110 protein-coding genes, 1 other RNA gene and 2 pseudogenes (2 of these 113 cut by a window edge) are annotated in these 113660 nt (G+C 65.8%); 44 read left to right on the plus strand and 69 right to left on the minus strand.

Annotated elements, in window-relative coordinates:
* The 16 genes from AC5Y5C_RS21950 to AC5Y5C_RS22025 form a co-directional block, all read right to left on the minus strand.
* Positions 1-373, minus strand: partial view of a YggS family pyridoxal phosphate-dependent enzyme gene (locus AC5Y5C_RS21950; RefSeq protein WP_499976446.1) — the 5' portion only. The gene continues 338 nt to the left of window position 1, outside the view; the window shows 373 of its 711 coding nt (coding positions 1-373); the start codon lies at positions 371-373; the stop codon falls past the left edge of the window.
* A complete protein-coding gene (pgeF, locus tag AC5Y5C_RS21955) occupies positions 373-1080 on the minus strand; it encodes a peptidoglycan editing factor PgeF (RefSeq protein WP_499976447.1) in 708 nt (235 codons plus the stop codon). The genes AC5Y5C_RS21950 and pgeF overlap by 1 nt, the downstream gene beginning before the upstream one ends.
* Positions 1081-1128: 48 nt before the next feature.
* Positions 1129-2283, minus strand: coding sequence for a cell division protein FtsZ (ftsZ, locus tag AC5Y5C_RS21960; RefSeq protein WP_499976449.1), 1155 nt, complete (start codon positions 2281-2283; stop codon positions 1129-1131).
* A gap of 208 nt (positions 2284-2491) precedes the next feature.
* A complete protein-coding gene (locus tag AC5Y5C_RS21965) occupies positions 2492-3436 on the minus strand; it encodes a cell division protein FtsQ/DivIB (RefSeq protein ID WP_499976451.1) in 945 nt (314 codons plus the stop codon).
* A complete protein-coding gene (murC, locus tag AC5Y5C_RS21970) occupies positions 3433-4905 on the minus strand; it encodes a UDP-N-acetylmuramate--L-alanine ligase (RefSeq protein WP_499976453.1) in 1473 nt (490 codons plus the stop codon). Before murC ends, AC5Y5C_RS21965 begins: the two co-directional genes overlap by 4 nt.
* A complete protein-coding gene (gene murG, locus AC5Y5C_RS21975) occupies positions 4902-6107 on the minus strand; it encodes an undecaprenyldiphospho-muramoylpentapeptide beta-N-acetylglucosaminyltransferase (RefSeq protein ID WP_499976454.1) in 1206 nt (401 codons plus the stop codon). Before murG ends, murC begins: the two co-directional genes overlap by 4 nt.
* 33 nt (positions 6108-6140) lie before the next feature.
* On the minus strand, positions 6141-7748 hold the full coding sequence (ftsW, locus tag AC5Y5C_RS21980; protein ID WP_499976456.1) for a putative lipid II flippase FtsW: 1608 nt from the start codon (positions 7746-7748) through the stop codon (positions 6141-6143).
* 11 nt (positions 7749-7759) lie between these two features.
* Entirely contained in the window at positions 7760-9217 is a 1458-nt protein-coding gene (gene murD, locus AC5Y5C_RS21985; protein WP_499976458.1) for a UDP-N-acetylmuramoyl-L-alanine--D-glutamate ligase, read from the minus strand.
* A 6-nt stretch (positions 9218-9223) separates the two neighbouring features.
* A complete protein-coding gene (mraY, locus tag AC5Y5C_RS21990; protein ID WP_499976459.1) occupies positions 9224-10303 on the minus strand; it encodes a phospho-N-acetylmuramoyl-pentapeptide-transferase in 1080 nt (359 codons plus the stop codon).
* On the minus strand, positions 10300-11784 hold the full coding sequence (locus tag AC5Y5C_RS21995) for a UDP-N-acetylmuramoyl-tripeptide--D-alanyl-D-alanine ligase (RefSeq protein WP_499976461.1): 1485 nt from the start codon (positions 11782-11784) through the stop codon (positions 10300-10302). Before AC5Y5C_RS21995 ends, mraY begins: the two co-directional genes overlap by 4 nt.
* A complete protein-coding gene (locus AC5Y5C_RS22000) occupies positions 11777-13345 on the minus strand; it encodes a UDP-N-acetylmuramoyl-L-alanyl-D-glutamate--2,6-diaminopimelate ligase (RefSeq protein ID WP_499976463.1) in 1569 nt (522 codons plus the stop codon). Before AC5Y5C_RS22000 ends, AC5Y5C_RS21995 begins: the two co-directional genes overlap by 8 nt.
* Before the next feature lie 98 nt (positions 13346-13443).
* Complete coding sequence (locus tag AC5Y5C_RS22005) at positions 13444-15372, minus strand: peptidoglycan D,D-transpeptidase FtsI family protein (RefSeq protein ID WP_499976465.1); 1929 nt, start codon at positions 15370-15372, stop codon at positions 13444-13446.
* A complete protein-coding gene (gene ftsL, locus AC5Y5C_RS22010; protein ID WP_499976467.1) occupies positions 15369-16367 on the minus strand; it encodes a cell division protein FtsL in 999 nt (332 codons plus the stop codon). The genes AC5Y5C_RS22005 and ftsL overlap by 4 nt, the downstream gene beginning before the upstream one ends.
* On the minus strand, positions 16364-17566 hold the full coding sequence (gene rsmH / locus AC5Y5C_RS22015) for a 16S rRNA (cytosine(1402)-N(4))-methyltransferase RsmH (RefSeq protein WP_499976468.1): 1203 nt from the start codon (positions 17564-17566) through the stop codon (positions 16364-16366). Before rsmH ends, ftsL begins: the two co-directional genes overlap by 4 nt.
* On the minus strand, positions 17541-17972 hold the full coding sequence (gene mraZ / locus AC5Y5C_RS22020) for a division/cell wall cluster transcriptional repressor MraZ (RefSeq protein WP_499976470.1): 432 nt from the start codon (positions 17970-17972) through the stop codon (positions 17541-17543). The genes rsmH and mraZ overlap by 26 nt, the downstream gene beginning before the upstream one ends.
* A 359-nt stretch (positions 17973-18331) precedes the next feature.
* Complete coding sequence (locus AC5Y5C_RS22025) at positions 18332-18739, minus strand: SCO2097 family morphological protein (protein ID WP_499976472.1); 408 nt, start codon at positions 18737-18739, stop codon at positions 18332-18334.
* A 278-nt stretch (positions 18740-19017) separates the two neighbouring features.
* Here AC5Y5C_RS22025 and AC5Y5C_RS22030 point away from each other — a divergent pair, with 278 nt between their 5' ends.
* Together AC5Y5C_RS22030 and AC5Y5C_RS22035 are read left to right on the plus strand one after the other, a co-directional pair.
* Positions 19018-19680 (plus strand): GNAT family N-acetyltransferase, encoded by a 663-nt coding sequence (locus AC5Y5C_RS22030; protein WP_499976474.1) that lies wholly within the window; start codon positions 19018-19020, stop codon positions 19678-19680.
* Between the two features lie 47 nt (positions 19681-19727).
* Positions 19728-20390, plus strand: a complete 663-nt coding sequence (locus tag AC5Y5C_RS22035) for an LppM family (lipo)protein (protein ID WP_499976768.1) — start codon at positions 19728-19730, stop codon at positions 20388-20390.
* Here the strand turns inward: AC5Y5C_RS22035 and metF are convergent.
* Positions 20365-21345 (minus strand): methylenetetrahydrofolate reductase [NAD(P)H], encoded by a 981-nt coding sequence (gene metF / locus AC5Y5C_RS22040; RefSeq protein ID WP_499976476.1) that lies wholly within the window; start codon positions 21343-21345, stop codon positions 20365-20367. The two genes, AC5Y5C_RS22035 and metF, sit on opposite strands and share 26 nt — an antisense overlap.
* Positions 21346-21484: 139 nt before the next feature.
* Here metF and AC5Y5C_RS22045 point away from each other — a divergent pair, with 139 nt between their 5' ends.
* Complete coding sequence (locus tag AC5Y5C_RS22045; RefSeq protein ID WP_499976477.1) at positions 21485-22528, plus strand: polyprenyl synthetase family protein; 1044 nt, start codon at positions 21485-21487, stop codon at positions 22526-22528.
* Positions 22473-24116 carry an alpha-(1->6)-mannopyranosyltransferase A gene (locus AC5Y5C_RS22050; RefSeq protein ID WP_499976479.1) on the plus strand — a complete coding sequence of 548 codons (1644 nt, stop codon included), beginning with the start codon at positions 22473-22475 and terminating at the stop codon, positions 24114-24116. Before AC5Y5C_RS22045 ends, AC5Y5C_RS22050 begins: the two co-directional genes overlap by 56 nt.
* On the opposite strand, the gene AC5Y5C_RS22055 is transcribed toward AC5Y5C_RS22050, so the two are convergent.
* Positions 24113-24517 carry an Rv2175c family DNA-binding protein gene (locus AC5Y5C_RS22055; protein WP_078311815.1) on the minus strand — a complete coding sequence of 135 codons (405 nt, stop codon included), beginning with the start codon at positions 24515-24517 and terminating at the stop codon, positions 24113-24115. The genes AC5Y5C_RS22050 and AC5Y5C_RS22055 overlap by 4 nt on opposite strands.
* Before the next feature lie 82 nt (positions 24518-24599).
* Between AC5Y5C_RS22055 and AC5Y5C_RS22060 the strand changes: the two genes are divergently transcribed.
* On the plus strand, positions 24600-25040 hold the full coding sequence (locus AC5Y5C_RS22060) for an SRPBCC family protein (RefSeq protein ID WP_499976480.1): 441 nt from the start codon (positions 24600-24602) through the stop codon (positions 25038-25040).
* A 39-nt stretch (positions 25041-25079) separates the two neighbouring features.
* Positions 25080-26390 (plus strand): protein kinase domain-containing protein, encoded by a 1311-nt coding sequence (locus AC5Y5C_RS22065; protein ID WP_499976482.1) that lies wholly within the window; start codon positions 25080-25082, stop codon positions 26388-26390.
* On the opposite strand, the gene AC5Y5C_RS22070 is transcribed toward AC5Y5C_RS22065, so the two are convergent.
* The 7 genes from AC5Y5C_RS22070 to AC5Y5C_RS22100 form a co-directional block, all read right to left on the minus strand.
* A complete protein-coding gene (locus AC5Y5C_RS22070; protein WP_499976483.1) occupies positions 26387-27775 on the minus strand; it encodes a class II 3-deoxy-7-phosphoheptulonate synthase in 1389 nt (462 codons plus the stop codon). The genes AC5Y5C_RS22065 and AC5Y5C_RS22070 overlap by 4 nt on opposite strands.
* A gap of 54 nt (positions 27776-27829) precedes the next feature.
* On the minus strand, positions 27830-28321 hold the full coding sequence (locus AC5Y5C_RS22075; RefSeq protein WP_499976484.1) for a polyadenylate-specific 3'-exoribonuclease AS: 492 nt from the start codon (positions 28319-28321) through the stop codon (positions 27830-27832).
* Positions 28322-28330: 9 nt separating this feature from the next.
* Positions 28331-29629, minus strand: a complete 1299-nt coding sequence (locus AC5Y5C_RS22080; protein ID WP_499976486.1) for a glycosyltransferase 87 family protein — start codon at positions 29627-29629, stop codon at positions 28331-28333.
* 124 nt (positions 29630-29753) lie between these two features.
* Positions 29754-30485: a lysophospholipid acyltransferase family protein gene (locus tag AC5Y5C_RS22085; protein ID WP_499976487.1), complete on the minus strand. Its 732-nt coding sequence runs from the start codon at positions 30483-30485 to the stop codon at positions 29754-29756.
* Positions 30486-30685: 200 nt separating this feature from the next.
* Entirely contained in the window at positions 30686-31084 is a 399-nt protein-coding gene (locus tag AC5Y5C_RS22090) for a hypothetical protein (RefSeq protein ID WP_499976489.1), read from the minus strand.
* Positions 31081-32361 carry an ArsA family ATPase gene (locus AC5Y5C_RS22095; RefSeq protein ID WP_499976770.1) on the minus strand — a complete coding sequence of 427 codons (1281 nt, stop codon included), beginning with the start codon at positions 32359-32361 and terminating at the stop codon, positions 31081-31083. Before AC5Y5C_RS22095 ends, AC5Y5C_RS22090 begins: the two co-directional genes overlap by 4 nt.
* A complete protein-coding gene (locus tag AC5Y5C_RS22100) occupies positions 32351-32791 on the minus strand; it encodes an SRPBCC family protein (RefSeq protein ID WP_078291639.1) in 441 nt (146 codons plus the stop codon). The genes AC5Y5C_RS22095 and AC5Y5C_RS22100 overlap by 11 nt, the downstream gene beginning before the upstream one ends.
* Positions 32792-32873: 82 nt before the next feature.
* Between AC5Y5C_RS22100 and AC5Y5C_RS22105 the strand changes: the two genes are divergently transcribed.
* Positions 32874-33302: a nitroreductase family deazaflavin-dependent oxidoreductase gene (locus tag AC5Y5C_RS22105; protein ID WP_499976491.1), complete on the plus strand. Its 429-nt coding sequence runs from the start codon at positions 32874-32876 to the stop codon at positions 33300-33302.
* On the opposite strand, the gene AC5Y5C_RS22110 is transcribed toward AC5Y5C_RS22105, so the two are convergent.
* Positions 33303-33698 (minus strand): polyketide cyclase / dehydrase and lipid transport, encoded by a 396-nt coding sequence (locus tag AC5Y5C_RS22110; protein WP_499976492.1) that lies wholly within the window; start codon positions 33696-33698, stop codon positions 33303-33305.
* A gap of 81 nt (positions 33699-33779) precedes the next feature.
* Between AC5Y5C_RS22110 and AC5Y5C_RS22115 the strand changes: the two genes are divergently transcribed.
* Positions 33780-35591 carry an AMP-dependent synthetase/ligase gene (locus AC5Y5C_RS22115; protein ID WP_499976494.1) on the plus strand — a complete coding sequence of 604 codons (1812 nt, stop codon included), beginning with the start codon at positions 33780-33782 and terminating at the stop codon, positions 35589-35591.
* On the opposite strand, the gene AC5Y5C_RS22120 is transcribed toward AC5Y5C_RS22115, so the two are convergent.
* The 5 genes from AC5Y5C_RS22120 to AC5Y5C_RS22140 form a co-directional block, all read right to left on the minus strand.
* Entirely contained in the window at positions 35570-36304 is a 735-nt protein-coding gene (locus AC5Y5C_RS22120; protein ID WP_499976495.1) for a class I SAM-dependent methyltransferase, read from the minus strand. The two genes, AC5Y5C_RS22115 and AC5Y5C_RS22120, sit on opposite strands and share 22 nt — an antisense overlap.
* A 9-nt stretch (positions 36305-36313) precedes the next feature.
* Complete coding sequence (locus AC5Y5C_RS22125) at positions 36314-37471, minus strand: glycosyltransferase family 4 protein (RefSeq protein WP_499976497.1); 1158 nt, start codon at positions 37469-37471, stop codon at positions 36314-36316.
* A 19-nt stretch (positions 37472-37490) separates the two neighbouring features.
* A complete protein-coding gene (locus tag AC5Y5C_RS22130; protein WP_499976771.1) occupies positions 37491-38654 on the minus strand; it encodes a hypothetical protein in 1164 nt (387 codons plus the stop codon).
* A 65-nt stretch (positions 38655-38719) separates the two neighbouring features.
* Positions 38720-39859: a peptidoglycan hydrolase RipC gene (ripC, locus tag AC5Y5C_RS22135; protein WP_499976498.1), complete on the minus strand. Its 1140-nt coding sequence runs from the start codon at positions 39857-39859 to the stop codon at positions 38720-38722.
* A gap of 181 nt (positions 39860-40040) precedes the next feature.
* Positions 40041-40262 carry a hypothetical protein gene (locus AC5Y5C_RS22140; protein ID WP_046253397.1) on the minus strand — a complete coding sequence of 74 codons (222 nt, stop codon included), beginning with the start codon at positions 40260-40262 and terminating at the stop codon, positions 40041-40043.
* Between the two features lie 92 nt (positions 40263-40354).
* Here AC5Y5C_RS22140 and AC5Y5C_RS22145 point away from each other — a divergent pair, with 92 nt between their 5' ends.
* Together AC5Y5C_RS22145 and AC5Y5C_RS22150 are read left to right on the plus strand one after the other, a co-directional pair.
* Positions 40355-41107, plus strand: a complete 753-nt coding sequence (locus tag AC5Y5C_RS22145) for a class I SAM-dependent methyltransferase (RefSeq protein ID WP_499976500.1) — start codon at positions 40355-40357, stop codon at positions 41105-41107.
* 36 nt (positions 41108-41143) lie between these two features.
* Positions 41144-42937, plus strand: coding sequence for a DEDD exonuclease domain-containing protein (locus tag AC5Y5C_RS22150; protein WP_499976501.1), 1794 nt, complete (start codon positions 41144-41146; stop codon positions 42935-42937).
* Here AC5Y5C_RS22150 and trpD read toward each other — a convergent pair.
* Positions 42897-43973, minus strand: a complete 1077-nt coding sequence (trpD, locus tag AC5Y5C_RS22155; protein WP_499976502.1) for an anthranilate phosphoribosyltransferase — start codon at positions 43971-43973, stop codon at positions 42897-42899. The two genes, AC5Y5C_RS22150 and trpD, sit on opposite strands and share 41 nt — an antisense overlap.
* 269 nt (positions 43974-44242) lie before the next feature.
* Here trpD and ctaE point away from each other — a divergent pair, with 269 nt between their 5' ends.
* From ctaE to AC5Y5C_RS22180, 5 genes are all read left to right on the plus strand, one after another.
* Positions 44243-44785, plus strand: coding sequence for an aa3-type cytochrome oxidase subunit III (ctaE, locus tag AC5Y5C_RS22160; RefSeq protein ID WP_499976773.1), 543 nt, complete (start codon positions 44243-44245; stop codon positions 44783-44785).
* Entirely contained in the window at positions 44782-45654 is an 873-nt protein-coding gene (gene qcrC / locus AC5Y5C_RS22165) for a cytochrome bc1 complex diheme cytochrome c subunit (protein WP_499976503.1), read from the plus strand. Before ctaE ends, qcrC begins: the two co-directional genes overlap by 4 nt.
* A complete protein-coding gene (gene qcrA, locus AC5Y5C_RS22170; protein WP_499976505.1) occupies positions 45633-46820 on the plus strand; it encodes a cytochrome bc1 complex Rieske iron-sulfur subunit in 1188 nt (395 codons plus the stop codon). The genes qcrC and qcrA overlap by 22 nt, the downstream gene beginning before the upstream one ends.
* Complete coding sequence (gene qcrB, locus AC5Y5C_RS22175; protein ID WP_499976506.1) at positions 46817-48457, plus strand: cytochrome bc1 complex cytochrome b subunit; 1641 nt, start codon at positions 46817-46819, stop codon at positions 48455-48457. Before qcrA ends, qcrB begins: the two co-directional genes overlap by 4 nt.
* Before the next feature lie 66 nt (positions 48458-48523).
* The gene (locus AC5Y5C_RS22180) at positions 48524-48964 is read left to right on the plus strand and encodes a PPOX class F420-dependent oxidoreductase (RefSeq protein WP_499976507.1); all 441 of its coding nucleotides are present in this window, start codon (positions 48524-48526) and stop codon (positions 48962-48964) included.
* A gap of 8 nt (positions 48965-48972) precedes the next feature.
* Here the strand turns inward: AC5Y5C_RS22180 and AC5Y5C_RS22185 are convergent, their stop codons facing one another.
* From AC5Y5C_RS22185 to ctaC, 4 genes are all read right to left on the minus strand, one after another.
* On the minus strand, positions 48973-49710 hold the full coding sequence (locus AC5Y5C_RS22185) for a DUF2561 family protein (protein ID WP_499976509.1): 738 nt from the start codon (positions 49708-49710) through the stop codon (positions 48973-48975).
* The gene (locus tag AC5Y5C_RS22190) at positions 49710-50576 is read right to left on the minus strand and encodes a hypothetical protein (protein WP_499976511.1); all 867 of its coding nucleotides are present in this window, start codon (positions 50574-50576) and stop codon (positions 49710-49712) included. The genes AC5Y5C_RS22185 and AC5Y5C_RS22190 overlap by 1 nt, the downstream gene beginning before the upstream one ends.
* A 238-nt stretch (positions 50577-50814) precedes the next feature.
* Entirely contained in the window at positions 50815-51234 is a 420-nt protein-coding gene (locus tag AC5Y5C_RS22195) for a cytochrome c oxidase subunit 4 (RefSeq protein WP_499976513.1), read from the minus strand.
* A gap of 25 nt (positions 51235-51259) precedes the next feature.
* Positions 51260-52309 (minus strand): aa3-type cytochrome oxidase subunit II, encoded by a 1050-nt coding sequence (gene ctaC / locus AC5Y5C_RS22200; RefSeq protein WP_499976515.1) that lies wholly within the window; start codon positions 52307-52309, stop codon positions 51260-51262.
* Positions 52310-52468: 159 nt separating this feature from the next.
* Between ctaC and asnB the strand changes: the two genes are divergently transcribed.
* Positions 52469-54397 (plus strand): asparagine synthase (glutamine-hydrolyzing), encoded by a 1929-nt coding sequence (gene asnB / locus AC5Y5C_RS22205; protein WP_499976517.1) that lies wholly within the window; start codon positions 52469-52471, stop codon positions 54395-54397.
* On the opposite strand, the gene AC5Y5C_RS22210 is transcribed toward asnB, so the two are convergent.
* Entirely contained in the window at positions 54394-55365 is a 972-nt protein-coding gene (locus tag AC5Y5C_RS22210; protein ID WP_499976518.1) for a carbohydrate kinase family protein, read from the minus strand. The two genes, asnB and AC5Y5C_RS22210, sit on opposite strands and share 4 nt — an antisense overlap.
* A 112-nt stretch (positions 55366-55477) precedes the next feature.
* Between AC5Y5C_RS22210 and AC5Y5C_RS22215 the strand changes: the two genes are divergently transcribed.
* Entirely contained in the window at positions 55478-56020 is a 543-nt protein-coding gene (locus AC5Y5C_RS22215; protein ID WP_499976520.1) for an Rv0361 family membrane protein, read from the plus strand.
* Here AC5Y5C_RS22215 and AC5Y5C_RS22220 read toward each other — a convergent pair whose 3' ends face one another.
* Both AC5Y5C_RS22220 and AC5Y5C_RS22225 read right to left on the minus strand, forming a co-directional pair.
* The gene (locus tag AC5Y5C_RS22220) at positions 56021-56389 is read right to left on the minus strand and encodes a HesB/IscA family protein (RefSeq protein ID WP_499976522.1); all 369 of its coding nucleotides are present in this window, start codon (positions 56387-56389) and stop codon (positions 56021-56023) included.
* A gap of 118 nt (positions 56390-56507) precedes the next feature.
* Positions 56508-57569: a glycerate kinase family protein gene (locus tag AC5Y5C_RS22225; RefSeq protein WP_499976524.1), complete on the minus strand. Its 1062-nt coding sequence runs from the start codon at positions 57567-57569 to the stop codon at positions 56508-56510.
* Between the two features lie 22 nt (positions 57570-57591).
* Between AC5Y5C_RS22225 and AC5Y5C_RS22230 the strand changes: the two genes are divergently transcribed.
* The 5 genes from AC5Y5C_RS22230 to AC5Y5C_RS22250 all read left to right on the plus strand — a co-directional run bounded on the left by AC5Y5C_RS22230 (position 57592) and on the right by AC5Y5C_RS22250 (position 62422).
* On the plus strand, positions 57592-58266 hold the full coding sequence (locus AC5Y5C_RS22230) for a DUF3043 domain-containing protein (protein WP_499976526.1): 675 nt from the start codon (positions 57592-57594) through the stop codon (positions 58264-58266).
* A gap of 5 nt (positions 58267-58271) precedes the next feature.
* Positions 58272-58805, plus strand: coding sequence for a bifunctional adenosylcobinamide kinase/adenosylcobinamide-phosphate guanylyltransferase (locus AC5Y5C_RS22235; protein WP_499976527.1), 534 nt, complete (start codon positions 58272-58274; stop codon positions 58803-58805).
* Positions 58802-59866 carry a nicotinate-nucleotide--dimethylbenzimidazole phosphoribosyltransferase gene (cobT, locus tag AC5Y5C_RS22240; RefSeq protein ID WP_499976529.1) on the plus strand — a complete coding sequence of 355 codons (1065 nt, stop codon included), beginning with the start codon at positions 58802-58804 and terminating at the stop codon, positions 59864-59866. The genes AC5Y5C_RS22235 and cobT overlap by 4 nt, the downstream gene beginning before the upstream one ends.
* Complete coding sequence (locus tag AC5Y5C_RS22245) at positions 59863-60621, plus strand: adenosylcobinamide-GDP ribazoletransferase (RefSeq protein WP_499976530.1); 759 nt, start codon at positions 59863-59865, stop codon at positions 60619-60621. The genes cobT and AC5Y5C_RS22245 overlap by 4 nt, the downstream gene beginning before the upstream one ends.
* Positions 60622-60709: 88 nt before the next feature.
* Complete coding sequence (locus AC5Y5C_RS22250; RefSeq protein ID WP_499976532.1) at positions 60710-62422, plus strand: metallophosphoesterase; 1713 nt, start codon at positions 60710-60712, stop codon at positions 62420-62422.
* Here AC5Y5C_RS22250 and AC5Y5C_RS22255 read toward each other — a convergent pair.
* Both AC5Y5C_RS22255 and gcvT read right to left on the minus strand, forming a co-directional pair.
* Positions 62419-63522 (minus strand): branched-chain amino acid aminotransferase, encoded by a 1104-nt coding sequence (locus AC5Y5C_RS22255; protein ID WP_499976534.1) that lies wholly within the window; start codon positions 63520-63522, stop codon positions 62419-62421. The genes AC5Y5C_RS22250 and AC5Y5C_RS22255 overlap by 4 nt on opposite strands.
* A 42-nt stretch (positions 63523-63564) precedes the next feature.
* Positions 63565-64668 carry a glycine cleavage system aminomethyltransferase GcvT gene (gene gcvT / locus AC5Y5C_RS22260; RefSeq protein WP_499976535.1) on the minus strand — a complete coding sequence of 368 codons (1104 nt, stop codon included), beginning with the start codon at positions 64666-64668 and terminating at the stop codon, positions 63565-63567.
* A gap of 50 nt (positions 64669-64718) precedes the next feature.
* On the opposite strand from gcvT, the gene AC5Y5C_RS22265 reads away from it, so the two are divergent.
* Positions 64719-66227: a leucyl aminopeptidase gene (locus AC5Y5C_RS22265; protein WP_499976537.1), complete on the plus strand. Its 1509-nt coding sequence runs from the start codon at positions 64719-64721 to the stop codon at positions 66225-66227.
* A 6-nt stretch (positions 66228-66233) separates the two neighbouring features.
* Here AC5Y5C_RS22265 and AC5Y5C_RS22270 read toward each other — a convergent pair whose 3' ends face one another.
* Entirely contained in the window at positions 66234-66575 is a 342-nt protein-coding gene (locus AC5Y5C_RS22270; protein ID WP_499976539.1) for an oxidoreductase, read from the minus strand.
* Positions 66576-66611: 36 nt separating this feature from the next.
* Entirely contained in the window at positions 66612-66842 is a 231-nt protein-coding gene (locus tag AC5Y5C_RS22275; RefSeq protein WP_134085667.1) for a DUF167 domain-containing protein, read from the minus strand.
* Positions 66843-66977: 135 nt separating this feature from the next.
* Here AC5Y5C_RS22275 and sucB point away from each other — a divergent pair, with 135 nt between their 5' ends.
* From sucB to AC5Y5C_RS22300, 5 genes are read left to right on the plus strand one after another with little or no spacing between them, the layout of a single operon-like run.
* Positions 66978-68744: a 2-oxoglutarate dehydrogenase, E2 component, dihydrolipoamide succinyltransferase gene (gene sucB, locus AC5Y5C_RS22280; protein WP_499976541.1), complete on the plus strand. Its 1767-nt coding sequence runs from the start codon at positions 66978-66980 to the stop codon at positions 68742-68744.
* 3 nt (positions 68745-68747) lie between these two features.
* The gene (locus AC5Y5C_RS22285; protein ID WP_499976543.1) at positions 68748-69650 is read left to right on the plus strand and encodes a TIGR01777 family oxidoreductase; all 903 of its coding nucleotides are present in this window, start codon (positions 68748-68750) and stop codon (positions 69648-69650) included.
* 4 nt (positions 69651-69654) lie between these two features.
* Positions 69655-70350 (plus strand): lipoyl(octanoyl) transferase LipB, encoded by a 696-nt coding sequence (lipB, locus tag AC5Y5C_RS22290; protein ID WP_499976544.1) that lies wholly within the window; start codon positions 69655-69657, stop codon positions 70348-70350.
* Entirely contained in the window at positions 70347-71372 is a 1026-nt protein-coding gene (gene lipA / locus AC5Y5C_RS22295) for a lipoyl synthase (protein ID WP_499976546.1), read from the plus strand. Before lipB ends, lipA begins: the two co-directional genes overlap by 4 nt.
* Before the next feature lie 16 nt (positions 71373-71388).
* The gene (locus tag AC5Y5C_RS22300; protein WP_499976547.1) at positions 71389-72141 is read left to right on the plus strand and encodes a DUF4191 domain-containing protein; all 753 of its coding nucleotides are present in this window, start codon (positions 71389-71391) and stop codon (positions 72139-72141) included.
* Here AC5Y5C_RS22300 and AC5Y5C_RS22305 read toward each other — a convergent pair.
* Together AC5Y5C_RS22305 and AC5Y5C_RS22310 are read right to left on the minus strand one after the other, a co-directional pair.
* A complete protein-coding gene (locus tag AC5Y5C_RS22305) occupies positions 72138-73358 on the minus strand; it encodes a cytochrome P450 (RefSeq protein WP_499976549.1) in 1221 nt (406 codons plus the stop codon). The two genes, AC5Y5C_RS22300 and AC5Y5C_RS22305, sit on opposite strands and share 4 nt — an antisense overlap.
* Positions 73359-73525: 167 nt before the next feature.
* Positions 73526-73741, minus strand: a pseudogene (locus AC5Y5C_RS22310) (hypothetical protein); the annotation flags it as partial.
* Between AC5Y5C_RS22310 and AC5Y5C_RS22315 the strand changes: the two are divergent.
* A complete protein-coding gene (locus AC5Y5C_RS22315; protein ID WP_499976774.1) occupies positions 73635-74171 on the plus strand; it encodes a TetR/AcrR family transcriptional regulator in 537 nt (178 codons plus the stop codon). The pseudogene AC5Y5C_RS22310 and the gene AC5Y5C_RS22315 sit on opposite strands and share 107 nt — an antisense overlap.
* On the opposite strand, the gene AC5Y5C_RS22320 is transcribed toward AC5Y5C_RS22315, so the two are convergent.
* From AC5Y5C_RS22320 to AC5Y5C_RS22335, 4 genes are all read right to left on the minus strand, one after another.
* Positions 74054-75316, minus strand: coding sequence for a lysine N(6)-hydroxylase/L-ornithine N(5)-oxygenase family protein (locus tag AC5Y5C_RS22320; RefSeq protein WP_499976551.1), 1263 nt, complete (start codon positions 75314-75316; stop codon positions 74054-74056). The genes AC5Y5C_RS22315 and AC5Y5C_RS22320 overlap by 118 nt on opposite strands.
* Before the next feature lie 16 nt (positions 75317-75332).
* Positions 75333-76169 (minus strand): GNAT family N-acetyltransferase, encoded by an 837-nt coding sequence (locus tag AC5Y5C_RS22325; RefSeq protein ID WP_499976553.1) that lies wholly within the window; start codon positions 76167-76169, stop codon positions 75333-75335.
* A gap of 90 nt (positions 76170-76259) precedes the next feature.
* Positions 76260-77654 (minus strand): MFS transporter, encoded by a 1395-nt coding sequence (locus AC5Y5C_RS22330; RefSeq protein WP_499976775.1) that lies wholly within the window; start codon positions 77652-77654, stop codon positions 76260-76262.
* A gap of 35 nt (positions 77655-77689) precedes the next feature.
* Entirely contained in the window at positions 77690-78154 is a 465-nt protein-coding gene (locus AC5Y5C_RS22335; RefSeq protein ID WP_499976555.1) for an RDD family protein, read from the minus strand.
* Between the two features lie 131 nt (positions 78155-78285).
* Here AC5Y5C_RS22335 and glnA (AC5Y5C_RS22340) point away from each other — a divergent pair, with 131 nt between their 5' ends.
* The 4 genes from glnA (AC5Y5C_RS22340) (at position 78286) to AC5Y5C_RS22355 (ending at position 81642) form a co-directional block, all read left to right on the plus strand.
* A complete protein-coding gene (gene glnA / locus AC5Y5C_RS22340) occupies positions 78286-79722 on the plus strand; it encodes a type I glutamate--ammonia ligase (RefSeq protein WP_499976557.1) in 1437 nt (478 codons plus the stop codon).
* Between the two features lie 137 nt (positions 79723-79859).
* Positions 79860-80738: a glyoxalase III HchA gene (gene hchA / locus AC5Y5C_RS22345; protein ID WP_499976558.1), complete on the plus strand. Its 879-nt coding sequence runs from the start codon at positions 79860-79862 to the stop codon at positions 80736-80738.
* A 39-nt stretch (positions 80739-80777) separates the two neighbouring features.
* Complete coding sequence (locus AC5Y5C_RS22350; RefSeq protein WP_499976560.1) at positions 80778-81188, plus strand: DoxX family protein; 411 nt, start codon at positions 80778-80780, stop codon at positions 81186-81188.
* 34 nt (positions 81189-81222) lie between these two features.
* Entirely contained in the window at positions 81223-81642 is a 420-nt protein-coding gene (locus tag AC5Y5C_RS22355) for a DoxX family protein (RefSeq protein ID WP_499976562.1), read from the plus strand.
* Here AC5Y5C_RS22355 and AC5Y5C_RS22360 read toward each other — a convergent pair.
* Positions 81629-82567, minus strand: coding sequence for an endonuclease/exonuclease/phosphatase family protein (locus tag AC5Y5C_RS22360; protein WP_499976777.1), 939 nt, complete (start codon positions 82565-82567; stop codon positions 81629-81631). The two genes, AC5Y5C_RS22355 and AC5Y5C_RS22360, sit on opposite strands and share 14 nt — an antisense overlap.
* A gap of 52 nt (positions 82568-82619) precedes the next feature.
* Here AC5Y5C_RS22360 and AC5Y5C_RS22365 point away from each other — a divergent pair, with 52 nt between their 5' ends.
* Positions 82620-83123: a nuclear transport factor 2 family protein gene (locus AC5Y5C_RS22365; RefSeq protein WP_499976563.1), complete on the plus strand. Its 504-nt coding sequence runs from the start codon at positions 82620-82622 to the stop codon at positions 83121-83123.
* Positions 83124-83134: 11 nt separating this feature from the next.
* Here the strand turns inward: AC5Y5C_RS22365 and AC5Y5C_RS22370 are convergent, their stop codons facing one another.
* From AC5Y5C_RS22370 to AC5Y5C_RS22410, 9 genes are all read right to left on the minus strand, one after another.
* Positions 83135-84424: an ATP-binding protein gene (locus AC5Y5C_RS22370; RefSeq protein WP_499976565.1), complete on the minus strand. Its 1290-nt coding sequence runs from the start codon at positions 84422-84424 to the stop codon at positions 83135-83137.
* Positions 84421-85101 carry a response regulator transcription factor gene (locus tag AC5Y5C_RS22375; RefSeq protein WP_499976779.1) on the minus strand — a complete coding sequence of 227 codons (681 nt, stop codon included), beginning with the start codon at positions 85099-85101 and terminating at the stop codon, positions 84421-84423. The genes AC5Y5C_RS22370 and AC5Y5C_RS22375 overlap by 4 nt, the downstream gene beginning before the upstream one ends.
* An 80-nt stretch (positions 85102-85181) precedes the next feature.
* The gene (locus tag AC5Y5C_RS22380; protein ID WP_499976566.1) at positions 85182-85739 is read right to left on the minus strand and encodes a hemophore-related protein; all 558 of its coding nucleotides are present in this window, start codon (positions 85737-85739) and stop codon (positions 85182-85184) included.
* Between the two features lie 145 nt (positions 85740-85884).
* Complete coding sequence (locus tag AC5Y5C_RS22385) at positions 85885-86217, minus strand: hemophore-related protein (RefSeq protein WP_499976567.1); 333 nt, start codon at positions 86215-86217, stop codon at positions 85885-85887.
* A 53-nt stretch (positions 86218-86270) separates the two neighbouring features.
* Positions 86271-89252, minus strand: coding sequence for a bifunctional [glutamine synthetase] adenylyltransferase/[glutamine synthetase]-adenylyl-L-tyrosine phosphorylase (locus tag AC5Y5C_RS22390; RefSeq protein WP_499976569.1), 2982 nt, complete (start codon positions 89250-89252; stop codon positions 86271-86273).
* Positions 89253-89309: 57 nt separating this feature from the next.
* A complete protein-coding gene (glnA, locus tag AC5Y5C_RS22395) occupies positions 89310-90650 on the minus strand; it encodes a type I glutamate--ammonia ligase (protein WP_499976570.1) in 1341 nt (446 codons plus the stop codon).
* Positions 90651-90691: 41 nt separating this feature from the next.
* Positions 90692-92230: an alpha/beta hydrolase gene (locus AC5Y5C_RS22400; RefSeq protein ID WP_499976572.1), complete on the minus strand. Its 1539-nt coding sequence runs from the start codon at positions 92228-92230 to the stop codon at positions 90692-90694.
* A 35-nt stretch (positions 92231-92265) separates the two neighbouring features.
* Positions 92266-93783, minus strand: a complete 1518-nt coding sequence (locus AC5Y5C_RS22405; protein WP_499976781.1) for an alpha/beta hydrolase — start codon at positions 93781-93783, stop codon at positions 92266-92268.
* Positions 93784-93808: 25 nt separating this feature from the next.
* A complete protein-coding gene (locus AC5Y5C_RS22410) occupies positions 93809-95182 on the minus strand; it encodes a WS/DGAT/MGAT family O-acyltransferase (RefSeq protein WP_499976574.1) in 1374 nt (457 codons plus the stop codon).
* A gap of 189 nt (positions 95183-95371) precedes the next feature.
* Here AC5Y5C_RS22410 and panB point away from each other — a divergent pair, with 189 nt between their 5' ends.
* Positions 95372-96217, plus strand: coding sequence for a 3-methyl-2-oxobutanoate hydroxymethyltransferase (panB, locus tag AC5Y5C_RS22415; RefSeq protein WP_499976782.1), 846 nt, complete (start codon positions 95372-95374; stop codon positions 96215-96217).
* 4 nt (positions 96218-96221) lie between these two features.
* Here the strand turns inward: panB and AC5Y5C_RS22420 are convergent, their stop codons facing one another.
* Positions 96222-98054 (minus strand): fatty acyl-AMP ligase, encoded by a 1833-nt coding sequence (locus AC5Y5C_RS22420; RefSeq protein ID WP_499976575.1) that lies wholly within the window; start codon positions 98052-98054, stop codon positions 96222-96224.
* A gap of 271 nt (positions 98055-98325) precedes the next feature.
* Between AC5Y5C_RS22420 and AC5Y5C_RS22425 the strand changes: the two genes are divergently transcribed.
* Positions 98326-99813, plus strand: a complete 1488-nt coding sequence (locus AC5Y5C_RS22425; protein WP_499976577.1) for a CYTH and CHAD domain-containing protein — start codon at positions 98326-98328, stop codon at positions 99811-99813.
* Here AC5Y5C_RS22425 and AC5Y5C_RS22430 read toward each other — a convergent pair whose 3' ends face one another.
* Together AC5Y5C_RS22430 and rnpB are read right to left on the minus strand one after the other, a co-directional pair.
* Positions 99814-101238 (minus strand): RNB domain-containing ribonuclease, encoded by a 1425-nt coding sequence (locus tag AC5Y5C_RS22430; protein ID WP_499976578.1) that lies wholly within the window; start codon positions 101236-101238, stop codon positions 99814-99816. It lies immediately after the preceding gene.
* 27 nt (positions 101239-101265) lie between these two features.
* An RNA gene (gene rnpB, locus AC5Y5C_RS22435) (RNase P RNA component class A) lies at positions 101266-101686 on the minus strand.
* 37 nt (positions 101687-101723) lie between these two features.
* Here rnpB and AC5Y5C_RS22440 point away from each other — a divergent pair.
* The 4 genes and pseudogenes from AC5Y5C_RS22440 to AC5Y5C_RS22455 all read left to right on the plus strand — a co-directional run.
* Positions 101724-102107 carry a VOC family protein gene (locus AC5Y5C_RS22440; RefSeq protein WP_499976579.1) on the plus strand — a complete coding sequence of 128 codons (384 nt, stop codon included), beginning with the start codon at positions 101724-101726 and terminating at the stop codon, positions 102105-102107.
* Between the two features lie 32 nt (positions 102108-102139).
* Positions 102140-103063, plus strand: coding sequence for a DUF4129 domain-containing protein (locus AC5Y5C_RS22445; RefSeq protein WP_499976580.1), 924 nt, complete (start codon positions 102140-102142; stop codon positions 103061-103063).
* On the plus strand, positions 103060-103548 hold the full coding sequence (locus AC5Y5C_RS22450; protein WP_499976582.1) for a hypothetical protein: 489 nt from the start codon (positions 103060-103062) through the stop codon (positions 103546-103548). Before AC5Y5C_RS22445 ends, AC5Y5C_RS22450 begins: the two co-directional genes overlap by 4 nt.
* A pseudogene (locus AC5Y5C_RS22455) lies at positions 103545-104138 on the plus strand (AAA family ATPase); the annotation flags it as partial. The gene AC5Y5C_RS22450 and the pseudogene AC5Y5C_RS22455, both read left to right, overlap by 4 nt.
* A 104-nt stretch (positions 104139-104242) precedes the next feature.
* On the opposite strand, the gene AC5Y5C_RS22460 reads toward AC5Y5C_RS22455, so the two are convergent.
* The 6 genes from AC5Y5C_RS22460 to cobC all read right to left on the minus strand — a co-directional run bounded on the left by AC5Y5C_RS22460 (position 104243) and on the right by cobC (position 110357).
* The gene (locus AC5Y5C_RS22460) at positions 104243-105412 is read right to left on the minus strand and encodes an HNH endonuclease signature motif containing protein (protein ID WP_499976584.1); all 1170 of its coding nucleotides are present in this window, start codon (positions 105410-105412) and stop codon (positions 104243-104245) included.
* Positions 105413-105536: 124 nt separating this feature from the next.
* Positions 105537-106340 (minus strand): HugZ family pyridoxamine 5'-phosphate oxidase, encoded by an 804-nt coding sequence (locus tag AC5Y5C_RS22465; RefSeq protein WP_499976585.1) that lies wholly within the window; start codon positions 106338-106340, stop codon positions 105537-105539.
* A 9-nt stretch (positions 106341-106349) separates the two neighbouring features.
* Entirely contained in the window at positions 106350-107453 is a 1104-nt protein-coding gene (locus AC5Y5C_RS22470) for a bifunctional RNase H/acid phosphatase (protein ID WP_499976587.1), read from the minus strand.
* Positions 107450-108172, minus strand: coding sequence for a zinc ribbon domain-containing protein (locus tag AC5Y5C_RS22475; protein ID WP_499976588.1), 723 nt, complete (start codon positions 108170-108172; stop codon positions 107450-107452). The genes AC5Y5C_RS22470 and AC5Y5C_RS22475 overlap by 4 nt, the downstream gene beginning before the upstream one ends.
* A complete protein-coding gene (locus tag AC5Y5C_RS22480; RefSeq protein WP_499976589.1) occupies positions 108169-109341 on the minus strand; it encodes a Nif3-like dinuclear metal center hexameric protein in 1173 nt (390 codons plus the stop codon). Before AC5Y5C_RS22480 ends, AC5Y5C_RS22475 begins: the two co-directional genes overlap by 4 nt.
* On the minus strand, positions 109341-110357 hold the full coding sequence (gene cobC, locus AC5Y5C_RS22485) for an Rv2231c family histidinol phosphate aminotransferase CobC (protein ID WP_499976591.1): 1017 nt from the start codon (positions 110355-110357) through the stop codon (positions 109341-109343). The genes AC5Y5C_RS22480 and cobC overlap by 1 nt, the downstream gene beginning before the upstream one ends.
* A 34-nt stretch (positions 110358-110391) precedes the next feature.
* On the opposite strand from cobC, the gene AC5Y5C_RS22490 reads away from it, so the two are divergent.
* The 3 genes from AC5Y5C_RS22490 to AC5Y5C_RS22500 are packed head-to-tail and all read left to right on the plus strand — an operon-like array spanning position 110392 to position 112374.
* The gene (locus tag AC5Y5C_RS22490) at positions 110392-111042 is read left to right on the plus strand and encodes an HAD-IA family hydrolase (RefSeq protein ID WP_499976784.1); all 651 of its coding nucleotides are present in this window, start codon (positions 110392-110394) and stop codon (positions 111040-111042) included.
* Positions 111035-111559: a low molecular weight protein-tyrosine-phosphatase gene (locus AC5Y5C_RS22495; protein WP_499976593.1), complete on the plus strand. Its 525-nt coding sequence runs from the start codon at positions 111035-111037 to the stop codon at positions 111557-111559. Before AC5Y5C_RS22490 ends, AC5Y5C_RS22495 begins: the two co-directional genes overlap by 8 nt.
* The gene (locus AC5Y5C_RS22500; RefSeq protein WP_499976595.1) at positions 111559-112374 is read left to right on the plus strand and encodes an SURF1 family cytochrome oxidase biogenesis protein; all 816 of its coding nucleotides are present in this window, start codon (positions 111559-111561) and stop codon (positions 112372-112374) included. The genes AC5Y5C_RS22495 and AC5Y5C_RS22500 overlap by 1 nt, the downstream gene beginning before the upstream one ends.
* Here AC5Y5C_RS22500 and AC5Y5C_RS22505 read toward each other — a convergent pair.
* The gene (locus AC5Y5C_RS22505; protein WP_499976597.1) at positions 112359-113303 is read right to left on the minus strand and encodes a cobalamin biosynthesis protein; all 945 of its coding nucleotides are present in this window, start codon (positions 113301-113303) and stop codon (positions 112359-112361) included. The genes AC5Y5C_RS22500 and AC5Y5C_RS22505 overlap by 16 nt on opposite strands.
* A 28-nt stretch (positions 113304-113331) precedes the next feature.
* Here AC5Y5C_RS22505 and AC5Y5C_RS22510 point away from each other — a divergent pair, with 28 nt between their 5' ends.
* Positions 113332-113660, plus strand: the start of a protein-coding gene (locus tag AC5Y5C_RS22510) for an oxygenase MpaB family protein (protein ID WP_499976599.1). The gene runs 484 nt beyond the window's last position; only the first 329 of its 813 coding nucleotides appear in the window; its start codon is at positions 113332-113334; its stop codon lies beyond the right edge, outside the window.

Raw genomic sequence — 113660 nt, forward strand, 5'->3', positions numbered from 1 at the left:
GCGGCTCGCCCTTGTCCCCGGCTCCGCGAGCCGTATCCAACGCGGACACCAGCCGCGGGTCGTCCACCGAATGCACCGAATATGCCCAGCGAGCAACCGATTTCGCCTTGTTGCGCTGCAGCTTGCCGACCATGTGCCATTGGATATCCGCGTGACCGACCTGCTCCACCTTGGCGGAGGCCTCCTGATCCCTCGATTCCCCGAACGCGCGGCAGCCCAACCGGTACAGCTCTTCGACGTCGCTCGCCGGGAAAAACTTGGTGACGGGCAGCAGTTGGATCTCGTCCGGGTCGCGATCGACGGCCCTTGCGGCCGCGTGAACCCGCGCCCGTACCGCGTCCAGCGCGGTGCTCAGCTCATCGGCACGCGACATCAGCTGAGCCAGATCACCGACGCCAGCCGGCCGGTACGCGGCTCCCGGCGATAGCTGAACAGATCGGAATCCTCCACGGTGCACCGCGGGTCGATATCGATGGCTGTCACTCCCAATCCGGAGAGCTGGCGGGCGATTCCGGCGCGTAGGTCCAGGCCCGGAGTTCCGGCGGAGGTCGTGGTGCGGCTACCAGGCAGTGCCTGCTCCACCTCGGCGGCCATGTCAGCGGGAACCTCGTAGTGACGACCGCTTACCGCCGGTCCGAGGAAGGCCGAGATGCGTTCCACCTGTGCTCCGGCGTCCACCATGGCTTCGATCGTGCGCGGCACGATGCCGAGCTTCGCCCCTACCCGTCCTGCATGGGCACCCGCGACGACACCCGCCTCCGCGTCGGCGAACAGCACCGGGACACAATCGGCGGTCAGCACCGCCAGCGCGATCCCGGGCTGGCTTGTCACCAGCGCGTCGGTCTCCGGAATCACCGCCGCTTCGGGACCTTCGATCGTGTGCACGTGGTCGCCGTGGACCTGCTGCATCCAGATCAGGTGATCGTCCGACAGCCCGAGCGCACCCGCGAGCCGGGATCGGTTGGCCGCCACCGCGTTCGGATCATCGCCGACGTGATCACCGAGGTTGAAACTGTCAAACGGCGCGCGGGACGCCCCACCGCGGCGGGTTGTGGTCACGCGCCGAACTCGAAAACCCATGAGTGAGAAGGTAGTCCTAGCCCTGTGTGACGCTCTCCACGCAAGCGCTCATCGCCGCATGAAGGGTGGCACGTCGACATCGTCCTCGTCGCCGCCGAGCGTCACCGTGGCACCGTTGGTATCCCTGGGCAGGCTCTGCGCGTCAATGGTGTCGAAGATGCTGTTGCCGTTCGAGCGGGAGCCGTTGACCGCACCGGCCTTGCCGGGGGCCACGGCGCCCGGGGCCGCCGTGCCGCTGATCGGCGTGCGACTGGGACCACCGGCATCGAATCCGGCAGCGATGACGGTGACGCGCACCTCGTCGCCGAGCGAGTCGTCAATGACGGTACCGAAGATGATGTTGGCTTCGGGGTGCGCGGATTCCTGCACCAGTGTCGCAGCCTCGTTGATTTCGAACAGACCCAGGTCGCTGCCGCCGGCAATCGACATCAGCACACCCTGCGCACCTTCCATCGAGGCCTCGAGCAGCGGTGAATTGATCGCGGTCTCAGCGGCTTTGAGCGCCCTGCCGTCACCGCGCGACGATCCGATACCCATCAGGGCACTACCGGCACCGGACATCACGCTCTTCACGTCGGCGAAGTCGACGTTGATCAGACCCGGCGTGGTGATGAGATCGGTGATGCCCTGAACACCGTTGAGCAGCACCTCGTCGGCACTGCGGAATGCGTCCATGAGCGATACCGCGGCGTCGCCCATCTGCAGCAGGCGATCGTTGGGGATGACGATGAGCGTGTCGCAGCTCTCGCGCAGCGAGCCGATTCCGTTCTCCGCCTGGCCACTGCGGCGCTTGCCCTCGAACGAGAACGGGCGGGTGACCACACCGATGGTCAGCGCGCCGAGCTTGCGCGCGATGCTGGCCACCACGGGCGCGCCACCGGTACCGGTACCACCACCCTCACCGGCGGTCACGAAGACCATGTCGGCGCCCTTGAGCAGCTCCTCGATCTCGTCCTTGGCGTCCTCGGCGGCCTTGCGCCCCACATCGGGGTCCGCACCTGCACCCAGGCCGCGCGTGGAGTCGCGGCCGACGTCAAGCTTGACGTCGGCATCGCTCATCAACAGCGCTTGCGCGTCGGTGTTGATCGCGATGAACTCGACCCCTTTGAGGCCGTGTTCGATCATTCGGTTGACAGCGTTGACGCCGCCGCCACCGATGCCGACGACCTTGATCACCGCGAGGTAGTTGTGTGGAGGCGTCATAGTCGCCTTCCTCCCTGGTTGCTGCCGTGGTCTGGGTAGCTGGAGCCTCTCTGCAAACTCTCAACCTCTACCTCAGGCTTAGAGTTATGTCAGGTTGTCCCGCTGAAACAGAACGGTAGGGGGCGCGGTATACCGCGCCCGGGAGGCGCGCCGAAGGATGCCGGGATTTTCCCGTGGCTATTTCTGGAAACTGTGAGCAGACGGGCCGCTACTTGACAGTGGGCAGATCCGGGCTGGACACGTCATACATGCGGCCGGGCTGCGTGAGCAGCGCCCCGAGCTTCTCCGCCTTCTCTGCGGTGCGATCGGTGGTCCCCCACACGATGGTGCGACCATCGTCGAGGGTCAGCGTGATCGACGACACCGACGGCGCCGCGACCTTGGCGACCTGCCGGGCCAGGTCGGGCGCCAGCGAGGTTAGCACCTGCAGCGCCGCCTTGGTCGTCGGGTCCTGCGGGCCCGGAGCCACCACGTCGAGCGCCGGGATTCCCGGTGGCGGCGGTTCGTTGGCGAAGTCGACCCCATCGCGGTCAATGAGGTGCGTGCCATCGCCTCCCGACCATGCCGCGACCGGAATCCGCTCGACGATCGTGACGCGCAGCGTCGACGGATACTCGCATTGCACCCGCGCGCTGGCCACCCGGCGGATACTGGCCACCCGATCCGCGGCCGCGGCAGTGTCGATCTGCAGCAGCCGTGTTCCCTGCGCAATGTTCAGCGCACCCAGGACGTCCTCTTGGGTTATCACCCCGGTACCGGTTACCACCGTCTGGCGCACCGACATCAGCGGCGTGAAGTACAGAATTGCTGCGAGCCCCACCGCGATCAACGTGAGCAGTACCGCGAATAGCAAGGTGTGTAGACCCTGAACTTTCCCTCGGCCTGCGGCCTTGCCCTGGTCGACGTGCTTGCCCTTGGCAGCGGCCTTCGCCTCGCGCCGCGCCTGTTCCAGGGCGATCGCGCGCCGCTGCGCATCCCGGCGCTCCATCCGCTCGCGCCTGGCCCGCATCCGCGGCCCCTCGTCGGGGTCTTCCTCGCCGGCGCTCGGCCCAACGTCCTCCCCGTCGACCGTCCCGGTCGCGGTGTCCTCGATCTCGCCGGGTGCCGGGGTCGGCTCCACTGCGTCCTCGGCGGTCTTATCCGGCTCGCTCATTGACCGTTCCTCGGTGGCGGCCAGTCATTGGCCCGCACGCGCAGTGCACGCACGATCTCCTTGCCCTGCAGCGTGACATCGCCGGCGCCCATCGTGACCACCAAATCCCCGGGCGCCGTGGCTCCGGCGACCTGATCCGCCACCGTCGACAGGTCGCGCAGGTAATGCACCGGCACCCCGGTGATCTGCTCGGCGATCAGCGCGCCGCTGACACCTGGCAGCGGCGCTTCCCGCGCCCCGTAGACATCGAGCACGAATACCAGATCGGCTATGCCCAGCGCCTCGGCGAACTCTGTAGCGAAAGCTGCTGTGCGCGAGTACAAGTGCGGTTGAAAGACGACAACGGAACGGCCGTATCCCTGCTGCGCGACAATCCCGGAAACCGCCTGCAGCACCGTGCGCACCTCGGTCGGATGGTGCGCGTAGTCATCAAAAACCCGGACACTCTCGACCTGGCCGACCAGTTCGAATCGGCGGCGCACACCTTCAAATCCGGCCAACCCGTCGAGCACGCACTCGACGGAGGCCCCGATCTCTACGGCCGCCACCACGGCAGCCAGTGCGTTCAGGGCCATGTGCCGTCCGGGCACCGCCAACCGCATGGTGCGTGGCGTGTTCTCGCCCGCCAACTGGATCTGGGCGATGGCTCCGGTGTCCCGGAACTGCCAATCCCGCAGGCGCCCGGCCACCGGGACATCCCCTGCCTCGGCCTGGTCGATGCTGCCGTAGCCACGCACCCGTATGCCACGCTCGTGGGCCCGGCGCGCCAGCGCCGCGGCACCCGGGTCATCCAGGCACACCACCAGGACCCCTTCGGGGCCAAGGGTTTCGGTGAACGCATCGAACACTGCGATGTAGGCCTCGACACTGCCGAAGTGATCGAGGTGGTCGGCCTCGATATTGGTGACGATGATCAGATTGGGCCGGTACTGAAGCAGGGACCCGTCGCTTTCGTCGGCCTCGGCCACGAATACGTCACCGCTGCCATGATGGGCGTTGGTACCGGCCTCGTTGAGCTCGCCGCCGACCGCGAACGAAGGGTCGTACTCGCAGTGCTGTAGCGCCACTATGAGCATCGAGGTGGTGCTGGTCTTGCCGTGCGTTCCGGTCACCATGAGGGTGCGGTATCCGGCCATCAGATCCGCGAGCACCACCGGGCGCAGCAGGATCGGTATTCCGCGCCGATTCGCTTCCACCAGTTCAGGGTTGCTCTTGGGGATAGCGGCATGGGTGGTCACGACCACGGTCGGACCGCCCGGCAGCAGGTCCAGGGCAGCACCATCGTGGCCGACGTTGACGAGGGCACCACGGGCACGCAGCGCGAGCACACCGCGGGACTCCTTGGCATCGGAGCCCGACACTTGCGCTCCCCTGTCCAGCAGAATCCGGGCGATACCGGACATTCCGGCGCCGCCGATACCGACCATGTGCACACGGCGCAGGTGTTCCGGGAGAGGACCGACGTTCATCGCGGGGTGCCCCGTCTCTGGGAACGCCGCTCTCGGGCAACATCCAAGGCCACCTGAGCCACCTGGCGTGCGGCCTCAGGGTGCCCGGACAGCGCGGCGGCCGCCGTCATCTCGGCAAGTTTGTCCGAATCAGACACTATCTCGATCACCATGCGCGCCAATGCCTCCGGAGTGAGGTCGCGATCCGCGACGATGACCCCGCCGCCGGCCTCGACAACCGGCAACGCGTTGAGGCGCTGTTCGCCGTTGCCGATGGGCAGGGGCACATAGATGGCGGGCAGCCCGACGGCCGAAACCTCGGCGACGGTCATTGCTCCGGACCGGCACACCGCGATATCGGCGGCGGCGTACGCCAGGTCCATGCGGTCCAGGTACGGCAGGGCCACATACCTGGGGACGCCCGGGGCGTCTTCCGGCCTCGGCTCGGGCAACTCGATCGTGTTCTTCGGCCCATGCGCATGCAGCACCGAAACCCCCGCAGAGGCAAGGTCATTGGCGGCGGCCGAGACGGCGTTATTCAGGGACACCGCCCCCTGGGAACCGCCGAACACCAACAGCACCAGCGCGTTATCGTCAAATCCGTAGTGGGCACGCGCCTCGTGCCGCAAGGCGGCACGATCCAGTGCTGTGATCGATCCACGGACCGGCACGCCGACCACCTCCGCGCGGCGCAGTCCCGAATCCGAGACCGCCGACAACACGCGCTGCGCACGGCGCGCCCCGACCCGATTGGCAAGGCCGGCGCGTGCGTTCGCCTCGTGGATGACCACCGGAACACGAGAACGGCGCAACGGCCCGCCACGAGCCGCCAGATAAGCGGGGAGGGCCACGTAACCACCGAAACCGATCACGACATCGGCACCGACATTGTCGAACACCGCCCGCGTCTGCCGCACCGCCCGGCGCACCCGGAGCGGCAGGCGCACCAGGTCGCCCGTGAGTCGCCGCGGCAGCGGCACCGGGACGATCAGTTCCAGGTCGTACCCGCGGGCAGGCACCAGTCGTGTCTCCAGACCGCGCTCGGTACCCAGTGCGGTAATCCGCACCGATGGATCTATCTCACGCAGCGCATCGGCGACCGCCATCGCGGGTTCCACGTGACCCGCGGTGCCGCCACCGGCCAGCACCACCGAAAGCGGCCGAAGCTCGTCGGCGCCTGATGTTCTTCGCGCAAGCGCCTCATCACTCACTCCGGAGAGCATCCTTTCGGTCTGGCGGCAATCACTTATCGGCAGCTATCGATGGGTTCGGGCACGTGAGCCCCCGGCCCGGGATTGCTCACGGGACCGGCCGCTCGTACGCGTGCCTGAGGCCCTGCGCACCTGCTGTACCTGCCTATGATGCCCTGCTTCGCTCTCGGTGCGTGCACGTGGCGTGCGCTTGGGCCCTTGTTTGGGCTCTGCCTGCCGTGTGCGCTCGGACCGCGGATTGGCTGTCTCGGCGCCCCGCCCGGTCGACTTGGCACGGAGCCGATCACGCGCGGTGTCGATCCGCGGCGCCACATACGGCTCCGGCGACGGCAGGCGCAGCAGCCTGTTCATCCGGTCACCCGTACCCGCACGCAGGGCGGCAACGGCCTCCGGTTCGTGTCGCGCCGCGTTGGCGATGAGGCCGATCATGAAAAGAGCCGTGGCCGTGGCTGTTCCACCCGAGGAAATGAGCGGAAGCTGGATACCGGTCACCGGCAGCAGGCCGATCACGTAGCCGATGTTGATGAAGGACTGGCCGATGACCCACATGCCGGCGGTGGCGGTCAGCATTCGCAGGAACGGATCGGCGCTGCGCTTGGCGATACGCATGGCGGTATACGCGAAGACCCCGAACAGGGCCAGCACCCCGAGGCAGCCGACGAAACCGAGCTCCTCGCCGATGATCGCAAAGATGAAGTCGTTGTGGGCGTTGGGCAGGTAATGCCACTTGGCCGAGCCCTGGCCCAGGCCCTGGCCGAAGAAACCGCCTTGGGCCAGCGCGAATCGGGCCTGACGCGACTGATAGCCGGTCGCCTGCGGGTCCGCCGAGGGATCCAGCCAGGCCTTCACCCGATCGGAGCGATATCCGGCCGACACTGCGAGGATGGCTGCCGCCAGGACGGCTGCGATCACCGAACTGAGGAACACCTTCAGCGGTAGACCGGCGTACCAGAGCAGCGCCAACAAGATGATGCTCATGGAGACCGTCTGCCCCAGATCGGGCTGGATGACGATGAGCACGAGCGCGATCAGCGCGGCGGGTACCAGGGGAACGAGCATCTCGCGCATCGATGCCTTCTCCATACGACGCGATGCCAACAGGTGCGCACCCCAGATCGCGAAGGCGATCTTGGTGAGCTCCGAGGGCTGCATCGACATGCCGCCGTAGACGAACCAACCGCGAGAACCGTTGGAGTACGTGCCGATTCCGGGTATCAGCACCAAGGTGATCAAGACAATGGTGAAGACGAACGCAGGGAAGGAGTATTTGCGCATCACCCGGATCGGAGTGCGTAGCGCGATATAGAAACCGACCAGGCCCACACACACCCAGAGCACCTGCTTGCCGAAGACGGCCCACGCCGACCCGTCCAGGTCGTAGGACTCGACGCCCGATGCGGAGAGCACCATGATGAGCCCGAGTGTGGTGAGCAACGCCGCGGTCGCGACGATCAGGTGGAACGACGTCATGGGCCGGTTCAGCCAGGCACCCAGCCGAGTTCGGGCCACCAGCCTGTCGGTCTTCGAGGCAGAGTTCTTCTTAGCAGAGGTCTTCTTAGCAGAGGTCTTCTTGGCAGGCGCGCTCGCGGTCGTGGATGCAGCGCGGCTCTCGGAGCGGAAAATTCTGGCGAATGGGGCGGTCAGGGCCGACACGTCGCTGTCACCTAACCGGTAAGTGCGTGTACCGCCGCAGCGAATCTCTCGCCACGCTCGGAGTACCCGCTGAATTGGTCGAAGGATGCGCCGGCCGGGGCCAGCAGCACGGTGTCGCCAGGCCGGGCCACGGTACTGGCGTGCCGGACGGCCGTGGACATGACTCGGGTACCCAAATCAACGCCACCCCCATCCGCCCCATCAGTCACATAGACCACATTTGCCTCTTGCACCCCAGCATCCTCGCGCGTCACAACCGCAACGACGGGTATATCCGGCGCGTGTCGCGCCAAAGCCTCAGCAATCAAGCCTCGATCCGTGCCGATCAGCACAACTGCGCCGAGCCGGTCGGCGCAGCCACGCACCAGCTCATCGACCGCAGCCCCCTTGAGCAATCCCCCGGCGATCCAGATGACGCGCCGATACGCCGCGATGGACGCCGCGGCCGCATGCGGATTGGTGGCCTTTGAGTCATCCACGTACGCAACACCGTGATGCCGCGCGACCAGCTCGGCCCGGTGCCGCCCCACCTGAAAGGCTCCCAAGGCGCGGGCAACGGCCTCGGCAGGCACACCGACCGCGCGGGCCAGCGCGGTCGCGGCCAACGCGTTGAGCACGCCGATCGGACCCGCCACCGGGAGCTTCGACACCTCGATCAACGACACATCGTCTCCGAATGCCCGGTCCACCAGCTGCCCATCGCGCACTCCGAGCTCCCCTGGCGCGGGCTCACCGCTGCGGAACCCCGCCTTGACCGGCGCCGACGCGCCGGGCAGCAGCCCGGCGGCCACCGCATCGTCGAGACCAACTATTGCGATCTCACCATTGAGCGCTCGTGCCTTGTCCCGGGAGTAAGCGTCCATTCCCCCATGCCAGTCGAGGTGATCCTCGGCCACGTTGAGCACCACGCCGGCCGCCGGGCGCACCGAGGGCGCCCAATGCAGTTGGAAGCTGGACAGCTCGACAGCGAGATAGTCGACATCGCGATCCAGCACGTTCAGCACCGGGTCGCCGATGTTCCCACACAGCGCACTGGTGCGCCCCGATGCTGTCAGCATGTCGTGGACCATGGCCGTGGTCGTGGTCTTTCCGTTGGTTCCGGTGACCACCAGCCACCGCTTGGGCGGTCCGTACCGGCCGGACGCGTCCAGCCGCCACGCCAATTCGACGTCACCCCAGATGGGCAACCCCGCCTGAGCCGCGGCGAGCACGACGGGCGAGGACGGTCCGAAGCCCGGGCTGACGATCACCAGATCCTGTTCGGCCATGGAACGCTGCGCCTCGGCGGTGGTGAGCACCCCACGCCCTGCCTCGCGATGGCGCTGCAGGGCTTCCTCATTGTCATCACAGACGGTGATGACAATGAGGAATCCGGCCAGTGCGGCCACCACTGCATCGCCGGTGACACGCGCACCGCAGACCAGAACTCGTGCCCCGCTGGCCAGTCCGGTCACATCAGAAGCGGTCATGGACGGTCAGTCACCGATCGTGGCGAGCCACTCGCCGTAGAACAGCGCCAATCCCAACCCGCAGGCAATCGCCGTCAGGAGCCAGAACCGGATGATGACCGTCGTTTCCGCCCAGCCCATCAGCTCGAAATGATGATGGAACGGCGCCATGCGGAACACCCTGCGGCCGGTGGTGCGGAATGCGGCGATCTGCAGGACCACCGACACGATCTCGGCGACGAACAGCGCGCCCAGCACCACGGCGAGCAACTCGGTCCGGGTGGTCACCGACAGGCCCGCGATGATGCCGCCGAGGGCCAGCGATCCGGTGTCCCCCATGAAGATCTTGGCGGGTGCGGCGTTCCACCACAGAAACCCGATACACGCGCCCGCAGTGGCCGCGGCGATCACCGCCAGGTCCAGCGGGTCGCGCACGTTGTAGCAGGCAACACCGGGATGCGTGGAGCAGGCGTTGCGGTACTGCCAGAAGGTCACAATGACGTAGGCGCCGGTCACCATGGCCATACATCCGCCGGCAAGCCCGTCCAGGCCGTCGGTGAAGTTGACGGCGTTGGACCACGACATCACCAGGATCACGCAGAAGAGCACGAAGATCGCGGCGGGCATGGCGACGGTAGCGATCTCACGCACGTAGGAAAGCTGCGCACTCCCCGGCGTCAACCCGTCGGTATTGCGGAACTGCAGCACCAGCACCCCGAAGACGAGCGCCGACAAGATCTGGCCGACCGTCTTGGAGGTCTTGTTCAAGCCGAGGTTGCGCGCCTTGCGGATCTTGATGAAGTCATCGATGAAACCGACGCCACCCAGCATGGTGGCCAGCGCAAGCACCAGCAGCCCCGACGCCGAAGGGCCATCGGAACCGAACGCGATGCCGACCAGGTGTGACCCGAAGTACCCGGCCCACATTCCGGCCAGGATCGCGACCCCGCCCATCGACGGAGTGCCGCGCTTTTTCTGATGATGCTGCGGGCCGTCGTCCCGGATCTCCTGGCCGAAGCCCTGGCGCGAGAACACCCGGATGAGCACCGGGGTGAGCATGATCGAGACCAGGATCGCGATCCCGGCGGCGATGATGATCTGCCTCATGCGTCACCCGCCTTCAGCAGCTCATCGGCCACAACCCAGAGCCCGGCCGACCGCGATGCCTTGACCAGCACCACGTCACCCGCGGCCAGCTCGTCGGCGAGCAGCGTGGCGGCTGCCGCAGGATCGTCCACCAGCACCGCCTCGGACCCCCACGACCCCTCCATCACTGCACCCGCATGCATTGCCCGCTGCGACCTCCCGGTTCCGACGACTACCAACCGACTGACATCTAAGCGCACGGCGGCCCGTCCAATGCGATCATGCTCGGATATCGCATCGGGACCCAGCTCGGCCATCTCCCCCAGCACCGCCCAGCTGCGGCGGGGTTCTCGCCCGTGGCGAGCCATGGAGACCAGGGCCTTCAGCCCCGCCATCATCGAATCCGGGTTGGCGTTGTACGCGTCATTGATGACCGTGACCCCGTCGTCTCGATTACTGACCTCCATGCGGCGTCGCGACACCGGGCCCGCCTCAGCGAGTGCATCGGCGACCTGTGCGAGGGTGGCGCCGCATTCCAGCGCGACCGCGGCGGCCGCCAACGCGTTGGCCACCTGATGCTCACCGTGCACGGCCAGCTGCACGGGGACGGTCGCGTCACCGGCATGCAGGATGAAGCGGGCACGTGCCAGGTCGTCGACGCTCACCTCGGTCGCCCAGATATCGGCGGTGTTGTGCACACTGGTGCGCACCACCCGCGCCGGAGTCTTGGCGGCCATCGCAGCCACCGCCGAGTCGTCGGCATTCAGCACCGCCACACCATCACTCGAAAGCGACTGCGGAAGTTCGCCCTTGGTATCGGCAATGGCCTGTCGCGAGCCGAACTCACCCAGATGTGCCGTGCCGACATTGAGCACGACACCGATCGATGGCGGCGCGATGGCCGCCAGGTCCGCGATGTTTCCTGGGCGGCGAGCCGACAGCTCCAGCACCAGGAACTTGGTCGATTCGCTCGCCCGCAGGACGGTCCAGGGATGGCCAAGCTCATTGTTGAAGGATCCGGGAGGAGCCACCACCTCACCGAGTGGACTGAGCACCGCGGCGATGAGGTCCTTGGTCGACGTCTTGCCCGAGGAGCCGGTGACGCCCACGATGCGTAACCCCCGCCCCGTGAGCCGACGCGCCACCTCGGCCGCCAGTGCGGCCGTCGCGGCCAGCACCGCGGCACCCGACCCGTCCGAATCATGTTCCAGTGCAGAAACTTCAGTGCGTGCTACGCCGGTCGGGGGCACCACGATGGCCGGCACACCCACCGGCCGGGCGGCCAGCACCGCGACGGCGCCGGCCCCGACGGCGCCTTCGGCATGATCGTGACCGTCGACCCGGGCCCCCGGCAGGGCCAAAAACAGTCCGCCGGGCCCCACCTGACGCGAATCGAATTCGACGGTACCGGTGACGATCGTATTGCGGGCCTCGTCGGGACTGATTCCGTCGAGACGTCCACCGACGATCTCGGCGATCTCGGCAACGGTCATCTCAATCATTCAGGCTCCCGCGTCTTTTCGCGCTCTTCAGGCCTTCCAGCGCGGCACGCAGCTCCACCCGGTCGTCGAACGGGACGGAAACCGCACCGATGCGCTGACCACTCTCATGCCCCTTGCCCGCGATCAGGACGGCGTCCCCGGGGCGTGCCCATCCGGCGGCAAAGTCTATAGCGGCCCGCCGGTCGCCAATCTCGACCACCTCAACATCCGAATGATCTATCCCGGAGATGATTTCGGCCCGGATCGCGGCCGGATCCTCGTCTCGGGGGTTGTCGTCGGTGACCACCACCAGGTCGGCCAGCTCCGCTGCAACCTGCCCCATGTCGGCGCGCTTGCCGCGGTCGCGGTTGCCGCCGGCACCGAACACCACCGCCAGCCGACCCTCGCGGTGACTGCGCAGGCTCTCCAGGACCGCGCGCAGTGCTCCGGGCTTGTGGGCATAGTCGACAACGGCCAGGAACGGCTGGCCGGCAACCACGGCCTCCATGCGTCCCGGCACCCCCGCGGTCGCGATTCCCGGTGCGGCAGTCGCCGCCGGCACCCCGAGCAACTCCAAGATAGCAACGGCCACAAGACAATTAGCCACATTGTAATGGCCTGGCAGTGCGATAGCGAGTTCAGCGCCACGCCCGGGACCATGGGCCGCGAACCGTTGACCGCCGTCGTCGCCAACCGACACGTCCGAGCAGGTCCAGTCCGCGCCGGAGCCGGCGCGCGAGCTCACCGTGATGACGTCGGGGCCCGCCGCGCGCGCCAACTCGGCCATGGTGCGCCCGGCATCATCGTCGACGCAGATGACCGAATGCCGCGCCCGCTGCGGTGAATCACGCTGGAACAGCCGGGCCTTGGTGGCGAAGTAGTCCTCCATATTGGGGTGGAAGTCGAGGTGATCTCGCGAGAGATTGGTGAATGCCCCCACCACAAATTGTGTCCCGTCCACGCGGTTGAGTGCCAATGCGTGGCTGGACACCTCCATGACCACGGTATCCACACCGCGCTGCACCATTTCGGCCAATAGCTCCTGCAATGCCGGCGCCTCGGGAGTGGTCAGCGCACTGGGCACATCCTCGCCGTCGATCCGCACCCCGACGGTGCCGATGAGGCCGACACGCTTGCCCGCTGCCCGTAGACCGGCCTCCACCAGATAGGTGGTCGTGGTCTTCCCGGAGGTTCCGGTCACCCCCACGACCTGCACCTGCCGCGACGGATCTCCATAGACCGTCGCGGCGAGCACACCGAGCACCGCGCGCGGGATGGGGTGGACCAGCACCGCGATATCAACACCCTCATCCGCCAGCAGCTGGGCACCGGCGGTGTCCGTGAGCACGGCCGTTGCCCCCGCCGCGACCGCCTCGGACGCGAACTGTGCGCCGTGCGCGGTGCTGCCGGGTAGCGCCGCGAAAAGGTCACCCGCGCGCGCGTCCTGCGCCCTGAGCGTGACTCCGGAGACGGTCACGGCGGCACTTGGCCCGCGCAGCTCGGCCGAGACCATCGCGGCGAGGTCGGACACCGGGTGCTGGCGTGTCCGCGGGAGGAACCGGTGGGTTGCGGATGCCGCCACCAGTGATCACCTCCTGCCGTATGTGTGCCGCCCCGGGTCCTTGGGCGTCAAACGACACTACCGGGCGGCCGGACGCCCGTGACCCGATGAGGATCGGCTCAGGTCGCCTGCAGAATGAGCGGCGGTCCGGGATCGGGTGATAGTGGCACGTTTTGACGTCGCATCAACCAGGACGCGATGTTGTGGAACAGCGGCGCCGCCGACATATGCGGGGTTCCATCGGAGCTGCGTTTCGGCGCGTTCATCTCGATGCCGATGACGTAACGGGGGTCGTCCGTAGTGGCGATTCCCGCGAAGGTGATCCAGTACACGTCGTCGAAGTAGCACCCGCAGGCGGGATTGATCTGCTGGGCTGTGCCGGTCTTGCCGCTCAGTTGGTAGCCCTCGACCGCGCCGGGTGATCCGGTTCCGTTCTGGATACCGCGCGCATCCGGTTGCAGCACCGCGCGCAGCATGTTCCGGACGGTGCGCGCGGTCCCCGCGTTGACCACCTGCACCGGCTCGGGGCGCGGTTCTTCTTTACGGGTGCCATCGGGCGCCGTGATGCTTTTGACGATGCGCGGCGGCATCCGCACCCCGTCGTTGGCGATGGCCTGGTACATACCGGTCATCTGCAGCAGTGTCATCGACAAGCCTTGACCGATGGGCAGGTTCGAGAAGGTGCTACCCGACCACTGCTCGATCGGTGGCACGATGCCGGAGCTCTCGCCGGGAAGGCCGACACCGGTGCGCTGCCCCAGGCCGAACTTCTCCACCAGGTCCATGAAACGTTCCGGGCCGACGCGCTGTGCCAGCATGAGCGTGCCCACGTTGGAAGACTTTCCGAAGACTCCGGTGGTGGTGAATGGCACCGTGCCGTGCGCCCAGGCATCGCGAATCGTGACGCCGCCCATGTTGATGGAGCCCGGAACCTGCAGCACCTCATCGGGATTGGACAAATCGTTCTCAATGACAGCCGACGCCGTGATGATCTTGTTGACCGATCCGGGCTCGAACGGTGAGGAGACCGAGAGATTGCCCATCTCGCGATTGCCCTGCTTACCGAGGTTCTGTGACGGGTCAAAGGTGTTGTCATTGGCCATCGCCATAACTTCACCGGTCTTGGAGTCGAGCACCACCGCGGACACGCTTCGCGCCTCGGACAAGTCCTTGGCCTGCTGGACCTGCTGCTGCACGTAGAACTGAATGTCGTTGTCCAGCGTGAGTTCGACAGTGGATCCGTTGACGGCATTGTGGCGGTCGCGGTAGCTGCCCGGAATCACCGCACCGTCAGAACCGCGGTCGTAGGTCAGGGCGCCGTCCTTGCCCGCCAACGCGCTGTCCAGCGAGTCTTCAAGCCCCAGAAGACCGTAACCTTCCCAGTCGATGCTGCCCACGATGTTGGCGGCCAGCGAGCCGCCAGGATACTGGCGGATGTCCTGCCGCTCGGCCCCCACTTCAGGGAACTCCTTGATGATCTCGGCGGCGATGGCCGGATCGACCGAACGTGCCAGGTATGCGAAGGTGTCATCACTGCGGATCTTCTTCAACAGGCTCTTCGCATCAGGCTTGTTGCCCAGCTTGGCCGATACTCCATTGGCGATATCCTGCAGCCGCCGCTCGGGCTCGACGGACCGTATCTTCGCCGCCTTGGCCTTATCGGCGTCGCTCTTCCCGGGGTCCTTGAGGATCTCCTGGCTCTTCTCCCAGGCCTTGTTGAGTTGTTCGCGAATCTTCTTCGGCTGGAAGGTGAGAGCACGCGCCTCGATGGTGAAGGCCAGTTTATTGCCCACACGGTCGACGATGGTGCCGCGCAACGCTTTCTCGGTTTCGGTGACCTTCAGCTGACCCGAGGCCTCGGCGCGCAGACCCGCGGCGCGCGGCCCCTGCAGAGTGAACAGCTGGACGGCGGCGATGGCGAGCGTGAGGAAGATGATGATATTGCCCGTCCGGTGCCGAAAGGCGAATCCGGCTGTCCGCGAAATGGCAGCGACCGGCCGTCGGGTCCGACGGGCGCCGACCGGCCGGGAGCGATCCTCCCGGGTCACGTCGCCGGTTGGGGACTCGTTGTTGCCACGGGAATGAATTGTTCCCCGGTAACTGGAGAATTCGCGATATTTGATGCTTGCGGCGCGTCGGCCACGGGCGGCGGTATCACGGCAGCGGGATCCGGCGCGGCGGCGATCGGCGCGGCGGCGATCGGCGCGGGCACCGGAGCCGCAGGCGGCGCCTGTCCGGGTTCCTGTCCGGCGGGAGCCTCCACCACCGGTGCAGGCACGACCGCCGGTGGGGCCATATGCGGCACCACGGCCACCGGCGGCGGCACGGGCGGCAGCTGTACGGGCACCTCGACCGAATTGCCGGCCTTCGGAACAGCATCGGCGTCATCAGGGATCACGGAGTTCAGCGGTGCGGGCGCAACCCCTTCCGCGGGCTTCGGAGCACCCACCAGCAGCCAGTTGCCCTGCGGGTCCGGCACCAGATGCGCGATATCACGCGACGGGATCATGCCGAGATCGCGTGCCGAATCGGCGAGCGCCGGTGCTGATTCCGCGCGCAGCACATCGCGCTCAAGGGCTTCCTTGCGTTGCAGCAGCTCTTCATTGGTGCGCCGTTGGGTGCCCAGCTGGTACGAGCGTTCCGCGGCATCGGTGGACAACCAGAGCGTGATGGCCAGGCCGACACCGAGAGCGGCGATGACCAGCACGACGAACGGGACCTTGGCGATCCACACATGTGGCCGCAGGTCCACCTCAGCTAGGCGGCTGAGAATCCGCTCGCGTAGCGGTATACGAATGACTTTGGGTGCCTTGGCTTTACGGGCCTTTGCGCGAGCCTTCGCCTGTTGGGTACTGGTTGCCGGACGGATCTTCTCGGGAGGCTTGCGCTGTACCGGAATCGGCATGGTCTGCGGAGCGGAACGGCGTGGGCGCGGAGAAGGACCGGCTCCGGTCGTCTTGGGTGCGGCACCCCGACGTTTGGCGGGCTTGGCGGGATTGGCCTTCTTGGGGGCCTCATCAGCCTTCTTGCGCACCCCAATCATGCTCTCCTCCTATCCGCAACTCGTTCGACTGCACGTAACCGCACTGGTGCACTGCGTGGATTGACTTCTATCTCCGCATCGTCCGCGCGTTCGGCGCCACGAGTGATCGCCGTAAACTCCGGTGCGTCACTGGGTAACTCGACCGGCAGGTCGATGGGCGACCGGGACGCGATGGCGGCCGCGAACTCCGCCTTGACGATCTTGTCCTCGAGCGACTGGTAGGCCATGACCGCGATACGACCGCCGGGGCGCAGCACTGCCATCGCGGTAGGTATCGCGGCGGCAAGGGATTCGAGCTCGGCGTTCACCGCGATCCGAAGGGCCTGGAAGGTTCGCTTCGCGGGATGGCCGCCGGTACGACGGGTGGCGGCGGGGATGGCGGCGTACAGCAGCTCAACCAACTGCCCGCTGCGCGTGAAGGGTTCGACGGCGCGGCGCCGGACGATCTCGTCGGCGATGCGGCGTGCGAAGCGCTCCTCACCGAACCTGCTGAGCACCCTGGCCAGCTCTGCCGCCGAATAGGTGTTCAGGATGTCGGCGGCGGTCAGTTCGTCGTGCGCGTTCATCCGCATGTCCAACGGAGCGTCAACCGAATAGGCAAAACCGCGTTCGGCCTGATCGAGCTGCATGGAGGACACACCCAGATCGAAGAGCACCGCGTCAACTGAAGACGTTGTGCGGTAACCCAACCCGTCAAGTGCATCGGCCAGGCCGTCGTAGCGGGTATGCACTCCCGCGAATCGCGCCCCATAAGGTGCCAACCGCGCCCGGGCGATATCCAGGGCATTGGTATCGCGATCGAGACCGATGACCGTGAGGCCCGGCAGCGTGGAGAGGAAGTGCTCGGTGTGCCCGCCCGCACCCAGGGTGGCATCGACGAGAACGGCACCAGATCCGTCCGCGGACCGGGCGGTCAGCGCCGGAGCGAGCAGCTCATAGCAGCGTTCGAGCATGACCGGAATGTGGCCGAATCCGGCTCGAGAATTGTTGTCAGACACGGCGACACCCCTCCGGGAGCGAGAAACGCCCCTGTGGGGGCGGGAGATGCCCCTGTGGGAGCGCTGGTAGGTGCAAGGAAACCGCGCAGCCCGGTCCCTGCCCGATGGTGCGAACCTGGCGTCGGGGAAGTACGCCAGGGCCGTATCGGACAGAGGCCGCGCTGCGCGGGCTCGCTCAGAAGATGCCATTGAGAGATTCATCGCTGGCCGCCGAGAAGTTCTCTTCGTGTTCCTCCAGGTACTGCTGCCACTTAGCGGCATCCCAAATCTCTAGGTAGTCAACGGATCCGATGACGACACAGTCCTTGGCTAATTCCGCGTACCGCCGGTGGTCGGCGGACAGGGTGATGCGCCCCTGCGCATCCGGATGCTGTTCGTCGGTGGCCGCGGCCAGGTTACGCAGGAAGGCTCGGGCCTCGGGGTTGCTCCGAGAAGCTGTCGCGGCCTTGCGTGCCAGCTGCTCGAACTCGGCCCGCGGATACACGGCGAGGCTGTGATCCTGGCTTTTCGTGACCATCAACCCTCCCGCTAATGCGTCTCGGAACTTGGCGGGCAATGTCAGCCGCCCTTTGTCGTCGAGCTTGGGCGTGTAGGTACCGAGAAACACCTCGACACCTCCCTGCCAAACCCTTCGGAGCTACCCTTCCCTCCGATAGGCGCCACTTTACCCCACAATCCCCCACTTTGAATATGATTTGCCGCGTGTCTCCCCACGATGCACCCACCATCGGGCCGACAGAGGCCACTGACATACTGTTTGCCCAGGTCAACCCAGTGGGGACCAGTGGGGCACCCGCATCCAGACGAGTTGATAACGATTTGGCCTGCCCGAGCGAACGGGCTTGCGAGCGGTCACCCCGCGGCGGGTGGCGGCGGGGTGGGGCCGTTCAGGCAGCAACGCACACAGCAACAGACCCACGCGGACTGCGCGGGTCTGTGATCTAGAGCTGCGTTAGATGATGTTTGTCAGTTGTCGAAACGGCGGCGGAACCGCTCTTCCATACGCTGTGCGAACGTTCCGGCGGCACGGGGGCGGCGGGTGCGACCGCTGGCCCCACCCGGACCCACCTGCCCCGCAGCACTTGCCTCAGAGCGCCGGCTGCCAATGATGGCGAAGACCGCCGCGCCGAACATCACCACGAATCCGATGACGCTCAGGACCGGGAAGTTTCCAATCTGGGTGGCGGGCACGGCGACACCGACCACCAACATGGCCAATCCGATGCAGAAAAGCGCCGCGCCCTGCAGGCGACGGCGGCCTGTGGTCGCACCCAGGCGTCCTCCGCGCACACTGGACGCAAACTTGGGATCCTCCGCGTACAGCGCGCTCTCAATCTGGTCGAGCATGCGCTGCTCGTGCTCGGAGAGTGGCATCGGTCCCTCCCTCTGGCGCATCGCAACCGGTTGAGTATGTCGTGTCGTTTTATCAAGGGTGCCGCGGTTACAACACCCTCACGTTCATAATACGAGGTGAATACCCGCTATACCACCCGGTTCACCCACCAATCTCCCAGCCAGGCCTGCCGGGCAACCCCCACGACGCGGCGCGCCGACGGACCCGGCGAAAACCGCGACAGCACCCAGGACTGGGCAGAGCGTGATAAACCCGGGCGGTACACACGAAGCCCACACGGAAACCAAAAGGACGCACGTTGACGACATTCCTGGCCGACTTGTCGCAACGCGATATGCAGCGCAGGCTCAGCGAAGCGCTTCGTGTCTATGTCATCGCCATGGGCTATCCGCATGGCACCGAGGATCAGCGCGCTCCCATGTGGCTGGAGCACAGCCGCAGACGCGGGTGGCAGGCTGCGGCCATCTTTGACGCTCCAGCGGCTCCCTCGTCCGATATCACCAGACCCGACGAGGGGCTGATGGACCAGGCACGCATCGTCGGGATCGCGTACGGCTACCGCGGTGCCGCCGACCAGTGGTGGCACCAACAAGTCAGCCAGGGCCTGCGTAAGTCGGGCCTGTCGCGCGACCGCGTCAGCGCCCTGCTCGACCAGTACTTCGAGCTGACGGAGCTGCACGTCGACCCCGGACTTCAGGGCCACGGCTTCGGCGAGGCGTTGGCGCGGCGGCTGCTGGCGGGACGCTCCGAATCGCACGTCCTGTTGTCCACCCCCGAGATCACCGGCGAGTCCAACCGGGCATGGCGGCTGTACCGGCGGCTCGGATTTACCGATGTCATCCGGCAGCATCAGTTCGCGGGAGATCCCAGGCGATTCGCCGTGCTGGGCCGGCCTTTGCCGCTGGAGCCCGGATATCGGCAGCCGGAGATATCCACCGTCTGGCACGATGAGCCACGATGACTAGCCCCATGCTCTTCGCGCGAGCGGCTCATCGCAGCCCAGGGCGGGTGGCGCGCATCGCCGCCGTGCTGTTGTTGACGACGCTGCCGCTGCTGTCGGGATGCGTGCGAGTCAAGGCCTCGATGACCGTCACCACCGACGATCACGTCTCCGGGCAACTGATCGCTGTCGCTAAACCGCAGGGCAAGGACGATAAAGGCCCTCAGCTCGACCGCAATATGTCGTTCGCCCAGAAGGTTCAGGTGAGCGAGTACGAGGAGAACGGCATGGTGGGGTCGCGTGCCATCTTCAACGATCTGACCTTCGCGGAAGTCCCTCAGCTGGCCGGGATGAACAAGAACGCCGCTGGGTTCGATCTCACCCTGCGGCGTAACGGCGATGTGGTCGTACTGGAAGGCCGCGCCGATCTCACCGCACTGGAAGACACCTCAAATGCCGATGTGTCGCTGGCTATTTCCTTTCCCGGCGATATCGAATCGACCAACGGGGAGACGCTCGGTTCCGACGCCGTGCAATGGAAACTCACGCCCGGCGTGGTCAGTACATTCAGCGCGACCGCTCGCTACACCGATCCCAGCACCCGCTCGTTCAACGGAGCCGCGATCTTCGTGACGATCTCGGCGCTGCTGGTCGGCGCCCTCGTTGCCTCCTTGGCCTGGCTGGGCCGTGACCAGTCTCCGCGGTTTACGCCCGACCAGTTCCCGGAGTAACCCGCACTCCGAGGTTCTCCAGCACCTCGGAGGTGGCCCGCGCGAAGTTGAGGGTCATGAAGTGCACGCACGGAACGCCCTCGGCGATCAGCCGGGCGGCCATCGCGGTGGTGAGCTCGACACCGACCTTGCGAACCTCGTCGCGGTTCTCTTCTGGACCGCCTCCGGCCGCCCGCAGTAGCCGTTCCTCCAGCGCAGCCGGCAGCGTGGACGAGGAAAGCTCGACCTGCCGGCGCACCGACCGCAGCGACGTGATGGGCATCAGCCCCGGGACGATCGGCTTGGCGCCTTGTTCCGGATCGGCGGCCACCACCCGATCGCGCAGCCGCAGGTAGTCGTCGACATCGAAGAACATCTGGGTAATGGAGTACTCGGCCCCCGCCCGCAGCTTGTTCACCAGATTGGCTGTATCGCGTTCCAGGTCGATCGCCTGCGGATGGCCCTCCGGGAAAGAGGCCACGCCGACATGGAAATCACCCAGGTCACGAACCAGCCGCACCAGCTCTTCGGCGTAGGTCAGGCCGCCTGGGTGCGGAATCCATTCCGCATTCACATCTCCGGCCGGATCGCCGCGCAGGGCAAGGATATTGGTGATGCCCCGGTCCACGTATGCCCCCACCATGGCGCGCAGCTCGCCGACGGTGTGCCCAACGGCGGTCAGGTGCGCAACCGGCAGCAAGGTGGTGTTCTCGGCCAGCTCACCGGTGACCCGCACCGTGCGATCACGGGTAGAACCGCCCGCACCGTAGGTCACCGACACGAACACCGGCTGATACCGCTCGAAAACTCTTGCTGCCCGCCACAACCGAGCCTCAGCCGCCTCGTCGCGGGGCGGCATGAACTCCACCGAGAACGCGACATCGCCGGGCTGAACCGCGGCCAGTCGATCGGCGATCGACTCCGGATTCTGCAGCTCGGCGACCGGTGCGTCATGGTCGAGCGGGTGAGTTGTCACCTGTTCAGGATAGGTGGGATTAGGCTGAGCTCACTCTCGGAGACTCTGTAAGCATCCGGGAGCAATTACCGCACCGTGAAAGGACGCCCCGCTGAGTGTCAACGTAGCCGCTGCCAACGCCCGGCACCTGATCGATGCGGTGAGCGACCAACTGAGCCAGTTCCTGGCCGAATGCCGCGAGCACACCGCGCATATCGGGCCGAGCTACGAGCATGCGATAACCGCTCTCGACCGGTTTGTGCTGCGCGGCGGCAAGAGGCTGCGCCCGGCGTTCGCCTACTGGGGCTGGCGAGCGGTCACCGACGACCCCGACCCGTGGAACCCGGAAGTGCTGCGGGTATGTGCCGCGCTCGAACTGCTGCACACCTGCGCGCTGATCCATGACGACGTCATCGACAGCTCCGCCACCCGTCGCGGCGAACCCACCATCCACATCGAGTTCGCCGCCCTGCACCGCGAGAACGGCTGGTCCGGCTCCGCCGACCAGTTCGGCATTTCGGCTGCGATTCTCCTCGGTGATCTGGCGCTTACCTGGGCCGATGACATGGTGGTCGGAGCACGCCTGTCGCCGGAGGCACATGCACGGGCGCGGAGTGTGTGGTCAATCCTGCGCAGCGAGGTGCTCGGCGGCCAATATCTGGACATCTTGTCCGAATCCTCGGGCGACGAGTCCGTCGAAACCGCCATGCGCGTGATCCGTTTCAAGACCGCCGGCTACACCGTGCAGCGACCACTGCAACTGGGCGTCGCGATCGCGGCCGGGAACCCGGAGATCTCAGGACTCCTTGGCGACGTCGGGCTGGATATCGGCATCGCGTTCCAGCTGCGCGACGACGTGCTCGGGGTTTTCGGGGACCCCAAGGTGACCGGGAAACCCGCCGGCGACGATCTGCGTTCCGGAAAGCGCACCGTGCTGCTGGCCGAGGCTCTGCGGCTGGCACGCATCAGCGACGGCGCCGCCGAGGACATGCTGCACTCCTGGATCGGTACACCACTCACCGATCAGCAAGTTGCTGAAATGTGTTCACTCATAGTCGACTTGGGCGCCCTAGCCGCGGTTGAATCGCGCATCGAAGAGCACACACACCGCGCGCTGGACCAGTTGGCAAGCGCCGACATCGCCGACGATGCCCGTGCCGCGTTGTCAGACCTGGTCCGATTGGTGTCCAACCGGAGCGCATGATCACGTGAGTACATCGTCTAAGGCCGTGGAGCCTCCCCTGGAACCAAAACCAGAATCAGAACCTGCGGCACTCCAACCCAGTGCCGGGTGGGCGGATGCCTTCCTGCGGTCCCCTGCCGGACGCGCGGCCGTCACCGGATTCGGTGGCGCCATTCTTATCGCCATCGGCGGACTGGGCGCGGGCAGCACCCGGCAACACGACCCGCTACTGGAATCGGTCGGGCTGTCCTGGTTGCGCTTCGGCCATGGGTTGGTGGTGTCCTCGATCTGCATGTGGCTCGGGGTGGTCCTGATGCTGCTGGCATGGCTCGGGCTGGGTCGGCACGTGATCGCGGGCAAGGTCACCAAAGAGTCTCTCCTGATCGTCATTCCATGCTGGCTGTTGCCACTGCTGGCGTCCGTGCCGGTGTTCAGCCGGGACGCGTACTCCTACCTTGCCCAGGGCGCGTTGCTGCGCGATGGCTTCGACCCGTATCTGGTCGGCCCGGTCGAAAACCCGAACCCGCTGTTGGAGAACGTCAGTCCGATCTGGTCCACGACCACCGCGCCATACGGCCCGCTGTTCATCCTCATCGCGCGGTTCGTCACCCAGATAATCGGAGACGATGTGGTGGCGGGAACCATGCTGCTGCGCCTGTGCATGCTGCCCGGGCTGGCACTGCTCGTGTGGGCCACACCCCGCGTAGCCCATTGCCTTTCGGCCAACGCCAGCAAGGCATTGTGGATCTGCGTGCTCAATCCGCTGGTAATCATCCATCTCATGGGTGGCGTGCACAACGAGATGCTGATGGTCGGCCTCATGATGGCAGGCATCGCCCTCGTGCTCGAGCGCCATCATGGGTGGGGCATATCGGTGGTCGCATTGGCGGTCGCCGTCAAGGCCACCGCCGGACTGGCACTGCCTTTCCTGGTGTGGATCTGGATGCGCCGACTCGTCCAGAGCGCCGACGAGGGCTCGCCGCAACGCCGCCCGGTTACCGCGTTCGCGATGGCATCGGCGGCCTCGGTCGCGATCGTGGTCGCGGTGTTCGCGGTGCTGTCCTGGATCGCCGGCGTCGGCCTCGGATGGCTGACCGCACTGGCCGGTTCGGTGAAGATCATCAACTGGTTGACGGTGCCTACCGCCGTCGCCAACATCATCAACGTCTTCGCCGGACTGTTTGTCACCGTCAACTTCGATGCCGTTCTGGAAACCACCCGCATCATCGGCGTCATGGTCATCGCCGTCAGTCTGCCCGTGGTCTGGTGGCGACACCGGCACGACGAACGCGACGCGATGTTCGGAACCCTGTGGGCGATGGTCATCGTGGTGCTCATGGCGCCGGCCGCGCTGCCCTGGTACTACACGTGGCCGCTGGCCATCGCGGCGCCGCTACTGCAATCGCGCGCAGCCATCGCCGCCATCGCCGGGTTCTCCACCTGGATCATGGTGATCTTCAAACCCGATGGCTCCCATGGCATGTACGTGTGGATCCACGTGTTGATCGCGGCCACCTGTGCCGCGATCGCGTGGCGGATGATCAACACCGCGCCGGAGTCCCACGAACCCGAACCTGCCGAAGCCGACACTCCGGCACCTGCCTCCTAGTAGGCCATGGCCTGCGCCCGCCGCAGCACTTCGCGTGCCTGGTGGCCGTGCAGCGCATCGACCGGGCGGGCCGCCTCGATACGTTCGGTGGTGCCGTCCCTGGTCACCGTGAGCGACTCATCACCGGTGAACAACCAGCGCATGATTTCCGGTTCGTGATATCCCCCGTCGCGCAGCACCGACAGCAGCCCGGACAAATGCTTCACCACGGGGCCCTCGGGGCTGAAAAAGATGACGGGCACCTTGATTTCGCCATCTCGCCGCACCGCGATCAGCTCACCGTCTCGCAGATATTGCTGAACCTTGCTCACCGTTACCCGCAGGCGCGTAGCCACCTCCTTGAGGGAGAACAACGGCTCATCGGCGTCAAGCGTGTCGGCGACGTAGGGAATTGCGCTCATAACGAATGACGCTAGTCGTCCCATGGGCCGCCGTCGCCCAAAAGTGTCCTCCGGGTGTGGTGACGCGCGTAACCTTCCGATCGTGACGAGTTCCGGCGATCCGACATCGGTCACCCACAGCGAGTACTACCCCTACCCCGTCGAGAAGGTCTGGGATGTTCTCGTCTCCCAGGAGCTCACCGCCTCACAGGTAAAAGAAGTCAACGATGCCCCAGTCGAGGTCGGCGAGACCCGCGTCCTCATCACCCACCCGCAGCCCGCGGTCGGATTCGATGGCGTGCTCCGCACCACCTACACCAGCGTGGTGCCCTGCGAGCACATCGAGCAGGTGCTGACCGCACCCGGGATCGAAGTGACCTCCCGGTGGAACCTGCTCCCGGAGCCCGGCGGCACCCGGCTCCGCGTTACCTACAGCCGGTTCGACCCTGCCATCCCCCTGCATCGTCAGTGGCGAACGATGCTGTTTTCGGGGGCCGGGCCCATGCTCAACTCTCTCCGCGAAATACTCGACAAGCGACATTGACGACGGGGCGTTCCCGCATCAGTCGATACGATCGATGCGATGACATCGCCCAAGTCCCCGACCGGCCGCCTCGATCCCATGATCGGCGCGGTGCTCGACAGTCGGTATCGCATCGAGACCCCGATCGCGACGGGCGGGATGTCGACCGTGTACCGCGGGCTGGACACCCGACTGGACCGCCCGGTGGCGGTCAAGGTGATGGACAGCCGCTACGCCTCCGACACCGGGTTTCTCGCACGATTCCGGCTCGAGGCCCGGGCCGTCGCGCGACTGCGTCACCCGGGCCTGGTGGCCGTGTTCGACCAGGGAATGGACGGTAGGCACCCGTTCCTGGTGATGGAACTGATCGACGGGGGCACTCTGCGGGAGCTGCTGCGCGAACGCGGGCCCATGCCGCCCCATGCGGTAGCCGCGGTGTTCAACCCGCTGCTGGGCGGACTGGCGGTCGCACACCGCTCGGGGCTGGTGCACCGTGACGTCAAACCCGAGAACGTCTTGATCTCCGATGACGGGGAGGTCAAACTGGCCGATTTCGGGCTTGTCCGTGCGGTCGCCGAAGCCGGGATAACCTCGACCAGCGTGATCTTGGGCACCGCGGCCTACCTGTCCCCCGAGCAGGTGCGTACCGGCTCCGCCGGCCCCCGCAGCGATGTCTATTCAGCGGGCATATTGATGTACGAACTACTCACCGGCTCAACACCATTCACCGGCGATACGCCATTGGCACTGGCCTATCAACGCATCGACCGTGATGTCCCGGCTCCGAGCGAGGCGATCGACGGTATTCCGGAGGAGTTCGACGAGCTGGTGCTGCGAGCCACCTCTCGCGACCCGGATGCGCGCTACGCGGACGCCGCACAGATGGGCGCCGAACTCGAGGCCATCGCCGCCGAGCTGCACCTGCCGTCCTTCCGGGTGCCCGCGCCCCGGGATTCCAAACAGCATGTCGCCGAACAGCTATACCGCAGCCGGCTGATCGAGACCGGCGGCAGTACGGACGCCGCCCCGGCCCGTGATCTCGATGCCGCCGACACCGCCTCGGCCGCGGCCGCTCTGGGTGTCGCTCCACGCCCCAGCGCCGCGCCGCGCCCCCGGGTGCCCAACCCCACACGGATGATGGACCCGGTGCCCGCGTACGAACCCGAATTCGACAGGGAGTTCGACAGGGAATTCGACAGCGAGTCCGACGAATCGGCGTTCTTCGCCGATATCGAGGACTCGGACTACCGGTACGAACGCCAACAGAGCCGCCGCGCGATCTTCATGTGGCTGGTGATCGTTCTCATCATCACCAGCTCGGTGGCCGCGGGATGCTGGTCACTGGGCGCCAACATCACCAACCTGCTCTAGTCCCGGAGCATCTCCGCGACAAGGAACGCCAACTCCAGCGACTGCTGGGTGTTCAGACGCGGATCGCATGCCGTCTCGTAACGACCGGCCAGGTCGTCATCCGAGATATCCTGCGCCCCACCAAGACATTCGGTGACGTTCTCGCCGGTGATCTCGACGTGAATACCGCCCGGATGCGTGCCGAGTGCGTTGTGCACCTCGAAGTAGCCCTGGACCTCATCGACGATCCGATCGAAATGCCGTGTCTTGTAACCGCTGGGCGACTCGTGGGTGTTGCCGTGCATCGGGTCGCACTGCCAGACCACCTGATGGCCGCTCGCCTGCACCTTCTCGATGATCGGCGGAAGCAGATCACGCACCTTGGAGTTGCCCATCCGCGAGACGAACGTGAGGCGGCCCGGCTTGTTGTGCGGGTCAAGACGTTCCACGTATTCGACGGCCTGATCGGGCGTGGTCGTCGGACCGATCTTCATCCCGATCGGGTTGGCGATAATCTCGGCGAAGGCCACATGCGCGTGATCGAGCTGCCGCGTGCGATCGCCGATCCAGAGGTAGTGGGCCGACAGGTCGTACAGCGCTGGCTCGCCGTTCTCGTCCTCGGCCAGGCGCAGCATGGCCCGCTCGTAGTCGAGTACCAGTGCCTCGTGACTCGCGTAGATCTCGGCGGTGTCCAGGTTCGAATCCGCCACGCCGCAGGCGCTCATGAACTTCAGGCCACGGTCGATCTCGGAGGCCAGCGCCTCGTATCGCGCACCCGCGGGCGAGGTCCGGACGAATTCGCGGTTCCAGTCGTGCACCAGGGCCAGCGAGGCCAAGCCCGAGCCGGTCACGGCACGCACCAGGTTCATCGCGGCGCTGGCATTGGCGTAGGCGCGTACCAGGCGCGACGCGTCGTGCTCGCGCAATGCGGAATCGGGGGCAAAACCGTTCACCATGTCACCGCGGTAGGACTTGAGTCCCAGGGCGTCGGTGTCCGAGCTGCGCGGCTTGGCGTACTGACCGGCGATACGCGCCAGCTTCACCACCGGCATGCTGGACCCGTACGTCAGCACCACCGCCATCTGCAGCAGTGCGCGGATATTGGCACGGATATGCGGCTCCGTGTTATCGGCGAAGGTCTCGGCGCAATCTCCGCCCTGCAGCAGGAAGGCCTCACCACGTGCCACCTGGGCCAGCTGGCCCTGCAAACGCTGGATCTCCGCGGGGACGGTGATCGGGGGCACGCTTTCCAGCACGGTCCGCATGGCAGCGGCCTGATTTGCGGGCCAGCTCGGCTGCTGAGCAGCAGGCTTGGCCAGCGCGGCATCGAGGCGCGCACGCAGATCGGCCGGAAGCGGCGGCAGCTCCGGCAATTGGTCGATGGGGACGTCGACTGTCCAGTTCACGAACCCATCTTAACCGCCCCTTACCAGCGGATTTTTACCCGGGACGCCCAGTGATCAGCCCGGCGGGACCATCGCGCGGTAGCGGGCCAGGTTGTAGCGGGCGTCGACCAGCGCATCGTGCGAGTCGGCGGGCCGTTTCGGCACAGCGGGCTGGCCCAGTTGGTTCCACAACTGCTTGAGTTCGAGGGTGAAGCGGGGCACCGGCCGCGGCAGCGCCGTCATGGGCCCCCACAGCTGACACAGCGCCACATGGTCGTAGGCGCCCACCCACGCCCACAGTTCGATCGGGTCGCTCGAAGCCCCACCGTTCAGACCCAGGAACTCGGCCAGATCGTCGCGGATCTGCCCGCGGGACCGCCACAGCGGGGACGATAGCGGCGGCAGCTTGGGCAGCACATGCTGACGCACCCACGGGCCCGCCCGCTGCGGGTCGAAGGCGGTGGAGACGGCGTAGTATTCGCGACCGTCTTCGCAGACCATCCCGATGGAGATGAGCTCGATGGTCTGACCGTCGTCGATGAACTCGGTGTCGTAGAAATACCGCACGCATGCCGCCTAGTTGTGCGCCGGCGAGGCCGGCGCCAGCTGGTCGGCCTCTGTCGGCTCGTCTTCGCGCGCACCATCGTTCACGCCCGACGGATCGCGCCGCAGCCATATCCAGCTGGCCACGAGCACCCCGAGATGGACGAACACATACAAGCTGGGGATCACGTCGTTCAGCACACCACCGGGCCGCAGCGTCAACGCGCCGGAGTCCGGTGTCTTGCCGCTCAGGCTGGTGAACCAGGCCGCGAACACAGCACAGAATGCCCACATCGTGATAGCGGAGGCCCGCTTACCCAGCACGTAACCGCGGTAAGCGAGATGGACGACCAACGGCACGAACCACACCCAGTGATGGCTCCAGCTGAACGGCGAGGCCGCCGCCGATGCCATGCCCACAATGGAGATGGCCAGCAGCAGCTGATCGCGCCGGTAGGCCAGCACCGCGACCACCAGGCTCGCCACGATCACCAGTACCGACAGTGCCGTGGCGGTCCCGGCCGACAGGTTCAATCGGAGGAACAGTCCGCTGATGCTGGTGCTCGCGGTGGGATCGCGCGTGATGCGGCTGATCTTCTCGAAGGCGCGGTCCACCCAGTAGTAGTGCGATGCGGACGGCAGGAATATGAAGCCCACACCGATGGTGCCGATCAGCGTGACGGTAGCGACGACGGCCGCGCGAATCCGTCCCACCAGGAACAAGAAGACGATGAAGATCATCGGGGTCAGCTTGATGCCGGCCACGATCCCGATTCCGATCCCGGCCAGCTTCCACCGTTTAGGAGCCAGGATGTCCGTCACCACGACGGCCAGGATCAGCAGATTGATCTGACCCAGCTGGATGGAGAGCCGGACCGGCTCCAACCACGAAACCAGCCCGACCAAGAGGGCCAACAGCCCCCATAGCCCGGCCTTCGCAGAGACATTCAGCCAGGCCAGCATGCGCCACACCGAGTAGACGAGCAGCGCCGGGAACACCACGAGCGACAGGATCTGCGCCGTGAAGTCGGTGATGAAGGCCAGCGGGGTGAATACCAATGCCGCGAACGGTGTGTAGGTGAACAGCAGATCGTCGATCTCGCCGTTGCGCCCGATCGAGTACAGATCCAGCCCGTCCAATACGCGGGTGCCGCCGAATCGATAAACCAATACGTCGATCTGCAGCGCATACGTCGGCCAGTGAATGAAGACGACCGCGTGCAGCAACAGCGCGACGGCGAGGACGAGCGGGCCACCCCACGTGATCCATCTGGCAACTCGGCGAGCGGCGCCGCGGTCCGTGATAGTGGTTTCGTTTATTGAATTCGGCACGGCCCTCGCATCTCTCAGTTCTCCCGCCGGTGGCCTCAAGACTAGCGGTCGCGGCACGGATAGCTGACCCACGCCCCGCGGCGAGGTGCCACGTCAGATGCAGGAAAGATGCACGGACCCCCGATTAACCGGCGGCGCTCTCCGGGATACGGTCGGGTTGCGTGGAGGACTCCGTGGGCTTGCCGGTGCTCTCCTTGAGCGCGGCCGCGTAGATGTCGACGTACTCCTGACCGGATAGCTGCATCAGCTCGTACATCACCTCGTCGATGACCGCGCGTTCGATGAAGCGGTTTCCGGCCATCCCGTCGAAGCGTGCGAAGTCCAGTGGCTTGCCGATTTTCACGGTGACCTTGGAAAAGTGCCAGCGAGCCGTTCCCGGCGGGTTCATCACGTTGGTGCCGACCATCGCGATCGGGATCACAGGCACCCCCGTGGCCAGCGCCATGCGCGCCAGTCCCGTCTTGCCCTTGTACAGGCGTCCATCCGGGGACCGCGTGCCCTCCGGATAAATACCCAGCAACTTGCCCTCCCCGAGTAACCGCTTGGCGGTGTTCAGCGCATTCTCGGCGGCGTCGGCGCTGGCCCGGTCGATCGGCACCTGGCCGGCGCCGCTGAAGAACACCTTCTTGAGCCAGCCCTTGAACCCGGGCTCGGTGAAGTACTCACTCTTGGCCAGGAAGGTCACCCGCCGGCGCAGTACTAGGCACAAATAGAAGCTGTCCACCACCGCGAGGTGGTTGCCTGCCAGGATTACCGGCCCAGACGACGGGACATTCTCCAGACCTTCGACTTTCGGTCGGCCCATCAGCTGCAGGATCGGCCCCATGAAGATGAACTTCAGCAGCCAATAGAACATCGCGCATCCTCTCCCGATCCCCGTGAGCAGCACAGGGCTGGCGCCGAGCTTACCCTCGGCGACGGCGAATCTCCGTGGACTGTCTAAGGTCCCGCGCACGACCGTGCCCGGGATGGACCCGACGGCACCGATGTGTTCAGCACCGAGGATAGGTGGGACACAGTGTCCCAGAAGTGGTCCGGGGTGCTCGATCGCGCTCGTTACTCGTCGATATCGACCGGGATGGGTTGGTAGCCAGTCGATTGCGAGCTCGGCGGCGGAGGCGGGAACGGACTCCGATACTCATGGGCGGGCCCACCACCATCAGGGCCGTCGGGATCGTCGGGGCCACCCGCACCCTCGGTCTCCAACATCGCGCGCACCACCATCACCAGCGCGAGGCTGTGTTCGGCGATCGTGGCCAACAGCGGGTGGTGTTCGCCCTCGACAAGGGCCGCCAGCGCACAGACCGGGCAGAACAGCTGGTTGCACTTTCCGGGCACCCCTCCGTCGCTGCCGCTCCCGGCAGCCGCCTGCCGCAGCGCCGGATCAAGCATGTCGAGGATGGAGGCGGCCAACGCCCGCAGCTCGGGACCGAGCTCCGGATGGGTACCCGTCACGTCGGCCACACCTCCGGATCCGCTCTAAACCGTATGGTCAGCTCGCCACTGACGAGCCGGGCATCGACAACCACGCAGCGCCGCAGCACGGAGGCCAGCCGGACCCGCCGGCGCATCCCGTTTGCACCGATGACCAGGTCATCTCCCACCCGGCCGAGGCTCAACGTGGCCGGGTCGATCTGCGGTAACTCTAGCCTTAGCCGATAGACGGTGTCCGCTCCGGATCCGGATTCATGCTCGACGACGGTGCCCAGCGGTGCCGGGGGCGCAGCTCCGTCGCGCCGCCGCACCGCCTCGGCCAGTTCACCGAGGGCCTCCGCCCCGATGGGCTCGCGTGGCAGATGCGGCACCAACAGCATCTCCACGTCCCCGATCGCCTCCCCCATCTCGTCGAGAACCGCGGCTTGATCGGCAATGCGCTGCATGTACCAGTCAAACGCCGGGTGTGCGGGAAGATTGTGGTATTCGTACGAATCATCTTGGATAAGAACCTGATTGACAATCACCTGATCGATGCGCACACCCATCAGCGCCAGCGCTCCCACGGTACGGATGGCCTCGGCCACCACCACCCGCTCGGGGGTCAGCACCAGATGCGCTGCCACCCGCTCGGCGTCCGACAGCAGACCCGCGAGCCGATCCGCCGATGCCGCAATGCGTTCCAGCAGTTCAGCCAGAATCTGCGCGCGAGGCGTACCGACACCGCCGAGTCGGCGATGCCGCGGCCAGGCCCGTTCCAGGTACATCGCGAAGGTTCCGGGCAGCGTCAGCATGCGCAACGCGTCGGCCGTCGACGCGCAGTCGACCACGACGACATCCCATTCGCCCGTCTCGGCGAGCTGCTGCACCTCGTGCAACCCAAGCATCTCCTGGACACCCGGCAGCGCGGAAAGCTCTTCGGGCGCAAGCGATCCGATATCCGATTCGGGGTACTGTCCGGCGATCGTCTCGGCAATGCCGCCCCAACGCCGCTCCAGCAGACCCAGGGTGTCCAGAGCCATGACGTCCAGCTGTCCCCCGTAAGGGTCCTCCAGCACCCGCACACAATGAGCACCGGGCGACGGATCGACCCGGACGCCGAAAACGTCGCCAAGGGAATGCGCCTGATCGGTGGATACCGCGAGCACCCGTTGGCCGGCACGCGCATACCGCACCGCGGTAGCACCGGCCAGCGTCGACTTACCCACGCCCCCCTTGCCGACGAAAAGGCCGATGGTGGCTGTCAACGGCGATTCGACATCTGGGCGCGGCGTCGCGTCGACGTCGCTAGCGGTCAGATTCGACTCGCTTCTTCAGATCCTTGAGCGCGGAATCGGTGATCTTGCGTTCGGCCTTACGTTTGAGCATTCCGATCATCGGAATTTGAAGGTCGACCGCGAGCTCATACGTCACCTCGGTGCCAGAACCCTTGGGCGCCAAAAGGTATGTCCCTTCCAGCGAACGCAATAGGGAACTTTCCGCCAGGGTCCAGGTGACCTTGCGGCCATCCGGAGACCACACGTACTCCAGGACCTGCGTGTCCTTGAGGACACCGGCGTCCAGCACCAACCGGGCACGTTTGACCCTGCCCTGGGAGTCGGTGTCGAGCACCTCGGTTTCCTTGTACTCCGACACCCATTCCGGGTAGGCGCCGATATCGGCGATCACCGCCATCACCTTGCCGGGTTCGGCATCGATGGCAATCGTTTGGGTAGTCTTCTCAGCCACCTGACAGACGGTACCCTTCTCCCTGGCGCTCGGATACTCCCATCCTGGCATTTCGCCGCAGCCGCGCGAAGGAGAGACGCCCATGAGCCGTCTGGTGGCCAAGGTGCTCGGTGTGCACCAGAGCATCTACATCGCATCGAAAGGCTATCTGGGTCATCATGTTCCGGGGATGGCCCCCAGCCTGCTGTTGACCTCTATCGGCGCCAGGAGCGGAGCGCAGCGCATCAACTCGCTGACCTACGCAAAGGATGGCGACAATCTCGTCGTAGTGGCCTCGAACGGCGGCGCCCGGCGCAATCCCGCCTGGTATCACAACCTCAAGGCACATCCGGACGTACAGGTGCAGCTGGGCAGGCACAAGCGCCGCGTCCGGGCGAAGTCCCTGCTGCCTGGTGACACCGACTACGAGCGATTGTGGAAGTTAGCCGACACCAACAACTCTGGGCATTACAGCGCCTACCAGCGGGCAACTTCCCGTCCCATCCCGGTGATCGTGCTCGCCGCTACCTGATCAGGTCTGCGGCACCCGCGATTCGCCGATCGGCCGACTGGCCTCGAGCCGCTGCTTGAGTACGAAGGCGAACCGCTTCCCGGCAATGCGACGGGCATGATTGAGCTTGGTCAAATTCAGCTTGGCCACCTGTGCGGCGCTGGCGCCGGTGGGCTCAGCGTGCAGGAAGTAGTGCAGAATCGCGCCGTCCAGCGCGGGCTCGAGCCACACCTCCATCGTTCCGGTGACAGGCCCGGCAACCGTCCAGCGGATGCCCTTCTCGCCTCGTTCCTCGACGACGTTGAGCTGCAGATCAGGCCACCAACGGCGCCAATCCACGGGGTTGGAGATGGCGCGGCCGATATCCGCGGGATCTGCGGCGATAAAGGTCTGGTCGGCGACCTGAATGCTGTTCATCGCGGACAAGCTTAAGCCTCGCTGCCGAAGGAAATGCGGCAACGCCTTCGACGATCTCAAGGCCACGACTAGTCTGAGCCCGTGCGAGAGTTCAGCGTCCCTGCCCCGTTCACCGTCGAGGACAACGCGTCGGTTGTTCATGCCGTCTACGACTACGAGCGTGAAGACCCCAACCAGGCGGCATTCTCACGTCTCGTCGACGGCACCTGGACACCCGTCACCTACGCGGAGGCTGCGGCGCAGATCCGTGCGGTGGCCAATGGTCTGATCGCCAAGGGTGTGCTGCCCGGCGATCGTGTGGCGCTGATCTCGGCGACACGCTACGAGTGGACGATCATTGACTACGCGGTTCTCTCCATCGGCGCCATCACCGTGCCCATCTACGAGACTTCTTCGGCCGATCAGGTCCGGTGGGTACTGCAGGATTCTGCGGCGGTCGCGCTGTTCGTGGAATCCGATGCCCACGCCACGATCGCCGAAGGACTCGCGCCCGAACTGCCCAATCTGCGGACCGTCTTCCACATCGCCAGTTCGGGTGCGCCCGCGGCCCTCGACGAGCTCGCTGCAGCGGGTGCCGGCGTGGACCCCGCCGAGCTCACCGGCCGACTCGACGCCATCAAGGCAACGGATCCCGCGACGCTCATCTATACCTCGGGAACTACCGGACGCCCCAAGGGCTGCCAGCTCACCCACTCCAACCTGGTGTACGAAACCCGGGGTGCGCGTGCCGTTTTCCCCGACTACTTGCAGAAGGGCAGCAGAACGCTGATCTTTCTGCCGTTGGCTCACGTGTTGGCGCGCGGTATCGCGATGGCCTGCTTCCAGGCCAAGGTAAGTGTCGGTTTCACCAGCGATATCAAGACCCTGGTGCCGACGTTCGGGATCTTCAAGCCGACCTTCATCGTCTCGGTCCCGCGCATCTTCGAAAAGGTGTACAACACCGCTCGTCAGAACGCCCAGAACGACGGCAAGGGAAAGATTTTCGATGCCGCCGCCGATACCGCCGTCGAATACAGCCAGGCGCTGGACAACGGCGGCCCGGGCATCGTGTTGCGTGCCAAGCGTGCGGCCTTCGACAAGCTCGTGTACGGCAAGCTACGCGCGGCGCTCGGCGGTGAGTGCGTGGCATCGATCTCCGGCGGAGCCCCGCTGGGTGCCCGATTGGGGCACTTCTACCGCGGCGTCGGCCTGACCATCTACGAGGGCTACGGCCTCACCGAGACGACAGCGGCCTGCGCGGTGAATGTCATCGGCGGGCTCAAAATCGGCAGTGTCGGAAGGCCGTTGCCCGGTAATGCCGCCAAGATCGCCGAGGACGGTGAACTACTGGTGTCCGGTGGAGTCGTGTTCAGCGGGTACTGGAACAACGCGACCGCCACCAGCGAATCGATCCTGGACGGCTGGTTCCACACCGGCGACCTCGGTGCGATCGACGAGGACGGCTTCATCACGATCACCGGCCGCAAGAAGGAAATCATCGTCACCGCCGGCGGCAAGAACGTCGCACCGGCGGTGCTGGAGGATCAGCTGCGCGCTCACCCATTGATCAGTCAGGCGATGGCCGTCGGCGACAAGCAGCCGTTCATCGGCGCTCTCATCACGATCGACCCCGAGGCCATCGACGGCTGGAAGCAGCGCAACGGCAAGCCCGCCAGCGCCACCGTCGCCGATCTGGTCCAGGATCCCGACCTCCTCGCGGAGGTCGAGACCGCCGTGAAGGCAGCCAATCAGGTTGTGTCCCATGCCGAAGCCATCAAGAAGTTCCGGATCCTGCCGGTTGACTTCACCGAGGCCACCGGCGAGATGACGCCGACGCTCAAGGTGAAGCGCAACGTGGTTGCCGAGAAGTTCGCGGCGGACATCGACGCGATCTACTCGGGGGCACCCGAGTAGCGCAGTCGATACACGATAAAACTGGGTGAGTCGACGACATTCTGCAGCGCCGTGGGATACCGCAGGATTGCCTCCGGGGATGGCCGCGGTTCCACAATCCGTTCGACGACGAATCCGGCCTCGGCGAACGCGTCGACGACCTGCGCAAGTGGGCGTCTCCAAAAGTGCTGAGTCACCTGCACATCCGCTTTCGTCCAGCTATCGCTCACGAGCTGGCGCTGAAAGTATCCGTCGCGCTGATCGGGCAACGGGGCGCCGAAGGGGTGATCCAGCGAGATAACCGCCCAACCACCCGGGCGCAGAATCCGCGCGAAGGACGTGAGCGGCACCTGCCAGTCACGCAGATAGTGCAAGGCGAGCGAACATGTCATGCCGTCGAATGACTGCGGCTCGAAGGGCAGAGGTTCGGCCATATCCGCAACCATCAGGTTGGCCCGAGAGCCACAGCGCTGACGGGCTTGCTCAATCATCATCGGGCTGAGGTCCACGCCGGTGACGTCGGCGCCCTCGTCGAGAAGCCATGCGCACTGGGCACCCGAACCACATCCGACGTCCAAGACCGCCATGCCTTTCAGCGGACGCGGGACCAGCGACCTCAGCGCCGGCCGCTCCAGCAGTCCGTTGAAGGGCCCGTCATCGGTCGTCGCTGACCAGACAGGTGCCAGCCGGTCGTACACCTCGCGCGTGTGCCGCGCATGTTCTGCAGGGTCCACCCCTGGAGCTTAGGCGGAGCCGCTGACCAACTCGGCGAACCGGGCTGCGTGGTGGTCCCAGCGCCACTGTTCGGTCACCCAGGTGCGCCCCGCCGACCCCATCGCGGTGGCGCGCGCCGGCTCCGACAGGATCTGGACAAGCGCATCGGTGATCGCGGGCACCGATCTCCCATCTACGACGAATCCTGTCTCGCCGTCGCGCACGGTTTCCGGTGCGCCCCCGGAGTTTCCGGCGACCACCGGAACTCCGCAGGCCGACGCCTCCAGGAACACTATTCCCAGGCCCTCCACGTCGAGACCCGCCCCGCGCGTACGGCAAGGCATCGCGAAGACATCGCCCATCGCGTGATGGGCGGGGAGCTCTTCCCACGGCACACCGCCGGTGAACACCACATGCTCGTCGACGCCACACCGAGCGGCCAACGCACGCAACGGTTCCGCATACGGCCCGCCACCCACGATCACCAGCGCCGCGCCGTCCACGTGCTCGCGGATCGCCGGCAGCGCTTCGATCAGCATGTCCTGACCCTTGCGCGGAACGAGCCGGGAGACGCACACAATGGTCGGCCGATCGCCGAGCCCATAGCGCCGCCGCAGCTCTTCGCGTGCCCCCGGGTCCGGGCGGAATCTGCCGGTATCGACACCGGCAGGCAGATGTTCGAGTGCGGCCTGCGGACCGAATGCCGCGGCAAAGCGACCGCGTGTGTAGCGGCTGACATAGGTGATCACATCGGTGTTGTCCCCGATCTGCCGCAGCGCGGACCGCGCCACCGGAAGCATGGACCAGCCCACCTCGTGCCCATGCGTGCTGGCTGCTGTCATCGCGGCCCCTGCCGCCTTCGCCGCCGAGGACAACAACGCCAGCGGCGCGGCCGCGCCGAACCACACCACATCGGAGCGCTGCGATCTGATGAGGTCCACCATGCGCTGCCGGACACCGGGGCCCGGAAGCATCAGCGAGGTCGGGTGGCGCACCACCTGGTAATCGGCGGCGGCATCGTAACGCTCGCACCCTTTCCATCGCGGCGCGTAGACGGTCACCTCATGCGATCCGGCCAGCCGGATCACCAGCTCCTGCAGGTAGGACTGGATACCGCCGGGCCTGGGTGGAAAATCGTTGGTGACCAACAGAATCCGTCGTCGCTGGCCGCCAGGCTGAAAGGTCACAGCACCTACCGTACTGGGCCTACCGTAGTGGACGAGAGCCGAGCCAGCTCTGCCACTGCCGAACCAGCGTTGCCTCGTCGATGCCCAATGCCCGCTGGATCGCCGTGCCTTGCGGGCCTGGCGCACGATCGGCCCCGTAGCGGTACAGCTGCACAAGCTTGGGCTCACCGAAGGCCTCGGCTACGTATTGCGCCACCGACCAGGCCTCCTCGTACGCCTGTGTGCGGCGGGGCCCCGGACCGTCGATGTCCTCATCGGTGGGTAGGTGGTCCGGAACCCGGCCCGCCGCAAGGGAACTCGCCAACGTGGGCGCGGCGTTCCGGAACGGGGTGCCGCTACCGCGGCGCCCGTTGTAGTCGGCCACCCCCTCCACCAGCCACAGGGGCGCATGGTCGCCGGTGACCGTGCGGGCCGCAGCGTGGAAGAGCTCGTGGCGCAGCACCACACGGAACTGATCCGGCGGGAGTGCTGCCGAGCCGGGCGCGAAGACCACCCGCTGCCCCACGGCGACTCCGTTATCGACACGGTCGGCAACGGCGGCGGCGGCTATTCCGCCGGTGTGTTCGCCTCCGACAAGCGCCGCGAACTCGGCATCGGTCTGCGCCGCGATCAGCAGCACCCCCACGTGCCAGCGCGGGCCCCAAAACTCCGACAGCGATGCCAGCGCACCAGCCATCTCATCGACGAGTCGTGGCGCCACCGCCGAGCCGGGGTGCCCGAGCACCACCATGTCCCGGTCCCCTGCCCTCTTCCGCGTCTCCACGACCGGCGCGAACTGCCAGGGCACGGCGACCGCGCCGGCGTCGGACAACCGCCAGGCGTCATGGTCGCGCCGCACACCGACCGTGACGGGACGCCGGACAGCGACTTTGTCCACGCCGCTGACCGCGTAGACCAGAGCGGCGTCTAGTCTCCATTGCTGTTGCAAGGCAACAGGATCGGCCGGAATTTCGGCGGCCAGCCGGTACTCGAAGGTGTCCGTCTTCAGCCCCGAGAGATTCTCCTGCACCCGCCGCTGAGCCGCGATCAACCCGGGTCTGTCGGGTGCGAGCACGGCACGCAATGCCGTGTCGTCGTGGCTGCGCAACGCCTCGGAGTAGCGGGTCAGCAATGCCTGAATCGCTGTGCGCACATCGTCGGACGGTGCGACAGGGCGTGCTCGACAACCCCCGCAGAGAATCAACAGGACCACCGCGCAGAGCGATGCGCAGCGTGCTACTCCGGGCACACGTGGACGATGCCCGCGGCTCAGTAGCGGCGCGCGTTATAGATCGGGCCGGATGACGTGATCGGCGCGACCGCGACCGGAACACCATAGGTGGAGGCGTGCACCATCATGCCGTTGCCGACGTAGATGCCCGTGTGCGAGGCGTCCCCGTAGAAATTGATGACATCGCCTGGCTGCAGATCGCTCAATGCGACGGGTGTACCGCCACGTGCGAGCGCCTGGCTGGAGTGCGGCAGTGACACACCCTGCTGACCGTAGGCCCACATCACCAGACCCGAGCAGTCGAAGGCGTTGGGGCCAGAACCGCCCCACGAGTACGGCGCACCGATCCGGGTCAATGCCGCCGCGACGGCGTTCGCACCGACAGCGGAACCTCCACCGCCGATGGCGGCTTCCGGCGCGGGTGCCGCGGCGGCGGCCTGCATCAGCGGCTCGTCCGGGGCCTGGCCCGGCTCGCCGGCGGGCGGCGGGGGCACGGGCGCCGGTGCCAGCAACTGTGCCCGCTGGCCGGGGCTCAACGTGTTGTACTGCGATTTGACGACTGCGATCTGCACCTGCAGCTGACTCTGCTTGGCCTGCAGCGAAGCACGTACGTTCTTGGCCTGCTCGGCGGCCACCCGGGCCTGCTCGGCGGCGTCACGAGACCGCTGCTCGGCCTCGTCTGCCGAGGACTGCGCAGCGCGATAGCTGTCCATCCGGCCACGCATCTCGCTTCCCACCGTGCGCTGCACCGACAGCTGATCAATCAGGTTCTGCGGCGAGTTTGACGTCAGCACGGCGCCATAACCACTGGTGTTACCACCCATGTAGGCGGCGACCATTGCCTTGTTGACGTCGACTTGGTACGTGGACACCGCCATGCGTGCGGCCTTCGCAACGGCCTCATCGGCGAGGACTGCCTTTTCGGCATCGCGCTGAGCCGACAGTTTGGCGTCGAGATCGATCTTCGCCGAGTTAGCTGCCTCGGACGTCGCCTCGGCCTGGCGGGACAGCTCGTTGAGCTTCTTGACGGCATCGTTGTTGGGGTCGGCGGCCGCGGTCTGACCACCCGCAAATACCCCGCCGACCAGGGCGGCAGCAGTCATCGCGAGCATGACACGACGAAGAGGAGAGGGCGTCGATCGATCCGAGTGATTTCGAAGAAGACGCCCGACACTCACTGACTACATCCCTTTACTGCAATTTGATCGCCACGAACTACGGCGCCGATAGGTCTCAGACAGGTTACGAAATGGCATCGACATTGTCCACCGGAGTGTGGAACGACGTCAGTGTCGCGTAAACGTCAGTTCTCCTCCCCGTTCCCGGGGCGGGCCATCGTGTACCTCTTTCGAGTGTGCCCTATGCGACTCCCGCATCGGGCGTCTTCGCCGAATCAGGCGTGTCGTACGTGCGCTGAATCGGCACCAGACGCAGCCTGGGTGCCATCCCTGCCTCGGCCAGCACGGCCAGCGCGGCGCGTTCGTCGTCGGCGAGCGTCTGGGGCACCCCCAACAGCACGCTGACCACGCAGTCACCGCATCCCGGGCCACGCATCGCGCAATCGTCGCAATCGATGAGCATGGCTCCTCCTCTCCCATGAGTCGTTCTTTCGGGTTCAGGCGGACGGTAACCGCGCCCACCGACAACCAGGCGGTCCCTGGCACGCTGGCGGTATGACGGAGCAGCCGCAACCAGCACATACCGACCGCCGCCGGGCTGAGTCGTTTGGAGACTCCGCCGACGCCTATGACCGTCATCGCCCCCGCTATCCGCGGCCGCTGATCGACGAGCTGGTGTCCGGCGGGCCGATGCGCGCCCTGGATGTGGGCGCAGGCACCGGAATCGCCACCGCACAGCTGGCCGCGGCCGGCGCCGAGGTGCTGGCCGTCGAACCGGACGCGCGGATGGCACAGGTGGCGGCGGGCAAGGGCATCGCCGTCGAGGTCGCCACGTTCGAGGACTGGCAGCCGACGGGCCGAACATTCGATCTGGTGCTTTTCGCTCAGTCCTTCCACTGGGTGGAGCCCGCCGCCGCACTACCAAAGGTGTCGGCAATGCTCCGCCCCGGTGGCCGCCTCGCTCTGGTGTGGAACCGGATTGTGCCCACCAGACCGACCCAGACCGAGCTCGACACCGTCTACACCGATTACCTGGACACCACGAGGCGCCCCTCCATCAGCACCGAGGACACCGTCTCGCCGATCATCGAGAGATCGGGGTTTCACGTGCGGCACTCCCATTTCCTGGAGCGGCGACATTTCTCCACACAGGCGTACCTGGACATGGTCTTCACCTACTCCAATCACCTCACGCTCGATGTCTCCGCGCGCAGCGTCTTGCGGTCCCGGCTCGAGGAGAAGATCGGCGCCGGCGGCGTCGACACCACCAACGATGCGCTCGCCCTGATCTGCACCCCCGTGGCGTGAGCCCGATCTGTCGGTCCTGAGTTCTACGGTCACGACATGACGCAACTGACCTTCGACGAGGTGCACTCCTTGTCGGGGTCGTCGGCACAAGCCCTGCGTGACACCACCTTTGTCGTGGTGGACCTGGAGACGACCGGGGGCAGCGCGCACAACGATGCGATCACCGAGATCGGCGCGGTGAAGGTGCGGGGCGGCGAGGTGCTCGGGGAGCTGGCCACGCTGGTAGATCCGAAACGATCGCTGCCGCCACAGATCGTCCGTCTCACCGGCATCACCTCGGCGATGCTGGTGAACGCACCACCGATAGAACAGGTGCTTCCGATATTTCTCGAATTCGCACGCGGCGCAGTACTGGTCGCCCATAACGCCGGCTTCGATATCGGATTTCTCAAGGCAGCCGCGCGGCAATGCGGCATCGACTGGCCACAGCCCACGGTGCTGTGCACGGTCCGGCTGGCCCGCCGGGTGTTGTCGCGCGATGAGGCGCCGCGGGTCAGTCTGGGCGCGCTGGCTCAGCTGCTCGGCGCATCTACTACCCCGAATCACCGGGCACTTGATGACGCCCGGGCCACTGTCGATGTGCTGCATGCGCTGATCGGCCGGGTCGGCAACCAGGGCATCGACACCATGGGAGAGCTGCGACGGTACCGCACGCACGTGCCCAACGCGTTGCGCGACAAACGCTCTCTGGCCGACGGGATGCCTTATACCCCGGGCGTTTACCTGTTCCGTGGGCCGTCCGGCGAGGTGCTGTACGTGGGCACCGCGGTCAACCTGCACCGCCGCGTGCAGCAGTACTTCACCGGTGCAGACCCGCGCGGCCGAATGCGAGAGATGGTCACCATCGCCACCGCGGTGGACCACGTGACCTGTGCACACCCCCTGGAGGCGGCGGTGCGCGAGCTGCGGCTGTTGGGTGCGCACGCACCGCCGTACAACAGGAAGTCGCGATTCCCACACCGCTGGTGGTGGGTGGTGCTCACCGAGGAGCCATTCCCCCGTTTTGCCGTGGTCCGGACCACAAGCGGGCGCCCCATGCTCGGTCCCTTTCGCGCACGCGGCGACGCCGCGACCGCCGCGCTGGCGCTCGCCCGGTTCACCGGCGTGCGCACATGCGCCACACGCATCGGCGCCAACGGCCGGCACGGCCCCGTCTGCAACGGCCAGTCCTACCCGCACGACACCGCCTCTCCCTGCCCCGCCCCTGTCGGGGCGGACGCACGTGAATACCGGGACTCCCTCAGCCCGGCCCTCTCGGTTCTGGCCGGCACCGACGGGCAACCGCTGCACGCCATGTGCGACAAAGTGACCAGCCTGGGCGGTCTGCGGCGGTACGAAAGCGCTGCGCGACAACGCGATGCGACAGCCACTCTCATCGAGACACTGGCCCGCCAGCACCGCCTGCACGCCCTCTCGCGCATCGAGGAGCTGATCGCCGCACGCCCAGACGGTGACGGCGGATGGCATATCGCCGTGATGCGGCATGGTCAGCTGGCCGGTGCCGCGGTGGCCCGCCGGGGTGTCCCTCCCATGCCGGTGGTGGCGGCCGCCTCGGTGTCGGCCCAAGTGGTACTGCCGACCCCCGAACCGTTCAGCGGGGCCGCACCCGAGGAGACCGGGCTGATCACCCGCTGGCTGGCCGAACCCGGTGTACGCATCGTGTCCTCGACAGACGGCTACGCCGAGCCGACGGGATGTTCAGGACTCCTGCGGGATTGGGCAGCGACGGCACGCAGCGCACGCATCGCACACGCCGTCCACCGGGATGACTGGGGGATGGCCGAGCTGATCAGGCCCGGGCGTCCTGCTCCGTCCCAAGCCGTTGGCTGACGACGATCCACCGATCCAGCAGCGCGGCCGCTGCCCCCGAATCGATCGTGCTGGACACCCGCGCGAGCGCATTCTCCCAGGCCGGCAGCCATTGTGCATCGCTGGCCAGCCCGGCATGCGCCACCATGGCGCCCGCAGCGTTGAGCACCACCGCGTCGCGAACAGCCCCCGTTCCGCCGGCCAGGACCGCCCGGACCTCGGCGGCATTGAACTCCGGATCACCGCCTACCAGCTCGTCCAGCCGGGCACGCGCGAAACCGAACGCCGCCGGATCGAACCGCAGCTTGTCGACGGTGCCCGCCTGAACCCGCCAGATAGTGCTGGTTGTGGTGGTGGTCAGCTCATCGAGCCCGTCGTCACCGTGGACGACCAACACGCTGGACCCACGTCCGGCGAAGACCCCCGCCGTCACCTCGGCCAGGTCCGCGAACGCACAGCCGATCAGACCGGCCCGCGGGTGGGCGGGATTCGTAAGCGGCCCAAGCAAATTGAATACGGTGGGGACACCGATCTCGCGGCGCACCGCGGAGGCGTGCCGGTACGACGGGTGAAAATGTGGTGCGAAACAGAATCCGATTCCCACCTCGGCGAGACTGCGCGTCACCTGCTCGGGCCCCAGGTCGATGCGTACCCCCAGCGCCTCCAGCGTGTCGGCGCCACCGGCCAGCGAGGACGCGGCCCGGTTGCCATGCTTGACCACCGGCACCCCGCACGCCGCCACCACGATGGAGGCCATGGTGGAGAGGTTTACCGTATTCGCGCCATCGCCCCCAGTACCGACGATGTCCACGGCGTTAGCGCCGATTCGTTCGCCCGAGGGAAATCCGATCGCGTGCGAGAGCATGGTGTCGGCCAGCTCCCCGACTTCATCGGAGGTCGGGCGCTTCATCCGCATCGCCACCCCGAAGGCCGCGATCTGGGCGGGGGTGGCGATGCCGGTCATAATCTGGTCCATGGCCCAGGCCGCCTGACCCGCCGACAGATCGCGACGGTTGGTCAGCTCCCCCAATACCAGGGGCCAGGAATGTTCGGGCACGCCGCAAATGGTCCCATGGACACAACGCGGACAACAAAGGACCAAATGCCTTCCGGGCACGGTGCGACACGCCGGGGCATGGACCGTCGGCACCACTCTCGTCAGAGGCCACACAGGTTGTGGGGAGTCGGTCACAAATCAATGTCGGACCCGGGTGGCTCTCGACAACTACAAAGCGTCATACTTACGGCGTGACGACCGCAGCAGCCCCAGGATCGCCGGCGGGAACCGCCATTACCCAGCGGGTTCATTCACTGAACCGGCCCAACATGGTGAGTGTTGGCACCATTGTGTGGCTTTCCAGTGAGTTGATGTTCTTTGCTGGACTCTTCGCGTTCTACTTCACCGCCCGGGCCCAGTCCGGTGGTAACTGGCCGCCGGAGCCCACCGAGCTGAACCTTGGTCTTGCCATCCCCGTCACCGCAGTGCTCGTCGCCTCGTCCTTCACCTGTCAGATGGGTGTGTTCGCCGCAGAACGCGGCGATGTCTTCGGGCTGCGCCGCTGGTACATCATCACGCTCATCATGGGCACCTTCTTCGTCCTCGGCCAGGGCTACGAGTACATCAACCTCGTGCACGAGGGCACCACCATCGCCGGCAGCGCCTACGGCTCAACTTTCTACTTGGCCACCGGCTTCCACGGTCTACACGTTATCGGTGGCCTTGTCGCCTTCATCTATCTGCTGGTTCGCACCCGGATGAGCAAGTTCACACCAGCCCAGGCAACCTCCGCGATCGTCGTGTCCTACTACTGGCACTTCGTCGACATCGTGTGGATCGCATTGTTCGCCACCATCTACTTCGTCCGATGAACCAGCCCAACTCGGTGAAGGGAGCGCCACAGTTGAGCGTGGAGCCCGTAAACAACACAGCCGCCAAGACTCGCGCGCGCCGCAAGTTCCGCCGTCGTATCTCGGCAGGTTTGCTGCTGCTGATAGCGCTGGTGGTGGCCGGCGGCCTGGCCTCTACCTTCACGCCCACCCCGCAGGTCGCGGTGGCCGACGAAGACAAGTCGGCGCTGCTGCGCACCGGCAAGCAGCTGTATGAGACCTCGTGCATCACCTGCCACGGCGCCAACCTGCAGGGTGTGCCCGACCGTGGCCCTAGCCTCATCGGCGTGGGCGACGCGGCCGTCTACTTCCAGGTCTCCACCGGCCGGATGCCGGCCATGCGCAACGAGGCTCAGGCCCAGCGCAAGGATCCGATCTTCGACGAGGAGCAGACCGACGCCCTCGGTGCGTACATCCAGGCCAACGGCGGCGGACCCCAGGTCATCCGTGACGGCGACGGCGCGATTGCGCAAGAGTCGTTGCGCGGCAATAACGTCGCCCGCGGCGGTGACCTGTTCCGGTTGAACTGCGCGTCCTGCCACAACTTCACCGGCCGCGGCGGGGCCCTCTCGTCGGGCAAGTTCGCTCCCGAACTCGATCCGGCCAATGAGCAGCAGATCTACACCGCCATGCTGACCGGCCCGCAGAACATGCCCAAGTTCTCGGATCGGCAGCTGACCCTCGACGAGAAGAAGGACATCGTCGCCTACGTCCGCGCCTCAAGTGAAACACCGGACCCCGGCGGGTACGGGCTCGGCGGCTTCGGACCGACCTCCGAGGGCATGGCCATCTGGATCATCGGCATCGTCGCCGCCATTGCCGCGGCACTGTGGATTGGAGCGCGCGCGTGAGTGGCGATCCCAAAGTAGAGATTCCCGGCGACGAGCAGCTCGCGGCCATGAGCCGTGATGAGCTGGTCAAGCTCGGCACCAACCTCGACGGTGTCGAGATCGTCTACCGCGAACCGCGCTGGCCCGTTGAGGGCACCAAGGCCGAGAAGCGCGCCGAGCGTCTTATCGCGCTGTGGTTCGCCCTCGGCGGCGTGTTCGGCCTGGCCCTGCTCGGGGTATTCCTGTTTTGGCCCTGGGAGTACAAGCCGTTCGGCGATCCGGGTAATGCGGCGTACAACCTCGCGACCCCGCTGTACGGCCTGACACTGGGTCTGTCGGTGCTGTCGCTGGGTATCGGCGCGGTGCTGTACACCAAGAAGTTCATCCCTCAGGAAATCTCGATCCAGGATCGCCACGACGGCCCGGGATCGTCCGAGGTAGATCGCAAAACCATCGTCGCGCAGCTACAGGACACCCTGGAGACCTCGACGCTCCCCCGCCGCAAGATGATCGTGCGGGCACTGGGCTTCGGTGTCGGCGCCATGGGGGCCGGCACCGCCGTCGCCTTCATCGGCGGCATGATCAAAAATCCCTGGGCGCGTGTGGTTCCCACCGCCAACGGCAAGCAGCCGGTGCTGCTCACCAGTGGATGGACACCGCGCTACCACGGCGAGACCATCTACCTGGGCCGAGCCGTAGGCAGCAGCTCCAATTTGCTGCTCAAGGTCCGTCCCGAGGACATCGACGCCGGTGGCATGGAGACCGTGTTCCCGTGGCGTGAGTCCGATGGTGACGGCACCACCGTCGAATCGCACGAGAAGCTGGCGGAGATCCAGATGGGCATCCGTAACCCCGTGATGCTGATCCGAGTGCGCCCGACCGACATGCCCAAAGTGGTCAAGCGCAAGGGACAAGAGAATTTCAACTACGGTGATCTGTTCGCGTTCACCAAGATCTGCTCGCACCTCGGTTGCCCCACGTCACTGTTTGAGCAGCAGACCTACCGGATCCTGTGCCCGTGCCACCAGTCGCAGTTCGACGCACTGCACTTCGCTAAGCCCATCTTCGGGCCGGCCGCCCGTGCACTGGCACAGCTGCCCATCACCGTCGACAAGGACGGATACCTCGTCGCCAACGGCGACTTCGTCGAGCCCGTCGGACCCGCATTCTGGGAGCGCAAATCATGAGCGAAACAGCCCAAAAGCCGTCACGCGCAGCCAAGCAAGCTGAGGCGATGGACTCTCGGTATCACCTCGCCGCCGGGATGAAGCGGCAGATCAACAAGGTCTTCCCCACGCACTGGTCGTTCATGCTCGGTGAGATCGCGCTGTACAGCTTCATCATCCTGCTGCTCTCGGGTGTGTACCTGACGCTGTTCTTCGACCCATCCATGTCGGAAGTCACCTACAACGGCGTCTACCAGCCGCTGCGCGGTGTGCAGATGTCCAAGGCCTACGAAACCACCCTGAACATCAGCTTCGAGGTGCGCGGTGGCCTCTTCGTGCGACAGATCCACCACTGGGCGGCGCTGATGTTCGCGGCCTCGATCATGGTGCACATGGCGCGCATCTTCTTCACCGGCGCATTCCGGCGGCCCCGCGAGGCCAACTGGGTGATCGGCTCGCTGCTATTCATCCTGGCGATGTTCGAAGGATTCTTCGGGTACTCGCTGCCCGACGACCTGCTCTCCGGCACCGGTATCCGCGCGGCGCTTTCCGGCATCACCATGGGTCTTCCGGTTATCGGGACCTGGATGCACTGGGCGCTGTTCGGCGGCGACTTCCCGGGCGGGATCCTGATACCCCGTCTTTACGCCATGCACATCCTGCTGATCCCCGCGATCATCCTGGCCCTCATCGGCGTGCACCTGGCGCTGGTCTGGTACCAGAAGCACACCCAGTTCCCCGGTCCGGGCGCCACCGAAAAGAACGTGGTCGGCGTGCGCATCCTCCCGGTGTTCGCCCTCAAGGGCGGAGCGTTCTTCGCCTTCACCACGGCCATCCTGGCGCTGATGAGTGGTCTGCTGCAGATCAACCCGATCTGGGTACTGGGCCCCTACAAGCCCTCGCAGATCTCTGCAGGTAGCCAGCCCGACTTCTACATGATGTGGACCGACGGGCTCCTGCGCATCATCCCGGCCTGGGAGATCTACCCATTTGGCCACACCATTCCCCAGGCGGTATGGGTGGCCGTCGGTATGGGTGTGGTGTTCGGCTTGCTCGTGATGTACCCGTTCATCGAGAAGAAGCTCACCGGCGACGATGCCCATCACAACCTGCTGCAGCGTCCGCGTGATGCTCCGGTACGCACGGCCATTGGAGCGGCGGCGATCTCGCTGTACATGCTCTTCACGCTGATGTGCATGAACGACATCATCGCGCTGAAGTTCCACATCTCGCTGAACGCGACAACATGGATCGGCCGCATCGGCGCGCTCATCCTGCCGGCCATCGTGTACTACCTCGCCTACCGGTGGGCCATCGGCCTGCAACGCAGCGACCGCGCAGTCCTGGAACACGGCATCGAGACCGGCATCATCAAACGGCTGCCGCACGGCGAATACATCGAGATCCACCAGCCGCTGGCCGGAGTCGACGAGCACGGCCACGCCATCCCGCTGGAATACCAGGGCGCGGCGGTACCTCAGCGCATGAACAAGCTCGGATCGGCCGGCGCACCCGGCACCGGCTCGTTCCTGTTCGCCGACCCCGCCGACGAGCAAGCCGCACTGGTGGAGGCCGAACACGAGGCGCATCACAAGTCGCTGCTCGCTCTCAAGGAGTACCAGGACGGCGAGCCGTCGACGAACGGCCACGGCCACTAGAAGTCAGATCGACGATTGGGCCCCGCACGCGAAAGCGTGCGGGGCCCAATGTTTTACCCTGGCTGTATGCAGGAGATGACTCGCGAGCAATGGTGGGCCTTCGCTACCGAGGGCACCCGCACCGGAATGCTCGGCCTGGTCCGGGCCAACGGCGCACCCATCGTGACGCCGGTGTGGTTCCTGCTCCACGAGGGCTCCGACGGCGACGAGCTGATCTTCACGACGGGTACGGAAACCTTGAAGGGCAAGGCCATTCGGCGAGACCCGCGCATCTCACTGGCGGTCGACGACCAGCGACCGCCGTACTCCTACGTCCAGTTCTCGGCGGAGGCGCGGCTGACCGACGATCTCGACGAGATGCTCGAATGGGCGACCAGGATCGGTGGACGCTACATGGGAGCCGCGCTGGCCGAGGATTTCGGCCGCCGCAACGCGGTTCCGGAAGAATCACTCGTGCGGGCCACCATCACGAAAGTCGTTGCCCGCGCCGGGATCGCCGACTTCTAGCGGTCGAACTAATGCGTATCCGGCGACCCTGACGCGCCGAGCTCACGCAGCTTCTTGAGCGTCAGCCACGGAATTGCCCCCATCGCGCAGGTGATCACTCCGCCGAGCACAAACGCGACAAGGGCGGCGGTCTCGCTTTCCACCGCCAGCAGATAGGTACCCGTGACCACAGCAAGCAGTGCCAGACCGATCGCACCGGCGATCCCCACCGTGGCCCGCAGCCACAGCCGGTCGACCGCTGCCGACTTCGACGCCGACTCGGCGGCGGCCCGATACGCCGGCGATCCGGGGCCCGTGTAGTCCTTCGGAACGTGGCTCACGGGGTCCACGAGACCGCCGAACGTCTTGAGCTTCTCGGTCGAGGCTTCCGCCGGAGGCGGACCCGACGGCACGCTGCCCGCGCCGGAGGCACTGGCGCCCTTGGATTTAGGCGCGGCTTTCGATGCACCACGCGACGGACGCCGGGCCGCCGTTTTGCGGGCGCGCAAAAGCAGCGGCACGGCGCCGATGATGACGGCCAGCGACACCCCGATGACGATGTAGATCCCCAAAGAGGTGCCACCGGACCCCTCCGAGCTCTCCCCCATTCCGGTCATCACGACAATGGCGCCGACCAGCATCCCGACAAACGCCAGCCAGATCACGGCACACAACCCGATCAGCATCCGGTCGACGGACTCCGGCGAGGATCGCCGCACCGGACCGGCAAGTGCCTCCAGTGGCTTGGCCCATCGACCTGCTGGCATCAGCAGGTTGCCTGCGCCGAATTGTTGTTGTTGGCGGACAGAACCTGGCCATCGCTGGTGGTGATCGTGCAATTGAGCTGGCTCAAGCGCAGGAAGCTGCTCGCCGATACCGAACCGATCTCGGAGTTCGAGATCGGGGTGACGGTGATCGACCACGGGATGTACACGTTCGGGTTCACCCGTGTGCGCCCGGAGCCGTCGGTCCAGGTGATCGAGATGCGATCGAGAGGAGCCTTCGAACCCGTCACCGAGTACGTGATCTGTCGCGGCCCGGCCGGAGTCGTGGTCGTCGGCGGCGGAGGCGGCGGTGTCGTGGTGGTCGTCACCGGCGGCGGGGCCTCATGCGTCGTCACCGGCGGAGGAGGAGGCGGCGGCGGTTCCACTGTCACCGTCTCGGTCACCGGCGGCGGAGGTGGTGGAGGAGGCGGAGGTTCGGTGGTGGGCGGCGGGGGCGGAGGTGGAGGCGGCTCCGTGGTGGTCGTGATGATCTCGTTCCACGGCGTCGTGCTCGGGGTCGGCGTGACCGAGGTGCTCTTGGCAGCACCGGTCGTCTCGTCTGAGCGCCCAGCTACCAGCAGCGCGACGGAGGCGACCAGAGTGATCGCGGCGATGATCGCCGCCACCCCGACGACCCACGGCCACCGCGGCGGAGGCGGCTCCTCGCCGTCGACCAGCTGGGTGTCGTATTCGTCGTACGGCACGTACGGACTGGTGAATTGCTCGGATTCGGGTGCCGAATACGCCTGAGAATGAAACGCGGCAGAATCCGCCCCGGAAGAGTCAGCAGCCGCGGCGTCCGCATTCGGACCATCCAGATCCGGAACTTCCCCGGGAGTCCCCGACCCTGGGTTGTCCGTCCCACTCATCTACACAAGTTCCTTTTCGTCACTTCCCGCTCCCCGGCGGGCCACCTGCCTGAGGGGCCATGGCAACGATAGCCAAAGCGGTCCGGGGCGACGAAACCCGAGGGCCGTAAAAACCAAACTGACCACCGGATTGTTATCGAAAACGTGAGAGTGCACACGGAGACGTCACACCAGCCACGGAAGTCTCGCCGCAAAGTAAGAGCGCTGCCGTGAGACGCGGGGCGAAACGCGAGATGAGCTAGTGCTTCTCCGGTCCGACGTGGTATTCGAAGACCAGCCCGGCCACCGCGCTGAGCACGAATACCGCACCGGCGGCAATCAGCCACGGCAGCCACAGCGCCACACCTACAGCGGTGGTGGCGGCGGCCAGCGCGATCATGATCGGCCACCAGCTGTGCGGGCTGTAGAAGCCCAGTTCTCCGGCGCCGTCGGCGACCTCGGCGTCCTCGTAATCCTCGGGCCGGGTGTCCAGACGCCGGGCCACGAAGCGGAAGAACGTCGAGATGATCAGCGACAAACCTGTGGTCATCACCATGGCGGTGGTCCCCGCCCACTCCACACCGCCGTTGGCGTACATGGCGGTGAGCACCGCGTAGACCACGGTGGCCAAGGCGAAGAATCCGGTGAGGATTTCGAAGAGTCGGGCTTCGATATGCATGCTGCGCTCCTACCTTTCCCGCTGCCTAGTTCTTCGCCGCGTTGTTATCCGCCGGCGCGAGCTCGCCGCGGCGGCCGTCGAACGGCCTGGTGGTAATCGAGACCGGCGACTGTCCGATCGACGCCAGCGCCTCGGCGTTGGTCTTCCCCGCCTTGCGCGCTTCCAGATAGAACTTGAAGTCATTGGGGCTCACCACACGCAGCTCGAAGGCCATCATCGAGTGGTAGGTGCCGCACATCTCGACGCAGCGGCCCACGAATGCGCCTTCCTTCAAGATCTTGCTGACCTGGAAGACATTGTCGGAGTTATTGGCCTTGGGCTCGGGCATCACGTCGCGTGTGAACAAGAACGGGACCACCCGGAACGAGTGGATGACATCGGCCGAGGCCAGCTGGAACTCGACGCTCTTGCCGCTGGGCAGTACCAGCACCGGGATCTCCGCAGAGGTTCCGACGGTCTCGATCTTGTCGAAGTTCAGGTAGGTGCGGTCCTCACGGTTCAGGCCGCGCACCGGGCCGACGATCTCCTTGCCGTGCGCGTCCTTGCCCTCGGGCTTGGAGCTCATGGCCTTCTTGCGCTCCGGATCGGCGCCCTCGTAGTTGAGGCTGCCGTCCTTGAACGCGACCTTCTGGTAGCCGAACTTCCAGTTCCACTGGAAGGCGGTCACATCGACGACGACCTCGGGGTTCGGGTCCTTGTGCATGACCTTGTTCTGCACCACGACGGTGAAGTAAAAGAGCACCGCGATGATCAGGAAGGGCACCACCGTCAGGATCAGCTCCAGCGGCAGGTTGTATCCGAACTGGCGCGGGAACTCGGTGTCGCCCGGCTTGTGCCGGTGGAACGCGACGGTCCAGAAGGTAAGGCCCCACACGATGACGCCGACGACCAGCGAGGCGACGACCGCCCAGGTCCACAACGGGGCCATGTAGTCGTGGGCCTCCGGGGTGATGCCCTCGGGCCACCCGAACCGCAGCACTTCTTGGACGCTACAACCGCTGAGCAGGAAGCTCGCCGCGCCCAACAGCACCACAGTGGCCAGCAGGGACGGCCGTGAGCCGGACCGTGACGTCACGTTTTAAGCCTCCTGTTTCGGTACAGAATCCATCGCTGACCAGTGGCAGCAATCGAATACTACGCAGCGTAGACCACGCGGTCGCATCAGGGCCGCGACGGGGCCGGTGTCGGGACCTAGGTCCTGGGCCAGGCCCCCCGATGCTGCATACTTGGCCGGGTGTGTGGACTGGTGGCGTGGCTGGGACCGCCCGGTTCGTCCCTCGAATCTCATAGCCCTGCGGTGGACGCGGCGATGGTGCATATGCGCCATCGCGGGCCCGATGAACCGGGCATCTGGCACCAGGAGAATGTGCTCTTCGGCTTCAACCGGCTCTCGATCATCGACATCGCGCATTCACATCAGCCACTGCGTTGGGGCCCATCGGAGGCGCCCGACCGCTACGTGCTGGTCTTCAACGGCGAGATCTACAACTACTTGGAGCTGAGGGAAGCGCTCCGGTCCGATTACGGCGCGGTTTTCGCCACCGAAGGCGACGGCGAGGCGATCCTGGCGGCCTATCACTTCTGGGGTCCGGATGCGCTGCACCGGCTGCGCGGCATGTTCGCCTTTGCGATCTGGGACACGGTCGAACGCGAGCTGTTCTGCGCACGAGATCCTTTCGGCATCAAACCGCTGTTCATGGCGACCGGCCCGGGTGGCACCGCACTGGGCAGTGAGAAGAAATGCCTGCTAGATCTGGTGGAACAGCTCGGCATCAACACCGAGCTGGACCTACGGGCACTGCAGCACTACACGACGTTGCAGTACGTTCCGGAGCCCGAGAGCCTGCACACCGAGATCCGTCGCCTGGAGTCCGGTTCGTACGCCCGCATCGCCCCCGGCCAGGAACCACGCGTCACGCGCTACTTCCCGGCCCGGTTCACCGTGACGCCGTTCACCCGCGCGACCCGCCAGTCCCGGTACGACGAGATCACCGAGGTGCTCTCCGATTCCGTGGCCAAGCACATGCGGGCCGACGTCACGGTGGGATCGTTCCTGTCCGGTGGTATCGATTCGACGGCCATCGCCGCGCTGGCGATCCGGCACAACCCGAAACTCATCACCTTCACGACTGGCTTTGAGCGGCAAGGCTATTCCGAGGTCGACGTGGCGGTGGAGTCAGCCAAGGCGATCGGCGCCCGGCATGTCGTCAAGGTGGTCAGCCAGGAGGAGTTCGTTTCCGCACTGCCCGAGATCGTCTGGTACCTGGACGATCCGGTGGCGGACCCGTCCCTGGTGCCCTTGTTCTTCGTGGCCCGGGAGGCCCGTAAGCACGTCAAGGTGGTGCTCTCCGGCGAGGGTGCCGACGAACTCTTCGGCGGATACACCATCTACCGGGAGCCCTTGTCACTCAAGCCTTTCGAATACCTACCCGCCGCGCTGCGACGTGGCGCGGCGCGGCTGTCCGCCGCGATTCCGGATGGCGTGCGCGGCAAGAGCCTGCTGCAACGCGGGTCGATGACACTGGAACAGCGCTACTACGGGAACGCTCGCAGCTTCGACGACGAACAGCTGCGCGCGGTGCTCCCCCACTATCGCCCGGAGTGGGGCCACCAGGACGTCACCGCGGCCCTCTACGAGCGCTGTGCCGGCTGGGATCCGGTGGCGCGCATGCAGTATGTGGATCTGTTCACCTGGCTGCGCGGCGACATTCTGGTCAAGGCCGACAAGATGACGATGGCGAACTCGCTGGAACTGCGGGTGCCATTCCTTGACCCCGAGGTGTTCAAGGTGGCCTCGCAGCTGCCGTACCGCGAGAAGATCACGCGCGAGACGACCAAGTACGCGCTGCGCAAGGCACTGGAACCCATTGTGCCGGCGCATGTTCTACACCGGACCAAACTCGGTTTCCCCGTGCCCATCCGACACTGGTTCGTCGACGGGCTACTGCACGATTGGGCACGCGAGATGCTGGCGACCACGCAGGCTGGACACCTGATCGATGTGCCGGCCGTCGGCCGGATGCTCACCGAGCACACCGCCGGAGTCAGCGATCACAGCCGCAGGCTGTGGACGGTGCTGATCTTCATGCTGTGGCATGCGATCTTCGTGGAGCAGTCGGTGCGGCCGAACATCCAGGAGCCGCACTACCCGGTGCAGCTCTAGAGAGCGGCACCGATCTCGTCGGCAGCTTCCTGGCCGTACGCATCGGCAAGGCGAGCCCGCGCATCGTCGCGCTCCCATACCCATTCCTGGGTGCCGACAGTCTCCAGAACTAGCGTTGCCACAAGCGATCCCAACTGTGCCGAACGCTCCAGGTTCAGGCCGGCGCTACGACCGGTGAGGAATCCGGCACGCCACGCGTCGCCGACACCGGTCGGGTCGACCTGTCCCTTCTCCGGGACCACGCCCACCTTGAGGGACGTGCCGTCCTTCTCGACGATCTCGACGCCGTTGGGGCCAAGGGTGGTGACCCGCAGCTCGACGCGCTCGCGCACGTCTGCCTCGGTCCACCCGGTCTTGGACAGCAGCAGATCCCACTCATAGTCATTGGTAAAGAGGTATGTGGCGCCACCGACGAGTTCACGTGCCTGCTCGCCGGAGAGCCGGGCCAGCTGCTGCGACGGGTCGGCTGCGAACGGCAACCCCAGGCTGCGACATTCCTCGGTGTGCCGGAACATGGCGTCGGGGTCGTTGGCCCCGACGATCACCAATTCCGGTGTCCCGATGCGCGATACGACGTCGGCAAGCGAGATGTCGCGGGCTTCGGACATGGCACCCGGGTAGAAGGACGCGATCTGTGCCATGTCCTGATCCGTCGTGCATACGAAACGCGCGGTGTGAGCGGTCTCGGAGATCAACACGGCGTCGCAGTTCACGCCATGGCCCTCAAGCCAGGATCGGTACTCGGCGAAGTCCGCACCCACGGCACCCACCAGTGCGGGCTTGCCACCGAGCACGCCGATGGCGAACGCGATGTTCCCTGCGACACCACCGCGACGAATTTCCAGATCGTCCACCAGAAAGCTGAGGGACACCTTCTGCAGATGCTCGACCAACAGCTGTTCGGAGAACTTCCCCGGGAAGCTCATGAGGTGGTCGGTCGCAATGGATCCGGTGACGATGATGGACACGCGGGAGACCCTTCGTAGGATTCGGGCAGATTGGGCACGTCGAGAGACAACTCCCAGAAGCTTACCTAACGTAACTGTTCGAGCAGTTGGGTCCGATTGCTAGCCTGGACGAATGGCTGAACCAGGTTATTCGACGGTGCCCTACCCTGGTTTACCGCCCATGCCGCCTCCGGTCGACTACCCCGAGCGCAAGCGCAAGGTGCCCGCGTGGCTCGCACCGACCGCCGTGGCAGCGGCGCTCGTGGTGCTGGCACTGCTCCTCGGATTTCTGACCAACAATTCGGGGGTATCCCACCGGCCCAGTGAGGCGAAGATCGAGCAGACCATCCAGGGCTACCTGGATGCGATGGCCAAGCTCGACATCGAGACGCTGGCGCGCAACGCCGGCTGCGGCCTGTACGACGCGGTGCGGGACAAGGACACCGACGACACGATCGTGCGTGCCAACGCCCAACAGTTCGTGGCCACATTCGGCACGGCGACGGTGAAGTCGATCGACAAGGTCGTCTACTTCTCCCAGTACCAACTCAAGGTGTTGTTCACCGCGACGAGTCAGAAGCGGAAGGATGCCCCGCAGGGACAGGCCGAGCTACTGATCAACGAGGACAAGATCTACGTCTGCTCCGCATACATGCGCGGCGGGAACGCGTTCTGATCAGTTGAAGGAATCGCCGCAGGCGCAGGAGCCGGTGGCGTTCGGGTTGTCGATCGTGAAGCCCTGCTTCTCGATGGTGTCGACGAAGTCGATCGAGGCACCCTGGATGTACGGAGCGCTCATCCGGTCCACGGTGAGCTTCACACCGTCGAACTCGGAGACGAGGTCTCCGTCCAGAGTGCGGTCATCGAAGAACAGCTGGTACCGCAAACCCGCGCAGCCACCGGGCTGGACGGCGATGCGCAGCGACAGGTCGTCACGGCCTTCTTGGTCCAGCAGCGCCTTGGCCTTGATGGCGGCAGCATCGGTCAAGACGGCCCCATGGGTTTCTTCGGTGGTGGTGGCGGTCGATTCGTCTTGGACAGTCATGTGGGATCTCCCCTGCGTCGAAGCTCTCGGGTGGACGTCCGTGTCGGAAACGTCTAGTGACCTCAACGGTACCTCGTCTGCGGCTATTCCTACATCTATGCCCTAGCCGATCTACGCCCTAGCCAGGTGACCAGTCGCGTGCGACCCGTGCCGTCAGGCCGGCCAGCTGGCCGGCGGCGTCCTCCATGGCCAACTGCACCGACCCGGCGAACTGGACGATCGATTCGGCCCGCGCGATACCCGCCTGCCGGTACTCACTGGCCGTCAGCGCCACCTGCCCGGCCAGCACCAGCACCCGGGTGCCGGATGTCGCGGCGCGGCTCGCCACCGCGCCGGCCACCTTGCCGTGCAGGGTTTGGTCGTCGAACTTACCTTCGCCGGTGATCACCAGCTCGGCCCGCGCGATCGCCGCATCGAGGCCAGTGTGCTCGGCGACGATGCGCGCCCCCGATTCACGACGCCCGCCGAGGGCCAGTAGCGCCGCCCCGATCCCGCCCGCGGCGCCCGCTCCGGCCAGATCGCGCACGGAACGACCGGTTCCGGCCTCCAACTCGGTGACCCACCCGGTAAGCCTTGCCTCCAGGCGGGTGACGGTGTCCTGGTCGGCTCCCTTCTGCGGGCCGAACACCGCCGCCGCACCGTTGGCGCCGAGCAGCGGATGCTCGACATCGCTGGCCACCACCAATTCCGTTGTGGCCAGGCGCAGCCGGGCCTCGCCGATCCCACCGAGCCCCTCGATGAGCCCGGCACCCCCGTCCGTACAGCTGCTGCCACCCAGACCGACCACGATCCGGGTCGCGCCACCATCGAGAGCCGCGCCGATCAGCTGCCCAACCCCGGTGCTGTGGGCTCGCCAGGCGGTATCGGTGGACGGCGCACACCGAAGCAGCGGCAGTCCGCAGGCCTGTGCGCATTCGATGTAGGCGGTCGTTGCATCAAGCAGCCACCCGGCGTCGACGTCGTCGTCCAGAGGCCCGCGCACACGCACCACCTGCCGGTGCGCCGAGGGCAGCTGCGCGGCCAGCACGTCGACGAAGCCGGGGCCCCCATCGGATTGCGGGCTGAGGGTGAGAATGTCGTCGGGACGAGCCCGCCTCCAGCCGTCCGCGACGGCGGTCGCCGCCTCGGTGGCGGTGAGGGTGTCTCCGAAGCTGTCGGGCGCCACCAGAATCTGACTCATTCGCGCAGGATAATCTGGGGTTGTGAATCTGCTCGGCCGAAAGAAATCCACCTCCGAAAACGGCACCGTTGGCGCTGCGGACGCGTCCGTGTCACCGTCCGGTGAGACGGACGTCACATCACCGGCGCAGGCCGGGAAGGGCCGCCCCACCCCCAAGCGGGACAGCGGCAAGCGTCGTGGGCCCGTCGCCCCGGCGCCCTTGACCAGCGCCGAGGCCCGGCAGCGTCGCAAGTCCCTGCGCGGACCGAAACTGTCGCGTGCGGAACGCAAGATCGAGAACGCCGAGCGGCGCGCCCGGATGGCCGACAGTCGCGAAAAGATGATGGCCGGAGACGAGTCGTATCTGCTGCCCCGGGACAAGGGCCCGGTGCGCGCATTCGCCCGCGACATCGTCGACTCGCGGCGCAATGTGCTGGGGCTGTTCATGCCCCTGGCGCTGTTCCTGATCTTCTCCATGTTCGCGGTGCCGTCCGTCCAGGTTCAGATGTGGATGACCCCGGCGATGCTCGTTCTCATGATCGTCATGATCGTGGACGGAGTCTTCGTCGGCAGGCTCGTGAACAAGCGCGTGTCGGAACGCTTCCCGGCCACCGACGAGGGTGGCTTCAAACTCGGCTGGTACGCGGCGAGCCGCGCATCGCAGCTGCGCAGGATGCGCGCACCGCGTCCCCGGGTGAACCGCGGCGAGCCGGTCTAGCCTCAGTGGCTACCACGCTGGTTCTTGGCGGAATTCGTTCAGGAAAGTCGCATTTCGCGGAGTCTCTGCTGCCCGCCGCAGGACCCGTGCGATACCTGGCAACCGGATCGTCTGCCCGCGGGGACACGGCATGGGCGCACAGAGTTGCCGCACACCGGTCTCGGCGCCCCGATCACTGGACCACGGCCGAGACCACGGATATCGCGGATGAGCTGCGCACGGGTGATGCGGTGCCGACACTCATCGATGATCTCGGGGGTTGGCTGACCGCGATGCTGGACAGCCGCGGCGCGTGGGACCGTGGCGGTGAGGTCGTCACCGCCGATATCGGCGCGCTGGTCGATGCGATCGATGTCTTCCCCAACGACCTGGTGATCGTGAGCCCGGAGGTCGGGTTGGCCATCGTGCCCGCCACCGCATCCGGGCGGCTGTTCGCCGATCAGCTCGGAGCCCTGAATCAGGCGGTGGCACAGCGCTGTCAACGCGTGCTACTGGTCGTGGCCGGCCATCCGCTGGCGATCAAGGGAGCCACGGCGTGACCAGCGGCGAGGCGCCGCGATTCGCCCCGGTCTCGGCACCCGACCCGGATATCGCCGATGCCGCACGCGACCGGCAACGGCAGCTCACCAAGCCGGAGGGTGCGCTGGGGCGGCTGGAGGAGCTCTCGATCTGGATATCGGCCTGCCAAAATCAGTGCCCCCCTAGGACATTCCAACGGCCGAGGGTGGTGGTCTTCGCCGGCGATCACGGGGTGGCCTCCGATGGTGTGTCGGCCTATCCCCCATCGGTGACAGCACAGATGGTGCGGAACATCGATGCGGGCGGGGCCGCGGTCAACGTGCTGGCCGCGCTCGCCGGGGCGGGTGTGCGCGTGGTCGACATTGCCGTCGACACCGACACGTCACTGACCGAACCCCTTGCCGCCCACAAGATTCGCCGTTCCAGCGGCAACATCGCGGTGCAGGACGCCCTCACCATCGAGCAGGCCCGTGCCGCGCTGGCCGCGGGGATCGCCCTGGCCGACGCCGAGATCGACGGTGGAGCCGATCTGCTCATCGCGGGCGATATGGGCATCGGCAACACCACACCGGCGACGGTGCTGGTGGCGGCGCTCACCGCGAGCGAACCGGTGGCGGTGGTGGGTCGCGGCACCGGGGTCGACGACGCGGGCTGGGCACGTAAGACCGCCGCCGTGCGCGATGCATTGCGCCGCACCAAAGATGTACGCACCGACCCAATCGCACTTCTTAGCCGAGCGGGCGGCGCCGACCTGGCGGCAATCACCGGATTCGTGGCACAGGCTGCGGTGCGGCGCACCCCCGTGCTGCTCGACGGGCTCGTGGTGACCGCGGCAGCGCTGGTGGCCGAGCAGCTGGCGCCGGGGGCACGTCAGTGGTGGCTCGCCGGCCATCGTTCCACCGAGCCCGCGCATTCCCTTGCTCTGCAACGCCTCCGGCTGGATCCCGTGCTGGATCTGCAGATGCGGCTGGGCGAAGGCTCCGGCGCGCTCGTCGCACTGCCCGTATTGCAGGCCGCCGCGGGCACCCTGGCCCAGATGGCGACGTTCGACGAGGCCCGGATCGACGGGCCAGCCGCGTGAGCCGGCTGCTGCGACTCCTCCGGCCCATCGGCGGAGCCTTTGAATTCGCCACCGTGGCACCGGTTCCCGCGCGGCTCGCCGGGACGCTCTCGGGCCCGGTGTTGGGAGCGCTGCCGGTGGTCGGCGCCGCGCTGGGCGCGCTGGCCGCAGTCGTCGGCTGGGGCATGCACTTCGCGTACATGGCGCCACTGGCCGGGCTCGCAGCGGTGACGGTGCTGATTCTCGCCACGCGCGGACTGCACATCGACGGACTGTCCGACACCACCGACGGCCTGGGCTGCTACGGGCCGTCCGAGCGCGCGCTGGCTGTGATGCGCGACGGTTCAGCCGGCCCGTTCGGGGTGGTGGCTGTGGTCATCGCCCTGCTGGCACAGGCGTTGTCATTCGGCGTGCTGGTTTCCAGGCAGGAGTGGCTGGCCATTGCGCTGGCGGTCGCGGTGGGGCGGGTCGGCGCGGTCGTGGCATGCCGTCGCGGGGTACCCGCTGCCGCGCATAGCGGCTTCGGTGCCAGGGTGGCAGGGTCTCAGCCGCTGTGGCTGGCGGGAATATGGGTGCTTGCGGCGATGGCCGTCGGCGTCCTGGCACAGCCCGGTCGGCCATGGCAGGGGCCGGTCGCCGTGGTGGTGGCACTGGCCGCCGGCGCGCTCCTGGTACGCCACTGCGTACGCAGGTTCGGTGGCATCACTGGTGATGTGCTGGGTGCAAGCATCGAGGTAACCACCACGCTGGCCGCGCTTGGGTTCGCGGCGCGGTGACGCCGCGAGAAAAGATTCATCAAGAGTTTGTGGTCGAATCGGCCTGTGCGGTCGCGTTACCTGGTGCGGTGGGCCACTATTCGAACCTATGCCGCCCAACCCTGTGAACCCTGCCGGTGAGACGCCGGACATGGGGATACCCGAGCCGATCGCCCGATCGATGTCGATGACCGAGCAGTACGAGTGGCATCGCGGGTATCTCGACCGTCACGCGGTGTCACGTCGCAACTTCCTCCGAGGGTCGGCCGCCGCCGCTGCCGTCACCGCGCTGGGCGTATCACCGTTTGGACGGCGGGCATACGCGGACGACGCCCCGCTGGGTGTCGCCGGCAGACGCGTCGGGTTCGGCGCCGACTCCTGCAGTCAGCTCAGCTTTTCCGGGCAGCTGTCCAGGAATCCACACGGCGCGAAGATCTTTCTCGATCACGGCCCGACGCCCGATCTCGGCGCCTCCAGGGAGGCCGAGGTCCGTAATCTCGTGACACAGATCCCGTCCAGCGACCGTGGAGTGCTGGCGGCCGAACAGTTCTACGTCCACGCGCCCGTACATGAGCTCGGCGGGGGCACAGAGCAATTTTACCGCTGGCGCACCACCGACGGGTTCGTGAGCGACATCCGTTCGGCCTCGACGGCCATGCCATCCTCCCGAAATGCGCTCGCCCCCTTCCGTTTCACCATGATGGGTGATCAGGGCACCGACGAAACCCCGACGCAGCCACCGGGCCTGACGGCCGGTGACTACGACGACAGCTACTACAGTGCGGACAACGACCCTGGTGCGTCACATACGCAGAACGTCTTGAACCAGATCGTGGCGTGCCGACCCGATTTCCACATCTTGGCCGGGGACATCGCGTATGCGGATCCCTCCGGAATGGGGAAAAAGCCCCAGTTCGTGCCCTCGGGTGCCAAGCCCGCAACCGGATTCGACAAGTACAACCCCTTTGTCTGGGACGTGTACCTGACGTCGATCGAACCCAGCGCCTCGACGACGCCGTGGATGTTCGCGACCGGTAATCACGACATGGAGGCGGCGTACGGCAGCCACGGCTACGGCGGCCACCTGTCTCGTCTCGGTTTTCCCGGGAACGGCCCCGCGGGATGCCCCTCCGCGTACTCGTTCACCTACGGCAATGTCGCGGTGCTCTCCCTGGACGCCAATGACGTGTCGTATGAGATCAGGGCAAATACCGGCTACTCGGATGGAGCCCAAACCGGCTGGGTGGAAAGAACTTTAGCAAAATACCGCGCCGACCCGAACATCGACTTCATCGTGTGCTTCTTTCACCACTGCGCCTATTCGACGACCCTCTCGCATGCCAGCGACGGTGGCGTCCGCGACGCGTGGTGCGCGCTGTTCGATCGCTATCAGGTAGATCTGGTACTCCAGGGACACAACCATGTATTCGAGCGCACCGATCCCATTCGTGCGGGTCGATCGACCAAAGAGGCCGGTGACAATTCCATCGTCTATCCGGAATCGGATGGCACCGTGTACTACACAGTGGGCTCCGCAGGCCGGCCCCGCTACGACTTTCAGCCCGGCGAGCCCGAGGGATACCGTGGCCGCGAGCTCAGCGACACACTGGTTCCCAACAGCTATGTCTGGGCACCCGACGGCAGCAAGCATGCCGAAGCGGTCACCTGGTCTCGGGTGCGTTATCGGAACTACGCGTTCATTCGTGTCGACGTACGTCCGGGGACGTTCAGCAGTGAGATGGACGTCACCGCCGTCGACGAGTACGGCCGCACGTTCGACACGGTGACCTATCGCCGCCCCGTGCGCGCAGCGGCGTCCTAGCCGAGCTTGGTGATCCAGCCGTGCGTATCGGCGAAGGTGCCGCGCTGGATTCCGGTCAACGTGTCGCGCAGAGCCATGGTCACCTCACCCGGTTCCCCGTCCCCGATGATGAATTCGCCGCCCGAATGCTTGACGCGGCCAACCGGCGTGATGACCGCCGCGGTGCCGCAGGCGAACACCTCGGTGATCTCCCCGGACCCCGCCTTCTTCTCCAGCTCGTCGACATCGATCTTGCGTTCCTCGATGGCGAAACCTGCGTCGGAGGCCAGCTGCAACAAGGACTTCCGCGTCACACCGGGAAGTAGCGAACCCGAGAGTTCCGGAGTCACCAAGCGGGCCTCGCCGTCACGGCCGAACACGAAGAAAAGGTTCATGCCGCCCATTTCTTCGATGTAGCGGCGTTCGATCGCGTCGAGCCACACCACCTGATCGCAACCCTCCTCGGAGGCCTGCGCCTGGGCCACGAGGGATGCGGCGTAATTGCCACCCGTCTTGGCTGCGCCTATCCCGCCCGGTGCGGCGCGCACGTACTCATGCGAGAGCCACACGCTGACCGGCTTGATGCCCTGCGAGAAGTACGCACCTGCCGGTGACGCGATGAGCAGGTACCGGTACTCGGCCGCCGGCCGCACCCCGAGGCCGGCCTCGGTGGCGATGATGAACGGCCGCAGGTAGAGCGATTCCTCGCCGCCACCCGGCGGCACCCACTCGGAATCGACCGCAATGAGCTGGCGCAGCGACTCGATGAACAGCTCCTGTGGCAGCTCGGGGATCGCGATGCGGCGGCAGGATTGGATCATCCGTTCGCCGTTAGCCTCGGGCCGGAAGGCGGCGATGGTTCCGTCGGGTTGCCGGTAGGCCTTGAGCCCCTCGAAGACCTCTTGCGCGTAGTGCAGCACGATCGCCGAAGGGTCCAGGGTGATAGGACCATATGGCACCACTTGCGCGTTGTGCCAGCCATTTTCGGTGTTCCAGTCAATGGACACCATGTGGTCGGTGAAGTACTTCCCAAATCCCGGCGCGGCCAGTACCTCAGCCCGCCGAGCCGGGCTGGCCGGTGACTGGTTGAGTTGCCGGGTGAACTCGGGAAGCGGATTCATGCTCGGCAGTCTAGCTGTCCGACGTCGCCAAATCCGAACCCATTATCCGACGTTGACGTCCACGAATGGCGGCTTGACGACCTCGCATTCGATACCCCGGCCACGCACGTCCACGACGACGCTCGCTCCATCGGCGATCTGCGCGGAGGTATCCAGCAAGGCCAGGGCGATTCCGGTCTTGAGGGTCGGCGAGAAGGTGCCCGAGGTCGTCACTCCCACCGGTTGGCCGTCGGACAGCACCGTGAGATCCGGTCGCAGCACCCCGCGTCCCGTGGCACGCAGGCCCCGCAGGGTGCGGCGCGGACCCTCTGCCTTCTCTTCCCTGAGGGCATCGCGACCCCAGAACGCGTCCTTCTTCCAGCCGACGGCCCATCCGGCCCGTGCCTGCACCGGGCTGATATCGGCGGAGAGCTCGTGCCCGTGCAGCGGATAGCCCATCTCGGTGCGCAGCGTGTCGCGGGCGCCCAGACCGGCGAGCTGACCGCCCGCCTCGGCGATCACCGGCAGCAGCGCATCGAAGACCGCACCGGCGGAGTCCCAGGACGGCAGTAGTTCGTAGCCGTGTTCGCCGGTGTATCCGGTCCGGCATACGCGCACCGGTTGACCGTCGAGCGTCGCGTCCGCGTAGGCCATGTATTCCATATCCGTTGGCAGTCCGAGCCGTTCCAGCACCTCCGCCGATTTGGGCCCTTGCACGGCCAGCACCGCGTAATCGCGGTGCTGGTTGGTGATGGTGATGCCGTCGGGGGCCTTCTCCTGTAGCGCGGCCACCACCGCCGCAGTGTTCGCGGCGTTGGGTACCAGGAAGATCTCGTCATCGGAGACGTAGTAGGCGATGAGATCGTCGATAACGCCGGCCACCCCGTCAATTTCCTGGCAACACAAGGTGTATTGCGCCTTGCCCGGCCCAATCTTGTTGAGGTCGTTGGTAAAACACGTGTTGATGAATGCTGCGGCACCCGGCCCACGCACCAGCGCCTTGCCCAGATGGCTCACGTCGAACAGACCGACGGCCTCGCGGGTCGCGGTGTGCTCCCCCACCGTGCCTGCGTACGACACCGGCATGTTCCAGCCGCCGAATTCGGCGAAGGTGGCGCCTTGCGCGGCGTGCCGATCGTGAAGGGGGCCGAGTAAGAGATCCGTCATGGCGTTCACCCTAATTGGCACATCACTCGCTTTCACTAGGCTGTGAGCCTATGAGCGCATACACGGCACCTTCGTTCACCCTGGCCACATCCATTCCGCAGCGCGGGGTCTCCACCGCGGTGCTGCTGGTGGGCGTGCGCCCCACCGAGAAGGAGTCCGAGAGGGGCCCCCAGGTGGCCGACGCCCAGCTGCTGGACAAGGCAGCCGTCAAATCCATCGAGGCAGCGCTCAAGGCGGTCGGCGCGACCGGCTCGGCCGAGCAGCTCAGCCGGGTGGTCGTGGACGGGCTGCCGGTGGCCAGTGTGCTCGCCGTGGGACTGGGTAAGGCCGACACCGCCGAGACGATCCGTCGCGCCGCCGGGGTCGCCGCACGGTCACTCGACAATGTCGAAACCCTGGTGACCACGCTGTCCGCGAAGGCTGTCGACGCCACCGTGCAGGGGCTGGTGCTGGGCGGGTACCGCTTCGCGGAATTCCGCAGTGCCAAGACGGCACCGAAGGATGCTGGGCTGCAGAAGGTTACGTTGCTCGTCGGCGATAAGGGGCGCGCGCAGAAGGACGCCATGGAGCGCGGTGCCGCCGTCGCCTCTGCTGTCGTGATTGCCCGTGATTTCGTGAACACCCCGCCCAGCCACCTGTTCCCGGCCGAATTCGCCAAGCGCGCAAAGACGTTGGCGACCGCCGAGGGTATCGAGGTCGAGGTCCTCGACGAGAAGGAACTGGCCAAGGGCGGCTACGGCGGCATCGTGGGAGTGGGCAAGGGGTCCTCGCGCCAGCCGCGCCTGGTGCGCTTGACCTATCGCGGCGCCAAGGGAAAGAAGGCCAAGACGGTCGCGCTGGTGGGCAAGGGCATCACCTTCGACACCGGCGGCATCTCGATCAAGCCGGCCGGCGGTATGGAGAACATGACCTCCGATATGGGTGGGGCGGCAGCGGTTATCGCGGTCACCCTGCTGGCGGCCCGCCAACAGCTGCCGATCGACGTGATCGCGACGGTGCCCATGGCCGAGAACATGCCGTCGTCGACGGCGCAGCGTCCCGGTGACGTGTTGACCCATCTGGACGGCACCACCGTCGAGGTGATCAACACAGACGCCGAGGGCCGTCTGATCCTCGCGGACGCGATCGTGCGGGCCTGCCAGGACGAGCCCGACTACCTGATCGACACCGCGACACTGACCGGTGCGCAGGTGGTGGCCCTGGGTACCCGCACCCCCGGCGTGATGGGCACAGATGAGTTCCGGGACCGGGTCGCGTCGATTTCGCGGTCCGTGGGCGAGAACGGCTGGGCCATGCCCCTGCCCGAGGAGCTGCGCGACGATCTCAAGTCCCGGGTGGCCGACCTGGCGAACGTCACCAATCACCGCAACGGCGGCATGCTGGCGGCCGGCCACTACCTGCGGGAGTTCGTTGCCGACGGCGTGCAGTGGGCGCATATCGATGTCGCGGGCCCGGCATTCAACTCGGGTGGACCGTGGGGCTACATAACCAAGGGCGGCACGGGTGTGCCGGTGCGGACCATCTTCGAGGTGCTGGAAGACATCGTCGAGAACGGGTAGGCGCCGCTAGGCGCCTTCCTCGGCCGCGCGGCGCTTGAGGATTCGCTGCCGGGCGTCGTAATCACGTTTGCGTTGCGGGTATCCGGTGCGATGTACGTCATACACCGGGATCTTGAGTCTCTCGGAGATTCTCCGTGCGCCCGCTACCCCGCCGACGCGGCGGCGAGTCCACTCGCCATCACCTGCGATGAGAATCACAGTGACGTCGGAGAAATTGGTTTGCGGTTCGACGTAGGCCTCCACGCCCGTGCGGGCCGCGGCCCAGGTCGCGAGGTAGCGCACGTCGTCGTTCGGGCCCTGTGTGGCCTGTCCCCGGCGTTTGCTTCGGAAGGCGTCGATCCATGCCATTCGTCCATGGTGCCAGCTAACCCTGAGATCGTGCTGTCATCCGACCGAGAATCGCTTCAGTCTGCTGGTCTGCCCGGCAACGAGCCGCACCGTCGATTTCGGCACATCCAGATGCTCGGCCAGCAATGCGACGGCAGCCTTGTTGGCTTTGCCATCGATCGCCGGCTCCCGCACGAAGAGGGTCAGCGCACCATCGTCGGCAACCTCGACAGCAGGCCCCTTGCGACTGCCGGGCTTGATGACGCAGACAACTGTGCGCACGCTCACCCCTCGATCTTGGACCCGGGCAGGCGCGCCTTTCCAGTCAGTGACAGGATTGACCCGCTGGCCACGTCGCTGTGGTAAGCCAGATATGTCCACGTTGTGTGAGCCGCTATCGGAACCTTTTCAGGAGTGGAAACCATGGCCTTCTCCGTCCAGATGCCCGCCCTCGGTGAGAGCGTGACCGAAGGGACGGTGACACGGTGGCTCAAGCAAGAGGGCGACACGGTGCACGTCGACGAACCATTGCTTGAGGTGTCCACCGACAAGGTGGACACCGAGATCCCCGCTCCCACTTCGGGTGTGCTGACCAAGATCAGCGCCCATGAAGACGACACCGTGGAGATCGGCGGCGAGCTCGGCGTGATCAGCGAGGCCGGCGAGGCCGAGTCCACCGAGTCCACGCCGGCCCCCGCTGCGGCCGCACCGGATCCAGAACCCGCGCCCGCGCCGGAACCCGAACCTGCTCCTGCTCCGACACCGGAACCCGCCGCTCCGACACCGGCACCCGCGGCCACCGCGCCGGCAGGCCCCGGCACCTCGGTCACGATGCCCGAGCTCGGCGAGTCCGTCACCGAGGGCACAGTGACCCGCTGGCTCAAGAAGGTCGGCGACGAGGTCGGGGTGGACGAGCCGCTCGTCGAGGTGTCCACGGACAAGGTCGATACGGAGATTCCGTCACCGGTCGCCGGTGTGCTGCTGAGCATCTCGGCCAATGAGGACGACACCGTCGCCGTGGGTGGCGAACTCGCCGTTGTCGGGGCCGCTGGTGCTGCTCCCGCCGCGGCGCCCGCACCCGCGCCTACCCCCGAACCCGCAGCAGCTCCGCCGGCACCGCCCGCGCCTGCTGCTCCTACACCGGCTCCTGCCACACCCGCACCCGCACCCGCGGCAGCTCCGGCACCCGCTCCTGCCGCGCCGGCGCCCGCACCGATACCCGCTGCGGCCGACGGCGGAAGCGATAACCCGTACGTCACGCCGCTGGTGCGCAAGCTCGCGGCCGAGAACAACGTGGACCTGTCCGCGCTGACCGGCAGCGGTGTCGGTGGACGCATCCGCAAGCAGGACGTGCTGGCCGCTGCGGACGCCGCGAAGGCGGCGGCATCCAGCCCAGCAGCTGCGTCGACACAAACCTCAGCTGCTCCCGCGACGCCCGCCCCGGCGGCTCCGGCTGCGCTGGCACATCTGCGTGGAACGACGCAGAAGGCCAATCGAATTCGTCAGCTGACCGCCAAGAAGACGCGCGAGTCGCTGCAGCAGACCGCACAGCTGACCCAGACCCACGAGGTCGATGTCACCAAGATCGCGGCGCTGCGGGCGCGCGCCAAGGCGACGTTCGCCGAGCGCGAGGGCGTCAACCTGACGTTCCTCCCCTTCTTCGCCAAGGCCGCGGTCGAGGCGCTCAAGACGCACCCGAACGTCAACGCGAGCTACAACGAAGACTCCAAGGAGATCACCTACTTCGACGCCGAGCACCTGGGCATCGCGGTCGACACCGATCAGGGTCTGCTGTCCCCGGTGATCCACAACGCCGGTGATCTGTCGCTGGCAGGGCTGGCCCGTGCCATCGCCGATATCGCCGCTCGCGCCCGCTCGGGGAACCTCAAGCCCGATGAGCTGGCCGGCGGCACCTTCACCATCACCAATATCGGCAGCCAAGGTGCGCTGTTCGACACTCCGATCCTGGTGCCGCCGCAGGCCGCCATGCTCGGTACCGGTGCAATCGTGAAGCGTCCCAGGGTTATCCGCGACAACGTGGGTAACGAGTCGATCGGCATCCGGTCGGTCTGCTACCTGCCGCTGACCTACGATCACCGCCTGATCGACGGAGCCGACGCGGGGCGGTTCCTCACCACCATTAAAAACCGCCTGGAAGAGGGGGCTTTCGAGGCGGACCTGGGTCTCTAGCTCATGCGTGTCGTCATCGCCGGCTCCTCGGGGGTGATCGGATCGGCGCTTGTCGCGTCCCTGCGGGCCAGGGACCACACCGTGGTCCGGCTGGTTCGGCGTGATCCGATGGGCCCCGACGAACAGCGCTGGGATCCGGCGAGTGGGCAGATAGAGCCCGGAGCTCTCGACGGTGCCGATGCCGTCGTCAACATGTGTGGTGTCGGCGTCGGCGATAAAAGGTGGTCGGGCGCCTATAAACAGGAGATTTACGACAGCCGCGTCATCCCTACGGAGGTGCTGTCCGGTGCCGTCGCCGATGCCGGCATACCGGTGCTGATCAACGCCTCTGCGGTCGGCTACTACGGCGACAGCGGGGACCGCATCATCGACGAAACTGCCTCCAGTGGAACGGGTTTCTTGGCACGCGTGTGCGTCGACTGGGAGGCGGCGACCGAGGAGGCCGCGCAGGCAGGCACCAGGGTTGTGAAGGTCAGAACAGGTCTGGTGCTGTCCCCCGCCGGCGGGCTCTTCGGCAGGTCACGTCCGCTGTTCTCGCTCGGCCTGGGAGCACGGCTGGGCAACGGGCGCTGGTACATGCCCTGGATCAGCCTCGAAGACCAGATCCGTGCCCTCGAATTCGCGTTGACCGAATCGGCACTTTCGGGCCCAGTCAACCTGACCGGGCCGGCGCCAGTGACCAATGCCGAGTTCACCGCCGCCCTCGGGCGGACACTGCATCGCCCCACCCTGCTGGTGGCACCCCAGTTCGCGCTGCGCGCCTTCCTCGGCGAGTTCGCCGATGCCGAAATGACGCGCAGCATGCGCGTCATCCCCGCGGTCCTGGAACAGCACGGATTCGAGTTCGAGCATCACACCATCGGCGAGGCACTGGCCTACGCCAACAACAGTCGACCAATGAAGTGAGATAATGGAACCCGTGCACCGCACTCATGGATCCATCCGGTCCAGCGCAGATCCCGTAGTCGTGCGGGAGCTGGGCACGATCGACTATGAGGCGGCCTGGGAGCTGCAGCGCGACCTCGTCGAGGCCCGCGTCGCCGGCGGACCCGACACCCTGCTGACCCTGCAGCATCCGGCGGTCTACACCGCAGGCCGGCGCACCGAACCGCAGGAGCGGCCGATCAACGGCGCACCCGTCATCGACACCGACCGCGGCGGCAAGATCACCTGGCACGGGCCCGGCCAGCTGGTCGGCTACCCGATTGTGCGATTGGCCGAGCCGATCGACGTGGTCAACTACGTTCGGCGCCTGGAAGAATCGATCATCGCGGTGTGCGCACAGCTGGGCGTGCAGACCAAGCGCGTCGATGGCCGCTCCGGTGTATGGCTGGCCGCGGGCGGCGGGAAACCCGAACGCAAGATCGCCGCGATCGGCGTCCGCGTGCAGCGCGGGGTCACCATGCACGGCTTCTCCCTCAACTGCAATAACAGCCTGGACGCGTACCTGCCGATCGTCGCCTGTGGCATCAGCGACGCCGGTGTGACGACCCTGTCCGCCGAACTGGACCGGGAAGTGACCGTCGACGAAATACGTGACCAGGTCATTTCCTCGGTGCTCGACGCACTCGAGGGACGGCTGGCCGTCGGGGCGGTGGGAGCATGACCGAAGCCGATGCCCTTCACACGAGCGGTTCATCGCAACCCCGCAAGCTGCTGCGTCTGGAAGTGCGCAACGCCCAAACTCCCATCGAACGCAAGCCGGACTGGATCCGCACCCGCGCCAAAATGGGCCCCGAGTACAAGGAACTCAAGGCGCTGGTGCGCACGGGCGGGCTGCACACCGTGTGCGAGGAAGCCGGATGCCCCAACATCTTCGAATGCTGGGAGGACCGCGAGGCCACCTTCCTCATCGGCGGCGAGCAGTGCACCCGTCGCTGCGACTTCTGCCAGATCGACACCGGTAAACCCGCCGACCTAGACCGCGACGAGCCGCGGCGTGTGGCCGAGAGCGTGCACACCATGGGTCTGCGGTATTCGACCGTCACCGGTGTCGCACGGGACGACCTGCCGGACGGCGGCGCCTGGCTGTACGCCGAAACCGTGCGGTATATCAAGGAGCTCAATCCGGCCACGGGCGTGGAGCTGCTTATTCCGGACTTCAACGCGGTCCCCGACCAGCTTGACGAGGTGTTCGCCTCCCGGCCCGAGGTGCTGGCGCACAACCTGGAGACGGTGCCGCGGGTGTTCCGCCGCATCCGGCCCGCGTTCAGCTATGAGCGCAGCTTGTCGGTGATCACCGCCGCGCGTGAGGCGCAGCTGGTGACCAAGAGCAACCTGATTCTCGGCATGGGCGAGACCAACCAAGAAATACAGGATTCGCTCGTTGATTTGCACGAGGCGGGCTGCGACATCATCACCATCACCCAGTATCTGCGCCCCTCACCGCGGCACCATCCGGTTGATCGCTGGGTCAAACCGCAAGAATTCGTGGAGCTTTCGGATTTCGCCGAGGGTTTGGGATTCGCCGGTGTGATGGCCGGGCCGCTGGTGCGTTCCTCCTACCGGGCCGGACGGCTGTACGCCCAGGCGATGGCCCACCATGGACGCCCGCTGCCCGCAGAACTGGAGCACCTGGCGTCCGCGGGTTCAGCCGCCCAGGAGGCGGTCAATCTCATCGCGCGCTGAGACTTAGACTCGGTGTATGCCTAAATCACTGAGCCCCGCCGAGGCCAAGGCCGCGAAGGCCGAGGCAAAGGCGCGTCGCAAGGCCGAATCGAAGGCGCGCCGCGCCCAGATGTGGCAGGCCTTTCAGATTCAGCGCAAGGACGACAAGCGACTCCTGCCATACATGATCGGCGCGTTTGTGCTGATCGTCGCGGTGTTCGCGGTCGCCGGGTACTTCGCAGGCGGGATCAGCGTGTTCATGTTCCCGATCCTGGGCGTAGTACTCGGCGTGCTGGTGGCGTTCATCATCTTCGGCCGGCGCGTGCAGAAATCGGTGTTCACCAAGGCTGAGGGCCAGAAGGGCGCCGCCGGCTGGGCACTGGACAACATGCGCGGGAAGTGGCGCGTCACCACGGCGGTCGCCGGAACAACCCAGCTCGATGTCGTACACCGAGTCATCGGCCGGCCCGGCATCATCTTCGTCGCCGAAGGTGCTCCGGGCCGCCTGGGCTCACTCTTGGCCCAGGAGAAGAAGCGCACCGCCCGCGTCGTCGGCGATACACCCATCTACGACGTCATCGTCGGCAACGACGACGGTCAGGTGCCGCTGTCCAAGCTGGAGCGTCACCTCACCAAGCTTCCCGCCAATATCACCGCCAAGCAGATGGACTCCCTGGAGTCGCGGCTTTCGGCGCTGGGTTCCCGTGCCGCCGCCATGCCGAAGGGCCCGATGCCCGGTGGTCAGGCGAAGGCGCGCGGTGGGATGCAGCGCACCATCAGGCGCCGTTAGATCACACCACTGAGCTCCAACTCCAGCTTGTGGTGCCGACGCACCATGATGCTCGGAACCCACTGGGCACCACCGGGCTTGATCGTGAACTCACGCGTCCGATCGAGTAGCAGGTTGATCGCGGTACGCGCCTCCAAACGTGCCAGCGCCGCTCCGACACAGAAATGCAACCCCCTGCCGAAGGTGATGTGACTGCGGGGGCTCGGCCGGTCGAGACGCAGGGTGTCGGGGTCCTCGAAGATCGCCGGATCGCGGTTGGCCGCTCCCCACATCAGAGTGAGGTGGCTGCCCGCGGGCAACTCGACCCCGCCGAGCGAGGTGTCTGCCACCACGTGGCGGTGATGCCCGCGGAACGGTGACTCCAGCCGGAGCACCTCTTCCAGGAACGTCGGCAACAGCGCGCGGTCGTGTCTGATGCGCTGCTGCAGTTCGGGATCCTCGCCGAGGATGCGCACCGCGTTGCCCATCAATCCGGCGGTGGACTCCCCGCCTGCACCGACCAGCTGCACCAAGATCATCACGCCGATATCCAGCGAGATGTCTCCCCGATTACACGCCTGGGCCAGGTAACCGAGCAGGTCCTCGCCGGGTGCGGTCAGCTCCTTTTCTAGGTGTTCACGCAGATAGAGGATGAGATACATGGTGTCCGTCACGACCTCGGCCTGCCGCTGTTCGGTGTTGAGCCCGCCGAGCATCTCGGTGCTGGAGTAACCCCACTGCACCAGTTGCGGCACATCCTCATCGGGCAAGCCGATCAGCCGGGCCACCATCGTCATCGGCAACGCATCGCCCATCGCGGCCATCCAGTCGATGCCGTCGCCGTCGCGCCCGCGTTCCCACAACCGGGACCCGGTTGCGGCCATGACGGGTTCCAGGGCGGTGATCCGCTTGGCGACCAATGTCGGCAGCACCAGTTTGCGATGCGCATGATGGACCGGATCGTCGCCCGTGGCCAAGACATGCGTGGGATCGGCGACCGGCCCCATCGCCGCAACCGTCGGGCCATCCTGGGAGTCCTGGGATTTCATCAGCGCGGCGGTGAGATTGGAAGAGAAATCCCCGGTGCGCTCGGTGGCCTCCACCACAAGATCCCAGCGCGAGACGAAGTAGAAGCCGGATGCACCGACCGGCCACACCGGGGCCGTCTCGCGCAGCCGCCGATAGAACGGGTAGGGATCCTCCAGGACCTGCGGGTCGAATAGTTCAACGGTGCTCATCACCCATGAGGCTGACAGACCGGAAAACAGCACGTCAAGGCATTGGAAAAACTGAGAAGCACCTGTTCAGGACCATGATCCCCAGCGTCTCACGGCAGCCGCACCACCTGCGCACATGATGAGAATTATTGAGAATTCCGTCTCATATTGAGATAGATTCACGGATCGATGTCACCGTATTCGGACTGGTTGCACCAGGGTGACCGCCATGGGGCGGCCGCCGATCGCATCGTGTCGGTCGCGGCCAGGCAGATCACGCGCCATGGGCTGGACCGGCTGAACCTCGATGCGGTCGCCCGCGAAGCGGGCTGTTCCCGCGCGACGGTGTATCGACATATCGGGGGCAAGACGGCGATTGTCGATGCCGTGTTGGCCCGAAACATCGCGAGCGTCACCGCAGACGTTCAGCGGGCGGTCGAGTCCGCGGATGCGCGGCGGCGTGCGGTCACCGCCATCACCGCGTCGTTGACCGCCATCCGCAACGATCCAGTCGTCAGCGCGATGGTCGCAACGATGTCTCCGGCCTCTCTCGGGTCCTATCTGACCCCGTCCTCCGAAATCCCGCGTTCGGCGTCGACGTTCACCGGCCTGACCGACGAGACCGCCGCGCAATGGATTTCACGCGTGGTAATGGCATTCCTGTTCTGGCCCGCAACAGATCCAGCGCTGGAATCGGAGATGATCGAGCGCTTCGTCTATCCGGTCTTGAAAGATGCCACTGCGTCGCGGGTCTCCGCCTCGGCAGCCAGCGAATCCACGATCTCTCCGGCCCGCACCGCGACATTGGACAACAACGAGGAAGACAGTCCGTGACTGTGCTCCACCGATCCGTTGAGGTAGATGTCCCCCGGGGCATCCGCCAGCGCCCGTAGCCGGTAATCGCGTTCGACCACCGGCAGGCCATCTGCGTCGAATTCGTAACAGGAAGCCAGCGCACCCAGGAAGGCTCGCACGTCCAACGGTCGGTATCCGGTGGCGTACACCACCACATCGCAGTCGAGCAGCTCTGCCGATGAGGTCGGCAGATGGGTCACGGCGAGACGTACCCGTTCCGGAGCCTCGTCGACGGCGGCGATCCTCGAGGCGTTATGCATCCACAGTCGCCGCTGTCCGCTGACCCGCTCCCGATATTCGCGGTCGTAGAGATCGGCGATCAGTGGAGAATCGACCGCGGCGTAATTGGTGTCGCGGTGATAATCGACCAGCTGGCGGCGCACCTCGGCGGGGGCGCGGTAGAAGTCATCCACCGCCGCGGGATCGAAAATCCTGTTCGCGTAGGGACTGTCGTCGGCCGGACTGTATCCGTAGCGCGCAAAAATGGCATGCACCTGGGCCTCGGGATACCTGCTGTGCAGGTAGGCCACCGCCTCCGCGGCACTCTGCCCGGCACCCACCACCGCGACTCGAGTGGGCGAGTCTTCCAGCGCGTCGAGCCTGGTCAACAACTGGCTGCTATGCCATTGCCGTGCCGTGGGATTGATTCCGGACGGCATCGCCGGGAATGTTCCACAGCCCAGAACGAGCGCCCGGGTATGCATCAAACGATCCGGTGACCGCTCGGTGGTGTCCTGTAACCGCACCTGGAATCCGTCGGAGGCCGCCTGAATTCCGATCATCCGCGAGGAGTAGCTGACATCCGCTCCGAGCGCCTGCTGCACCCAATCCAGGTAGTCGTGAAACTCTTCCCGGGTTGGAAAGAAACTCTGCTGGTTGATGAAGTCCGGCAGCCGCCCGCGCTCCGTCAAGTAGTTGACAAAGGTGTAGTGGCTCTTGGGATTGCGCAGGGTCACAAGGTCTTTGAGAAAGGCCACTTGCATCCGCGCTCCCGGGATGAGCATGCCGCGATGCCACCCGAATTGAGCCTGAGTATCGACGAACTTCACCGACGCCCGGTGCGGATGCTCGGCGAGCGCTACGGCGAGCGCGAGGTTCGATGGCCCGAATCCGACGCCGAGCACATCGCAAGAAGCATGGTTATCCGAGAGCAAGGGACCGCTCCAGACGCTCCAAATAACGTTGCCGCGCCGTGTCCTTGGTGACCAGCACCAAGAAGTCCGCCATGTCGAACTCGGGGTCAAAGGACGGCGGTCCGCAGATGCGTCCGCCGATGCGCAGGCATCCGTGCAGCAGCGGTGGGATCTTCGCTTTTTCCTGGGGCGGGATCTCGTCCAGTGGCACGCCGTCGACCACGACCGGGTGGCGCGGTATGACCCGATACTCGTCGGGGGCGGCGAACCGTTGCGCGAAATCATGCACCGAGCGCACCAACGATCCCCGTGGCCCGCCGTCCTCCATCCGGACCGACAGGCAGCCAATCGCGTACTGATGCTCGGTCATCTGCTGGTACCGGAAAATCCCGGCCCACAAGATCCCCATGACGGCACCGTTGCGATGTTCGGGCGCGACGGTAACTCTGCCGATCTCAACCAGTTTGGGCCGCAGCGGGTCGAGCGCCGACGCGTCGAACATCGAGTCCGTGAACGTCTCCCCGGCCGCCTGGTATCCCTCGGGCGGGAGCAGCCGGCAACAGCCGATGATGACCCCGGTGTCCTCGTCGCGAGCCAGTAGGTGATCGCAATAGGGATCCAGCTTGTCCACATCGATCATCTCGCCCGTAATCGGCCCACGAACGGCGTGCGGCAATGGCGCACCCATTTCGTCGGCGAACGCCTGATACCGAAGCCGTTGCGCGGCTTCAACTTCAGCCGGATCAGACGACAAAACAATGCTGTACCGCGGCCGCGGGTTCGCGTCCGTCCCCCGATCGGAACCGACACCGGGCGCTGCGATGAGAACCGCCGCGCTCTCCATGATCGAAAGCTACTCCCTCTGTCTACGGCTCACCACCGCAATGCACAAATACCCGTGGGCATCCGTACAGGCAGGCGCGATCACCGATGGCTAGATAGCTAGCGACTCTCCGGTGGCCGGATCGTGCGAGCGACTCATCGTAGCCACAGCGAGCAGAATCAGCGAACCGAGCGCCGCGCAGGCCGCCGCAAGCGCCCCCAGCGACAGCACACTGTCGATGCCCGCAGCGCCCGCGGCCCGGGCCCCGGTCTGACCGGCGGCGGCATGCCCGAATGCCACACCCATGCCCGCTACGCCCAGAAGGATGCCGATCTGACGGCCCGTGCTCACTGACCCGGTCGCCATCCCGGCGTCGTCCAACGGCACAAACCGCAGTGCAGCATCGGATGTCATCGCCGAGAGCCCTCCCAGCCCCAGCCCGGCCAGCGTGGAGCCGAAAATGAAGTGGGTCCAGACCGTATCGGCGTGGGCTCCCGTCGCAGCCCATAATCCGACTGCGACCAGCGCCACACCGCCGGGAATGGTGACCATGGTGGGCAGCCGCCTGCCCACCAGAATCCCCAACGGCGCCCCCGCAATGGTCGCGAGTGTCAGCGGTCCAGCACGCAGGCCGGTCTCAAAAGCGTTGTAACCCAGGGTGTTCATGAAGTACAACGCCAAATAATTGGTGGCTGCGATGAGCGTGCCGGAGGCCGCCGCCGCAGCCACCCACACCCCGGCGAAACCGGGCGAGGTGACCAGCCGCAGGCTGAGCATGGGCGCAGGCGCACGGCTCTCCCACCAGAAGAACAGCACCAGAGCCAGCACGGCGCCAACCGCCAATGAGCCCGATGTTGTGGCGCCGATCCCGCCGTCGTGCAGGGAGATCACCGAGAAGACGCCGGCAATCAGCCCGAAGGTGAGCAGCATCGTGCCTACCCAGTCGACCGGTCGCAGCGCGTCGGCGCGGGTCTCCGGCAGGTGGCGCGCGGCGATCACCAGCGCGATCACGCCCACCGGCAAGTTGACCAGAAAAATCGACTGCCATCCGAAGTGTGTGACGAGAAATCCGCCCAGCAGCGGACCCGCAGCGCTGCCCGCACCCATCACCGCGCCGTAGATCGCAATGGGGGCACCACGGCGCTCCTGTGGATACTCCGCGGCGATGATCGGCAGCGATACCGCCAGCAGGATCGCCCCGCCAATGCCCTGGACCGCGCGCACTCCGATCAGCATGGGTGCACTACTCGAGAGCGCGCAGCCCAGCGAGGCCGCGGTGAACAGCACCATGCCCAGCAGATAGAGCCGTCGGCGTCCCAGGCGATCACCCAGGGTGGCGGCGGTGAGCAGCAGCCCTGCCATGGGTAGCGCGTAGGCGTCGATCACCCATTGCAGATCGGCGAGGTCGGCCCCCAACGACACCTGCAGGTCCGCCAGCGCACTCGACACAATCGTCATGTCGAGCAGCAGCATGAACACCGCCAAACAGACAGCGAGCAGAACCACCATCTAGCGCTGCCCACGCTCTTCGCGCAGGCGGCTCATCGCATACGAATCACGACGGTGCGAGTCACCCGGTCGTGCAGACCACGGCCGTCAACATCGGTGATGAGTGGCGGGACTATCACGGTGATCAGCAGGTTCCTGACAAACGCCCGCCCGATACCCACGGAGTTGGTTCCATCGGCGGGCGCCACCTGTATGCCTGCCAGGTACTGGCCGGGGGTGAACCGCCACAGCCGCACCGCCATCACCCCTATCGCGAACCAGGTGAGCAGCTGCGCCGAGGACAGCGTGGGCGATAACAGATTTCCCTTGACGAACAGCAGCGCCAGGCCACCGGCGATCAGCCAGTCGAGCAGCAGTGCCAGCAGCCGCCGCATCATCGGCGCCGCCGATCCGGGACCGGTCTCGGGTAGGCCGAGTTGCTCTCCCGGGTACCGAGAGTTGCCCGCGCCCTGCACCGAACCAAGCCCCGACAACCATGAACCCAGGTCTCGCGCCATACTCACAGCGTAAAGGCCAACCGTTCTGTGGTTACGCGTAACATCCGCGCAACATATGGTTGACCGGCGGGCAACACCGGCTCCATAGGTTCAGTCGCGCGGTCATGGAATCAGAGGAAACAAGGAGAAGCATGACGTTCAGTAGCCCCGACGAGGTATTCAAGTTCATTGCCGACGAGAAAGTCGAGTACGTGGACGTCAGGTTCTGTGACCTGCCGGGCGTCGTGCAGCACTTCTCCATCCCCGCATCCGCATTCGATGCCAGCGTCTTCGAAGACGGCCTGGGGTTCGACGGGTCCTCGGTGCGCGGATTCCAGTCGATCCACGAGTCGGACATGCTCCTGCTTCCCGACATTTCGACCGCCAAGCTCGACCCGTTCCGCGCGGCGAAGACGCTGAACGTCAACTTCTTCGTGCACGACCCGTTCACCCGCGAGGCCTACTCGCGCGATCCGCGCAACGTGGCCCGCAAGGCCGAGCAGTACCTGATCAGCACCGGTATCGCCGACACCTGTTACTTCGGCGCCGAGGCCGAGTTCTACATCTTCGATTCGGTCAGCTTCGACTCGAAGATCAATGGCACCTTCTACGAGATCGACTCCGAGGCCGGCTGGTGGAACACCGGCGAGCCGTATGAGGAGGACGGTAGCCCGAACCGCGGCTACAAGGTGCGCCCCAAGGGTGGCTACTTCCCCGTGGCCCCGTACGACCACTTCGTCGACCTGCGCGACGAGATGACCACCAACCTGATCAACGCCGGGTTCACCCTCGAGCGCGGTCACCACGAGGTGGGCACCGGCGGACAGGCCGAGATCAACTACAAGTTCAACACGCTGCTCGCTGCGGCAGACGACGTGCTGTTGTTCAAATACATCATCAAGAACACCGCGTGGGCCAATGGCAAGACCGTCACCTTCATGCCCAAGCCGCTGTTCGGTGACAACGGATCGGGCATGCACGCCCACATGTCCCTGTGGAAGGACGGCAAGCCGCTATTCCACGACGAGGCCGGGTACGCCGGGCTCTCGGATGTGGCCCGCCACTACATCGGCGGCATCCTGCACCACGCCCCGTCGCTGCTCGCCTTCACGAACCCGACGGTCAACTCCTACAAGCGGCTCGTGCCGGGCTACGAGGCCCCGATCAACCTGGTCTACAGCCAGCGGAATCGGAGCGCATGTGTCCGTATTCCTATTACCGGCAACAACCCGAAGGCCAAGCGCCTCGAGTTCCGTTGCCCGGACAGCTCGGGTAACCCGTACCTGGCGTTCGCGGCCATGCTCATGGCCGGTATCGATGGCATCAAGAACAAGATTGAGCCGCTGGCACCCGTCGACAAGGACCTGTACGAGCTGCCTCCGGAGGAGGCCGCCAACATTCCGCAGGCCCCGACCAACCTGGCCACCGTGATCGACAACCTCGAGAAGGATCACGAGTACCTCACCGAGGGTGGCGTTTTCACCTCCGATCTGATCGAGACCTGGATCGCGTTCAAGCGCGAGAACGAGATCGAGCCGATCAACATCCGTCCTCACCCGTACGAGGTCGCCCTGTACTTCGACGTGTAAGTACTTCGATGTGTAAGTACTTCGACGTGTAAGTACGCCGACGTGTAAATGGTTTTGGCACAAGGCCCCCGGGATCTCCCCGGGGGCCTTGTCATTTCGCGGCACGGAATACCTCTGACCGGCGTAGGTTGAATGTCGTGCCGAACGCAGCCGACGACCTGAGCAGAACCCCCGTCCCCGACCCTGCGGAAGACAACGCCTACTTCCCCTCCCCCTACTCGCTGAGCCAGTACGTCCCCGCCACAACCGACTTCGCCGGCGTCCGTTATGACAACGCCTATACCGGCGGACGCTGGAAGATCCTCATGGTCGCCACCGAAGAGCGCTACATGCTCATGCAGAACGGCACCATGTTCTCCACCGGGAACCATCCCGTCGAGATGCTGCTACCCCTGCATCACCTGAAGACCGCGGGTTTCGGGATCGACGTTGCCACCGTGTCCGGTAATCCCGCCAAACTTGAGCTCTGGGCGATGCCGCGCGAGGACGAGGCAGTCCTGAACACCTTCTCCGAGCTCTCCGCACAACTCAAGAAGCCACAGAAGCTCTCACATGTCATTGCCGACAGCCTGGGTCCCGACTCGGACTATCTGGGCGTATTCATCCCCGGTGGCCACGGCGTGCTCCTGGGCATCCCGGACAGTGAAGAAGTCCGGACGGTATTGGACTGGGCGCTGGAGTACGACAAATACGTCATCACCCTCTGCCATGGCCCCGGCGCACTGCTCGCCGCCGGCCTGGATCGCGATGCATCACCTTTCCGGGGCTACAGCCTGTGCGTGTTCCCCGACAGCCTCGACACCGGGGTGAATATCGAAATTGGTTATATCCCAGGACAAATGCCGTGGCTTGTCGGCGAAAATCTGCGTAAGCAGGGCATCACGATCCTCAACACCGGGATCACCGGGCAGACACACGCCGACCGCAAGCTCCTCACCGGAGACAGCCCGTTGGCGTCCAACAACCTCGGCCTGCTGGCGGCAGAGACGCTGGTGAAGGCGGTCACCGGCGGTTAAGACAGGAATAAAGCGGACTGTGGTCCTATTGTTAGACGCATGGCCCTCGCTGATATCGAAAACAAGCTCACCGGTCTGACACCGGTCGCCCTGTCCGCATTCCGGATCGTGGTCGGGTTCCTGTTCTTCTTACATGGCACCTCCCACCTGTTCGGTTGGCCGTTAGCCTCGTACCTGCAACCCGCCGGCACTCTGCCCTGGTGGGCCGGCATCATCGAATTCGTTGGTGGAGCGGCGATCATCGTCGGGCTCGGCACCAGACTCGCCGCCTTCGTGGCATCCGGTGCGATGGCAGTCGCCTACTTCACCTATCACCAACCCGAGGGGCTGTTGCCGATCCAGAACAACGGCGAGGCCGCAGCTCTCTACAGCTGGGTTTTCCTGCTTCTGGTGTTCACCGGCGGCGGATCGCTGTCCCTCGACCGATTCATTACCCGCGCTAAGCGCTAAGTCGTTACGCGCGAATTGGTTTAGCATCCTGGCCATGGCCTCCTCCAGCATCTCCAGCTCAGTCGCCAAGCTCGACGGCGCCACGCCCGTTGTCCTGTCGTTGTTCCGGATCGTCTTCGGGCTCCTATTCACCATCCACGGCACCGCAATCCTGTTCCGCTGGCCAGACCTGGCGTCGATGCCCCCGGTCGAGTCGTGGTCGCTGGGGTGGTGGGCGGGCGCCATCGAGTTTCTCACCGGCGTCGCGATTCTATTCGGCGCCGGAACCCGGATAGCGGCCTTCCTGGCCTCCGGCACCATGGCGTTCGCATACTTCACCCAGCACCAACCTGCCGGGCTGCTTCCCATTGAGAACAACGGCGAACTGGCCGTTCTGTTCTGCTGGGCCTTCTTGCTTCTGGTGTTCACCGGCGGCGGATCGCTGTCAGTGGACGCCGCGCTCAAGAAGAGCTAGGCACCACCAATGTCGCGATGAGCGCCCGGTGGTCGGTTCCATAGATCTCTTGGGTGCTCACCGAAGTGGCCGCCGCCCCGCGGGTGAGTATGTGATCGATCCCGATCAGCCTGGTGTACCAACGCCCTTCGCGCCAGGTCGGCAACCACCCGGCGCCCGCCTGATCCACTGCGTCGGCGAAACCGCCAGTGAGAATCTGCCGGAACACGAAGTGATCGTAGGTGGCGTTAAAATCGCCGCCGACAATGACTTTCACATCGGGGCGCAGTGCCTGCAACTGCCGACCGATGGTGTCCAGCTCGGCGAGCCAGCCCGGTGAACTCATGTCCTTCTCCGGCGGGAGCGTGTGCACCGCGACGAGCATGACCGGCCCCGCCCCCGGGATCTCGGCCTCCGCCCAGATCTGCCGCATGGCAAAGCTCTGGTCGTCCCGATGCACCGGGGTCAGCGGATACCGACTCCAGATTCCGGTGCCCGCAGCCTTCGGTTCGGCAATGGTGTACGAATACGGAAGTATTGAATCAATCCCCGCGGCAACGAGTTTCGTCCGGGCTTCGGATGTGAGCTCGTCGACGGTCACCACGCCCACGTCATGTTCGTGAATCGCGGCCACCACTGCCCCGGCATCACCAGCACCAAAACGCAGGTTGGTCTGCAGCACCGTGACGGTGGTTCCCCGCGGGTGACTGTCGGGCAGGTACAGCGGCGCAATCGCAAGCACCTGCAACGCGATCACCACGGTCGCCGTCAACACACCCCACCAGTGCCGCACCATGAGGAACAGCAATAGCCCCAGGATCATCAGCAGACAGGTGACCGGCCAGCCTGCGGTCAGCCCGATCAGGGGCGACCAGCTTGACCTCACCCAACGGGACGCGATGGCCAGGATCGCGACGACGGTCAGCAGCCAACCCATCGCCCCCACGGCGCTCCGTCCTCGCACCTCAGGGACGGTACCTTATGGCACTCTCTTACCCATGCCGTCGTTTAGCCGCGCCGAACTCGAGGAAGCGTTCGCGCAACACCAAGCCACCGTCCATCGCTGCATCGAAACCGGCGACTGGAACCCCTATGCCGAGATGTACACCGAGGACGCCCTCTACATCGAACACGTGGTGGGCCGCCTGCACGGCAAGGAAGCCATCCGGCAGTACATCACCGCTGTCATGGCGGAGTTCCCCGGCAACCACATGCCCAGCCTGCCTGCTACCTGGACCGTCTTCGATCCCGAAAAGGGTTGGGTGGTCTGCGAAATCGACAACGTGATGAGCGATCCTGGTGACGGACAGCATTGGGGCGAGCCGAACCTGACCGTGTTGCACTACGCCGGGGACGGGCTCTGGTCGCAACAGGAAGATGCCTACAACCCCGCCAACATGGTCAAAATGGTGCGGCGTTGGTGCAAGACCGCCGAGGCTTCCGGGAACCTGCCTGGGGAAGCCCGCGAATGGCTCGCCAAGTACGGGTCACGCAAGACCTAGCTGCGGCGGGTCTATTCGGCCACTATCGTCAACGTCGCCCGCAGACCGCCCAGCGGGCTTGCCGACAACACCACGTCTCCGCCGTGCAACGCGGCCTGCTGGGCGACAAGCGCCAGACCCAGCCCGAGGCCGCCGGGCTTGGCGCCGGGTCCACGCTCAAACCGCCCGAGCACCCGTTCCCGGTCTGCCTCGGGCAAGCCGGTGCCGTCGTCATCGACCTCGATGACCAGCCGGTCATCGAGGCGATTCGCCGAGAGCACAACGTGTTTGGCGTCGCCGTGGTTGATGGCGTTGCGCACCAGGTTGTCGACAGCCAGCCGTAGACCGTCGGGCCAGCCCAGCACCACGCCGCCGTCGTCGGAATTGACGGTGATCTCCGGCATGGCGGCACGATGCATCAACGCGTCCGCCGCCACCCGATCCAGCAGATCGGCGATGTCTACGAGTTCGCGGTCCTCACGCCGGGCGAGGTCGCCCGAGGCCAGCTGCCCCAGCGCCGTGATGGTGGCCTCGACACGTCGTTGCGCGCGCTGCAGGTCGGCGATCACCTCGGTACGTTCCTCGTCCGAGAGGTCATGTGCGCGCAGGGTGTCCAGGTCGGCGCGCATCGCGGTCAGCGGGGTGCGCAGCTCATGAGCGGCGCTGGCAGCGAAATCGCGCGCCGCCAGAAGCGATTTGGTGGTTTCGGACTGCGCTGCCGAGACTCGGCCGAGCATGGCGGCCATGGCATCGGCAAGTTCCTCGGATTCCCGAGCACCCCGCACCGCGGCAACCTGCAGACCGTCGGTATCGAGCTGCCGGGTCTGCTCGGTGAGCTGACGCAGCGGTCGCACCGCCCGCCCGGCGAACAGCCACGCGAAGCCGCCCGCAAGCAGCATCGACAGCACCCCGAGGGCTATGAACACCGGAATTCCACGGTGGTTGACCAACACTGTGTCCGACCGCGTTCCCAGCGAAATCACCGTCTGCTCTTCCGGGTTCTCGATCGTCCGCACCCGGTAGTTCACCCCACCGACAGTCACATTCCCCGTCCCCAACGGCAGCTGCGGTAGCTCAACGCCCCGGAAGATCACCAACCCTCCGCTTTTGGTGTCGCGTACGGTCAGCACAAACGTGGTTTCGCCGTGCCGGGTAGTGGCCTGCACCGCATCCGTCAGCATGTCGAGGCGTCGATCGAGCTGACGAGTATCGTTGCGCACCAATGCGATACCGGCGACAATGCCGATGAGCGCGACCACCAGACCGGCAGCCAGGAAGGCCGCTACCGCGACCCGGGTGCGCAGCGAAAGCGAGCGTTTCACGGCTCTTCTCTCATCACGTACCCCACACCACGGACGGTGTGGATGACGCGGGGGGCTCCCCCGGTTTCCAGTTTCCGGCGCAGATAGCTCACAAAGACGTCGGCGACATTGGTTTCGACATCGAAGTCATACCCCCACACCAGTTCCAACAGCCGCGCGCGGCTGAGCACCACACCGGTGTTCTCGGCCAGCACCACCAGCAGATCGAACTCACGCTTGCTCAGCTCGACACGTTCTCCGCTGGCGAAGACCAGCCGGCGAGACACATCCACGGTGATCTGTCCGACGGTGATGGCGGAAGCGGCCAGACCGCCGCCCCCGGCGCCGCGACGGCGCAGCAGAGCGCGCAGACGCGCCACCAATTCGCCGATGTCGAAAGGTTTCGTCAGATAGTCGTCAGCACCTGCCTCCAGGCCGGCGATCCGGTCGTTGACCGTGTCGCGGGCGCTCAGCACGCAGATGGGGATGTCGTTACCCAAGGCCCGCAAGGCGGTAACCACCGCCACCCCGTCAAGCTCGGGCATCTGCACATCGAGCACCAGGGCGTCGGGTTCGTCGGCCGCGAGCTGGGTAAGCGCATCGCGGCCATCGACAGCGACCCGGACGTCGAAACCCGAATGACGTAGCCCGCGGGCTACCGAGTTCCGAACGTCCGGGTCGTCATCGACCATCAACACCTTGTGACGTGCGGCAGTTTCCTGAGTCATTGCTGCTTAAGGCTAAGCCTCATTCCCGGCCGCAACGTCGAGAGGTGTTGTTAGGCGTCCTGCTGATCGACCACCGCGGTGACGTTCGGCGTGGCCGGCTGGGCCGGAGCGACCTGCTGGATGTTGGCGATTTCCGTGTTCTCCTGAGCCGGCTGCTGCTGCGGCGCGAAGGGGTTCCACGGCTGCTGCGGCTGCTCGGCGGGGGCGTTCTCGGTAGCAGGCGCAGCGGGCTGGCCCACCAGTCCGGCGGGAGCGGCCGGCGCTGCGTCATCGGTGTCCGCGCCACAGCTGTTCTTCAGGCTCGTCAGCGGCTGACGGATCTTGTCGAGCTCGGCCTTGGCGGCGGGCTGACCATCGAGGTAGGTCTTGATGGCTTCGCGACGCTCGCCCTCGGGCGCGCCCTTGGCGGCCTTGGTGATGCCGTCGTTGATCGTCGGGTTCTTGTCGAGGTAGCTCGCGACCTGGCTTGACACCGTCGAGTGAGTCCGGGCGAACTCCGCAGCAGTGCACTGGCCGGGAGCTGCGCCAGCGGCACCCGAGAAGGCCAGGGCGCTGGCGACCGCGCCGGCACCAACGACACCGCTGAGTACAGCAGAGGTGAACTTCATGGAGTACTCCTTGTTCAGCGTTACAGCCGACGAGATGCCGGCTCGTCCGGGACGCTATCGAGCGTTGGTTGGACGGTCATGGCCTGAACGTTAAGAAACCATGAGAAGCGCGACGAGAATTACATCCATGTAGTTCGGCGAGCAGCTAGCCGTCGGGCCAGCAGCGATTTTTGAAGTCCTGCACCGGCTGACGGATTGCATCCAAATCCGCCTTGGCGGTTGGGTTCGCGGTGAGATACGCCTGTATCGCCTCGTGCTTCGCTCCGCCGTCGCCAGGGGTGTTCTTGAGGGCATCACTGATCCCCGCGTTGACGTCGGGATGGCGTTCCAGGTACTCCGCGCGCTTGGTGGCTTCCACCGCATCGAGCCGCGCCTCCTCGGAGACGGTGCAGTCGCCCGGCCTGGCCGCGGCCGGCACAGCCATGCCGAGTGCACCGGCGACAACACCGAGACCCACGACGATCGATATGTATTTCATGGCCGCTCCTTGCAGGACTGGGATCCGAAGAAGGGATCGTGGTCCGCAAGAAGCTACTCCCCAAAGACGCGCTGTACGACCGCTTTCGCGCGCCTGGTCGCCCGCAGATAGTTGTCCAGAAACTCACCGCCGTCATTGTCCGGCCAGCCCGCGGCCGCGGCGACGGCGTTGAGCAGCCGCCCGGGACCGGGCAGTTGGTCGGTGGGCTTACCGCGCGCCAGTACCAGTGCGTTGCGCGCGTTGGTGGCGGTCAGCCACGCCTGGCGCAGCAGCTCGGCATCCTCAGCCTCGATGAGGCCGGCCTCCACCGCGGCGTGCAGCGTCTGCAGGGTCGAGGTGCTGTGCAGGGACGGATGTTCGTGGGCGTAGCGCAGCTGCAGCAGCTGCACGGTCCACTCCACATCGGCCAGCCCGCCCCGGCCCAGCTTGGTATTGGTATTCGGGTCGGCGCCGCGTGGCAGCCGCTCGGCATCCACCCGCGCCTTGATCCGGCGGATCTCGCGCACCGCATCCAGGGCGATACCACCGGCCGGATACCGCGTCTTGTCGATCATGTGCAGGAACCGCAGGCCTAGGTCGGCATCTCCGGCGACGCTGTGCGCGCGCAGCAGCGCCTGCACCTCCCACGGCTGCGCCCATTGCGCGTAATAGGTCTCGTAGGCCGCCAGGGTGCGCACCATCGGTCCATTGCGCCCCTCGGGACGCAGACCGGTGTCGACTTGCAGCGGCGGGTCGGTGCTCGGCGCACCGAGCAGCTTGCCCAAGTTCTCGGCGATCGTCGCCGAGAAACGGACGGCTTCGTCGTCGGTGGCACCACCGTGCGCCTCGCACACGTACAGGACGTCCGCATCCGATCCATAGCCCAGCTCGCCGCCGCCCAGTCGGCCCATCCCGATGACAGCGATGCGCGCGGGCGCCTCTTCGCCCTCGGGAACATTCGCCTTGATCAGGGCATCCAGGGCCGCCTGCAGCACCGCCACCCACACCGAGGTCAGTGCGCCACAGACGTCGACCACGTCCAGCAGACCCAACAGGTCCGCCGAGGCCACCCGAGCCAGCTCCCGGCGCCGCACTGATCGTGCCGCCGCGATAGCCCGCTCCGGCTCTGCATGCCGCGCCGAGGACGCGACAAGCGCCCCCGCCACCGAAACTGGTTCCGCCTCAAGGAGTTTAGGACCAGTGGGTCCATCGGCGTACAGCTGGATGACCTCGGGCGCGCGCATGATGAGATCCGGCACATAGGCGGAGGTGCCGAGGATCCGCATGAGGCGCTTGGCCACCGCACCCTCGTCGCGCAGTGTGCGCAGGTACCACGTCTGGTCAACCAGCGCCTCACTCACCCGGCGATAGGCCAATAGTCCGGCATCCGGATCGGGAGTATCTGCAAGCCAATCCAAAAGTGTTGGTAACAGGATTGTTTGGATGCGTCCGCGGCGCCCGCCCTCCTTGGTCAGCGCGGACAGATGACTGAGCGCATGCTGTGGCTGTTGGTAACCCAGGGCCGCGAGCTGACGCACCGCCGCCTCGTTCGACAGCCCCAGCGCTTCCTTGTCGAACTCGGTGACCGATTCGAGCAGCGGTTGGTAGAACAACTTGGTGTGCAAGCGAGACACCCGCACCGCCTGCCGCTTGATCTCGGCGCGCAGCACCCCGAGCGCGTCGTTCTGGCCGTCGGGGCGCACGTGGGCGGCCCGAGCCAGCCAGCGCATCGCCTCGGTGTCCTCCGGCGCGGGCAGGGTGTGAGTGCGCTTGAGACGCTGCAACTGCAGTCGGTGCTCCAGCAGCCGCAAGAACTCATACGAGGCAGTCAGATTCGCACTGTCGTCGCGCCCGATGTAACCCCCCGTGCTCAGTGCGGCCAATGCGTCGATGGTCGAAGCAACGTGCAGCGACTCATCCACCCGGCCGTGCACCAGCTGCAGCAACTGCACCGCGAATTCGACGTCACGCAGCCCACCGGTGCCCAGTTTGATCTCACGCTCACGCAGGTCCGCTGGCACCAGCGATTCCACCCGCCGGCGCATGGCTTGCACTTCGGAGACGAAGTCCTCACGCTCGCAAGCAGTCCACACCATCGGCATGAGCGCTTCCATATATGCCTTACCCAGCTCGGGATCGCCGACGGCAGGCCGCGCCTTGAGTAACGCCTGGAACTCCCAAGTCTTGGCCCAACGCCGGTAGTAGGCCACATGAGAATCAAGGGTGCGCACCAACGCCCCCGCTTTACCCTCCGGGCGCAGTCCCGCGTCCACCTCGAAGAAGGTGCTCGAACCGATGCGCATCATCTCCCCGGCGACGCGGGTGGTCAGCGAATCGGCCTGCTCCGCCACAAAGATGACATCGACATCACTGACGTAATTGAGTTCGCGCGCACCGCATTTGCCCATCGCGATGACGGCAAGCCGGGGGGCGTCCTGCCCCTCCGGTACCACCAGCGAGAGCGCAACCGCCAGTGCCGCCGTCAGCGCGGCGTCGGCGAGGTCCGACAGGTGTTGGCCCACCACGGGGAACGGCAACACCGGTTCGTTCTCGACGGTGGCCGCAAGGTCGAGTGCGGCGAGCACCAGCAGCCGGTCTCGATAAGCGTCGCGCAGCGCCGAGATCGCCGCGCCCTCGGATACCGAGGCGCGTCCCCCGACGGCGCCGACCGCCATCAAAAATCTTTCTTGCAGAGCCTCTTTGGACTCGAGCTCGATATCTCCGACCAGCAGCTGCCAACGGTCGGGATGCGCTACCAAGTGATCGCCGAGCGCCAGCGAAGAGCCGATCACCGACAACAGCCTGCCGCGCAGAGCGGTGTCGGCGCTCAGGGCCGCATCCACAATCGTCCACCCGGCCCCCATCTCCTCGCGCAGCCGGATCAGAGTGAGTAGCGCGGCGTCGGCGTCGGGTGACCTCGACAGCGACCACAACAGCGGGACGTGCGCCTCAGTGGTCCAACCCAGCTGTTCGAGCAGGGACGCGGCCCGCGCGTCGACAAGCCCCAGCCTCCCGACACTGGGAACCTTCGAACGCTCGGTGGAGGCTCGAGTCACCTCAGCCCCAATGTTCTTCGCGCGAGCTGGGGGTACCTCCCACTTGTGGGGGCCTCATCAGAGACCCAAGTAAGCCCGCAACTCGAACGGGGTCACATTGCTGCGGTAGCGCGCCCACTCGGCCCGCTTGTTACGGAGGAAGAAGTCGAAGACGTGTTCCCCCAAGGCCTCTGCCACCAGCTCGGAACGCTCCATGGCGATAAGCGCATTCTCCAGCGTGCTGGGCAGCTCCTTGTAGCCCATGGCCTGGCGCTCGGCACGGGTCAAGCCCCAGACGTCGTCCTCGGCCTCGGGCCCGAGGGTGTAACCCTGCTCCACACCGCGCAATCCGGCGGCCAGCAGCACCGCGTAGGTCAGATACGGATTGCAGGCCGAATCGGGGCTGCGCACCTCGATGCGACGCGAGGACGACTTGTTGGGCGTGTACATCGGGACCCGCACCAGCGCCGAGCGGTTGGCGGCACCCCACGATGCCGCCGTCGGCGCCTCGCCACCGTGCACCAGGCGCTTGTAAGAGTTCACCCACTGGTTGGTGACAGCGCTGATCTCGTTGGCGTGCTCCAGGATTCCCGCGATGAATGACTTACCAACGCTCGACAGCTGGAGCGGGTCGTCGGGATTGTGGAAGGCGTTGGTATCGCCCTCGAACAGGCTCATGTGGGTGTGCATCGCACTGCCGGGGTGATCACTGAACGGCTTGGGCATGAAGGTGGCATGCACGCCGTCGATGATCGCCACCTCCTTGACGATATTGCGGAACGTCATCACGTTATCCGCCATGGAGAGGGCGTCGGCGTAGCGCAGGTCGATCTCCTGCTGACCGGGTGCGCCCTCGTGGTGGCTGAATTCCACAGAGATGCCCATGGATTCGAGTGCATCGATGGCGTGCCGACGGAAGTTCGGTGCCGCCTCGTGCACGGCCTGGTCGAAGTACCCGGCGTCATCTGCCGGGATGGGCGCCGACCCGTCGTCGGGCAGGTTCTTCAGCAAGAAGAACTCGATCTCCGGGTGCACGTAGCAGGAGAAGCCCAAATCGCCTGCCCTGGCGAGCTGGCGGCGCAGCACATGCCGCGGATCGGACCAGGACGGCGATCCGTCCGGCAGCTTGATATCGCAGAACATGCGCGCCGAGTGATGCTGGCCGGCGCTGGTGGTCCACGGCAGCACCTGGAACGTCGACGGGTCGGGGTGCGCGACGGTGTCCGATTCTGAGACACGGGCGAAGCCCTCGATGGAGGATCCGTCGAAGCCGATGCCCTCCTCGAAGGCTCCTTCGAGTTCGGCCGGCGCGATGGACACGCTCTTGAGGTAGCCGAGCACGTCGGTGAACCACAGCCGGACAAAACGGATATCGCGTTCTTCCAGCGTGCGCAGCACGAATTCCTTCTGACGATCCATGGTCAGAGGCTATTACATCCGGCGTACACGGGCACGGATGCTCAGCACCGCACGTCCTTGGGGGGCACGGCGCCGTCGACGAAGTAACGGGTGACCGCCTCGTCGACACATGCCTCTCCGTTGAACGCGACGGTGTGTTGCGTGCCCTCGTAGCTGATGAGCGATCCGTTCAACTGCTGCGCCAGCGCCACGCCCGCCTCGTAGGGCGTGGCCGGGTCGTGGGTCGTGGAGATCACCACCACCGGAGGCAGGCCCGGGGTCGACGGGGTGTGCGGGGCCGACGTCGGCGCCACCGGCCAGAAGGCGCATAAATCGCGCGGGGCGTATCCGGTGAATGTGCCGTAGCTCGAGAACGGCGCCTGCTCGCGCAGTCGTTTGTCGGCGGCCACCCAGGGCGCGGAGTCCCGCGGGGTCGGCCCGTCGACGCATCGAATCGAATTGAAGGCGTCCTGCAGGTTGTCGTAGTGCCCCTGGTCGTCACGCTCCTGGTACTGGTCGGCCAGCCAGAGCAGGTCATCGGGCCCACTGCCATCGACCAAGCCGGCCAGCCCGGAGGTGAGGTACTTCCAGTAGCGCGGTGTGTACATCGCCTGGATGGTGCCGGTGATGGCGTCCTGGTAGCCCAGGCCGCGCGGGTCGTTGGTCTTTGCGGGCTTGGCGACCAACGGATCGATCAGCTGGTGGAAGCGCTTCACGGCCTGCGACGGGTCGGTGCCCAACGGGCACTTCGGGTCCTTGGCACAGTCGGCCGCGTAGTCGTTGAACGCCACCTGGAATCCGGTCATCTGCCGCACGTTGGACTCCACCGGATCGATGGTCGGGTCAATCGCGCCGTCCAGAACCATCGTGCGCACATTCTGTGGGAAGTACTCGGCGTACTGGGTGCCCAGCTCGGTGCCGTAGGAGTAACCCAGGTAGTTCAGCTTGTTGTCGCCGACCGCCGCCCTGATGATATCCATATCCCTTGCCGCCGAAGCTGTTCCGGCATTGGCGAGGAAGTCCAGCCCCATCCGGTTCGCGCAGTCGTTGACGTACTGGCGATACACGCCCTCGATATGGGCGACCCCGGCCTGGCTGTAGTCGGCCAGCGGCTCCTTGCGGAAGGCGTCGAACTGGGCGTCGGTGCGGCACCGCAGGGTTGGGGTGGAGCCACCGACACCGCGCGGATCAAACCCGACGATGTCAAAGCTCTGTCCGACCGCGCTATCGCCGAGCTTCGCGCCCATGCCCGCCGCCAGGTCCACACCCGACCCTCCCGGCCCGCCGGGGTTGACCAGCAGTGCGCCGACGCGCTTGCCGGTGGCGGGCACCTTGAGCACGGCCAGCTCCGCCACCGCGCCCATCAGCTTGTCGTAGCTGACCGGCACCTTCACCTTGGCGCACCGGGCGGTCGGAATGCGGCCGGTGTCACCGACAAAGCCGTCGCAGCTACCCCAGGCGACCTTCTGGTCGTAGAACGCCTGCAACGACGGGCTCGGTGCCGGCAGCGGCACGGCGGCCGCAGGAATGGCGGGGCCTACCGAGAACACAGCCGAGGACATCAAAAGAATCACCGGCAACGCTCGGCGCATCCGCATCATGGGCCACATCGTGCCATGTCGGATACCAAAAGGGATCAGCAGCGGGCGCCTTCGGCCGGAGTCGTGACCTTGATGAGATATGTCTCCGCCGCTTTGTCGACGCACTGATTCCCGTCGAACACGATGGTGTGCTTGGTCCCCTCGTAGGTGAGCAGGCCACCGCCGAGCTGTTTGGCCAGCTCAACGCCCGCCTGGTACGGGGTTGCCGGATCGAAGGTGGTGGAGACCACCAACAACTTGGGCAAGCCGGGCACGTTGATGGGATGCGGCTTGCTCGTCGGCGGTACCGGCCAGAACGCGCACACCCCCAGCGGCGCATTGCCGGTGAATTCGCCGAAGTCCTGGAATGGCGCCACCTCACGGATGCGCCGGTCCTTCTCCACGGTCTTGGCGCGGTCCGTCTGCGGCGGTTCGTCCACACAGTTGATGGCGGTCTGCGCGTCCTGTGCGTGGCTGTAGTGCCCCTCTTCGTCGCGCTTCATGTACGCATCGGCGAGCAACTGCAGGATATCGCCCGATCCCTCGCTGAGCTGGCGTAGCGCCTTGGTGAACGCCTCCCACAACGTTGGCGAGTACATCACCATGATGGTGCCGATGATGGCGTCACCGTGGGACAGGCCGCGGCCGTCCTTGGTCTTGGCCGGATGCTCGACCAACGGATCGATCATGGCCCGATAGCGCGCCGTCGCCTGCGCGGGATCGGTACCCAGCGGGCAGCCCGGGCTCTTGGCACAATCGGCCGCGTAGTTATCGAAAGCCTTTTGGAACCCAGCGATTTGGTCGATATCAGCCTGGGTGGGGTCAGCGTTGGGGTCGATCACCCCGTCGAGGATGAGGGCCCGCACATTCTGGGGAAACTGCTCGGCGTATGTGGTGCCGATCCGAGTGCCGTACGAGTAGCCCAGGTAGGTCAGCTTGTCGTCACCGAGGGCGGCACGGAGCCGATCCATATCCTTGGCGACGTTCACGGTGCCGACATTGGCGAGAAACTCCAGCCCTACCTTGTCGATGCAGCGCTTGACGAAGTCCTTGGAGTCCTGCTCCATGCGGGCGACGCCCTCGGGGCTGTAGTCGGTGTCGTTTTGCGCACGCAGGCGGTCCACGTCTTGGTCCGAGTTGCACTCGACCGCCGGGGTGGAGGACCCCACACCGCGCGGGTCGAATCCGATGAAGTCGAAGCTGTCGCGGATCTCCTTGGGCACCTGCTTGACGATGGCGGTCGCGGCCTCGATACCCGATTGGCCCGGTCCGCCGGGGTTCATCAGCAGCGATCCGATCTTGTTGCCCTTGGCCGGGTACTTGATGATCGCCAGGCGCGCCTTGGCACCGTCGGGCTTCGTGTAATCGACGGGCACCTCAAGCTCCGAGCACACCGTGCTCGCCGGCACCGTGGTGTTTTCCGGCGCAAAGCCGTCACAGTCCCCCCAACTGAGGGCGGTTTCGGACGGTCGCGCCGCCGTCGCCTGACCTTCAACCGACCGCACACAACCAGAGACGACGGCTACCACCGAGGCAAGAGCCAATACGGCAGCAACCCGCCGACCACGAAACATCATTCAGCCATGGTGCCAGAAGGGACTAGATCCGGGCCTTCAGCTCCGTGAGCGCCACGCCGAAATCGTCGGTCAGTGTGGACAGGTCGGGCATCAGATCGGGGCAGGAGATCAGGCCGACGTTGAGTTTCCCGTCCAGCGACATCACCGTGACAGTGAGCGCGGCGCCGTGGAAGATCGGTCCCAGCGGATACATCCCGACGACCTGGGCGCCCAAGAAGTACAGCGGCACTTGGGGTCCCGGCACATTGGACACCACCAGGTTATGGATCACCGGGTGCCGGTCGGCCAACCGGATACGCGAGTAGACCCGCATCGCGGTGCCGAACACCGCGGGCGCCGCGAACTGACTCCAGTCCTGCAGCAGCGTCGCACCCAACACGGCGGTGTGTTCCTTCGCGACGTTGTTGGCTTCGGCGATGGCCTGCAGACGGTCCACTGGATTTTCGATATTGGTCTCCAGGCGGGAGAACATTCCTGACACTTGGTTTCGGCCCGGACGGTCGGACTTCTCATGCACCGACACCGGAACCATGGCCACCAAGGAGCTTTCCGGAAGCTCACCGCGGTCGTCCAGGTACTTGCGCAGCGCGCCGGCACAGATGGCCATCACGACATCGTTGACCTTGACACCGAAGTGGTTCTTGACCGCCCGAACGTCGTCCAGGTCCAGTTGGGTATAGCCCACGTTGCGACGGCTGGTGATGGTGGAGTTGAACGAGGTACGCGGCGCCGAGAACGGCGCGGTCATGGCCTCGCCACGCTTGGAGCGCTCCAGCCAGGCTGGGATCACGCCAATGGTCGAGGGCAGCAGCCTGGCGAATTTCAACGGCCGCGACGCCCACGTGATGGCTCCGGTGATGGCGATCTCCAGGCTGTTGGCACCGCCGACCCCCGGCGCGGGTTCGGGTGCTTGGGCGTCGGGTTCCACACCGCACAGCGCCGACATCAGGTTGGCGCCGGTGACACCGTCAACCGAGGCGTGATGCATCTTGGTCATGACCACCAAGCGGTCTGTGTCGCCTGTCTCGATGACCCACATTTCCCACAGCGGCCGGGCACGGTCCAAGGGCAATGAGGCGATGTGCCCGCACATGTCGGCGATCTCGGCCTTGCCTCCGGGTGCCGGCAGCCCGACGTGATGCAGGTGCCGGTCGATGTCGAAGTCGTCATCGTCGACCCATACCGGGTGGTCCAGGTTCAGGCGGCTATCGGCGAGCTTCTCCGTGAAGGACGAGATTCCCCGGACTCGTTCGACCAGCTTGGTGCGCAATTTCTCGAACGAGTAGCCGCCAGGAATGGTTGTGGTGTCTAATTCCAGTACCCCGCACACATGCATGGGTTGGGTGGGTGTTTCCAGATAGAGAAAACTGGCGTCGAGTCCGGAAAGCCGCTGCATGCCGCAGATGCTAGGCCAGCCGGGTAGCCCGTCGTGACCAAATGCCACGACTGTCGATGTGACCAAATCCACGCGTACGGATATTCACCTCGCCGCTACGCGGTGGCAGACTGAACATCGTTAGAAACCCAGGGACCCGGATGGGCCTTGAGGAAATTCGACGGAAAAAGAGACTGCGATATGTCCGAGATATCTGAATCTGCTTTCTACGGCGCTGCTTCCGAAACTCCCCCCAAGCCTCGCACCAAGACCCGCGTGCACCACTTGCAGAAGTGGAAGGCCGAGGGCCACAAGTGGTCAATGCTTACCGCGTACGACTACTCGACCGCTCGCGTGTTCAACGACGCCGGGATTCCCGTTCTGCTGGTCGGGGATTCGGCCGCGAACGTGGTCTACGGATATGACACCACCGTGCCGATCACCATTGACGAGCTGATTCCGTTGGTGCGCGGCGTGGTTCGCGGCGCACCCGAGGCACTGGTGGTCGCGGACCTGCCCTTCGGCTCATATGAAGGCGGAGCCGCTCAGGCCCTCGCGAGTGCCACCCGGTTCATGAAAGAAGCCGGCACACACGCCGTCAAACTCGAAGGCGGAGAACGGGTTGCCGATCAGATCGCCACGCTGACCGCCGCCGGGATTCCCGTGGTGGCACACATCGGGTTCACCCCGCAGAGCGTGAACGGCCTTGGCGGGTATCGAGTTCAGGGGCGCGACGATGCCGCCGCACAGCTCATCCACGACGCCATCGCGGTCCAGGAGGCCGGAGCCGTCGCAGTGGTGATGGAGATGGTGCCCGCCGACCTAGCGACGCAGATCACCGGCAAGCTCACCATCCCCACCGTCGGCATCGGCGCGGGCCGGGAATGCGATGCCCAGGTGTTGGTGTGGCAGGACATGGCCGGAATGACCAGCGGCAAGACCGCCAAGTTCGTCAAACAGTTTGGTCAGGTCGGCGCGGAGCTACGCAAGGCCGCCGAGCAGTACGCCGATGAGGTGGCTCGCGGGGTCTTCCCCGCTCCAGAACACAGCTACTGATAGCTCAGCCGCGCACGCCGAGCTTGTTGTCCAGGTATTCCTGGCGGCAGGCTCGGCGTGCGAGCTTTCCGCTGGTGGTACGCGGAATCGCACCGGCCTGAACCAGTTGTACATCCGCGATGGGCAGGTTGTGCCGCCGCGAGACGGCCGCGCGAATGGCATCGACGATGGGCTCCGGCTCGGCGCGGCCCGCACCGGCAGCACGCTCGGCCACGATGACCACTCGCTCCCCCGTGCCACTGCCTTGATCGACTCCGGCGGGCAGCTCGGTCGCGGGCACCGAGAAGGCCGCCACAAAACCGTGCCGCACCGCGGGTGAGGCTTCCTCGACAGTGGCCTCGATGTCCTGCGGGTAGTGGTTGCGGCCGTCGATGATGACCAGGTCCTTGACCCGTCCGGTGATGAAGAGCTCGCCGTCCAGGTAGACGCCCAGGTCTCCGGTGCGGAACCAGGTGGCGCCGGGTTCGGTACCGGTGGCATGGCTGCCTTGGTCGAGCCGGGCCTGCAGCTTGTTACGGAACGAGAAATCGGTTTCCTTGGGCCTGCCCCAGTAGCCGCGGCCGATGTTGTCGCCGTGCAGCCAGATCTCCCCGACCTCACCGTCGGCAAGCTCCGCATCGGCATTCGGGTTGACGATCACCGCCCACTGACTGCGCGCGACCTTGCCGCAGGACACCTGTGGGACCGCGTTCTCGTCGTCGGCCGCGACCCGTACGGCGTGCCCGTTGCCCAGCTCCTTGCGGTCCAGATACACCACCGAGGCCTCGGCGTCGGAGGGGATGGTGGAGACGAACAGCGTCGCCTCCGCCATCCCATAGGACGGCTTGATGGTCGTCGGCGGCAGTCCGTACGGTCCGAAAGCCTCGTTGAACTTGCGAATCGACGAGATGCTGACCGGCTCGGATCCGTTGATCAGACCCGCGACATTACTGAGATCGAGCGTCTCACCATCCCTGGGCAAGCCGCGCTCGGCGGCCAGCTCGAAGGCGAAATTCGGTGCGGCGGCAAAGGTTCGGCCCAGGTGCCCCTCGGCGGCGAGTTCCTTGATCCATCGCCCGGGACGACGCACGAACGACACCGGGGACATCAGGGTGATCCGGCCACCACACAGCGGGAAGAGGATCATCAGCAGACCCATGTCGTGATAGAGCGGCAGCCAGCTGACACTACGGATGCTGTCGTCGAGCCCCACCGAGATGATCATCTGCAAGACGTTGGTCATCACCGCGCGGTGCGTGATCTCGACGCCGGCGGGCACCCGGGTGGATCCCGAGGTGTATTGCAGATAGGCGATGTCATCGGTATCCGGCGTCACCTTGACATAGGTGGCGGCCACCGAATCGGGGACGCTGTCGACGGCGACCACGCGGGGACGCCGCTCCCGGGGCAGCCCGCGGACGAATCGGCTGACGGACTCGGCGGCGGCGTTGTTGGTCAGGACGACGGTCGGCTGCGCGTCGGTGAGCACCGAATCGAGTCGTTCGGAGTGGCCAGGAAGTTCCGGAGCAAACAATGGAACCGCAATGTTGCCCGCCTCGATGGCGGCATAGAAACCGACCACATAGTCGATGCCCTGCGGGGCCAGGATCGCGACGCGATCGCCGGGCTTGGTGACTTGCTGAAGGCGGGCCGCGACTGCCTGAGAGCGCTGGCCAAGCTGTGTCCAGGTGAGATCGTTAGGTTCGCCGTCGGAGTTGGCGTTGAAGTCCAGGTACCGGTACGCAAAGGTGTCGCCCAACTCTGCCACGGCACGCTCAAGGTAGTAGTTGACTGTGTAACCGTCTGGCAAGGTGATCGCACCTTTGCCGTCCAAGTACTCCTCAACACGTAACTTCATGGTGACCTCGGTCTAGCTGTGAACACGACTGGCGTCCCATACGGGGGACAATACCGACCAGGCAACACCGATACCCGGCACCACACGCGGTGCGAAACGAATATCGCTTCCCAATCGGATACCCCGACCTTATGAGAACCCTAAGAGAATCTTAGATTACCCCGCGACAAGTCGTGACCATTGTTTACCTGAATGTGGCACCGTGTCGCATAGTCGCCCCGCCCGCACACACCGAGCACCCCACCCCTCCAACCGTCAGGGCACACCCCTCATGCCATCTCAACACGTCGAGGTCGAGCGGAAATTCGACGTCACCGACGCGACCATCAATCCGTCATTCGACGGCATTGCCGCCGTTTCGCACGTGGAGCAGCAACCACAGCAACATTTGGACGCGGTGTACTTTGACACGCCCGGCCAGCGACTGGCCCTCCAACGCATCACCTTGCGCCGTCGCACCGGTGGCACCGACGCGGGATGGCACCTGAAGTTACCGGCGGGGCCGGACACCCGAACAGAGCTGCGGCTCCCCCTTGACGACGGTAGCGACGCGGATTCCCGCGCGGTCCCAGAGGCGCTGCGAGACACCGTGCTCGCGGTGGTGCGCGAGGACGAGCTGGCTCCCGTCGCCCGCATCAGCACCGTGCGCACGATGTCGCAGCTGATCGGCGCCGAGGGGGAACAGCTCGCCGAATTCTGTGATGACCAGGTGACCGCCACGCGGCTGACGGGCCCGGGCTCCGGTGAGGAAGGCGCCGTGCAGAGCTGGCGGGAATGGGAACTGGAGCTGTCGGCATTCGGCGACACCGCACTGTTCGACCGAGTCACCGCGCGCCTCCTGGATGCCGGGGCGGTCCCCGCCGGGCACGGCTCCAAACTGGCTCGCGTTCTTGACGTGCCTGAACGAGTACGCCCCTCCGGTAAGGATCCGATCCAACGCGCGCTCCTCGAGCAGCTGGACCAGTTGCTCGGCTGGGACCGCGCGGTACGGGTGGATACCGATGATTCGGTGCACCAGATGCGCGTCACCATTCGGCGGATCCGCAGTCTGTTGCAGTCCAATCCCGAACGCTTCGGGGTCGACACGAACACCGAGCCGCTCGACGAGCTGCGTCTGCTGGCCAACATCCTCGGGGAGGCGCGTGATGCCGAGGTGCTGGCACAGCGGTACGCCGCGGCGCTCACCGAGCTTCCCGAACCACTCATCCGGGGCCCGGTGCACGAACGTTTGGTGGATGCGGCCAGGCAGCACTATGACAACGGGTTACGCCGATCGTTGGCGGCCATGCGCAGTCATCGCTATTTCCGGCTGCTGGACTCCCTGGATGCGCTGGTCGCTTCCGCCGGGCCGCCATCAGACACCCACCACTCCGACGAGGGCGGAACGCTCGATGCCGCGTACCGCAAGGTGCGCCGTGCGGCACGGGCGGCGGCGCGCGCCGAGGGCGAGTATCGCGATGAGGCCCTGCATCGCATCCGCAAATCGGCCAAGCGGTTGCGCTATGTGGCAAGTGCCGAGGGCGCCAAGCGAGTCTCGCAAGCGGCCAAGGACATCCAGGAGCTATTGGGCGAGCATCAGGACAGCACGGTAAGTCGCGCCTATCTGGCCACGCAGGCCGCCGAGGCGCACAACGCCGGCGAGGACACCTTCACCTACGGAGTGCTGTACCAGCGTGAGCACGATGCCGCCGAGACCGCGCGCCATCACGTCGAGGCCACCCTCAAGGCGCTCCGCAAGGCCGTACGTCACAAGAAGTGATCAGCTGCCGTCGGCCGGAAAGCCGAACAGCACGGTCCGGGTTTCCGGATTCGCTTCACGCAGAATGAGTTTGGCGCGCCGGCCTTCGGGTGGATCGCCGTCGCAGCGGGCAAGAATCGGCGGATCGGTCACGAAAACCTCCGCGGCTCGCTTCTTCTCGGCGCCACGTAGCACGGCCGAATCGAAGGTCTGCCCCTTCTGCGGGGCAAGCACGGTGGCCTCGGTGAGGTCCACACACGCCTGTTCCACCTTGTTGGCCAACGCGTTCGAGGTCAGCAGCGACGATCTGGCGTCTGCCAAGCCCTCGCGCGCCCACTGCGGCACGGGCGTGCCCGCAGACAGCGCCAGGCAGATCTCGGTGGCGAACCGGTCCCCCAGCCGGCGCAGCGGTGCGGTGACATGCGCATAAGGTGCGGCGATGCCTGCATGCTCTGCCGCCTGGCCGTCCGGGCGCTTTCCATCGAAGACCAGATAGGAAGCACCCCGCAGCAGCGTGGTGGCCTGCGTCATCATCGCCAACGTTGTCGTGGCGCGGGGATCCAAAGCCGCCAGCTGCGCCCCGATAGGGGTATCACTCGCCCAGGGCAACCCCAGCGCTTCGGCGGTGCGCCGCATCCATCGGCGCACATCACCGTCCGCGGGCGGAAGCGTACGCAGGATGCCGACGCCGCCGTCGAGCATGATCTGCGCCGCGCAGATCCCGGTGAGCAGCGATATCTGCGCGTTCCAGCCGTCGGTTTCGGTGCGCGCCTCGATGCCGAGCTCCCAGTCACCGCTCGGGCCGCGCACCACTTCCTGTTCGGGGAGGTCCAACTCGATGGCACCCTTGGACAGCCCGAGATCTCTTCTCTTGCGCCCGAATTCAGGGAGCGCCGCGATCGAGGGATGCGGGTTACCGGCATCCGCCGCGTCCTGGGCCTGCCGATAGGTCAGCTGCTGCGCGGATTTCACAAGAGCGCGCTGAACACTCCAGCTGATCGGGTTGGCTTCGCCGTCGGTTTCGATGCGCCACAGTGCGGCCGGCCGAATCTCGTTGGGCAGCAAGCTCGCCGAGCCCTCGGAAAAAACCAAGGGGTGTAGCGGCACCGACCCGTCGGGCAGGTAGATGGTCTCACCGCGCAGGCGGGCCGCCATATCCAATGCACTGCCGGGCTCGATCTGCGCGCCGACATCGGCGATGGCGTAGTGCAGCAGGTAGCCGCCGGCGGTGCGTACCAGGTGCAAAGCCTGATCAAGATCGCGCGATCCGGGCGGGTCGATGGTGACCAACTCCAGATCGGTGCGATCGACACGCTCCGCGTGGTGACGGTCGACGGCCCGGACAGCGTCCCGCAGCGCATCGGGTCCGAACTCGGTGGGAAGCCCGAACTCCGCACGGATGCCGTCGAAGCTGAAGTCGCGGGCGACCAAGCGCTTCAACGTCACCGATCCAGAATAATCCAGGGCGGGAGGCGGACGAGTTGGCCTGTAAGCCGGATCCTGTTCCGCGCAGCCACGGGCTAGCCGCGGCCGCGCAGCGGCGACCATCCATCTGGGCACACCGTCGCCGGGTACCTCAAGCGGCCTACCCGGAAGCTCGGGCGAGCAGCCCTCGAACACTTCCGCAGCTGTGCATGCACAGCCTTTTGGCCTTGCTTCGGGTGGGGTTTACCGAGCCGAACCGGTCACCCGGTCCGCTGGTGCGCTCTTACCGCACCGTTTCACCCTTACCACCGCTGAATCCCGAAAGACTCGGTGGTGGCGGTCTGTTTTCTGTGGCACTGTCCCGCGAGTCACCTCGGATTGCCGTTAGCAATCACCCTGCTCTGTGAAGTCCGGACTTTCCTCGAACCGCGGGATTTCTCCCGCGGCCCGCGGCCGCCCGGCCAACTCGTCCGCGCGGTCATCGTACTCGTGACAAGCTCATCTCCATGACGACAACGGCTCGACTGGGCGCGATATCGATCGACTGTTCGGACCCGGCGGCACTGGCCCGGTTCTATCAGCAGGTCCTTGACCTGGAGCTGCTGTTCGAGAGTCCGGATATGGCCGCGCTGAAGGGTGCCGCCGTGCTGCTGACCTTTCAGCGCGTGGCAGACCATCGACCACCTCAGTGGCCGGCGGGTGCGGTGCCGAAACAACTACACCTCGAGCTCGCGGCGGCAGATCTGGACGCCGAAGAGGCGCGCATCCTGAGCCTCGGGGCGACCAAGGCCGAGACCCAGCCGAATCCGGGCGGATGGCGGGTGCTGGTCGACCCGGCCGGTCACCCCTTTTGCATCACCAACCTCATTCCCGAGGGCACCTATTCATAACCCGAACGTGCGCCATCATGCGACGATGAGGCATGAACAGTGCGAACAAGCTGTTCTTTCGGGCGACGGGGCTCATTGTCCTCGTCGCGCTGTCGGTCGTCGCACTGCGCAGCTATCTACCTGACGCAAAGGCCCTCCCCCGATCCGAGGAACCGCGTGACGAGCCGCATTCAATAGCCTTGCAGCTCTTACTGTGTGGTGTCGTCGCCATTCTCATACTGTTGAGCCTTCGGCGCCGCCGCCCCGGAATGCCAGTGTCGACCGAGGGGCCGTCGTATTTGCGGTTACGGGGGTTGACTCGGCGCGAAGCGATCATTGCCGCCGCCAGCGTGCTTGTTCTGGTGGGTGCGGTCTGGATATCGCTCTACCTGACCAGATCCACGGGCGGTTCGCCGGTGCGCGAGCCCGCGCCGGGCACCTCCGAAGCGCGGCAGCCCGACGAGGCCCCACCTCATAGGACGCCGGGCAACGCGCCGGGACGGGAGGAGCCTGGCACGCCGATGATGATCCTCGGCGTGGTGTTGATCGGCATCGCCGTCATGATCTTCGTGCTGAGGCGCAGCGATCCGGACACTGTGGACGCCGATGGTCACCAATCCGCGGAATCCGACGTCGCTGATGCGACACCCGAATCCCTCGCCCGTCTCGTCGAACTCGGCCTCGCCGAGGTCGCCGAACCTGGCCGGGATCCGCGCGCATCGATCATTGCCTGCTATGCGGCCATGGAGCAGGGACTGACGGCGGCACCGGAGGCGGCACCCCTTGCCTCGGATACACCGTCGGAAGTCTTGCAGCGGGCGCTCCATATCGGCGCCCTCCAATCGCATGCGGGCACGCAGCTCGTCTCGCTCTTCTCCGAGGCTCGATTCAGCCCACATCAGATGACCCAAACCGATCGTGAGTCCGCGGTTCGATGGCTACAGAACGTGTTGGACGACCTTCGGAGCCGGCAATGAAATGGTTCGTGCCGATCGTGCTGCTGGTGGTGGTGATCTTGGCGGAAGCCTGCGTGGCTTCCAGTCCGCTGCGCTCCCTCACGCTCCCGATCACCGGCGCAGTCGTCGCCGCGGCCCTGTATCTGCTGTGGAGGCAGCTGCGAAGCCCACCTGAACCGAGGCCGTCGTCCCCGGCCGGCCTTCCTGCCGACGAGACGTTGCATCGATGGCTTGCCCGTGCCGAGGCGAGGATCAGTTGGGCCGAGCGGACCCGCGGCGACTGGGATCGACATCTACGGCCGCTGATCGCAGCCGATTTCGAGACGGCGGCAGGCCATCGACAGTCTAAGGATCGAGCCGCGCTCGCCGCGACCGGCCGCATGATGTTCGGCCCCGAGCTATGGCCTTGGGTCGACCCGAACGGTGCGTCACATGCCGACCGCGCTGAGCCCGCCCCCGGCCGCGCCGTATTGCAATCGATACTCGAGCGATTGGAGCAGATGTGACGACACTTCCCGTCTCCGTCGCGACCCAGCACGCGGACGCGGTGCTGACCGAGATCGATCGGATTGTTGTCGGAAAACGCGATGCGCTGCAACTGATTCTGTTGACCATCCTCGCACGCGGCCATGTCCTCATCGAGGATCTGCCGGGCCTGGGCAAGACGCTGATCGCCCGATCATTCGCGGCTGCACTGGGGCTCGATTTCGCCCGAGTGCAGTTCACACCCGATCTGCTGCCCGCCGATCTGCTGGGCTCCACGATCTACGACATGTCTTCCGGGCTGTTCGAGTTCCGGACTGGGCCGATATTCACGAATCTCCTACTCGCAGATGAAATCAACCGAACTCCGCCCAAGACGCAATCGGCACTACTGGAAGCGATGGCGGAGGGGCAGGTCAGTATCGACGGCGAAACTCGCAGACTTCCGGCACCATTCGTGGTGCTGGCGACGGACAATCCCATTGAGTACGAGGGAACGTATCCGCTGCCGGAGGCCCAGCTAGACCGCTTCGCGATCCGGCTGCAATTGGGATACCTGAGCGAGGATCTCGAGATCGAAATGCTCCTTCCCGCACTACTGTTCGGCTGTGCGGCGTTGCTTGCAGCAGCAGTACCCGCGTGGCACTCATCGTGGCTGCCTTTGGCCGTGCCGGTCGCCGTCGTCGTCATCTATGTTCTGGCCCTGTGGCCATTTACTCAGGGCAGCGGCGGCGCTGTGGAGCGATAGACCGTTCCCGTCGGCGTCGTTATCTCGACGGTATGCCTCCACCCGGGCGACTCCTTCACGTAATTGCATCGTGCGCAGAGACCCTGACCGTTGTCGAACGAGGTCACTCCGCCGTGTGCACTGCCCACGACATGGTCGTGATGGCGGATCGGGGCATCACAGTACGGCGTACGGCATGTTTGATCGCGCAAGTCGATCAGCTCCGCCAATCCCTTGGGAAATAAGCGACTTCGTGACTCTGCACCTACCAGTGCGCCCGTGCGGCAGCATCGATATAACCGACGCACCAGAACCTTCGCATCGGCGCTGACGGCATCGGATATGAGCCTGCGCGCGACCGCGGCCGGGACGGGTCCGTGACCCGCGATGGTCGCGGGCTCGACACCTCCACCCAGTAGTGCCTCATCGGAGATCGTGATGTTCACGCCCAGGGGAACGGCCTGGGCTGATGCCACGCCAGTGACCCGTTCCACCAGAGTGTCGGCCATGATCTGCCCTTGGCCACGAACGGGATCCATCGATGCGTCGGCGGCGCGCTTGAGCGCGGCGTAGACCGCCACGCCCTGTTTCACCGGGAGCAACGCCGTCAGGTAGGTCATGGTGTCGGGGGCGGGACGGATGGATACCCGGCGTTCGTTCTCAGCCCGGCGTGCGCGGCGCACCACTGCCTCTGCATCGAGTCGATACGCCAGACGTTTCGCCTCCGCAGTGAGCCGTGCATCGCCCATCCCTCGGAGGCGGGACGGGTCCGCACACATCTCGACGTCGATCTTCTGCCGATCCTCGACAACAAGGTAGGCGGTTTCCCGCACGAGGATCGTCGCGCGCCATTCATTCAGCGCGCCGCACGCCAATGCCGCAAGCGTGTGGGGCATTTCGTTCACCAGTGCCTTCGCGAAGCCGAGATGACGACCGCCACGGGCCGGCGAGTCTTGCCGCGCCAGGGCGACCTCGGTGGCGACGCCTGCCCCTTGCCGTCGTCGAGGCACCCCGTTGGCGGCCTCCTCCGCGCGGCGTGCGCGATCAAGCAGCACAGCGGCGTGCGCCTGCTCCGCGGCAGCGGCGGCCTTCAGCCGCTCAAGCTCGGCGATTCGTTCGACGAGCCACGCCGCCTGGGCGGCGGGATCGATCTGGGACACATCACCAACGCTACTCGCACATCAGTTCGATACGCGTCGACTTCTGTTGTTATACACAGCTATTCGGAAACAACCCGAGTTATCCACAATCTCACCGACTAGTGGAGCTCGAAGCCTGCGTGCGCTATGCGCCCGGGTCGGCCAGCCGTGCCAGCTGCACGGTCGCACCACGGAGTTCGTCGATCGAATCGATCGGGTCGATGTAGCCGACCCGGGTCACGGACCAACCCCGCGGGGTATTCACCCGGATATCCAGCCCGTACCGGTCTGCTCCCTCACACCGAGCCGCGGTGGCGTCCGGGTACCCGCCCAGCCGTTGCGCCATCGCGAGCAGCGCCTGCCCGTGATCGTCGTTGAGGTGGCTGACCGCGTGTTCGGCCTTCGGCGACACGGGATCTGCTGCAGCCGAATCGTAATCGGTGCCGCTGGCCGAGTCCATGCGCCCGTAGCCACCCACCCAGCGCACACGTTCGACGTCCAGGACCCAGACGGAGAAGTCGCTGTAGTCGATGTAGTACCGGGCAGCGGGCACCGCTGCGATGTGCGCCTCGCGAGCCGCCTGCAGCTCCTCAGGACGGGGCCGGCGCACCTTCCCGGCGAGGGTGATCCGCGTATTGGCCAACGGATCCTCGGGCGCGTTGGGCGCCACGATGGAGACGCTCGCTCTGGGATCGCGCATCAGATTGCGTCCATGCTCGGCCATCTTCGATACGCAAAGCACCGGCGCCCCACCCAGTAATCCGTAGGTGACCAGGGAAGCCCATGGATCACCGTCTGCGGACAGACTCGCCAATGTCGCGATGTTCGTAGACGCCGCGACCGTTCTCGCCTCCTCGGCGGCTGAGGGCCGAGCCGGGTTGGCGACATCTGCCAGGGGTGGCGCAATGGTGGGCGCATCGCCCGGATCGCCGTGATCGCGAGAAGCCATGGCGACAGCCTAAGTCAGATACGAGGTCTCGTTGACGAGTCGCACCGATGCCGGCCCGTCCGAGTAGAACTCGGCGATGCTCAGCGACGCCAGATCCAGGTGCAGCCGATACAGCAGGCTCGGCCCCGCATCCAGCGCCAGACGCAGCAGCGTCTTGATCGGCGTGACATGGGAGACCACCAAAACCGTTGCGTCACCGTACTCGGCGATGATCCGATTGCGGGCACGCCGCACCCGGTGGTGCACAGTATCGAAGCTCTCCCCTTCCGGCGGAGTCACCGAGGTATCGCTGAGCCACTGCGCGTGCAGCCGCGGGTCTCGCTCGGAAGCCTCGGAAAATGTCAAACCCTCCCACTTGCCGAAGTCGGTTTCGATCAGATCGTCATCGACGGTCAGCGGAACACCCAGGGCTGTCGCGGCCGCGGCGGCGGTCTCCTTGGCGCGGCTCAGCGGCGAGCTGATGACGGCCGCAATGCCGCCGCGGCTCGCGAGGTAACGCGCCGCCCTCGCGGCCTGATCGCGCCCCAGTTCGGTCAGCTCGGGATTGCCTCGTCCGGAGTAACGGCGCTGCACCGAAAGTTCGGTCTGTCCATGGCGAAGCAACAGCATGCGGGTGGGCTTGCCGCGCGCACCCGTCCAGCCCGGCGCAGCATCGGCAGGCCTGGGTTCCGTGGCTTCTTTGGGCTTCTTCGGAGCCTTGGGTTCGATGCCACTGGCGCGGTCCATCGCCTCGTTGGCCAGCCGGTCGGCGTGCTTATTGCGTTCCCGGGGAATCCACTTGTAGTCGACGGTTTCGAACTGCATCGCCGCGGTGACAGCCTGCTGATACAGCGTGATGAGGTCGGGGTGCTTGACCTTCCATCGACCGGACATCTGCTCGACGACAAGTTTGGAGTCCATCGAAACGCTTACCTCAGTGGCGCCCAGTCGTGCCGCCTCTGCCAATCCCGCTATCAGACCACGGTATTCGGCCACATTGTTGGTGGCGCGTCCGATGGCCTCGCAGGCCTCACCCAGCACCGTCTCGTGATCCGGGGCGAACACCACGGCGCCGTATCCGGCCAATCCGGGATTACCGCGCGATCCTCCATCGGCTTCGACGAGAACCCTCACAGGCGCACCAGGATCGCGCTGCACTCGGGGCACCGCAGCACCTCGTCGGCGTCGGCCGCCGATATCCGGGACAGCTCACCGCGGTCCAATTCGATACGGCACGCACCGCACTTGTTGCCCTGCAATAGCCCCGCCCCCGGGCCTCCCGAGCGGCGCTGCCGTTCATAGATTTCCAGCAGCGACCCCTCGATGGAGGACGCCAGTCCGTCGCGACGCTGCCGAATCTGGTTCTCTTCGGCGTCGGTGTCGATGGAAATCGCACGCTGGAGCCGCTCGATTTCCGCTATCCGCCCGGCGATCTTGTCGGCATCGGCCTGAATCGAGGCCTGTTGAGCCTGGAGCTCCTCACGACGCTCCATCAGCTCCAGTTCCGAGTCCTCCAGACTGGACTGGCGGCGCTCCAGAGTGTCGAGCTCATGCTGAATATCGACGAGTTCCTTCGGGTTCACACCGCCCGAGGCCAGCAGGGTGCGGTCGCGATCCTCCCGTTGACGGACGGCGGTCACTTCGGTGTCCAGCTTCGCCACCTGTACGTCCAGATCTTCCAGAGCCAGACCGAGCGCGCCCACGTCGCCGAGAATTTTCCGCTGTTGCGCCTGCAACTCCCCATGCTCCTGGCGTTCCGGCGGATTCGCACGCCGGTGCGCGATACGCGTCAGTTCGGCATCCACGGACGCCAGGTCTACTAGGAGACGTTGTTGTGCCACATCGGCTTTCATGCTCGTTCTTCTTTCTCCGAACCACCTAGGGTCCAAGGGTCTGTGCGAACTGGCGAGATACGCGTCGGCAGCTTCTCCCCGAATTCGGTATCGAGCACCCGCGCTGCCTGCGCACACCACGGGAACTCGCTGGCCCAGTGGGCGACGTCGACAAGTGCAACGCTACTTGCCCGGGCATGCTCGTCGGCGGGATGGTGCCGCAGATCGGCGGTGACGTACGCGTCGGCCCCGGATCCGACCGCGGCACTCAACAGTGAATCACCCGCACCACCGCACACTGCAACGGTCTGAATCGGGGCATCCGGATCACCGGCGGCCCGAGCTCCCCACACGGTGTCCGGCAGAGCGGCACCGACGCGGGATACGAAGTCACGTAGGGGCTCCGATTCGGGCAGCACACCCACGCGCCCCAGACCGGTGCCCGCCGGCGCCGGCGCCATGGGCAGCACATCGATGGCCGGCACCTCATAGGGATGGGCGGCATGGATAGCCGCGAACAGCGCACAGCGCAGTCTGGACGGGGCGACCATTTCCACCCTGTCCTCGACAACCTTTTCCACGACACCATGCACACCGATTGCGGGGTCCGAGCCCTCCAGCGGACGGAACTGCCCGGTACCGGTGGCGCTCCACGAGCAGTCGGAATAGGCACCGAGCTGCCCGGCGCCGGCGTCGAACATCGCGCGGCGCACCACGTCCGCGGATTCCGCCGGTTCAGAGGGCACGTATACCACCCATTTGTCGTAGTCGGCGAACTGCGGCGCCAGCACCGAGGTCACCTGTAGCCCAAGGGCTTCGGCGAGAGCATCGGAGACTCCCGGGCTCGCCGAGTCTGCATTGGTGTGCGCCGTGAACAACGCACCGCCCGAACGGATGAGGCGATGGATCAGTGCGCCCTTCGGCGTACTGGCTGCCACGGTGTCCACCCCGCGCAGCAGCAGCGGGTGGTGCGCCAACAGCAGATGCGAACCGGCAGGCGAACCAGCGTGCGAACCAGCACTGTCCATCTCGTCGAGCACCGACGTCGTCGCGTCGACGGCGACGGTCACAGCGTCGATCTGCTGTTCGGGGTCACCGCAGACCAAGCCCACCGAGTCCCACGATTCGGCGAGGGCGGGCGGATACGCCGCGTCAAGCACACCGATGATGTCCGCGAGCCGCACACCCACTACAGAATCTCCTTCATCGCTTGCACCAGCTCCGGCCATTCCGGTCGCACCGCCACCCGCAGATAGTCTTCGCCCAGCCCCATGAAAGTGTCGCAGCGGCGGACGGCGATGTTCTTGGTCTCCAAGTGTTTTCGCGTCAGTTTGGCATCGGGCACGGCCACGAGCAGGAACGGCGCCGATCCCTCGGTGACAGTCAATCCCAGGCCACGCAGCGCCTCGGCCTGCTGGCGCCGCGTGTCGAAAAGACGCTGTGTGTCCTGCCCGGCAAGCGTGACCGCCTCGGGGCTGTTGCAGGCGATGAGGGCTTCGAGTTGCAGTGTGCCCAAGGGCCAATGCGCACGGCCCTGCGCGAGCCTGTCCAACACCTCGGGATCACCCACGGCGTACCCGGCGCGCAATCCCGCCAGTGCCCACGTTTTGGTGAGGCTGCGCAGCACGACAAGACCGGGCAGTCGCTGCGCGGCCAATGACTCGGGCTCGTCCGGCACCGCATCCATGAAGGCCTCGTCAACCACCACGATGCGACCGGGTCGGCGCAATGCCAGCAGATCCGTGCGACGGTGCAGCACCGAGGTCGGGTTGGTGGGGTTCCCGACGACCACCAGGTCGGCTTCCTCGGGCGCCGTGACGTCACCGAGGGTGAACGGTGGCGGCAACACCACGTGGTCGATAGGGATACCAGCCTCGGCAAGCACGGCTTCGGGCTCGGTGAAGCCCGGCGCGAACACGGCGGCCCGTCGCGGCTTCAGTCGAGGCAGCATCGCGAAACCCTCCGCGGCTCCCGCCAGCAACAGCACCTCATCGGCCGTTCGGCCATGTCGTTCGGCGATCGCGGAAACGGCGCGCTCCTCGTCGGCGCGGCGCGGGTAGCTGCCCAGCTCATCGAGCCGGACGGCAAGCCGGTCACGCAGCCAGCGCGGTGGCGCGGTGCCGCGCACATTCACAGCGAAGTCCAGCACGCCGGGAATCAGCGCCTGGTCGCCGTGATAGCGCACTCCCTTTCGCGGCCCAGTCATGTCTCGACACTAATGTAAGGGGGTGGCTCCTCCGATGCTGGTGATCTTCGATCTCGACGGCACCTTGACCGACTCTGCACCGGGGATCGTCTCCAGTTTCCGTCACGCGCTCAGTCATGTCGGCGCCCCCGAACCAACCGGTGACATCGCGTCACGGGTTGTGGGGCCGCCGATGCACATCACGCTGGGCTCGATGGGGCTCGGCGACCGTGCCGACGACGCGATAGCGGCCTACCGAGCCGACTACGGCGAACGCGGATGGGCCGTCAATGAGATGTTCGACGGTATTCACGACGTGCTGACCGGGCTGCGCGCGGCAGGGGTCCCCATGGTGGTGGCGACGTCAAAGTCCGAACCGATCGCGGCACGCATCCTGGAGCATTTCGGGCTCGCCGAGTTTTTCCAGGTGATCGCCGGAGCAAGCCCAGACGGCATCCGGTCCAGTAAAGCCGACGTGATCGAGCACGCGCTGTCCCAGCTGGATGAGGTTCCCTCGACCGGTGTGGTGATGGTCGGCGACCGGGTGCACGACGTGGAAGGCGCGGCCGCACACGGTATCGGCACCGTCATCGTCGACTGGGGCTACGGAGCAACGGATTTCGACGGCGACCCCGGCGACCTGGCGGAATGGATCATCGGGCGTGTCGGCACCCCGCAAGAACTGTGGGACGAGCTTCATGTCTGAGTCCGGCAATCTTGGCGCAAGCGGCTCATCCCAGCCCCTCCACGTCACCTTCGTGTGTACCGGCAACATCTGCCGATCCCCCATCGCCGAGAAGATGCTGGCGCACCAGCTCGCCGAGCGCGGTCTCGGCGATCGAGTCCGCGTCACCAGCGCCGGCACCGGAGATTGGCATTCCGGACAGCCGGCCGACGAACGCGCGGCCAGCGTGCTGGCCGAGTACGGCTATCCGACGAAGCACCGAGCGGCCCAGGTGGACGGCGATCATTTGAGCGCCGATCTCATCATTGCCCTGGCGCGCAACCACTCCCGGATGCTGCTACATCTGGGAGCCGACCCCGGGCGGGTGCGACTGCTGCGCTCCTTCGATCCGCGGGCCGGCCGCGCAGCCATGGATGTCGAGGACCCCTACTACGGCGACCGCAAGGACTTCGTGGACGTGCTGTCGGTCATCGAGGCCGCGATGCCCGGCCTGCACGAGTGGGTCGACAAGACGCTCGCGGAGCGCGAGAACAGCTGATGCGACGGCTCGCGTTTCTCCTGCGCCCGGGATGGATTGCCCTGGCGCTGGTGGTCATCGCCTTCGCATACCTATGTTTCACGGTGTTGGCTCCGTGGCAGCTGGGTAAGAACACCAAGACTTCGCGGGAGAACGACCGCATCGCCCATTCGGTGAGCGCCGACCCGGTGCCGCTGAAAGACGAGCTACGGCCTGACTATTCGATGCCCGAAGACTCGGAGTGGCGCCGGGTGACGGCAACCGGCCACTATCTGCCGGACCGTCAGGTGCTGGCCCGGCTGCGCGTGGTCGATGCCAAGCCTGCCTACGAGGCGCTCACGGTATTCCAGGTCGACGGCGGTCCCGCGATTCTGGTGAACCGCGGCTACGTGCGGCCCGAAGAGGGCACCAGCGCGCCTCCGGTACCCGCAGCTCCCACCGGACAGGTGACCATCAACGCGCGGCTGCGAGAGCCCGAACAGCAGTCGGAAAAGGCGCCGTTTCGGGAAAACGGTGAGTACCAGGTGTATTCGATCGTTCCGGGGCAGGTGTCGACGCTGTTGAAGACTCCGCTTGCCGGGCCGTATCTGCAGCTCTCGGAGGATCAGCCGGGCGGTTTAGGGGCCATCCCGCTGCCGCAGTTGGACGCCGGACCATTCCTGTCGTACGGCATCCAGTGGATCGCATTCGGGATTCTGGCGCCATTTGGGTTGGGGTACTTCGTGTTCTCTGAGATCAGGCAACGCCGCGCGGCGGCCGCGGCGGTGAAAGCTGTGAAACCCGGGATACCGCAGACCACCGAGGAACGGTTGGCCAACCGTTACGGGCGGCGCTGACGCAGCGCGGCGATCATCGCGGCAACGGCCGTCACATTCTGAACGGCACACGAAAGCCGCGTTGCCTCATGCACTTCCCCGATCCTCGGTGCGATACCGCGACCCAAGGTGGGACGGGTTTCCTCGCCGTACGGGTAGCGGACGGGGCCGCCGAGACGCACGCCGAGGGCACCCGCGAATGCCGCCTCGACGACGCCTGCGTTGGGACTGGGGTGGCGATGCCCGTCGTGCAGGCAGACGCGCAGCGTCGCGACCGCTGAGCCGCCGAGAAACGGGGCCGCAACCGCCGTGGCCAGCGCGGTGACCCTGGCGGGCAGCAGATTGAGTAGATCGTCGAATCGTGCTGCCGCCCAGCCGAAACGCAGGTATCGGGCCGATTTGTGGCCGATCATCGCGTCGAGGGTGTTGGCCGCGCGGTAGGCCAGCACCCCGGGCACTCCGGCAAGCGCCACCCATACCAGCGGGCCGGTGTGGGCGTCGGAGGTGTTCTCTGCCAGGGATTCCACGGCGGCACGGGCGATGCCGTCGACGTCGAGCAGGCTCGGGTCCCGGCCGCACAGGGACGGCAGCAGCGCACGTGCCTCGTCGATGTCGTCGTCATACAGGCGTTCCGACATCCGGGCACCCACTCGGACCAGTGATGTTCCGCCGAGAGCCGCCCAGGTCGCGCCGGCGGTCACGACGATGGTCGCGATCGCGGAACGACGTGCCGCGCGTTCGGCTGCCCATCCGGCGACGGTGACGGCGGTCAGCAGCGCGGTGGTGTGGAGTACACCGGCGAGCTTGGTGTCCCGGTAGCTGTAGGTCTCCAGCGCCGCGGCAGCCTGCCCGAACCCGGCGACCGGGTGAAATCGTTGCGGGTCGCCGAAGATCCGGTCCAGTACGTAACCGAGGGCGATACCCGCGGCGCGGAATCCTCGGCGCGACACGCACACACCCTATAGAATTTGCTGTGCAATGAAGCACTCCCCCGCCAGGCTTGTGGACCTGGTCAATCCCGCTTCGCTCCTGTTGCCTGCCTCCAATGTGATCATGCAGCTGTCGCATCCAGGTGTCGGATACGGAGTGCTGGAGAGCACCGTCGACAGCGGGAACGTCTACAAGCATCCGTTCAAACGAGCACGGACCACCGGGATGTTTCTCGCGGTCGCGACGATGGGCAGCCGCCACGACCGCGAGGCAATGAAGCGCGGTGTTGACGCGGTGCACCGGCAGGTGCGCTCGACGCCGACGAGCCCGGTGAAGTACAACGCCTTCGATCCCCACCTGCAGCTGTGGGTGGCGGC

Source organism: Mycobacterium sp. NGS15 (genome assembly GCF_059813245.1).

What these genes read in the sequence shown, in the direction of transcription:
- pgeF (WP_499976447.1), bottom strand. Translation starts at nt 1,080, where the DNA reads ATGGGTTTTCGAGTTCGGCGCGTGACCACAACCCGCCGCGGTGGGGCG.
- ftsZ (WP_499976449.1), bottom strand. Translation starts at nt 2,283, where the DNA reads ATGACGCCTCCACACAACTACCTCGCGGTGATCAAGGTCGTCGGCATC.
- AC5Y5C_RS21965 (WP_499976451.1), bottom strand. Translation starts at nt 3,436, where the DNA reads ATGAGCGAGCCGGATAAGACCGCCGAGGACGCAGTGGAGCCGACCCCG.
- murC (WP_499976453.1), bottom strand. Translation starts at nt 4,905, where the DNA reads ATGAACGTCGGTCCTCTCCCGGAACACCTGCGCCGTGTGCACATGGTC.
- murG (WP_499976454.1), bottom strand. Translation starts at nt 6,107, where the DNA reads ATGCTCTCCGGAGTGAGTGATGAGGCGCTTGCGCGAAGAACATCAGGC.
- murD (WP_499976458.1), bottom strand. Translation starts at nt 9,217, where the DNA reads ATGACCGCTTCTGATGTGACCGGACTGGCCAGCGGGGCACGAGTTCTG.
- mraY (WP_499976459.1), bottom strand. Translation starts at nt 10,303, where the DNA reads ATGAGGCAGATCATCATCGCCGCCGGGATCGCGATCCTGGTCTCGATC.
- AC5Y5C_RS21995 (WP_499976461.1), bottom strand. Translation starts at nt 11,784, where the DNA reads ATGATTGAGATGACCGTTGCCGAGATCGCCGAGATCGTCGGTGGACGT.
- ftsL (WP_499976467.1), bottom strand. Translation starts at nt 16,367, where the DNA reads ATGATTGGGGTGCGCAAGAAGGCTGATGAGGCCCCCAAGAAGGCCAAT.
- rsmH (WP_499976468.1), bottom strand. Translation starts at nt 17,566, where the DNA reads ATGAATCTCTCAATGGCATCTTCTGAGCGAGCCCGCGCAGCGCGGCCT.
- AC5Y5C_RS22025 (WP_499976472.1), bottom strand. Translation starts at nt 18,739, where the DNA reads ATGCCACTCTCCGAGCACGAGCAGCGCATGCTCGACCAGATTGAGAGC.
- AC5Y5C_RS22050 (WP_499976479.1), top strand. Translation starts at nt 22,473, where the DNA reads ATGCCCGTGCCGCGTTGTCAGACCTGGTCCGATTGGTGTCCAACCGGA.
- AC5Y5C_RS22055 (WP_078311815.1), bottom strand. Translation starts at nt 24,517, where the DNA reads ATGAGCGCAATTCCCTACGTCGCCGACACGCTTGACGCCGATGAGCCG.
- AC5Y5C_RS22065 (WP_499976482.1), top strand. Translation starts at nt 25,080, where the DNA reads ATGACATCGCCCAAGTCCCCGACCGGCCGCCTCGATCCCATGATCGGC.
- AC5Y5C_RS22085 (WP_499976487.1), bottom strand. Translation starts at nt 30,485, where the DNA reads ATGTTCTATTGGCTGCTGAAGTTCATCTTCATGGGGCCGATCCTGCAG.
- AC5Y5C_RS22105 (WP_499976491.1), top strand. Translation starts at nt 32,874, where the DNA reads ATGAGCCGTCTGGTGGCCAAGGTGCTCGGTGTGCACCAGAGCATCTAC.
- AC5Y5C_RS22110 (WP_499976492.1), bottom strand. Translation starts at nt 33,698, where the DNA reads ATGAACAGCATTCAGGTCGCCGACCAGACCTTTATCGCCGCAGATCCC.
- AC5Y5C_RS22140 (WP_046253397.1), bottom strand. Translation starts at nt 40,262, where the DNA reads ATGCTCATCGATTGCGACGATTGCGCGATGCGTGGCCCGGGATGCGGT.
- AC5Y5C_RS22145 (WP_499976500.1), top strand. Translation starts at nt 40,355, where the DNA reads ATGACGGAGCAGCCGCAACCAGCACATACCGACCGCCGCCGGGCTGAG.
- AC5Y5C_RS22150 (WP_499976501.1), top strand. Translation starts at nt 41,144, where the DNA reads ATGACGCAACTGACCTTCGACGAGGTGCACTCCTTGTCGGGGTCGTCG.
- ctaE (WP_499976773.1), top strand. Translation starts at nt 44,243, where the DNA reads ATGGTGAGTGTTGGCACCATTGTGTGGCTTTCCAGTGAGTTGATGTTC.
- qcrC (WP_499976503.1), top strand. Translation starts at nt 44,782, where the DNA reads ATGAACCAGCCCAACTCGGTGAAGGGAGCGCCACAGTTGAGCGTGGAG.
- qcrB (WP_499976506.1), top strand. Translation starts at nt 46,817, where the DNA reads ATGAGCGAAACAGCCCAAAAGCCGTCACGCGCAGCCAAGCAAGCTGAG.
- AC5Y5C_RS22180 (WP_499976507.1), top strand. Translation starts at nt 48,524, where the DNA reads ATGCAGGAGATGACTCGCGAGCAATGGTGGGCCTTCGCTACCGAGGGC.
- AC5Y5C_RS22185 (WP_499976509.1), bottom strand. Translation starts at nt 49,710, where the DNA reads ATGCCAGCAGGTCGATGGGCCAAGCCACTGGAGGCACTTGCCGGTCCG.
- AC5Y5C_RS22190 (WP_499976511.1), bottom strand. Translation starts at nt 50,576, where the DNA reads ATGAGTGGGACGGACAACCCAGGGTCGGGGACTCCCGGGGAAGTTCCG.
- AC5Y5C_RS22195 (WP_499976513.1), bottom strand. Translation starts at nt 51,234, where the DNA reads ATGCATATCGAAGCCCGACTCTTCGAAATCCTCACCGGATTCTTCGCC.
- AC5Y5C_RS22215 (WP_499976520.1), top strand. Translation starts at nt 55,478, where the DNA reads ATGGCTGAACCAGGTTATTCGACGGTGCCCTACCCTGGTTTACCGCCC.
- AC5Y5C_RS22220 (WP_499976522.1), bottom strand. Translation starts at nt 56,389, where the DNA reads ATGACTGTCCAAGACGAATCGACCGCCACCACCACCGAAGAAACCCAT.
- AC5Y5C_RS22225 (WP_499976524.1), bottom strand. Translation starts at nt 57,569, where the DNA reads ATGAGTCAGATTCTGGTGGCGCCCGACAGCTTCGGAGACACCCTCACC.
- AC5Y5C_RS22250 (WP_499976532.1), top strand. Translation starts at nt 60,710, where the DNA reads ATGCCGCCCAACCCTGTGAACCCTGCCGGTGAGACGCCGGACATGGGG.
- AC5Y5C_RS22255 (WP_499976534.1), bottom strand. Translation starts at nt 63,522, where the DNA reads ATGAATCCGCTTCCCGAGTTCACCCGGCAACTCAACCAGTCACCGGCC.
- gcvT (WP_499976535.1), bottom strand. Translation starts at nt 64,668, where the DNA reads ATGACGGATCTCTTACTCGGCCCCCTTCACGATCGGCACGCCGCGCAA.
- AC5Y5C_RS22265 (WP_499976537.1), top strand. Translation starts at nt 64,719, where the DNA reads ATGAGCGCATACACGGCACCTTCGTTCACCCTGGCCACATCCATTCCG.
- AC5Y5C_RS22270 (WP_499976539.1), bottom strand. Translation starts at nt 66,575, where the DNA reads ATGGCATGGATCGACGCCTTCCGAAGCAAACGCCGGGGACAGGCCACA.
- sucB (WP_499976541.1), top strand. Translation starts at nt 66,978, where the DNA reads ATGGCCTTCTCCGTCCAGATGCCCGCCCTCGGTGAGAGCGTGACCGAA.
- AC5Y5C_RS22285 (WP_499976543.1), top strand. Translation starts at nt 68,748, where the DNA reads ATGCGTGTCGTCATCGCCGGCTCCTCGGGGGTGATCGGATCGGCGCTT.
- lipB (WP_499976544.1), top strand. Translation starts at nt 69,655, where the DNA reads ATGGAACCCGTGCACCGCACTCATGGATCCATCCGGTCCAGCGCAGAT.
- lipA (WP_499976546.1), top strand. Translation starts at nt 70,347, where the DNA reads ATGACCGAAGCCGATGCCCTTCACACGAGCGGTTCATCGCAACCCCGC.
- AC5Y5C_RS22300 (WP_499976547.1), top strand. Translation starts at nt 71,389, where the DNA reads ATGCCTAAATCACTGAGCCCCGCCGAGGCCAAGGCCGCGAAGGCCGAG.
- AC5Y5C_RS22305 (WP_499976549.1), bottom strand. Translation starts at nt 73,358, where the DNA reads ATGAGCACCGTTGAACTATTCGACCCGCAGGTCCTGGAGGATCCCTAC.
- AC5Y5C_RS22325 (WP_499976553.1), bottom strand. Translation starts at nt 76,169, where the DNA reads ATGGAGAGCGCGGCGGTTCTCATCGCAGCGCCCGGTGTCGGTTCCGAT.
- AC5Y5C_RS22335 (WP_499976555.1), bottom strand. Translation starts at nt 78,154, where the DNA reads ATGGCGCGAGACCTGGGTTCATGGTTGTCGGGGCTTGGTTCGGTGCAG.
- glnA (WP_499976557.1), top strand. Translation starts at nt 78,286, where the DNA reads ATGACGTTCAGTAGCCCCGACGAGGTATTCAAGTTCATTGCCGACGAG.
- AC5Y5C_RS22350 (WP_499976560.1), top strand. Translation starts at nt 80,778, where the DNA reads ATGGCCCTCGCTGATATCGAAAACAAGCTCACCGGTCTGACACCGGTC.
- AC5Y5C_RS22355 (WP_499976562.1), top strand. Translation starts at nt 81,223, where the DNA reads ATGGCCTCCTCCAGCATCTCCAGCTCAGTCGCCAAGCTCGACGGCGCC.
- AC5Y5C_RS22365 (WP_499976563.1), top strand. Translation starts at nt 82,620, where the DNA reads ATGCCGTCGTTTAGCCGCGCCGAACTCGAGGAAGCGTTCGCGCAACAC.
- AC5Y5C_RS22380 (WP_499976566.1), bottom strand. Translation starts at nt 85,739, where the DNA reads ATGAAGTTCACCTCTGCTGTACTCAGCGGTGTCGTTGGTGCCGGCGCG.
- AC5Y5C_RS22385 (WP_499976567.1), bottom strand. Translation starts at nt 86,217, where the DNA reads ATGAAATACATATCGATCGTCGTGGGTCTCGGTGTTGTCGCCGGTGCA.
- glnA (WP_499976570.1), bottom strand. Translation starts at nt 90,650, where the DNA reads ATGGATCGTCAGAAGGAATTCGTGCTGCGCACGCTGGAAGAACGCGAT.
- AC5Y5C_RS22400 (WP_499976572.1), bottom strand. Translation starts at nt 92,230, where the DNA reads ATGATGCGGATGCGCCGAGCGTTGCCGGTGATTCTTTTGATGTCCTCG.
- AC5Y5C_RS22405 (WP_499976781.1), bottom strand. Translation starts at nt 93,783, where the DNA reads ATGTTTCGTGGTCGGCGGGTTGCTGCCGTATTGGCTCTTGCCTCGGTG.
- AC5Y5C_RS22410 (WP_499976574.1), bottom strand. Translation starts at nt 95,182, where the DNA reads ATGCAGCGGCTTTCCGGACTCGACGCCAGTTTTCTCTATCTGGAAACA.
- AC5Y5C_RS22420 (WP_499976575.1), bottom strand. Translation starts at nt 98,054, where the DNA reads ATGAAGTTACGTGTTGAGGAGTACTTGGACGGCAAAGGTGCGATCACC.
- AC5Y5C_RS22425 (WP_499976577.1), top strand. Translation starts at nt 98,326, where the DNA reads ATGCCATCTCAACACGTCGAGGTCGAGCGGAAATTCGACGTCACCGAC.
- AC5Y5C_RS22440 (WP_499976579.1), top strand. Translation starts at nt 101,724, where the DNA reads ATGACGACAACGGCTCGACTGGGCGCGATATCGATCGACTGTTCGGAC.
- AC5Y5C_RS22445 (WP_499976580.1), top strand. Translation starts at nt 102,140, where the DNA reads ATGAACAGTGCGAACAAGCTGTTCTTTCGGGCGACGGGGCTCATTGTC.
- AC5Y5C_RS22450 (WP_499976582.1), top strand. Translation starts at nt 103,060, where the DNA reads ATGAAATGGTTCGTGCCGATCGTGCTGCTGGTGGTGGTGATCTTGGCG.
- AC5Y5C_RS22465 (WP_499976585.1), bottom strand. Translation starts at nt 106,340, where the DNA reads ATGGCTTCTCGCGATCACGGCGATCCGGGCGATGCGCCCACCATTGCG.
- AC5Y5C_RS22475 (WP_499976588.1), bottom strand. Translation starts at nt 108,172, where the DNA reads ATGAAAGCCGATGTGGCACAACAACGTCTCCTAGTAGACCTGGCGTCC.
- cobC (WP_499976591.1), bottom strand. Translation starts at nt 110,357, where the DNA reads ATGACTGGGCCGCGAAAGGGAGTGCGCTATCACGGCGACCAGGCGCTG.
- AC5Y5C_RS22490 (WP_499976784.1), top strand. Translation starts at nt 110,392, where the DNA reads ATGCTGGTGATCTTCGATCTCGACGGCACCTTGACCGACTCTGCACCG.
- AC5Y5C_RS22495 (WP_499976593.1), top strand. Translation starts at nt 111,035, where the DNA reads ATGTCTGAGTCCGGCAATCTTGGCGCAAGCGGCTCATCCCAGCCCCTC.
- AC5Y5C_RS22500 (WP_499976595.1), top strand. Translation starts at nt 111,559, where the DNA reads ATGCGACGGCTCGCGTTTCTCCTGCGCCCGGGATGGATTGCCCTGGCG.